106 protein-coding genes (1 of these 106 cut by a window edge) are annotated in these 112,120 nt (G+C 64.4%); 42 read left to right on the forward strand and 64 right to left on the reverse strand.

Annotated features, from left to right (window positions below; all coding sequences use genetic code 11):
• The first annotated feature begins 839 nt into the window (after positions 1-839).
• Positions 840-1,730: a dienelactone hydrolase family protein gene (locus tag CSC67_RS16365; protein ID WP_118995528.1), complete on the forward strand. Its 891-nt coding sequence runs from the start codon at positions 840-842 to the stop codon at positions 1,728-1,730.
• A 135-nt stretch (positions 1,731-1,865) separates the two neighbouring features.
• Here the strand turns inward: CSC67_RS16365 and CSC67_RS16370 are convergent, their stop codons facing one another.
• The 3 genes from CSC67_RS16370 to arsC all read right to left on the reverse strand — a co-directional run bounded on the left by CSC67_RS16370 (position 1,866) and on the right by arsC (position 3,505).
• Positions 1,866-2,552 (reverse strand): RES family NAD+ phosphorylase, encoded by a 687-nt coding sequence (locus CSC67_RS16370; RefSeq protein WP_118995529.1) that lies wholly within the window; start codon positions 2,550-2,552, stop codon positions 1,866-1,868.
• An 18-nt stretch (positions 2,553-2,570) separates the two neighbouring features.
• The gene (locus CSC67_RS16375) at positions 2,571-3,008 is read right to left on the reverse strand and encodes an MbcA/ParS/Xre antitoxin family protein (RefSeq protein ID WP_118995530.1); all 438 of its coding nucleotides are present in this window, start codon (positions 3,006-3,008) and stop codon (positions 2,571-2,573) included.
• A 158-nt stretch (positions 3,009-3,166) separates the two neighbouring features.
• Entirely contained in the window at positions 3,167-3,505 is a 339-nt protein-coding gene (gene arsC, locus CSC67_RS16380; protein ID WP_118995531.1) for an arsenate reductase (glutaredoxin), read from the reverse strand.
• Positions 3,506-3,689: 184 nt separating this feature from the next.
• Here arsC and CSC67_RS16385 point away from each other — a divergent pair, with 184 nt between their 5' ends.
• From CSC67_RS16385 to CSC67_RS16400, 4 genes are read left to right on the forward strand one after another with little or no spacing between them, the layout of a single operon-like run.
• Entirely contained in the window at positions 3,690-4,610 is a 921-nt protein-coding gene (locus tag CSC67_RS16385; protein ID WP_118995532.1) for a branched-chain amino acid ABC transporter permease, read from the forward strand.
• Positions 4,611-4,619: 9 nt separating this feature from the next.
• A complete protein-coding gene (locus tag CSC67_RS16390) occupies positions 4,620-5,594 on the forward strand; it encodes a branched-chain amino acid ABC transporter permease (RefSeq protein ID WP_118995533.1) in 975 nt (324 codons plus the stop codon).
• Positions 5,591-6,343: an ABC transporter ATP-binding protein gene (locus CSC67_RS16395; RefSeq protein WP_118995534.1), complete on the forward strand. Its 753-nt coding sequence runs from the start codon at positions 5,591-5,593 to the stop codon at positions 6,341-6,343. Before CSC67_RS16390 ends, CSC67_RS16395 begins: the two co-directional genes overlap by 4 nt.
• Positions 6,340-7,050 carry an ABC transporter ATP-binding protein gene (locus tag CSC67_RS16400; RefSeq protein ID WP_118995535.1) on the forward strand — a complete coding sequence of 237 codons (711 nt, stop codon included), beginning with the start codon at positions 6,340-6,342 and terminating at the stop codon, positions 7,048-7,050. Before CSC67_RS16395 ends, CSC67_RS16400 begins: the two co-directional genes overlap by 4 nt.
• Positions 7,051-7,464: 414 nt before the next feature.
• Here the strand turns inward: CSC67_RS16400 and CSC67_RS16405 are convergent, their stop codons facing one another.
• Positions 7,465-8,445: an AraC family transcriptional regulator gene (locus tag CSC67_RS16405; protein ID WP_245220268.1), complete on the reverse strand. Its 981-nt coding sequence runs from the start codon at positions 8,443-8,445 to the stop codon at positions 7,465-7,467.
• A 134-nt stretch (positions 8,446-8,579) separates the two neighbouring features.
• Here CSC67_RS16405 and CSC67_RS16410 point away from each other — a divergent pair, with 134 nt between their 5' ends.
• From CSC67_RS16410 to CSC67_RS16455, 10 genes are all read left to right on the forward strand, one after another.
• Positions 8,580-9,773, forward strand: a complete 1,194-nt coding sequence (locus CSC67_RS16410) for an ABC transporter substrate-binding protein (RefSeq protein WP_118995536.1) — start codon at positions 8,580-8,582, stop codon at positions 9,771-9,773.
• Between the two features lie 13 nt (positions 9,774-9,786).
• Positions 9,787-11,091 (forward strand): aromatic ring-hydroxylating dioxygenase subunit alpha, encoded by a 1,305-nt coding sequence (locus CSC67_RS16415; RefSeq protein ID WP_118995537.1) that lies wholly within the window; start codon positions 9,787-9,789, stop codon positions 11,089-11,091.
• A gap of 29 nt (positions 11,092-11,120) precedes the next feature.
• Entirely contained in the window at positions 11,121-11,654 is a 534-nt protein-coding gene (locus tag CSC67_RS16420; protein ID WP_118995538.1) for an aromatic-ring-hydroxylating dioxygenase subunit beta, read from the forward strand.
• Positions 11,651-12,268, forward strand: coding sequence for a cysteine hydrolase family protein (locus CSC67_RS16425; protein ID WP_118995539.1), 618 nt, complete (start codon positions 11,651-11,653; stop codon positions 12,266-12,268). Before CSC67_RS16420 ends, CSC67_RS16425 begins: the two co-directional genes overlap by 4 nt.
• Before the next feature lie 85 nt (positions 12,269-12,353).
• Complete coding sequence (locus tag CSC67_RS16430; protein WP_118995540.1) at positions 12,354-13,178, forward strand: glucose 1-dehydrogenase; 825 nt, start codon at positions 12,354-12,356, stop codon at positions 13,176-13,178.
• 62 nt (positions 13,179-13,240) lie between these two features.
• Entirely contained in the window at positions 13,241-14,170 is a 930-nt protein-coding gene (locus tag CSC67_RS16435) for a helix-turn-helix domain-containing protein (protein WP_118995541.1), read from the forward strand.
• Between the two features lie 139 nt (positions 14,171-14,309).
• Positions 14,310-15,428, forward strand: a complete 1,119-nt coding sequence (locus CSC67_RS16440) for a carbon-nitrogen hydrolase family protein (protein WP_167752938.1) — start codon at positions 14,310-14,312, stop codon at positions 15,426-15,428.
• A gap of 198 nt (positions 15,429-15,626) precedes the next feature.
• On the forward strand, positions 15,627-16,112 hold the full coding sequence (locus CSC67_RS16445; RefSeq protein WP_118995703.1) for a glutathione peroxidase: 486 nt from the start codon (positions 15,627-15,629) through the stop codon (positions 16,110-16,112).
• 21 nt (positions 16,113-16,133) lie between these two features.
• On the forward strand, positions 16,134-16,832 hold the full coding sequence (locus CSC67_RS16450; protein WP_118995543.1) for a glutathione binding-like protein: 699 nt from the start codon (positions 16,134-16,136) through the stop codon (positions 16,830-16,832).
• Positions 16,833-16,849: 17 nt separating this feature from the next.
• A complete protein-coding gene (locus CSC67_RS16455; protein WP_245220269.1) occupies positions 16,850-17,692 on the forward strand; it encodes an RsiV family protein in 843 nt (280 codons plus the stop codon).
• On the opposite strand, the gene CSC67_RS16460 is transcribed toward CSC67_RS16455, so the two are convergent.
• A complete protein-coding gene (locus CSC67_RS16460) occupies positions 17,679-18,179 on the reverse strand; it encodes an RrF2 family transcriptional regulator (RefSeq protein WP_118995545.1) in 501 nt (166 codons plus the stop codon). The two genes, CSC67_RS16455 and CSC67_RS16460, sit on opposite strands and share 14 nt — an antisense overlap.
• 184 nt (positions 18,180-18,363) lie before the next feature.
• On the opposite strand from CSC67_RS16460, the gene CSC67_RS16465 reads away from it, so the two are divergent.
• The 6 genes from CSC67_RS16465 to CSC67_RS16490 all read left to right on the forward strand — a co-directional run bounded on the left by CSC67_RS16465 (position 18,364) and on the right by CSC67_RS16490 (position 24,400).
• The gene (locus tag CSC67_RS16465) at positions 18,364-19,554 is read left to right on the forward strand and encodes an ABC transporter substrate-binding protein (protein WP_118995546.1); all 1,191 of its coding nucleotides are present in this window, start codon (positions 18,364-18,366) and stop codon (positions 19,552-19,554) included.
• Positions 19,555-19,573: 19 nt separating this feature from the next.
• Entirely contained in the window at positions 19,574-20,494 is a 921-nt protein-coding gene (locus tag CSC67_RS16470; protein ID WP_017523466.1) for a branched-chain amino acid ABC transporter permease, read from the forward strand.
• A gap of 4 nt (positions 20,495-20,498) precedes the next feature.
• Complete coding sequence (locus tag CSC67_RS16475) at positions 20,499-21,578, forward strand: branched-chain amino acid ABC transporter permease (protein WP_118995547.1); 1,080 nt, start codon at positions 20,499-20,501, stop codon at positions 21,576-21,578.
• Positions 21,571-22,323, forward strand: a complete 753-nt coding sequence (locus tag CSC67_RS16480; protein WP_118995548.1) for an ABC transporter ATP-binding protein — start codon at positions 21,571-21,573, stop codon at positions 22,321-22,323. Before CSC67_RS16475 ends, CSC67_RS16480 begins: the two co-directional genes overlap by 8 nt.
• Positions 22,313-23,059, forward strand: coding sequence for an ABC transporter ATP-binding protein (locus tag CSC67_RS16485; RefSeq protein ID WP_118995549.1), 747 nt, complete (start codon positions 22,313-22,315; stop codon positions 23,057-23,059). Before CSC67_RS16480 ends, CSC67_RS16485 begins: the two co-directional genes overlap by 11 nt.
• A gap of 78 nt (positions 23,060-23,137) precedes the next feature.
• A complete protein-coding gene (locus tag CSC67_RS16490; RefSeq protein ID WP_118995550.1) occupies positions 23,138-24,400 on the forward strand; it encodes an NAD(P)/FAD-dependent oxidoreductase in 1,263 nt (420 codons plus the stop codon).
• Here CSC67_RS16490 and CSC67_RS16495 read toward each other — a convergent pair.
• The 5 genes from CSC67_RS16495 to mltG all read right to left on the reverse strand — a co-directional run bounded on the left by CSC67_RS16495 (position 24,397) and on the right by mltG (position 28,911).
• Positions 24,397-25,209 (reverse strand): ankyrin repeat domain-containing protein, encoded by an 813-nt coding sequence (locus CSC67_RS16495; protein WP_245220270.1) that lies wholly within the window; start codon positions 25,207-25,209, stop codon positions 24,397-24,399. The two genes, CSC67_RS16490 and CSC67_RS16495, sit on opposite strands and share 4 nt — an antisense overlap.
• Before the next feature lie 192 nt (positions 25,210-25,401).
• Entirely contained in the window at positions 25,402-26,172 is a 771-nt protein-coding gene (locus tag CSC67_RS16500) for a TatD family hydrolase (RefSeq protein ID WP_118995552.1), read from the reverse strand.
• A 2-nt stretch (positions 26,173-26,174) separates the two neighbouring features.
• Positions 26,175-27,245: a DNA polymerase III subunit delta' gene (gene holB, locus CSC67_RS16505; protein ID WP_118995553.1), complete on the reverse strand. Its 1,071-nt coding sequence runs from the start codon at positions 27,243-27,245 to the stop codon at positions 26,175-26,177.
• The gene (gene tmk, locus CSC67_RS16510; protein ID WP_118995554.1) at positions 27,242-27,895 is read right to left on the reverse strand and encodes a dTMP kinase; all 654 of its coding nucleotides are present in this window, start codon (positions 27,893-27,895) and stop codon (positions 27,242-27,244) included. The genes holB and tmk overlap by 4 nt, the downstream gene beginning before the upstream one ends.
• A gap of 2 nt (positions 27,896-27,897) precedes the next feature.
• Positions 27,898-28,911, reverse strand: a complete 1,014-nt coding sequence (mltG, locus tag CSC67_RS16515; RefSeq protein ID WP_118995704.1) for an endolytic transglycosylase MltG — start codon at positions 28,909-28,911, stop codon at positions 27,898-27,900.
• Positions 28,912-29,038: 127 nt separating this feature from the next.
• Here mltG and ygfZ point away from each other — a divergent pair, with 127 nt between their 5' ends.
• The gene (gene ygfZ / locus CSC67_RS16520; protein WP_118995555.1) at positions 29,039-29,992 is read left to right on the forward strand and encodes a CAF17-like 4Fe-4S cluster assembly/insertion protein YgfZ; all 954 of its coding nucleotides are present in this window, start codon (positions 29,039-29,041) and stop codon (positions 29,990-29,992) included.
• Positions 29,993-30,006: 14 nt separating this feature from the next.
• Here ygfZ and CSC67_RS16525 read toward each other — a convergent pair whose 3' ends face one another.
• Genes CSC67_RS16525 through CSC67_RS16535 form a run of 3 tightly spaced genes read right to left on the reverse strand, consistent with a single transcriptional unit; the run spans position 30,007 to position 32,041 of the window.
• Complete coding sequence (locus CSC67_RS16525; RefSeq protein WP_118995556.1) at positions 30,007-31,140, reverse strand: enoyl-CoA hydratase/isomerase family protein; 1,134 nt, start codon at positions 31,138-31,140, stop codon at positions 30,007-30,009.
• Positions 31,141-31,200: 60 nt separating this feature from the next.
• Complete coding sequence (locus CSC67_RS16530; protein WP_118995557.1) at positions 31,201-31,617, reverse strand: RnfH family protein; 417 nt, start codon at positions 31,615-31,617, stop codon at positions 31,201-31,203.
• On the reverse strand, positions 31,607-32,041 hold the full coding sequence (locus CSC67_RS16535) for a type II toxin-antitoxin system RatA family toxin (RefSeq protein WP_118995558.1): 435 nt from the start codon (positions 32,039-32,041) through the stop codon (positions 31,607-31,609). Before CSC67_RS16535 ends, CSC67_RS16530 begins: the two co-directional genes overlap by 11 nt.
• 61 nt (positions 32,042-32,102) lie before the next feature.
• Between CSC67_RS16535 and smpB the strand changes: the two genes are divergently transcribed.
• Complete coding sequence (gene smpB / locus CSC67_RS16540) at positions 32,103-32,558, forward strand: SsrA-binding protein SmpB (RefSeq protein ID WP_017523452.1); 456 nt, start codon at positions 32,103-32,105, stop codon at positions 32,556-32,558.
• 369 nt (positions 32,559-32,927) lie between these two features.
• On the opposite strand, the gene CSC67_RS16545 is transcribed toward smpB, so the two are convergent.
• From CSC67_RS16545 to ppsA, 3 genes are all read right to left on the reverse strand, one after another.
• Positions 32,928-33,743 carry a methylated-DNA--[protein]-cysteine S-methyltransferase gene (locus CSC67_RS16545; RefSeq protein WP_118995559.1) on the reverse strand — a complete coding sequence of 272 codons (816 nt, stop codon included), beginning with the start codon at positions 33,741-33,743 and terminating at the stop codon, positions 32,928-32,930.
• A 78-nt stretch (positions 33,744-33,821) separates the two neighbouring features.
• Complete coding sequence (locus CSC67_RS16550) at positions 33,822-35,120, reverse strand: NAD(P)/FAD-dependent oxidoreductase (protein ID WP_118995560.1); 1,299 nt, start codon at positions 35,118-35,120, stop codon at positions 33,822-33,824.
• A gap of 237 nt (positions 35,121-35,357) precedes the next feature.
• A complete protein-coding gene (gene ppsA / locus CSC67_RS16555; protein WP_118995561.1) occupies positions 35,358-37,733 on the reverse strand; it encodes a phosphoenolpyruvate synthase in 2,376 nt (791 codons plus the stop codon).
• A 170-nt stretch (positions 37,734-37,903) separates the two neighbouring features.
• Between ppsA and ppsR the strand changes: the two genes are divergently transcribed.
• On the forward strand, positions 37,904-38,737 hold the full coding sequence (gene ppsR, locus CSC67_RS16560) for a posphoenolpyruvate synthetase regulatory kinase/phosphorylase PpsR (protein ID WP_118995562.1): 834 nt from the start codon (positions 37,904-37,906) through the stop codon (positions 38,735-38,737).
• Positions 38,738-38,766: 29 nt separating this feature from the next.
• On the opposite strand, the gene CSC67_RS16565 is transcribed toward ppsR, so the two are convergent.
• From CSC67_RS16565 to rpsB, 16 genes are all read right to left on the reverse strand, one after another.
• Positions 38,767-39,552: a TrmH family RNA methyltransferase gene (locus tag CSC67_RS16565; protein ID WP_118995705.1), complete on the reverse strand. Its 786-nt coding sequence runs from the start codon at positions 39,550-39,552 to the stop codon at positions 38,767-38,769.
• An 88-nt stretch (positions 39,553-39,640) separates the two neighbouring features.
• Positions 39,641-40,312 carry a ribonuclease HII gene (rnhB, locus tag CSC67_RS16570; protein ID WP_118995563.1) on the reverse strand — a complete coding sequence of 224 codons (672 nt, stop codon included), beginning with the start codon at positions 40,310-40,312 and terminating at the stop codon, positions 39,641-39,643.
• Positions 40,313-40,347: 35 nt separating this feature from the next.
• Complete coding sequence (lpxB, locus tag CSC67_RS16575) at positions 40,348-41,526, reverse strand: lipid-A-disaccharide synthase (RefSeq protein ID WP_118995564.1); 1,179 nt, start codon at positions 41,524-41,526, stop codon at positions 40,348-40,350.
• Complete coding sequence (lpxA, locus tag CSC67_RS16580; protein ID WP_118995565.1) at positions 41,523-42,317, reverse strand: acyl-ACP--UDP-N-acetylglucosamine O-acyltransferase; 795 nt, start codon at positions 42,315-42,317, stop codon at positions 41,523-41,525. The genes lpxB and lpxA overlap by 4 nt, the downstream gene beginning before the upstream one ends.
• Entirely contained in the window at positions 42,317-42,769 is a 453-nt protein-coding gene (gene fabZ / locus CSC67_RS16585; protein ID WP_118995566.1) for a 3-hydroxyacyl-ACP dehydratase FabZ, read from the reverse strand. Before fabZ ends, lpxA begins: the two co-directional genes overlap by 1 nt.
• Before the next feature lie 45 nt (positions 42,770-42,814).
• Positions 42,815-43,906: a UDP-3-O-(3-hydroxymyristoyl)glucosamine N-acyltransferase gene (gene lpxD, locus CSC67_RS16590; RefSeq protein WP_118995567.1), complete on the reverse strand. Its 1,092-nt coding sequence runs from the start codon at positions 43,904-43,906 to the stop codon at positions 42,815-42,817.
• 6 nt (positions 43,907-43,912) lie between these two features.
• Positions 43,913-44,488, reverse strand: coding sequence for an OmpH/Skp family outer membrane protein (locus CSC67_RS16595; RefSeq protein ID WP_118995568.1), 576 nt, complete (start codon positions 44,486-44,488; stop codon positions 43,913-43,915).
• Between the two features lie 65 nt (positions 44,489-44,553).
• On the reverse strand, positions 44,554-46,896 hold the full coding sequence (gene bamA / locus CSC67_RS16600) for an outer membrane protein assembly factor BamA (protein ID WP_118995569.1): 2,343 nt from the start codon (positions 46,894-46,896) through the stop codon (positions 44,554-44,556).
• Between the two features lie 104 nt (positions 46,897-47,000).
• Entirely contained in the window at positions 47,001-48,332 is a 1,332-nt protein-coding gene (rseP, locus tag CSC67_RS16605; RefSeq protein ID WP_118995570.1) for an RIP metalloprotease RseP, read from the reverse strand.
• Between the two features lie 18 nt (positions 48,333-48,350).
• Entirely contained in the window at positions 48,351-49,547 is a 1,197-nt protein-coding gene (gene dxr, locus CSC67_RS16610; RefSeq protein ID WP_118995571.1) for a 1-deoxy-D-xylulose-5-phosphate reductoisomerase, read from the reverse strand.
• Complete coding sequence (locus CSC67_RS16615) at positions 49,544-50,407, reverse strand: phosphatidate cytidylyltransferase (protein ID WP_118995572.1); 864 nt, start codon at positions 50,405-50,407, stop codon at positions 49,544-49,546. The genes dxr and CSC67_RS16615 overlap by 4 nt, the downstream gene beginning before the upstream one ends.
• A gap of 30 nt (positions 50,408-50,437) precedes the next feature.
• The gene (gene uppS, locus CSC67_RS16620; RefSeq protein ID WP_118995573.1) at positions 50,438-51,199 is read right to left on the reverse strand and encodes a polyprenyl diphosphate synthase; all 762 of its coding nucleotides are present in this window, start codon (positions 51,197-51,199) and stop codon (positions 50,438-50,440) included.
• A 48-nt stretch (positions 51,200-51,247) separates the two neighbouring features.
• Positions 51,248-51,808, reverse strand: a complete 561-nt coding sequence (gene frr / locus CSC67_RS16625) for a ribosome recycling factor (protein ID WP_118995574.1) — start codon at positions 51,806-51,808, stop codon at positions 51,248-51,250.
• A 14-nt stretch (positions 51,809-51,822) separates the two neighbouring features.
• Positions 51,823-52,539, reverse strand: coding sequence for a UMP kinase (gene pyrH, locus CSC67_RS16630; protein ID WP_026067729.1), 717 nt, complete (start codon positions 52,537-52,539; stop codon positions 51,823-51,825).
• Positions 52,540-52,710: 171 nt separating this feature from the next.
• Complete coding sequence (gene tsf / locus CSC67_RS16635; RefSeq protein ID WP_118995575.1) at positions 52,711-53,586, reverse strand: translation elongation factor Ts; 876 nt, start codon at positions 53,584-53,586, stop codon at positions 52,711-52,713.
• Positions 53,587-53,794: 208 nt separating this feature from the next.
• Positions 53,795-54,547 (reverse strand): 30S ribosomal protein S2, encoded by a 753-nt coding sequence (gene rpsB, locus CSC67_RS16640; protein ID WP_118995576.1) that lies wholly within the window; start codon positions 54,545-54,547, stop codon positions 53,795-53,797.
• 312 nt (positions 54,548-54,859) lie between these two features.
• On the opposite strand from rpsB, the gene map reads away from it, so the two are divergent.
• The 4 genes from map (at position 54,860) to CSC67_RS16660 (ending at position 60,442) form a co-directional block, all read left to right on the forward strand.
• Positions 54,860-55,666: a type I methionyl aminopeptidase gene (map, locus tag CSC67_RS16645; protein ID WP_118995577.1), complete on the forward strand. Its 807-nt coding sequence runs from the start codon at positions 54,860-54,862 to the stop codon at positions 55,664-55,666.
• A gap of 46 nt (positions 55,667-55,712) precedes the next feature.
• Entirely contained in the window at positions 55,713-58,286 is a 2,574-nt protein-coding gene (locus CSC67_RS16650; protein WP_118995578.1) for a [protein-PII] uridylyltransferase, read from the forward strand.
• Positions 58,287-58,363: 77 nt separating this feature from the next.
• Positions 58,364-58,861 carry a disulfide bond formation protein B gene (locus CSC67_RS16655; RefSeq protein ID WP_118995579.1) on the forward strand — a complete coding sequence of 166 codons (498 nt, stop codon included), beginning with the start codon at positions 58,364-58,366 and terminating at the stop codon, positions 58,859-58,861.
• Positions 58,862-59,302: 441 nt separating this feature from the next.
• Positions 59,303-60,442, forward strand: coding sequence for a porin (locus CSC67_RS16660; RefSeq protein WP_118995580.1), 1,140 nt, complete (start codon positions 59,303-59,305; stop codon positions 60,440-60,442).
• Positions 60,443-60,727: 285 nt separating this feature from the next.
• On the opposite strand, the gene CSC67_RS16665 is transcribed toward CSC67_RS16660, so the two are convergent.
• The 12 genes from CSC67_RS16665 to CSC67_RS16720 all read right to left on the reverse strand — a co-directional run bounded on the left by CSC67_RS16665 (position 60,728) and on the right by CSC67_RS16720 (position 72,327).
• Positions 60,728-61,687, reverse strand: coding sequence for a VOC family protein (locus CSC67_RS16665; protein WP_118995581.1), 960 nt, complete (start codon positions 61,685-61,687; stop codon positions 60,728-60,730).
• 10 nt (positions 61,688-61,697) lie between these two features.
• The gene (locus CSC67_RS16670) at positions 61,698-63,173 is read right to left on the reverse strand and encodes an aldehyde dehydrogenase (protein WP_118995582.1); all 1,476 of its coding nucleotides are present in this window, start codon (positions 63,171-63,173) and stop codon (positions 61,698-61,700) included.
• A 69-nt stretch (positions 63,174-63,242) separates the two neighbouring features.
• Complete coding sequence (locus CSC67_RS16675; RefSeq protein ID WP_118995583.1) at positions 63,243-64,067, reverse strand: aspartate dehydrogenase; 825 nt, start codon at positions 64,065-64,067, stop codon at positions 63,243-63,245.
• On the reverse strand, positions 64,067-65,752 hold the full coding sequence (locus CSC67_RS16680) for a thiamine pyrophosphate-binding protein (protein ID WP_118995706.1): 1,686 nt from the start codon (positions 65,750-65,752) through the stop codon (positions 64,067-64,069). The genes CSC67_RS16675 and CSC67_RS16680 overlap by 1 nt, the downstream gene beginning before the upstream one ends.
• Positions 65,745-66,536, reverse strand: a complete 792-nt coding sequence (locus CSC67_RS16685) for an SDR family oxidoreductase (RefSeq protein ID WP_118995584.1) — start codon at positions 66,534-66,536, stop codon at positions 65,745-65,747. The genes CSC67_RS16680 and CSC67_RS16685 overlap by 8 nt, the downstream gene beginning before the upstream one ends.
• Entirely contained in the window at positions 66,533-67,366 is an 834-nt protein-coding gene (locus CSC67_RS16690; protein ID WP_118995585.1) for an IclR family transcriptional regulator, read from the reverse strand. The genes CSC67_RS16685 and CSC67_RS16690 overlap by 4 nt, the downstream gene beginning before the upstream one ends.
• The gene (locus CSC67_RS16695) at positions 67,363-68,235 is read right to left on the reverse strand and encodes an alpha/beta fold hydrolase (protein WP_118995586.1); all 873 of its coding nucleotides are present in this window, start codon (positions 68,233-68,235) and stop codon (positions 67,363-67,365) included. The genes CSC67_RS16690 and CSC67_RS16695 overlap by 4 nt, the downstream gene beginning before the upstream one ends.
• 4 nt (positions 68,236-68,239) lie before the next feature.
• Positions 68,240-68,773, reverse strand: coding sequence for a cupin domain-containing protein (locus tag CSC67_RS16700; protein ID WP_118995587.1), 534 nt, complete (start codon positions 68,771-68,773; stop codon positions 68,240-68,242).
• Between the two features lie 16 nt (positions 68,774-68,789).
• On the reverse strand, positions 68,790-69,569 hold the full coding sequence (locus CSC67_RS16705; RefSeq protein WP_118995588.1) for an SDR family oxidoreductase: 780 nt from the start codon (positions 69,567-69,569) through the stop codon (positions 68,790-68,792).
• Between the two features lie 13 nt (positions 69,570-69,582).
• Positions 69,583-70,362, reverse strand: coding sequence for an ABC transporter permease (locus tag CSC67_RS16710; RefSeq protein ID WP_118995707.1), 780 nt, complete (start codon positions 70,360-70,362; stop codon positions 69,583-69,585).
• Positions 70,363-70,463: 101 nt separating this feature from the next.
• A complete protein-coding gene (locus CSC67_RS16715) occupies positions 70,464-71,450 on the reverse strand; it encodes an ABC transporter substrate-binding protein (RefSeq protein ID WP_118995589.1) in 987 nt (328 codons plus the stop codon).
• 88 nt (positions 71,451-71,538) lie between these two features.
• Positions 71,539-72,327: an ABC transporter ATP-binding protein gene (locus tag CSC67_RS16720; protein ID WP_118995590.1), complete on the reverse strand. Its 789-nt coding sequence runs from the start codon at positions 72,325-72,327 to the stop codon at positions 71,539-71,541.
• Between the two features lie 342 nt (positions 72,328-72,669).
• On the opposite strand from CSC67_RS16720, the gene CSC67_RS16725 reads away from it, so the two are divergent.
• The 5 genes from CSC67_RS16725 (at position 72,670) to CSC67_RS16745 (ending at position 75,584) form a co-directional block, all read left to right on the forward strand.
• Complete coding sequence (locus CSC67_RS16725; RefSeq protein WP_118995591.1) at positions 72,670-72,993, forward strand: hypothetical protein; 324 nt, start codon at positions 72,670-72,672, stop codon at positions 72,991-72,993.
• A gap of 2 nt (positions 72,994-72,995) precedes the next feature.
• Positions 72,996-73,220, forward strand: a complete 225-nt coding sequence (locus tag CSC67_RS16730) for a recombinase-like helix-turn-helix domain-containing protein (RefSeq protein WP_118995592.1) — start codon at positions 72,996-72,998, stop codon at positions 73,218-73,220.
• Positions 73,221-73,239: 19 nt separating this feature from the next.
• On the forward strand, positions 73,240-74,256 hold the full coding sequence (locus tag CSC67_RS16735) for an aromatic ring-hydroxylating oxygenase subunit alpha (protein ID WP_118995593.1): 1,017 nt from the start codon (positions 73,240-73,242) through the stop codon (positions 74,254-74,256).
• 1 nt (position 74,257) lies between these two features.
• The gene (locus CSC67_RS16740; RefSeq protein WP_118995594.1) at positions 74,258-74,710 is read left to right on the forward strand and encodes a RidA family protein; all 453 of its coding nucleotides are present in this window, start codon (positions 74,258-74,260) and stop codon (positions 74,708-74,710) included.
• A gap of 67 nt (positions 74,711-74,777) precedes the next feature.
• Positions 74,778-75,584, forward strand: coding sequence for an IclR family transcriptional regulator (locus CSC67_RS16745; RefSeq protein WP_118995595.1), 807 nt, complete (start codon positions 74,778-74,780; stop codon positions 75,582-75,584).
• Here the strand turns inward: CSC67_RS16745 and CSC67_RS16750 are convergent.
• The 9 genes from CSC67_RS16750 to aceE all read right to left on the reverse strand — a co-directional run bounded on the left by CSC67_RS16750 (position 75,561) and on the right by aceE (position 88,869).
• Complete coding sequence (locus CSC67_RS16750; protein ID WP_118995596.1) at positions 75,561-76,343, reverse strand: IclR family transcriptional regulator; 783 nt, start codon at positions 76,341-76,343, stop codon at positions 75,561-75,563. The genes CSC67_RS16745 and CSC67_RS16750 overlap by 24 nt on opposite strands.
• Before the next feature lie 111 nt (positions 76,344-76,454).
• Positions 76,455-77,585, reverse strand: a complete 1,131-nt coding sequence (locus tag CSC67_RS16755; protein ID WP_118995597.1) for an FAD-dependent monooxygenase — start codon at positions 77,583-77,585, stop codon at positions 76,455-76,457.
• Positions 77,586-78,384: 799 nt separating this feature from the next.
• Positions 78,385-79,887, reverse strand: a complete 1,503-nt coding sequence (gene purF / locus CSC67_RS16760) for an amidophosphoribosyltransferase (protein ID WP_118995598.1) — start codon at positions 79,885-79,887, stop codon at positions 78,385-78,387.
• Between the two features lie 47 nt (positions 79,888-79,934).
• Positions 79,935-80,423: a CvpA family protein gene (locus tag CSC67_RS16765; RefSeq protein WP_118995599.1), complete on the reverse strand. Its 489-nt coding sequence runs from the start codon at positions 80,421-80,423 to the stop codon at positions 79,935-79,937.
• Positions 80,420-81,187, reverse strand: coding sequence for an SPOR domain-containing protein (locus CSC67_RS16770; protein ID WP_118995600.1), 768 nt, complete (start codon positions 81,185-81,187; stop codon positions 80,420-80,422). The genes CSC67_RS16765 and CSC67_RS16770 overlap by 4 nt, the downstream gene beginning before the upstream one ends.
• Positions 81,188-81,236: 49 nt before the next feature.
• Complete coding sequence (folC, locus tag CSC67_RS16775; RefSeq protein ID WP_118995601.1) at positions 81,237-82,538, reverse strand: bifunctional tetrahydrofolate synthase/dihydrofolate synthase; 1,302 nt, start codon at positions 82,536-82,538, stop codon at positions 81,237-81,239.
• 76 nt (positions 82,539-82,614) lie between these two features.
• Positions 82,615-84,453: a dihydrolipoyl dehydrogenase gene (lpdA, locus tag CSC67_RS16780; protein WP_118995602.1), complete on the reverse strand. Its 1,839-nt coding sequence runs from the start codon at positions 84,451-84,453 to the stop codon at positions 82,615-82,617.
• Positions 84,454-84,462: 9 nt separating this feature from the next.
• Positions 84,463-86,142: a dihydrolipoyllysine-residue acetyltransferase gene (gene aceF, locus CSC67_RS16785; RefSeq protein ID WP_118995603.1), complete on the reverse strand. Its 1,680-nt coding sequence runs from the start codon at positions 86,140-86,142 to the stop codon at positions 84,463-84,465.
• 15 nt (positions 86,143-86,157) lie between these two features.
• On the reverse strand, positions 86,158-88,869 hold the full coding sequence (aceE, locus tag CSC67_RS16790) for a pyruvate dehydrogenase (acetyl-transferring), homodimeric type (RefSeq protein WP_118995604.1): 2,712 nt from the start codon (positions 88,867-88,869) through the stop codon (positions 86,158-86,160).
• Positions 88,870-89,128: 259 nt separating this feature from the next.
• Here aceE and CSC67_RS16795 point away from each other — a divergent pair, with 259 nt between their 5' ends.
• The 5 genes from CSC67_RS16795 to CSC67_RS16815 all read left to right on the forward strand — a co-directional run bounded on the left by CSC67_RS16795 (position 89,129) and on the right by CSC67_RS16815 (position 95,339).
• Positions 89,129-90,886 carry a PAS domain-containing sensor histidine kinase gene (locus CSC67_RS16795; RefSeq protein WP_118995605.1) on the forward strand — a complete coding sequence of 586 codons (1,758 nt, stop codon included), beginning with the start codon at positions 89,129-89,131 and terminating at the stop codon, positions 90,884-90,886.
• Entirely contained in the window at positions 90,883-91,509 is a 627-nt protein-coding gene (locus tag CSC67_RS16800) for a response regulator transcription factor (protein WP_118995606.1), read from the forward strand. The genes CSC67_RS16795 and CSC67_RS16800 overlap by 4 nt, the downstream gene beginning before the upstream one ends.
• On the forward strand, positions 91,506-92,375 hold the full coding sequence (folD, locus tag CSC67_RS16805) for a bifunctional methylenetetrahydrofolate dehydrogenase/methenyltetrahydrofolate cyclohydrolase FolD (RefSeq protein WP_118995607.1): 870 nt from the start codon (positions 91,506-91,508) through the stop codon (positions 92,373-92,375). Before CSC67_RS16800 ends, folD begins: the two co-directional genes overlap by 4 nt.
• A 6-nt stretch (positions 92,376-92,381) precedes the next feature.
• Positions 92,382-94,448 (forward strand): M3 family metallopeptidase, encoded by a 2,067-nt coding sequence (locus CSC67_RS16810; RefSeq protein ID WP_118995608.1) that lies wholly within the window; start codon positions 92,382-92,384, stop codon positions 94,446-94,448.
• A gap of 147 nt (positions 94,449-94,595) precedes the next feature.
• The gene (locus tag CSC67_RS16815; RefSeq protein ID WP_118995609.1) at positions 94,596-95,339 is read left to right on the forward strand and encodes an SCO family protein; all 744 of its coding nucleotides are present in this window, start codon (positions 94,596-94,598) and stop codon (positions 95,337-95,339) included.
• On the opposite strand, the gene CSC67_RS16820 is transcribed toward CSC67_RS16815, so the two are convergent.
• From CSC67_RS16820 to xth, 11 genes are all read right to left on the reverse strand, one after another.
• Positions 95,340-96,722 carry a dihydrolipoyl dehydrogenase gene (locus CSC67_RS16820; protein ID WP_118995610.1) on the reverse strand — a complete coding sequence of 461 codons (1,383 nt, stop codon included), beginning with the start codon at positions 96,720-96,722 and terminating at the stop codon, positions 95,340-95,342.
• 72 nt (positions 96,723-96,794) lie between these two features.
• Positions 96,795-97,370: a nitroreductase family protein gene (locus CSC67_RS16825; protein ID WP_118995611.1), complete on the reverse strand. Its 576-nt coding sequence runs from the start codon at positions 97,368-97,370 to the stop codon at positions 96,795-96,797.
• A 54-nt stretch (positions 97,371-97,424) separates the two neighbouring features.
• Positions 97,425-98,153 carry a pyridoxine 5'-phosphate synthase gene (gene pdxJ / locus CSC67_RS16830; protein WP_118995612.1) on the reverse strand — a complete coding sequence of 243 codons (729 nt, stop codon included), beginning with the start codon at positions 98,151-98,153 and terminating at the stop codon, positions 97,425-97,427.
• Positions 98,150-99,637, reverse strand: coding sequence for an efflux transporter outer membrane subunit (locus CSC67_RS16835; protein WP_118995613.1), 1,488 nt, complete (start codon positions 99,635-99,637; stop codon positions 98,150-98,152). Before CSC67_RS16835 ends, pdxJ begins: the two co-directional genes overlap by 4 nt.
• A complete protein-coding gene (locus CSC67_RS16840; RefSeq protein ID WP_118995614.1) occupies positions 99,634-102,831 on the reverse strand; it encodes an efflux RND transporter permease subunit in 3,198 nt (1,065 codons plus the stop codon). Before CSC67_RS16840 ends, CSC67_RS16835 begins: the two co-directional genes overlap by 4 nt.
• Positions 102,832-102,908: 77 nt before the next feature.
• Positions 102,909-104,219, reverse strand: coding sequence for an efflux RND transporter periplasmic adaptor subunit (locus CSC67_RS16845; protein ID WP_118995615.1), 1,311 nt, complete (start codon positions 104,217-104,219; stop codon positions 102,909-102,911).
• 221 nt (positions 104,220-104,440) lie between these two features.
• Positions 104,441-105,235, reverse strand: coding sequence for an ABC transporter ATP-binding protein (locus CSC67_RS16850; RefSeq protein WP_118995616.1), 795 nt, complete (start codon positions 105,233-105,235; stop codon positions 104,441-104,443).
• Positions 105,236-105,280: 45 nt separating this feature from the next.
• Complete coding sequence (locus CSC67_RS16855) at positions 105,281-106,171, reverse strand: ABC transporter permease (protein WP_118995617.1); 891 nt, start codon at positions 106,169-106,171, stop codon at positions 105,281-105,283.
• A 12-nt stretch (positions 106,172-106,183) separates the two neighbouring features.
• Positions 106,184-107,092 (reverse strand): ABC transporter substrate-binding protein, encoded by a 909-nt coding sequence (locus CSC67_RS16860; RefSeq protein ID WP_245220273.1) that lies wholly within the window; start codon positions 107,090-107,092, stop codon positions 106,184-106,186.
• A gap of 319 nt (positions 107,093-107,411) precedes the next feature.
• Positions 107,412-108,179, reverse strand: a complete 768-nt coding sequence (locus tag CSC67_RS16865; RefSeq protein WP_118995619.1) for a class I SAM-dependent methyltransferase — start codon at positions 108,177-108,179, stop codon at positions 107,412-107,414.
• A complete protein-coding gene (gene xth / locus CSC67_RS16870; RefSeq protein WP_118995620.1) occupies positions 108,176-108,964 on the reverse strand; it encodes an exodeoxyribonuclease III in 789 nt (262 codons plus the stop codon). The genes CSC67_RS16865 and xth overlap by 4 nt, the downstream gene beginning before the upstream one ends.
• 146 nt (positions 108,965-109,110) lie before the next feature.
• On the opposite strand from xth, the gene CSC67_RS16875 reads away from it, so the two are divergent.
• The 4 genes from CSC67_RS16875 to CSC67_RS16890 form a co-directional block, all read left to right on the forward strand.
• Positions 109,111-109,434, forward strand: coding sequence for a hypothetical protein (locus CSC67_RS16875; RefSeq protein ID WP_118995621.1), 324 nt, complete (start codon positions 109,111-109,113; stop codon positions 109,432-109,434).
• 69 nt (positions 109,435-109,503) lie between these two features.
• A complete protein-coding gene (gene gmk / locus CSC67_RS16880; RefSeq protein ID WP_118995622.1) occupies positions 109,504-110,139 on the forward strand; it encodes a guanylate kinase in 636 nt (211 codons plus the stop codon).
• Positions 110,140-110,173: 34 nt separating this feature from the next.
• Positions 110,174-110,380 (forward strand): DNA-directed RNA polymerase subunit omega, encoded by a 207-nt coding sequence (rpoZ, locus tag CSC67_RS16885; RefSeq protein WP_118995623.1) that lies wholly within the window; start codon positions 110,174-110,176, stop codon positions 110,378-110,380.
• An 18-nt stretch (positions 110,381-110,398) separates the two neighbouring features.
• Positions 110,399-112,120: the 5' portion of a RelA/SpoT family protein gene (locus tag CSC67_RS16890; RefSeq protein ID WP_118995624.1), read on the forward strand. 555 nt of this gene lie beyond the right edge of the window; only the first 1,722 of its 2,277 coding nucleotides appear in the window; its start codon is at positions 110,399-110,401; its stop codon lies beyond the right edge, outside the window.

Consider the following 112,120-nt stretch of genomic DNA (forward strand, 5'->3'; position numbering starts at 1 on the left):
GCGAGATACGTGAAGACATAAACGGCTCAACGGCCGGGCAGGAAACCTGAGCTTAAGAAAAGCGCATCGACGCTGATTGAGTTCTTAGGCTTGCCCGGCGCGGCTCTCATCATGGAGCGGGGATGGAACCCCAACTGACTCCGGATAGATTCAAGCAAGCCTAATTTACGTCAACACCGTCACGCTTGCAAAATGCGGGCTGACCATAGATTCTTAAGCGCCGCCGAAGGCGGGGGCACTTGGGCCGGGCGGTCGAGCGGTCCGAGGCAGCGCCCTCCAACGCCCGGCCCAAGTGCCCCCGCCTCCGGCGGCTTAGATTCGGGCAAGCCATACGATAGCGTTCTATTGTAGGTTGGGGAATATCTGCACCTCTCGATTCGGGACGCGCTACATAATATGTCGGGGATAGCCAACATCACGTCAAGCAGCTAAGTAGAGATCCCCTTGCCTCGCATCAGAGGCCTCCCATAATTGCGGTGAATCGCAGCCTCGAGATATCCAATCCGAGGCAAGCCGCAAATGCGAGCCGTCGGAGGCGATGCTGTTCAGGCCGGGCGTTGGAGGGCGCTGCCTCGGACCGCCCGACCGCCCGGCCTGAACAGCATCGCCTCCGGCGGCGGTTATAGTACTCAGAACGAGGTGCGCCGGCTTCCGACGGCAGTCAAGAACCCAGAGCAAAAATATTCCCGTCCTGCGGCGTTCAAGGACCGGCCAAAAAACCGTCCGCAAAAAAAAATGACGCTGAGCCTCGGAACACTTCCAGGCAAAAAAACAGTTTTCTCCCCGCCCCGCCCAAAGTATGCTTTATCGAGTCAACCGCCACTACCCTGGGAGCCGCCATGACTCGAAAGAAAGCCTCCGATTTCCATCCCGACGTGCTGCGCCTCTTCGACCAGTATGTGCACGGCGCCCTGGACCGCAGGGCCTTTCTGCAGAAGGCCGCGCGCTATGCCGTCGGCGGCCTCACGGCCACCGCCCTGCTGGACAGCCTGAAACCCAACTTCGCCTGGGCCAACCAAGTGCCCGAATCGGATGAGCGCATCGCCACCAGCCGGGAAGAATACCCTTCCCCCAAGGGCAGCGGCGCCATGAAGGGCTATCTTGCCCTGCCCGCCCGGGTCCAAGGCAAGCTTCCATCAGTGGTCGTGTACCACGAGAATCGCGGCCTCAATCCCTATATCGAGGATGTCGCACGGCGCCTGGCGGTCGAAGGCTATATCGCCTTCGCGCCCGACGCCCTGACGCCGCTGGGCGGCTATCCGGGCGACGAAGACGAGGCGCGCGCGCTGTTTGCCAAGCTGGACCAGGCCAAGACGCACGAAGATCTGTTCGCCGCCGTGGATTACGTGCAAAAGCATCCGGACTACAGCGGCCGCTACGGCGCCGTGGGATTTTGCTATGGCGGCGGAGTGGTGAACAAGCTGGCCGTCCGGCGCGCCGACCTTGGCGCCGGCGTGCCTTTCTATGGCGCCCAGCCCAGTGCCGAAGAAACCGCAAGCATCGAGGCGCCGCTGCTGATCCACTATGCCGAAAGCGACGAGCGCATCAACGCCGGCTGGCCGGCTTTCGAACAAGCCCTGAAGGCCGACGGGGTCGAATACCAGTCCTTCGTCTACCCCGGCACCCAGCATGGTTTCCATAACGACACCACGCCCCGCTACGATGAAGAAGCCGCCAAGCTCGCCTGGAGCCGCACGCTGGAATTCTTCGACAAGCATCTGAAAGGATAAGCCAGGCGCTTTCTTCCCGCCAGAACAGTCTCGGCATAGGCGTGTACATGGCGCCGGAATACCTCGATTCCGGCGCCGAGCGATCGCGCGGCTAAAGAGCTCCTGGCAATGGCCGAGCGGCCACCGTGAGCCCCATCACGACACCTGTTCTATGGCGGGATTCGGCGCGCCCGACCAGGTGAGCCGATAAGCCTGGGCCCGGCGCACATTGCCCACCAGCGCGGGCCTGAAGCAGGCCAGATTGGTGCCCTGCGGCCGGCGCACGCTGGGATACACCACGCCCATCGATCCCTCGTCGAGCAGCCGCTGCGCCAGCTCTTGCGAGGCCACGTAGCTGCTTGGGCTGAGGCATTCGGCGAAATCGGGAGCATCGCGCAGATCGTGGAATTCGCCGCTGAAATCGGCCAATAGCGCCTGATAGCTGACGCTGTCCTGGAAGAAGTCGATCTCGGCATATTCGACCGTTTTATGGAAAACGATTTCGGCCAGCGCGGTCTGGGCGTCGAAAGCGCAATACCAGGCGCCCCGCTCGCCCGAATTGAAGCGGCTGCCTTCTGGACGAGGATAGGTGAAAGCGGCATTGACAATGCGGAAATTGGGCACGCCGAAGACGAGTTCGTCTATGCCTATGCCGGCCAGGCCGCCGCGCTCGGCCCGCAAACGCCGGTTGGTGGCATTGTCGAGCGCGAACAGGTCGGCGAGGTGGTCGGCGCCCTCGGCCAGAGGCGACAGCACCGAGTCTTCTTGATCGGCAAAACGCGACGGCAGCAGGCGGACAGTGTCCAGTTGGCGGACCAGCGACATGGGGGGCAGCGAAGCCATGGGCTCTCTCGCGACGGCTCAGACGCCGCCGCGCCGGGCGTCGAGCAGTTGCCTGACGGCTTGCATGGCGATAAGGCCGCCTTCCATCATGTAGGCCAGCGGTGTGCGCCCCCCGAACAGGGCGTTGCGGTTGGGCAGGTGCACCCACTTGTCGGCCAGGTCGTCGCCGTACAGGATGTGCAGCGACTTGTAGATGCCCAGCAGGTACGAAATACGCGTAAGGCGGTCGACCTCGAGCACGCGTTCGGGCTTTTTCTTCCATTCGTAGTACGAGCTGCTGGATACCCCGCCCAGCAGCACGCAGGCGTCTTCGTCGCGCAGTTTCCAGGCCTGGGCGAGCTTGAAAAAACCCTTGAGGGCGGACGCCGAAAGCCGCTCGCGCACAGGCCGCGCATTGAGATCGACGACGTCGGCGGGTTCGAAACGGCTGAAGGGATAGGCGTAGGCGAGGCTCATAATGGACTCCAGTTATGGAAATTTTATACTCCAATTCCGGAAATGTCCATGTTTTCAAGCCGCTGCGGCTTTTTTCGTGCTGTTTTGCTGCGACAGTTGCCCGGCCTCCTGGCAACTCGGCCCTCGAGCCGGCCGGGCGCCGACGGCTCTTGCTCCGGTCAGAGGATCTCGTCCACCGCTTCGATCGGGCGGCCCAGGCGCGTTCCCTTCTCGGTCACGACAAAAGGCCGGTTGATGAGGATGGGGTTGGCCGCCATGGCATCGAGCAGCTGCGCATCCGTCGCCCCGTCAAGACCCAGTTCGGCATAGACCGCCTCTTTGCTGCGCACCGCTTCGCGCGGCGTCAATCCCGCGTCGCAGATCAGCTTGGCGAGCTGTTCGCGGCTGGGCGGCGTCTTCAGATACTCGATTATTTCGGGCTCGCGGCCGGCGCCGCGCAGACGCTCGAGCGTGTTGCGCGACGTGCTGCAGCGGGGATTGTGATAGATGGTGGTCATGGTCATTTCCTATGTACTCCCTGTGAAAATCACTGCAAAGTGTGCATTGATTCTATACGACCCTTTTTGGCGCCTGAGGCAGGTCAACGATTCTTGCCATGCCTTCAGCGCTGTAATACCCTTTGCAAGTCGTATGTGCTTCAACAATCCAAGCTTCAAATAAATAGATATACGGAGACAACGAATGGAGTTGACGCTGCTGATCGAGCTGGCGCTCAATGGCCTGCAGTTCGGCTTGATGCTGTTCCTGCTGGCCGCGGGCCTCACCCTGGTGTTCGGCATCATGGATTTCATCAATCTGGCCCATGGCTCGCTGTACATGCTGGGCGCCTACTTCGCGGCCTCCTTCATCATGGCCACCGATTCATTCTGGCTGGGTCTGGTGCTGGCGGTGGCGGCCACCATGGTGGCCGGCGTCATCCTCGAAGTGCTTGTCTTCCGGCGGCTGTACCAGCGCAATCACATGTCGCAGGTGCTTGCCACCTTCGCCCTCATCCTGATTTTCAACGAAGGCGCGCGCATGGCGTGGGGCGAGCAGCCGCTGCGGCTGAACACGCCCGAAATATTCTCCCAGCCGGTGCAGATACTGCCGGGTTTCTCGTATTCCTCTTTCAGGCTGTTCATCATCGCCACCGGCCTGGCCGTGGCGGCCGTGCTGTATGTACTGGTGGCCAAGACCCGGCTGGGCATGCGGGTGCGGGCCGGCGCGTCCGACCGCGAGATGGCCACCGCCATGGGCGTGAACATCAAGACCATCTTCACCCTGCTGTTCGCCTTCGGCGCCGCCCTGTGCGCCATCGCGGGCGCATTGCTGGGCACCATACTGTCCGTGCAGGTGGGCATGGGCGAAAGCATACTCATCCTGGCCTTCGTCGTCATCGTGGTGGGGGGCATAGGCTCCATCCGCGGGGCGCTGATCGGCTCGGTGCTGGTGGGCTGCGTCGACACGCTCAGCCGCACGCTGCTGCCCTCCATGCTGCACGCCGTCATGCCGGCGGCGGTGGCGTCCAGCCTCGGGCCGGCGCTGGCCTCCATCCTGATCTACCTGCTCATGGCCGGGGTGCTGTTCTTCAAGCCCGAAGGCCTGTTTCCCGCACGCAGCTAAGGAGCCCGCATGCACAGCACTTTGCATCATCGCCTTTCGGGTCCCTGGATCATCGCCCTGCTCGTCGCGCTGCTGGCCTTCCCGCCCGTGGCGACCTGGCTCGGCCAGGAGTTCTACATCAGCTTCGGCTCCCGCCTGATCATCTTCGCCCTGGTGGCCTCCAGCCTCAATCTCATCCTGGGCTTCGGCGGCATGGTCAGCCTGGGCCATGCCGCCTTTTTCGGCGCCGGCGCCTATGTAGTGGCCATACTCATGTATCACGACATGCCCTCGGCTTGGCTGAGCTGGCCCGCCGCCGTGCTGGTGGGCGCCGTGCTGGCCTTTCTCATCGGCCTGGTCTGCCTGCGCACGCGGGGCGTGTACTTCATCATGATCACGCTGGCTTTCGCGCAGATGACCTACTACATCTTCGTGTCGTTGCGCAGCTATGGAGGCGATGACGGCCTGGCCCTCGTGCAGCGCTCCGAACTGGGCGTCGATCTTTCGTCCGACACGGTGTTCTATTACGTCTGCCTGGCGCTCACCGTGGCGGTGCTGCTCTTCATGCACCGGCTCATCAACGCCCGCTTCGGACGCGTGCTGCAGGGCATACGCGAGAACGAGACCCGCATGCAGGCCATCGGTTATCCCGTCTTCCGCTTCAAGCTCGCGGCCTTCGTCATCGCCGGCGCCATCGCCGCGCTGGGCGGCGCGCTGTTCGCCAACCAGAACTACATGGCAAGCCCCAGCCAGCTGCACTGGATGCAGTCGGGAACGCTGATGGTCATGGTGCTGGTGGGCGGGCTGGGCTACTTCTTCGGCGGCGTCATCGGCGCCGTGACGCTGCTGGTGCTGGAAGAAATACTCATGGCCTACACCACGCACTGGGCCTTCATCATGGGATTCATCCTGCTGGCCATCGTGCTCTTCCTTCCCAATGGGCTGGCCAGCCTGGCCCTGCGCCGCCCTGCCAGGGCCGGCTCCCCCACCGGAGACAAACCATGACGCCCCTGCTCGAACTGCGCGGCCTGGTGCGCCGCTATGGCGGCATCGTGGCCACCGACCATCTCGACCTTGCCGTGGCGGACGGCGAAACCCACGCCATCATCGGCCCCAACGGCGCCGGCAAGACCACCCTCATCCAGCAGATATCGGGCGGGCTCAGCCCCGACGAAGGCAGCATCGTCTTCAATGGCCAGGACATCACCGCCCTGTCCATGAACGCGCGCGTGGGGCTCGGCCTGGCGCGTTCCTACCAGATCACCAACATCTTCCGCCAGTGCACCGTACTGGACAACCTCGCGCTGGCCGTGCAGGCCCGCCATGGTTCCAGCATGCGGTTCTGGCGCGCCGCCGTCGACGAATCCGCGCTGTTCGACGAGGCGCGCGCCCTGGCCGCGCGAATCGGACTGGACCAGCGGCTGGATGCGCTGGCGGGAAGCCTGGCCCACGGCGAGCAGCGCCTGCTGGAAGTCGGCGTGGCGCTGGCCACGCAGCCGCGCATGCTGCTGCTGGACGAGCCCATGGCGGGCATGGGCCCCAAAGAGTCGCGCAGCCTGATGCCGCTCATCCAGTCCCTGGGTCGGGAACTGACCGTGCTGCTGGTCGAGCACGACATGGAAACCGTATTCCAGCTGGCCGACCGCATTTCGGTGCTGGTGGCCGGCCGCGTCATCGCCACCGGCACCCCCGACGAAATCCGCCGCAACGCCGAAGTGCGCAAGGCTTATCTGGGCGACGAGGTGAGCGCATGAGTCCACTGCTTGAAGTCAGGGCCATCGAAACCGCCTACGGCAGCAGCAAAGTGCTGTTCGGCATCGACCTGGCCATCGAGGCCGGCCAGACGGCCACCCTGCTGGGGCGCAACGGCATGGGCAAGACGACCACGGTGCGTTCGGTGCTGGGCCTGACCCGCATCCACGGCGGCAGCATCCGGTTCGACGGCCGCGACATCGGCCGCTGGAGCGCCGATCGCATAGCCCGCCTGGGGGTCGCAGTGGTGCCCGAGGGCAGGCGCATCTTCCCCAACCTGTCGGTGCGCGAGAACTTGGTGGCCTTCGCCTGCAACCGCAGCGGGTCCGCCGAACCCTGGACGCTGGAGCGCATCTACGCGCTGTTTCCGCGCTTGCGCGAGCGGGCCGGCAATATGGGCAATCAATTGTCCGGCGGCGAGCAGCAGATGCTGGCCATCGGCCGGGCCCTCATGACCAATCCCAAGCTGCTGATCCTGGACGAGGCCACCGAGGGCCTGGCTCCGCTCATCCGCGAAGAGATCTGGCAATGCCTGGCGCAGCTCAAGGCGCTGGGCCAGACTACACTGGTGATCGACAAGTACGTGCAGCGCCTGATCGAACTGGCCGACCGGCATACCATCATCGAGCGCGGCCAGGTAGTATGGAACGGAGATTCGGACACCTTGCGGCGTTCTCCGGATGTGTGGGAGCGATATATCGGCGTTTGAAGCATGTATCTTAAGCGGGCGGCTTATTGCTATTGCTGGTTTTGATGTCGCTGTTGTGTTTCTGACGCCGTTGTGTCCTTGACGCTGCTGTGTTTTGCTGCGAGGCAGTTGCTGTGTTCTTAAGCGCCGCCGGAGGCGGGAGTATTTGCGCCGGGCGGTCGGGCGGTCCGAGGCAGCGCCCTCCAACGCCCGGCGCAAATACTCCCGCCTCCGGCGGCTCATGCCTAGGCAAGCCATACAGGCCGGGGTTCTGTTGTTAGGTCAGCGAAACTCGGCAAGCCGCAAATGCGAGCCGACGTGGGCGATGCCGTTTAGGACGGGCGTTGGAGGGCGCTGCCTCGGACCGCCCGACCGCCCGGCCTAAACGGCATCGCCCGCGGCGGCGTTTTAGAACTCAGATCAAGGACGTGCCTCCTACTGCTGCAGCGTCTGCAAGGGCGTGCGGCCGTAGCGCTCTCGATAGCGGGTGCAGAAACGCCCCAGATGGGTAAACCCCCAACGCAAGGCCACGTCGGTGACCCGGGTGCCCGGCGCCGCGCTGAGCAGCTCGGCGTGGGCCTGGGCCATGCGCTGATCGCGCACATAGGCCATGGGCGACTGGCCGTGATGTTCTTTGAAGGCCGCGCACAGGCTGCGCACGCTGGAGCCCCCGGCCTGCGCGATGCCGGCCAGATCGAGCGGTTCCTGCAAGTGCGCGCGGATGTACTCTTCGGCCATGCGGACATTGCGCCGCGCCGTGCCGGAACGGCGCCGCAGCAGGTCGGAGTAATTGTGCTGGTGGCACAGCAGCAGGTGCTGGATGAGGGTTTCTTCTTGCGCCCTCACCCACTGCGTCGGCGCGATCTGCCCGGGCATCTGGAACCATGACAGCAAGGCGCCGATCTGATGCTGCCACGACCGCCCCCGCGGGGAGTCGAGCACGAACTGGGGACAGAACTCGACCGGCTCGTCGAGCTGCGCGCCCAGCAGAGCGCTACAGGACTCCTCGACGCGTTCGCGGGGTATCTTCAGCAGCAGCTGCTCGCAGCCTTCGCTCCAGTCGAGCTGCAGTGGCAGGGTCGGCGAAATGAGCGCCCCCGTGCGGGCGTCGGCGGCCACGACCGAATCGCCCACCGCGATGCGCGCCGAGCCTTCGAGAGGCACCTGAAACAGCAGGAAGCGGCGCAGCTCGCCCGGCGCAATGTGCACCGCCGCGCCATAGCGCAGCAGAAACAGCGAGACCTCGCCCAGCTGCAGGTGGCGTAAAAAAGAATCGACTTTTCCCGACCTCCAGACCAGATCGTGCTCTTTGAGCGCGCCTGTGGTGCCGAGCTTGGCCTCTTGCGGGTCGCTGGAAGCAAACAGCGGCGATGCATCGTACAGCGGGCTCAGCCCCCTTTTAAACCATGATTCCATCGTACGGCCTCTTTGAGCGGATGACGGCTACAGGTAAATGTTGCACGAGCTGGCCAGAAATTGCCAGAAAAGGATAGCCGCGCCGGGCTATAGCCAACATCATAGTATGACCCTATAAAAAAAGGAGACAAACCATGAAAACCGCCTGTCCGAAGGTGGGCGTCCTTGCCGCCGCCCTGTTTGCGGCCGCCCTGGCCGCCGCGCCCGCACACGCCGCCGACTCGATCAAGGTAGGCTTTCTTTCCACCCTCTCCGGCCCCGGCGGCGCAATAGGCATAGACATACGAGACGGGTTCCAGCTGGCGCTCAAGCATGCCGGGGGCAAGCTCGGCGATCTCGAAACCGAGGTCATCGTCGCCGACGACCAGCAAAAGGCCGACATCGGGCGCCAGGCCACCGACCGCCTCATCAAGCGAGACCACGTCGACGTCCTGACCGGCATGGTGTTCTCGAATGTGCTCCTGCCGCTGATACCCAGCATATTGAGCAGCGACACCATTTATATCTCGACCAATACCGGGCCCGAGGACTACGCCGGCAAGAACTGCAACAAGAACTTCTTCGTGGTGTCGTGGCAGAACGAGGACATTCCCGCCGCCATGGGCAAATACGTATCCGAGCAGCAGCACGGAAGCGTCTTCCTCATCGCTCCCAACTACCCCGGCGGCCGCGAATCCATCGGCGGCTTCAAGCGCCTGTACAAGGGCAAGATCGCCGACGAGGTCTACGTCAAGCTGGGCCAGCTCGACTTCTCGGCCGAACTGGCCCAGGCCCGGGCCTCGAAGGCCGATTCGGTGTTTTTCTTCCTGCCGGGCGGCATGGGCATCAGTTTCATCAAGCAGCTGGAGAGTTCGGGGCTTGCCAAGAACATGAAGATCTACATGCCGGGCTTCTCGGGCGACCAGGACACCATCAAGGCCGTGGGCGACCCCATGCTGGGCACCTTCAATTCCTCGCAATGGTCTCCGGACCTGGACAACCCGCAGAACCAGAAGTTCGTCTCCGACTTCGAGAAGGAATACGGCCGCATTCCCACCCTGTACGCTTCGCAGGGCTACGACGCGGCCATGCTGCTGGACGCGGCCGTGCGCGACGTCAAGGGCAAGATCGAAGACAAGGACGCCTTCCGCCAGGCGCTCAAGGCCGCCAATTTCAAATCGGTGCGGGGCGACTTCAAGTTCAACACCAACCAGTATCCCATCCAGGACTACTACCTGCGCGAAGTCGTCAAAGACGACCAGGGCCGCATCACCAACAAGACCGTCAGCACCATTCTGGAGGACTACCACGACCCCTTCGCCGCGGAATGCAAGATGGGGCAGTCATAGCAGGAGCAACACCATGTCTTACAGCAACGAAAGCATCGCCGAACTCGTACGCCCCGACAGCGTGCACAAGTCGGTCTATACCGACCCCGAGATCTTCCAGCTCGAAATGGACCGCATATACGGCCACGCCTGGATCTATGCCGGACACGAAAGCCAGGTGCCGAAGGTGGGCGACTACCACACCACCCGCATCGGCGACCAGGACGTCATCATGGTGCGCGGCACCGACGGCAAGGTGCACGTGCTGTACAACCGATGTCCGCACAAGGGAGCCATGGTGGTCGCGCGCGGCGACGGCAACGCCGGCAAGTTCTTCCGCTGCCCCTACCACGCCTGGACCTTCAAGCTGGACGGCAGCCATCTGGCGGCGCCCATCAGGCGCGGCTTCGAGGGCACGTCGTTCGACCCCTCGTCGCCGGAGTTCTCCATGCGGGCCCTGGCGCGGGTCGAGAGCTATCGCGGTTTCGTGTTCGCCAGCCAGGCGGCCCAAGGGCCGTCGCTCACCGACTTCCTGGGCGGCGTGCGCTCGTCCATCGACAACCTGTGCGACCGCTCTCCCGAGGGCGAGGTCGAGGTGGCGGGCGGCGTGTTCAAAGTGATGCAGCCGTCCAACTGGAAGGTGTTCTACGAGAACCTGCACGACACCATGCACGCCAACGTCACGCACGAATCATCGTACACCTCGGCGCGCAAGCAGGCCGAATCCTTCGACAAAATGCCGCTGGAGCTGCACATCATGGATGGCAACGGCGAGCCCTACGAGTTCTGGGAAAAGCTGTCGCTCATGGCTTTCGACTATGGCCACGGCTATATGGAAGGCATCTTCAACCCAGGCGCCATCGAGACCGACCCCGTCACGCGCTCGCATTTCGAAACGCTGGTAGAAGCCTATGGACGCGAGCGCGCCCTGGCCATCATGGGCGAGAACCGCCACAACACCATCATCTACGGCAGCGGATCGCCGCATACGGTGTTCCAGCAGTTCCGCGTGATACGGCCCATCGCGGTGGACCGCACCCTGGTCGAGATCCAGACCTTCCGGCTCAAGGGCGCGCCCGAGGCGGTCTTCAAGCGCGGGCTGATGTATGCCAACCTGATCAACTCGCCTTCTTCCAATGTGATGCCCGACGACATCGAACTGTACGGGCGCTGCCAGCAGGGGAATATGACCCGCGGCGGCGACTGGGTCAGCCAGCACCGCTACGCCGGCACCGACAAGCCGATCGAAGGCGGCATGACGTCGATCAACGGCACCAGCGAATTGCCCATGCGCAACCAGTTCAATGCCTGGAAGCAATACATGCTGGGCCAGGTCTAGGCGGCCAGCGGCAAAAGGAGTATCTCACCATGCTATTCGACATCGATTTCGACGTTTCGACCGACCAGAAGAAGGCCATTGCCGTTCCGCTCGAAACCCATCACCGCGTACAGCAATTCATCTACAACGAGGCCCGCCTGCTCGACGAGCGGCAATGGCAGCGCTGGCTCGACCTGTGGACCGAGGACGGCATGTACTGGATTCCCCAGCAGCACAACCAGGCCAGCCCGTATGACCATATCTCGCTGTGCTGGGACAACGGCATGCTGCGCGAACTGCGCATCCGAACCCTTGAGAACCCGCGCAACTGGGCCCAGCAGCCCATCACCCACTCCACCCGCGTGGTTGGCAACGTCATGATCGACGGCACCGACCCCGATGGCTGTCTCATCGTGCGCTCGGCCTTCCACATGACCGAATGGCGCAAGGACGCCCTGCGCCACATGGCCGGCTCGATCATTCACAAGCTGGTCGCTCATGACGACAGCTGGCGCATCAAGCTCAAGCAGGTGAACCTCGTCAACTGCGACGACGTTCACGGCGCCATCCAGGTGTACCTATGAGTGAAGAACGGGCCCACGGCACCGCCCTGCTCGCGCTGCACTACCAGAACGACGTTCTGCATCCCGAGGGCAAGATACGGGTCGGCCTGGCCGCCGAGAGTCCGGCGCGCGACAAGCTGGTGGCCGCCGCCCAAGCCTTGCTGAGCCGCGCCCGCGCGCGCGCCATGCCCATCGTCCACGTGCGCGTCGCCTACCGCGAGGACGGCGCCGACATCATCGCCAACGCCCCGATATTCCGCAACGTGGCCAAGATCGGCGCGGTGCAGGAAGGCAGCTGGGGTGCGCAGTTCTACTCCAGCCTGGCGCCCATGGTGGGCAACCGCCGCGAATTCATCGTCAAGCATTCGCGTATCAACGCCTTCTTCGGCTCCCAGCTCGAAGAGATCCTGCGCGTGCTGAAGGTATCGAGGCTGCTGGTGGCGGGGGTGGCCACGCATTCCGTGGTCGAAAGCACCGTGCGCCACGCGGTGGACATGGGATTCGAGGTCAGCGTCGCCGCCGACGCCTGTTCGGCCGCCGATCCCGCCGTGCACCGCGCCTCGCTGCACAGCATGAGCCTGATCGCGCAGATTCTCGATGCCGAGGCCCTGGAGCGAAACTACCCCTTGGCCTGAACGTCGCGGCGCACAGCATGGCGACGCCCGCCGATACGGGGCCGGGGTGCGCGCCGCCTGATTCTCACTATGGACGACTGACTCAATGACCACTTCCCGCCCTCCCGTCGATCTTGCCGGCAAATCCGCCATCGTCACCGGCAGCACCCAGGGCCTGGGCGCCGACATCGCCCGAGTGCTGGCGCGCTGCGGCGCCTCGGTGGTAATCGTGGGCCGCAATGCCGACAAGGGCGAGGAACTGGCGGACGCGCTGCGAGGCCAGGGAGGAACAGCCCTGTACTGCCCCACCGACATCCAGCAGGACGACGACATCGACCACTGCATCGCACAAACGCTGGACGCTTTCGGCCGCCTGGACATCCTGGTCAACAACGCCTGCGTCTACGAGGACGAAGGCCTGAAGTCCACGCGCGAGCAGTGGCACCATACACTGGGCGTCAATCTGGTCTCGGCCGCCCTCTTCGCCCAGAAGGCCTCGGCCCGCATGAAGCCCGGCAGCGTCATCGTCAACCTCGGCAGCACCGGAGGCAAGTTCGGCGCCGCCGGGCGGGCCCTCTATCCCGCCTCCAAGGCCGCCCTGCTGCAATTCACCAAGAACCTTGCCGTCACGCTCGCACCGGACGGCATACGCGCCGTGGCCGTGTCGCCGGCCTGGACCTGGTCGCCCTCGGTCGAACGCTTCAGCCAGGGTTCGCGCCAGGATGCCGACCAGGTGGGCGCCTTGCTGCACCCCTTGGGACGCGTGGGCGACGGCGCCGAAATCGGCAACGCCGTGGCCTTCCTGGCCAGCGACGCCGCCTCCTGGATCACCGGCGTCGACATTCCCGTGGACGGCGGGTTCTCCATCCTGGGGCCCGACCAGGGGAAATCGCCGCGCTGGTGGTTCGAGAAGGTGTTAAAAGAAGAGTAGGCAAAAGTGCGATGACGGCGGAGGGGCCCGACTGACGCTCGTCCTTCATCCGGGGGTGCTGCATGGGTGCTCTTGACACATACGATGTCCCGAAACACGATCGCCGCGACTACTGGGCGGACGCGGTGTCCCGCATTTTCGCGCGGCTCGACGTCGCCCCGGCGGACGGACAGGAAATCGACTGCCGGCTGGCGTGGAGGGATGTCGGTCGCGCCCGCATGACCTTCGCCTCGGGTTCGCCTCAAAGCGTATGCCGCACGTCGGCAGCCATCGCCTCGGACCAGGCCGCCAACATCATTCTCATGTTCCAGCAAAAAGGCTGCGCCACCTTGCTGCATCGCGGCCGCTCGGTCAGCCTGCGCCCCGGCGCGATGGTGGCCATGGACACCCGCAGCCCTTACCGGCTGAGCTTTCTGAACCGATTCGAACAGCATGTGCTGCGTGTTCCCGCAGAGGCGCTGGGCATTCAGGCCGACGACGCCGAACTGCTCACTGCAACGCCATTGCAGCCCAGTTTCGCAAGCCGGCTGCTGATGGCGGGCTTCTCGGCTCTCGAGCAGGCCGATCCGGGCGGCGACCTGGAACTGCCCTTGCTCGATCTGACGCGCCTGGCCTTGCGGGCGGGCATGCCGGCCCTGAAGCCTCGCTCGATGGCCGACCGCCTGCGACAGGCCCAAGGCTATATCCATGCCCATATCGGCGTGTCCGACCTGTGTCCGCAAAAGGTGGCGAACGAGATGGGGGTCTCGCTGCGCATGCTGCAGAAAGTGTTCGCCGCGGCCGGCGAGCAGCCCGCAGCCTACATTCTCGATCAGCGTCTGGACAGAGTAAGCGAGATCCTGGGCCGGCCCGAACATGCTTCGCGCAGCATAGGCCAGATCGCCGAATCGTTCGGCTTTCACGAGCCGAGCCATTTCTCCAGGGCGTTTCGCGAACGCTTCGGCATGTCGCCCCGCGACTGGCGCAAACTGCATCTGCATCCCAAACACTAGGCCTCGGTTCCGGAGAGCGACGCACGGCGCAGTTCGCCAGCGGTCAAGTTCCGTTCGCCCAAAGGCAAGTCTGTTTCCATTCAGAGGGCTAGAGTGAAGCTACCCGAACGTCCCACACAATGAAATGGAGACAACGATCATGCAAGCTCGCCACAAAGTCCTGAACGGCCGCGAAGCGGTGCGCGTCGCCATTGTCCAGACCCCTCCGGCCTTCCTGAACCGCGAAAAGACCCTGGACATCGCTTGCGCCAAAATCCAGGAAGCCGCAGCCGGCGGCGCCAACATCATCGCCTTCAGCGAAACCTGGATTTCGGGCTATCCCTATTGGGGTGAAGGCTGGGAGAGCCGGTTGGAGTCCTGGGTGCAGGTGCGCACCGCTTTCTACGACAACGCCCTGCTCATTCCGAGCGACGACACCCGGCGCCTATGCGAGGCCGCTGCGCGCGCCAACGCGGTAGTCATCATCGGCTGCAATGAACTCGATTCAGATCCGGCCAGCCATACCATCTACAACACGCTGCTGTTCATCGACAACCATGGAGAAATACTGGGCAAGCACCGCAAGACCATGCCGACATTCGTCGAACGCGCCGTCTGGGGCTGCGGCGACGGCAGCGGCATGCAGGTCTACGCCACTGACTTCGGCCGGATCGGCGGCCTGATCTGCGGAGAGCATTTGATGACGCTCGCCCGCGCGCATATGATTTCCCAGGGCGAGGACATCCACTTGGGCGTCTTCCCCGGCGCCTTCCGCCTTCATACCGGTCCCAGCCTGGAAGAACCGGACGACACCGGAGAGCACTTCTGGGGATATGCCTCGTGCCGCGCCCACGCCTTCGAAGCAGGCGCCTTCGTCATGACTTCCTGCGGCATGATGGACGAAGCCTCCCTGCCCGCCGGTTTCGCCCTGCGCGATACGCTGAACATCAACTATGCGAAAGGCGGCAGCGCCGTCTATGCGCCCATAGGCGTGGCGATGGCCGGCCCGGTATACGGCGACGCCATCGTCTACGCCGACTGCCCGGCCCAGATGATCAAGATCGCCAAGGCCATCATCGACACCTGCGGGCATTACGCGCGCAACGATCTGTTCAGCCTGAGCGTCCATCCCCGGATACCCGGCAAAGCGGCTCAATCCGTACGCGCGGTCGAAAACGCCGATGCCGGCGCGCTGAACCGCATTGCCGACTCCCACGAAATTTCAAGGGCGCAACTCGAGACGGCCGTGCAACGGATCGCCTCCGATCTTCCTGTGTAAATGGCATTCGCTCACGGCCGGCCACCGCTCGACCCCGGTCCGGCCAACGCTCCCGGAACCAGGCGGCCGCATGCGCGCATACGGCCGCCGCATTGCCCCCGGCCCGACCCGCTGGTAAAGTAAACGGTCGGCTCCGTCGGCGCTGCGTGATCGCTCACCGCGCCCCGGCCTATCGTGGTTTTATTGCGTGTGGGCATCATGACTTCGCTACATTCCTTTCAGGCCCGGTCCATCACCGGCGAATCCGTCGATCTATCAGACTACGAGGGCCAGGTGGCCCTGGTCGTCAACGTCGCCTCCAAGTGCGGCTACACCCCTCAGTACGAAGGCCTCGAGGCCCTGTACCGCGACTACAAAGAGCGCGGCTTCACCGTGCTGGGCTTTCCCTGCAATCAGTTCGGAGGGCAAGAACCCGGCAACAGCGTGGACATCCTGTCCTTCTGCTCTACCGTGTACAAGGCAAGCTTTCCCCTATTCGAAAAAATCGAGGTTAACGGCCCCCATGCCCATCCGCTGTACAACTGGCTCAAGGAAGAAAAAACCGGCGTGCTGGGAACCAAGGCCATCAAATGGAACTTCACCAAGTTTCTCGTCGGCCGGGATGGCCAGGTGATACAGCGCTACGGCTCCTCGACCACGCCGGACGAACTGCGTGCCGACATCGAGAAGGCGCTTCAACTCTAACGCTTCGACCCAAGGATATCCATGATTGATCTGTACTACTGGACCACGCCCAACGGGCACAAAATGACCATGTTCCTCGAAGAGGCGGGTCTGCCTTACAAGGTGCTGCCGATCAACATCGGCAAGGGCGAGCAGTTCCAACCGCATTTTCTCAAGATTGCGCCCAACAACCGCATCCCGGCCATGGTCGATCATGATCCGGCCGACGGCGGCGAACCCATCGCCATGTTCGAATCAGGCGCGATGCTGGTCTATCTGGCCGAGAAGACAGGGCGTTTCCTGCCCACGGACCTGCGCGGCCGCGCCGAGGTGCTGCAGTGGCTGTTCTGGCAAATGGGCGGCCTGGGGCCGATGGCGGGCCAGAACCACCACTTCGGCACCTATGCCCCCGAAAAAATCCAGTACGCGATCGACCGCTACGTGGGCGAAACCGGCCGTCTCTATGGCGTGCTCAACAAGCACCTGGCCGACCGCGAATTCATCAGTAGCGAATACTCCATCGCCGACATGGCCTGCTATCCCTGGATCGTGTCCCACGAACGGCAAGGCCAGAACCTGGACGACTTCCCCAACCTGAAGCGCTGGTTCGACGCCATCGCCGCCCGCCCGGCCACCGTGCGCGCCTACGATGTGGCAAAAACGGTCAACAGCCAGCCCACGGTGCACGACGAAGAGGCCCGCAAAATCCTGTTCGGCCAGAGCGCCCAGACAGTACGATAAACCCGCGCCGCACACTCATGACACCCCATATCACCCTACCCGCCGCTTCGAGCCATGCCTCGTCGGCCTTGCGCCTGACGGCCCGCGCCGCGCTGACGCTGGCCTGCGCGGCTGTGCTGGCCGCCTGCGCCAGCGGCCCCCGCGACAATATCACGCTCATCCCGGCCGACCAGATCGCCCAGGAAAGCAGCAAAGAAGGACTCTTCACCCAGCCGCTCAAGTACAAGCGCAGCAAACCCGACTGCAAGGGTGAATGCCCGCAGATCGAGGTGGACTCGCTGGTTTTCCCCGGTGTGCCCATACTGACCGAGCTCGTGGACCATGCGCTGGCCGTGATGACAGGCACCGGCACCGAGCAGCCCCAGCCCTACGGCACCATCCAGGAATACGAACAATACTTCTGGCAAACGGCCGCGGCGCGCGATTCCACTGTGTTCTCGGCCAAGGCGCGCTACCGCAGCCAGCACCTGACGGTCGTCGAATTGAACACCTGGCAGTACTTCACGGGGGCGGCGCACGGCATTTCGGCCACCCAGTTCCTGAACTGGGACAACAATGCGCGCAAGGTGCTGGGCATGGCCGACATCCTGCAGCCGGGAGCCCACGATCGCTATGTGCAGGCGCTGCAGGCGGCGCACCGGCGCTGGCTGGCCACCAACCCGGACGCCCAGCGCGACCCGGCCGGCTACGACCGGCTCTGGCCTTTCCAGCCCAGTGAGAACTTTGCGTTGACGGATGCGGGGCTGGTGGTCAAGTACGATTCCTATCAACTGGCGCCGTACTCGCATGGGCAGCCCGAGCTCACTATTCCATATGGCGAGCTGCAAGGCATACTGAAGCCGGAATTCATGCCGGCCTAGAGCCAGCCGGTGCGGTTCGTATGGTTTCGAACCATCGAACCGCCCTTTCGGCGGCCGTGCGCGGCGCATCGTCCATAATGCCCGCCACGGTCTGGATGGATAGCTCGCGTCTCCAGGCCGCCTCGGCCCGACGCATGGCCGAGGTTATGGCACACGGCCTGCGGCACTCGCTGGCGGGCGAAGCGCCGTCTCCGGTACGGCGGATTTCGGTGCAGCGAAACACCGCCTCGGGCCCTTCTATCGCATCGACCACCTGCAACAGGGTGATTTTGTCAGGCGAACGGGCAAGCCTGAACCCGCCCTTGGGCCCCGCCGAAGAAACCAGAATGCCTGCGCGGGCCAGGGCCTGCAATGTCTTGTTGAGATACGCCGCCGGCAGGCCGAATTTCGCCGCCAGCTTTGCGGTGGAAATGACTTCGTTCTGGCCTATCCATCCTAGTGCCACGCAACAATGCAGCCCCCACTCCACGCCTTCGTTCATGCGCATAATAATTTAATCCTCATACCTCATAATCTGGATTATATATGTCCAGATTTTTGTTGACTAGCTTTCTCCGCCGCCCTAGAATTCAATCGTCAATCTAGATATAAAACATCCAGATTAAAAATAGTGCAGCCACAAACAATCAATACAAGGTTCGCAGCCCCTTCGGGTGGAACAAGGAGACAGCATGAGACAGCATTTCTTGAAAACAATCGCCGCAACCGGCCTGGGCCTGTCCATGGCGCTGGCCCACGCCGCCCCTGCCGAGGAAAACCGCGACGAGCTGAAGATCGGCTTCATGGGCGTGTTTTCCGGCGGCCAGGCCGCCCTGGGGCAGGACTCGTACGACGGATTCATGCTTTATCTCAAGAAAAACGGCGGCAAGCTGGGCAATCGCCCCGTGGACGTGCTGAAGGCCGACGCCCAGATCAAGCCCGTAGTAGGCGCGCAGCAGGCGAAACGGCTTATAGACAAAGACGGCGTGCCCATTATTGTCGGCGTCACTTTCTCCAACGTAATGCTCGCCGTGCATGGGCCGATCACGAAAAAAGAAGTGTTCCTCATAGGCACGAATGCCGGGCCCAGCCAGATAGCCGGCAAGGAGTGCTCGCCCTACTTCTTCAGCACCTCGTACCAGAATGACCAGAAGGCCGAGAGCATGGGCAGCTACGCCAAGTCGCAAGGGTACAAAAGAATCATCACCATGGTGCCCAACTACCAATCGGGTTTCGACTTTGTCAGCGGCTTCAAGCGCTACTACCAGGCTCCGCTGCTCGACGAGATCTACACGCCGCTCGATCAACAGGACTTCTCGGCCGAACTGGCCAAGATCGCCTCCGAACAGCCCGACGCGGTCTATGTCTTCTACCCTGGCGGGCTGGGCGTGAACTTCTTGCGGCAATACCAGCAGGCCGGCCTGCTGGGCAAGATTCCGGTCCTGTCCACCTCGACGACCGACGCCATCAATCTTCCCGCCCAACGCGACAGCGCCCTGGGCGTCGTCACCAGCCCCGTCTGGGGGCCCGACCTGGACAACGCCGCCAACAAGAAATTCGTGGCCGAGTTCGAGAAGGAATACAAGCGCATCCCCTCTGATTTTGCCGCGCAGAGCTATGACGGAGCGCAACTGCTCGATTCGGCCATAAAGAAGGTGAAGGGCCACGTCGAAGACAAGGCCGCCTTCATGGCGGCCCTGAAGCAAGCCGACTTCCCGTCGGTGCGCGGCCACTTCAAGTTCGGCAACAACAACTTCCCCATCCAGGACTTGTCCATCTTTGAAGTCGTCAAGGACGATCAGGGCCGGTTCAACCTCAAGAAAATCGCCACTCCGCTCAAGGCGCAGCAAGACGCCTACCACCAAGATTGCCCAATGCAATAAACGATAGGCGTACCGAGAAATGGACCTACAACTTCTGGCAACGCAAATTCTCAATGGCGTGCAGCTGGGTGTCCTGCTGTTCCTGCTGTCGGCGGGGCTGACACTTATCTTCGGCATCATGAATTTCGTCAACCTGGCACATGGCTCGCTGTACATGATGGGAGCCTACGTGGCGGCGGCCGTCTTCAATACATACGGCTCTTTCGTGCTTGCCCTGCTGGCGGCTGTTCCGGCCGCGATCCTGATCGGCATCATCCTGGATCGCGTCGTGCTGGCGGGGCTTTACTCTCGAGAGCACCTGGATCAGGTGCTTGCCACCTTCGGACTGATCCTGGTGTTCAACGAAATCGTGCGCTATCTGTGGGGATCGGCCCCGATCTATATCAATGCGCCGCAGGCATTGCGCGGCACCCTGGAATTCTTCGGTTTCGAATACCCCTCTTACCGCATATTCATCATCGCCGTCGGCCTGTTGTGCGGGCTCGGACTGTACCTACTCATCAATAAGACCCGAGTCGGCATGCTCATACGGGCCGGAGCCGCCGACGCCGAAATGGTCGACGCCATGGGCACCAACATACGCAGGCTCAATACCCTGATCTTCGGCCTGGGAGCGGGCCTGGCCGGACTCGGCGGCGTCATGGCCGGCCCCATCCTGTCGGTGCAGCCGGGCATGGGCGAGCCCATACTCATCCTTACCCTGGTCGTCATCGTCACAGGCGGCATCGGTTCGATACGCGGGGCGTTCTACGGGGCGCTCATCGTCGGCCTGGTCGACACGCTGGGGCGCGCCTTCATGCCGGCCGCCTTCAACGAGCTACTGGCGAAGTCGCTGGCCCAGGCGGCGGGCCCCGCCGTGGCCTCCATGCTGATCTATCTTCTCATGGCGTTCGTGCTGGCCATCCGGCCGCACGGACTGTTTCCAGTCAGGAACGGGTGAACTCATGATCTCTGAACAAACACGCCAGGCACTGCCGCTGAACGGCATCGGCGCCCACCCGCAGCAAGCGCAGGACACGATCGCCAGGGCGGCGGACGCACTGCACACGAGCCGCATCCGCGAACTGCTGCCCATCGCGGCGATATTTCTGGCCCTTGTCCTGGTTCCTGTGGTGTCGCTGTTCCTGGGCCACACCTATTACTTGGACCTGGTCTCGCGCGCCATGATCCTGGGCCTGGCCGCCATGGGGCTGAACCTTATTCTCGGCTACGGCGGCATGGTCAGTTTCGGGCATGCGCTCTACCTGGGAATCGGCGCCTACGCCGTAGGCATGCTTTCCACCCATGGCGTAGAGTCCGCCCTTGCCCAGCTTGTGGTGGCCATTGCCGTCGGCACGATAGTGTCCTATCTGATCGGCTACATCTGCCTCAAGGTCGACGGCATGGGCTTCATCATGATCACGCTGGCCTTCGCCCAGATGTTCTATTACCTGGCCATCAGCCTGAAGCAATATGGCGGGGACGACGGTTTGCCGATTGCCGCAAGAAGCACCCTGCCGGGCATGGATCTCGAGAATCCCTACCAGTTCTATCTGCTGGTGCTGGCGATACTGGCGGCGGCGGCCTATCTTCTGTATCGGCTCGTCCATTCCCGATTCGGCACCGTGATCCGCGGCTGCAAGCAGAACACACGCCGCATGTACGCCCTGGGCTTCCCGGCCAGCCGCTACAAGCTGTTCGCCTATGTCGTCTCGGCCCAGATCTCCGTGCTGGCCGGTGTGCTGCTTGCCAATCTCGCCCTGTTCGCCGCGCCTTCCTACATGAGCTGGACGCTCTCGGGCGACCTGATACTGATGTGCGTGCTGGGCGGACTCGGAACGCTGCTGGGCCCGCTGATAGGCGCCGTCGCTTTCGTGGGGCTCGAAGAATTCCTGTCCACCATGCCCATCGACCTGGGTAGTGCGACGGAACTCATCACCACGCACTGGCTGGGCTTCTTCGGGGTATTCATCGTACTGGTCGTCCTGTTCCTGAGGCGCGGCCTATATGGTTCGTTCACGGCAAAGGGAGCGCGCCATGACTGAAATCCTGCAGGTGAACAAGCTGGTGAAGCACTATGGCGCCCTGAAGGCGACCAACGACCTGAACCTGACGCTGATGGAGGGCGAGCTGCACGGCGTCATCGGCCCCAACGGCGCGGGAAAGACAACCTTCATCCACCAGCTTACGGGGGAAGTCTTGCCCGATCGGGGGCAGATTGTCTTCGACGGCGTGGATATCACCCGCGAGACGGTCGACGCGCGCGCCCTGCTCGGCATTGGCCGCTCTTATCAGATCACGTCGATATTCAAGGATTTCTCCGTCCTGGAAAACGTCATGCTCGCGGTGCAGGCCCGCCTCGGCTCCAGCTTCAGGTTCTGGTCGCCGGTGCGCAGCGACAAAGCGCTATACGAGCCCGCCTATCAGGCCCTGCATGAAGTCGACCTGGTGCAATCGGCCCACCGACGCGCAGGGTCGCTGGGCTACGGAGAGATGCGGCAGCTGGAAATCGCCATGACGCTCGGCATGCGGCCCCGTGTTCTGCTGCTTGACGAACCCATGGCGGGAATGAGCAAGCAAGAGTCCGCACGCCTGGTGGAGCTTCTGCAGCGCCTGAAGGGCGACTACAGCATCGTGCTCGTCGAGCACGACATGGACGCCGTCTTCGCCCTGGCCGACCGCATAAGCGTGTTGCTGTACGGCTCGGCCATTGCCTGCGGCACGCCGCAGCAAATACAGGAAAACCCGGAAGTCCGGAATGCCTATCTGGGAGACGACGATGAATTCTGAACAGGCCAGGCCCGATGCCGCGCCGCAACCGCCGCTATTGCAATTGAACAGTGTCGAAACGTCCTACGGTGACAGCAAGGTGCTGTTCGGCGTCAACCTGGAAATCGAGGCCGGCCAATGCGTTGCCCTGCTGGGACGAAACGGCATGGGGAAATCCACAACGGTCAAAACCATCATGGGCCTGCAACCCTGCATGCAGGGTCACGTCAAACTGCGCGGCTCCAGCCTGAACCGGCTCAGGCCCCACCAGATCGCGCACGCCGGCATTGGCCTGGTGCCCGAAGGAAGGCGCGTCTTCCCCAACCTGTCCGTCAGGGAAAACCTGGTGGCGACCGCCAGGCAATCCGGCCGCGCCGGCCCCGCATGGTCGCTGGACGACATCTATGCCCTGTTTCCGCGTCTGCAAGAACGCGAGCATCACCTGGGATGCAATCTTTCGGGTGGAGAGCAGCAAATGCTGGCCATCGGGCGCGCGCTCATGACCAATCCAGAACTCCTCATACTGGACGAGGCGACCGAAGGCCTGGCCCCGATCGTTCGCAAGGACATCTGGCGCTGCATCGTTCTGCTGAAAAGCCGCGGCCTGGCGCTGCTGGTCATCGACAAGAACCTGTCGGCGCTCATGCGCGTGGCCGACAGGCATTACATCCTGGAAAAAGGTGTCGTGGTATGGAGCGGCGCCTCGGAAGAACTGCATGCCAATCCGGATCTCGTGTACCACTACATCGGCATGTAGACGAAGCAACATCGACCCGGACCGGGACGGATCCGCGTCCGGGGCAGTGCAAGCAACAATCTCAAAGGAGTTGTCCAAATGAAGAACATCGTGGTTGTCGGCAGTGGTTTCGCAGGCCTGTGGAGCGCAATCGGGGCGGCAAGGAAACTGGACGAACTGGGCGTCGGGGCCGACGCGGTCGGCATAACCGTCGTGGATCAAAACGATTTCCACAGCATCCGGGTCCGCAATTACGAGGAAGACCTGGAATCCACCGTCATTCCGCTGGCCAGGGTGCTTGATCCCATTGGGGTCCGTCATGTTCAAGGCACCGTCAGCGACATCGATGCAAGCGGGCAAACGGTTACGGTCGATACCCCCGCGGGCCGCCAATATCTGGCCTACGACCGCCTAGTCTATGCCTTGGGCAGCCAATTGCGGCGCCCTGCCATTCCGGGACTGGCCGAGCACTCGTTCGACATCGACACCTACCAGGCCGCCAAGCGGCTCGAGCAGCATCTTGCCGGCCTGCCCGATTCGCAGCGCGACAATCGCGGCAAATACACGGTGCTGGTCGTGGGCGCCGGGCTGACCGGCATAGAACTGGCTTCGGAGCTTCCCGGCCGGCTCGAGGCCATACGGGCGGCGCACCATGGCGACGAGCCCATACGCGTCATTCTGGCCGACTCCAATTCGTCCATCGGGTCGGACATGGGCGAGCAAGCCATGGCCGTCATCGAGCGGGCCATGGCGGCGCTCGGCGTAGAAACCCGCACAGACGTCGCCATCACCTCCGTCGATGCCACGGGCGCCACCCTGGCCAGCGGCGAAAGAATCCCCGCGCCCACCATCGTCTGGTGCGCGGGCATGCAGGCCAATGAGCTGGGAAAACTGCTTCCCGTCGAAAAAGACCGCCTGGGACGCATCGCCGTCGATGAGTTCATGCGGGCCAAGGGGCTGCGAAACGTCTTTGCCGCCGGCGATGCGGCCTGGTCCATGCTGGATGCCCCCCACACCACGGTGATGTCGTGCCAGCACGGTCGGCCCATGGGTCGGTATGCCGGACACAACGTGGCCGCCGACCTGCTGGGCAAGCCCATGCTGCCGCTGCACATCGACTGGTACACCACTGTCCTGGACCTGGGGCCGTGGGGCGCGGTGTACACCACAGGCTGGGATCGCCAGGTGATTGCTTCTGGCGAAACGGCGAAAAACACCAAGCAGACCATCAACTGCCGCAGGATCTACCCGCCGCTAAGCGGAAGCCGCGCAGAGATTCTCGCCTCGGCAGCCCCCGAAGTGCAGAGGCCGCCCGAAGTGAAGCTGGCCGATGCAAACAGCCAGACGGTGCTCGGCGCTTAGAACCGGTCGTCGTCCCGCTCGAAGCGGTCCAGGTCGAAGTAGCGGGAGGTCGAGCCCGAGTCCTCCTGGGCGGAGCCGGCGGCCTGCGCATTGCCTGACTGCCGGCCGCTGTCCCGCCCGCCGCTCGGCAAAGGCGCTTTCCCGGAATCGACGGGCTGTGCGCGGCCTGGCGGCTGCGATGCCGATGCGGAAGAAGCCGCGGCGCCGCCGCCGGCCGCCGCGCGCTGCTTCAGTACTTTCTGCGTCAGCTCATCGAGCTGGGCGGCGAGACGGTTCTCATGCTTGCGCCGCGCCCAGTCGGCCGCGTCCTCGCCGCGCAGATTGCGAGCCGTAACGTCGGCGCCGGCGTTCAGCAAAATACGCACCACTTCCTCGCTTCCCGCGTAGGCAGCCATCATCAGCGGCGAAGTGCCGTCGGGCGACGGGGCGTTCGCGATGGCCTTGTTGGCCAGCAGCAGCTTGACTGTATCCGCGTGCCCCTTCGACGCCGCATAGTGCAGCGGTGTCCAGCCCAGGCGGTTGACTTCAGCCCCCTTCTTGATGAGGTCTGCCGCGCGCTTGGTCTGGCCGATGACGGCCAGGTACATCAAAGGAGTTTCATCGTGGGCGTTCACCGCATTGACGTTGATGTTGCGATGCCGCACCAGCAAATCGTAGACGTCCCATGCTCCGTCCTGTATGGCTTGCATGATAGAGGGCTGGCCCTCTTTGCTGACCGCATTCGGGTCTTCGCCCATAGCCAGCTGCGACTTGATCTGCTCGACCCGGTCATTGGTGATGTCGATCCACCAATTGGCTGAAGCAGCCATGACCTGGGCCGAGAAAGCCAGGATTATTACGGCAAAAATCGCTTTGAATGAAATATTCATTTCAATTAAATCAATGGGTTAATTTAATAATTTAAGAAATTACATTAAAGAAATTACTTTAAATAACCTGGCGCCACCCCAACCCGCACAAGAGCAACGAGGTCAACATTTTAATTAAATCAATTTATCAAGTTATCTTTTTATCTTGCTGAAAAGACTAAAGAAATTTTCCGTAGTCTGCCGAGCCACGTCAGCCACGGGCACAGCTCGCAATTCAGCGATCTTCTCGGCCACGTGAATGACCTTGGATGGATCGTTGGTCTTGCCGCGATACGGTACGGGCGCCAAAAAAGGCGAATCGGTTTCGATCAGCAAGCGATCGAGGGGAATGCGGGTGGCCAGGTCCTGCAGGTCGACCGCCTTCTTGAACGTGACGATGCCCGACAATGAAATGTAGAAGTTCATCTCCATGGCGGCCTGGGCCACTTCCCACGACTCGGTGAAACAATGCATCACGCCGCCGAATTCGTCGGCGCCCTCTTCGCGCATGATGCGCAGGGTGTCTTCGCTGGCCGAACGGGTATGGATGATGAGCGGCAGGCCGCTTTTGCGACTGGCGCGGATATGGGTGCGAAAGCGTTCGCGCTGCCACTCCAGCGGCTCCGAAAGGCGGAAATAATCAAGCCCCGTCTCGCCTATCGCCACGACCTTGGGGTGCCGGGCCATGTCGGCCAGCTGTTCCACCGTGGGCTCGGGCGTATCTTCGTAGTCGGGGTGCACGCCCACCGAGGCATACAGATGGGAATGCGGCGCCACGACTTCCATCAGGCCGGGCCATTGCGGCATATTGACGCTGACCACCAGCGCATGGCCCACCTGGTTGCGCTTCATGTTCTCCAGGATGCCGGGCAGGTTTTCGGCCAGCTCGGGAAAATCGAGATGGCAGTGCGAGTCTACATACATGTTCAAACCGTTTCTGTGGATGCGGCCGGGCCGCAGGCCTGGACTACACGCTGCAACGCGGCATGCGTAAACAGCTTGGCATTAAGGGGATGATCGGCCACCGCGCGCTGCGAGGCAAGCCACTTGGCCGCCTCGGCCAGACGCTCTCGGGATGCGCGTTGCGCAATGGCCCGCAAGCCCTTCTCTTGTTCAGGGAAATAACGCACGGGCGCCTGGACGGCGGCCAGCGACAGGTCGACGAAAAGACGCTGCAAGGCATCGATCCAGGCCGCCGGCGCCTGTTTCTCGAGCAGGTCGGCCAACGGACCGATTTCGGGCGCGCCGCCTTGCGCCAGGGGCGACAGCAGTTGCTTCAACCACGCCGGGCAGGCGTGATCCTCGCCGCTCCGGGCCCTTTCCAAGGCCAGCAGCGGCGCGCCGCCGGCAACGGCCAGCCAGGGGCCCGGGTCGGTCAGGCCCTGCTCGCGCAGCCAGGGCAGGCATTGCTCGGGACGCGGCACGGGCAGCGGCAGACGCCGGCAGCGCGACACCAGGGTGGGCAACAGGCGGTCGGGCGCATCGGCGGTAAGCAGAAACACTGTATTGGCGGGCGGCTCTTCCAGCACCTTGAGCAAGGCGTTGGCCGAAATGATGTTGAGCGCCTCGGCGGGATACAGTACGGCCACTCGCCAGCCGCCCCGGTGGGTGGCCGTGTTGAACCAGTCGTGCAGGGCCCGCAGCTGCTCGACACGGATATCCCGCGACGGCGCCTTGCGGGCCGAGCCGCCGGCCGGCTCCGCGGCCTCGTCGGCGGCGTCTTCTCCTTCTTGGGCCGCCACGGCGTCCGGCCGGATGCGGCGCAGGTCGGGATGGTTGCCCGAGGCCACCCAGGCGCAGGCATGGCACCGCCCGCAAGCGATGCCGCGCTGGGGCGACTCGCAAAGCAGGCTGGCGGCCGCGGCCAGGGCGAAGCGGCGCTTGCCTATGCCGGCCAGCCCGTGGATCAGCCAGGCATGCGCAAACCGCTCGCGCCGTCCGAGCCATTGTTCGGCGGTGTCGTGCTGCCAGGGCAGGAAACCGGGCGGCGCGCTCATGCGCTGCCTCCCAGCCGTCCTTCGCGCCAGGCTTGCTCCAGCTCTTGTGCCTGAGCGATGAGGTCGGCCCGCACCACCTCGATGTCGCGGCTGGAATCGAGCACCCGGACACGGCCCGGATGCCGCCGGGCGCGTTCGTGATAGGCCTGGCGGGTGCGTTCGAAGAAGTCCGCCCCTTCCTGTTCGAAGCGGTCGAGGTCGCGGCTGCGCGCCAGGCGTTCGCGGGCAATGGCCAGCGGCACATCGAAAAGCCAGGTGCGATCGGGTTGCAGGTGCGGATGCACCCATTGCTCCAGGGCTTCGACCCGCTCGGCGCCCAGCTCGCGCCCGCCGCCCTGATAGGCGTAGCTGGCGTCGGTAAAACGGTCGCAGACCACCCATTTTCCGGCGGCGAGCGCGGGCTCGATCACGGTGCGCAGGTGTTCGCAGCGGGCGGCGAACATCAGCAGCAGTTCGGTCTCGAGCTGCATGGGCCGGGTCAGGACAATCTGGCGCAGGGCCTCGCCCATTTCCGTGCCGCCGGGTTCGCGGGTGCATACGACGTCCAGGCCCCGGCCGCGCAGGTGCTCGACGAGCCCGAGCACATGGGTGCTTTTGCCGGCTCCGTCCAGCCCTTCGAGCGTCACGAAACAGCCGCGTGGGGTAGTCATGTTCAACGTTGTCCCAGAATGTATTTGGACACGGCGCGGTTGTGCGCCAGCAGGGTTTCGGAAAATTCGCTGGTGCCGTCTCCCCGCGACACGAAGTACAGATACTTGTGCTTTTCAGGGTTGAGCACGGCATGCAGCGAAGCCAGGCCGCTGCTGGAGATCGGCGTGGGCGGCAAGCCGCCGCGCGTATAGGTGTTCCAGGGCGTGTCGGCCTGCAGGTCGCGCTTGCGGATGCGGCCTTCGTAGGCTTCGCCCATGCCGTAGATGACGGTGGGGTCGGTCTGCAGCGGCATCTTGATGCGCAAGCGGTTGACGAAGACCCCCGCCACGCGGGCGCGGTCGGCGCTATGGCCGGTTTCCTTCTCGACGATGGAAGCCAGTATCAGGGCTTCATAGGGGCTTGACAGGGGCAGGTCGGGCTCGCGCTCGGCCCAGAGCTTGTCCAGTTGCTGCATTTGCGCGTGGTAGGCGCGCCGCAATATGTCGAAATCGGTCGTTCCCGGCGTGAAAACGTAGGTATCGGGATAGAAAAGCCCTTCGGGATGCGACTGTTCGGCGCCCAGGCGCTGCAATAGCTCCTGGTCGGAAACGCCGTCCAGCGTCTGCTTGACGTCCGGGCTGGCGCGCAGCACGCCGCGTATCTGCTGGTAGGTCCAGCCCTCTACCAGGGTGAGCCGCGTCAGGGTCATGTCGCCCTGCGCCATGCGCTCGAGCAGCTGCCAGGGCGTGTCGCCCTTTTTCGCTTCGTAAGCCCCGGCCTTCAATTGGCGATCGAGCTCGGTCAGGCGGGCCAGGACCACGAAGGCGCGCTGGTCGATCCGGATGCCCGCTTCGTTCATGACTCGCGCCACGCCGTGGGGCGAGCTGCCGGGCTCGACGAGATAATCGATGCGCTCGGCGTTCATGGATACGGCCCGCTTCGTGGCCCAATACCAGGCCCCCGCGCTGGCGGCAAGCCCGGCAAGCGCGGCAAAGAGCAGTACATAAAGAAGGAAAATACCGAATCTGCGTTTCATTGCTTCAAAAGTGTAGCCGATGGCCTTGACCCGCCGGCGTCCGTCCGGCATGGTAAGGAATTGCCGTTATCATAAACGGTGTAGTGTATTGGTTTATGCCCCACCCGCTTTCAGACCCGTCGTATCCATGAATAATTCCCCTGCTTTTGCGACCCCCCTTGCCGATCTTTCCGTCCTGCGCGCCACCGGCGCCGATGCGGCCGACTTCCTGCACGGCCAGCTCACCCAGGACATCGCCGGCCTGCCGTCCGGCCAGGCGCGGCTGGCGGGCTATTGCACGCCCAAGGGCCGCCTGCTGGGCACCGTGGTCATCTGGCGCGACCCCGCCAATCCGGCGGATTTCGTCGCCCTCATCAAGGCCGACATCGCCGAAACGCTGGCCAAGAGGCTGTCGATGTTCATCCTGCGGGCCAAAGCCAAGCTCACCGTCGAACCGCTCGCCGTATGGGGGGTTCAGCTTCAGGCCGGCGAGACCCCCGCCGGCCCCCTGGCGCCTCCCGCAGGCGCCGCGCCCTGGAGCGTGGTGCGCACAGACCAGGGTACCTGGGTCAGTGCTCCGCGCGCCGACACCGGACTGCAGCGCTGGTGGCTGGTAACCGGCCAGGAAATCCCCGCCCAGGGCGGGCAGGCGTCCGAACTGCAGGCGGCCTGGCAGGCCGCCGACATCGCCGCCGGCCTTCCCTGGACGCAGGCCGCCACGCAAGACGTCTTCATTCCCCAAACCCTCAACCTGGACTTGATCGAAGGCGTCAATTTCACCAAGGGCTGTTATCCCGGCCAGGAAGTGGTGGCCCGCAGCCATTACCGCGGAACCATCAAGCGCCGCATGGCCTATGGCGTCGCCGATTCAGCCGAATCCGCCGCCTCGCTGGCGGGCAGCGACATCTTCGACGCCGCGCGGCCCGAATCGCCCAGTGGCCGCGTAGTCAACGCCGCCACCCACGATGGCCGCACCCATCTGCTGCTGGAGGTACACCTGGCCGACCTGGGCACGGCCGAATATCGCCTGGGCTCGGTCGACGGTCCGCACATCGGCATCCAGCCTTTACCCTATTCCATCGACACCGTCGAGGCGGGCTAGTTGAGGCTGAGGTCTTACGCGCCCAGGTCGGCCAACGGATGGGCGGCGCCGGCCGGCCAGGCGGGGACGAAAAAGCGTTGCACCCATTCACTGTCCGCCTCCGCAATCGAGGCCGGCCACCAGCGGGGCGACTTGTCCTTGTCGATCAGCAGCGCCCGCACGCCTTCCCTGAAATCGCCGCCCGCGACGCATTGCAGTATGGCGGTGTACTCCATCTGAAACACCTGGGCCAGCGACAGGCCCCGCGCCCTCTTCTGCAGGGTGAATCCCAGGCGCGCCGAGCCGGGAGCACCCCGCATGAAGGTCTGCGCGGCGCGGGCAAGCCAGGGGTTCGAGGCATCCTGCCACCCTTGTACGCCGGCGCAGATGGCCTCGAAGTCGGGGCCGTCGCACTGCTCGGCGATGCGCTCGTAGAGAGACTGCAGCGGGCCGGGGCAGCCCATGTCGGTCAAGGCCATCGACCGCAGCAGCCGATCCAGCCGGATGTCGTTCTCTTGCCGGTCGTCCGACCACGAGGCGCTCTGCAGCGCCTGCGCCAGAGCGGGCCATCCCGCCGAGTACAGGCAGTAGTCGGCCAGGCCCAGATGGCGGCAATCCGAGGCGCCGAGCTGGGCGCCGGTCAGGGCCAGGAAGGTGCCGATGCCGGCGGGCAGGCGCTCGAGCATCCAACTGGCGCCCACATCGGGAAAGATTCCGATGGTGATTTCCGGCATGGCGAAACGGGTGGTTTCCGTGGCGACGCGGTGGCTGGCGCCCATCATCAGGCCGACGCCGCCTCCCATGACGATGCCGCTGCCCCAGCACAGCAGGGGCTTGGCATAGCGGTGTATGTGATAGTCCAGCCGATATTCGACGGCGAAGAAGTCGCGGGCGTATTCATTGTTCCAGGCGTCGCCGGGCTCGGCTGCCTGCATGGAGGCGTAGAGGCTGTGCAGGTCGCCCCCGGCGCAAAAGGCCTTGCCGCCCTCGCCGCGCAGCACGACCATGACCACGGCATCGTCTTTTTCCCATGCAGTCAGTTGGCGGTCCAGCTCAGCGCACATCGGCAATGTCAGGCCATTGAGGGTTCGAGGCCGATTCAAGGTGGCCACGGCGATGCGGCGGCCGCCGCCGGCCTCCAGGGTGTCGAACAACAGGTCGGTACTCATGCGCATGCACTCCGGGTTGTGGCGGTCGGGCCGGCCGGCCCGCGCTCGGCCCGCCGCCGTCTATGATTTGTCCGCGCCGCGTACCCGGCGGGGGCGGAACCGGGTCTGCTGCTCAGCGGCCTTGCGGTGTTCCGCCCGGCGCCGCCGCGATTCCATGGGGTCGTAATCCAGCGGCCGATAGATCTCGACACGGTCGCCGTCCGACACGGTTTCTTCCAGATGGCAGCGGCGACCGAATATGCCCACGGCGGGCGCATCGACGGGATAGGCGGGAAAGGCCCGGGCGAAGCCGCTTAGCTTCAGAACGGTGCCGACGTCGGTGCCGAAAGGCACGGTCAAGGCGGTTTGCCAGACGCTGTCACGCTCTGCATGGACGACTGTCACCTTTATGCTGCCGGTCGGGCCTGCGCCGGGGCTCTTGACCGCGACACGCGGCGAGGCCGCGCCCGCGCGCCGCCTGACGACCTCAGTCTCCATAGCAGGCCTGGGCTCGCTGGGTGAACGAGTCGATGAAGCTGGTGGCAATGCGATTGAAGACCGGGCCCACCACCATTTCGAGCGCCCGGTTGGAAAAGGCATATTCCATGGTGTAGAGCACTTTGCATGCGTCGGGGGCCAGCTCCTGGAAGCGCCAGGTGCCGGTCAGGGCGGAAAACGGCCCGTCGACCAGATGAAAGGTGATCATCTCGGGATAGTGGTGCTCGTTGCGGGTGGTGAAGGTCTGCTTGATGCCCGCGATGCTGATGGTGATCGACGCCTGCATGCCGTGTTCGTCCCGCTGCTGCACCACGGCGCCGCCACACCAGGGCATGAACTCGGGGTACTTGTCGACGTCGGCGACCAGATCGAACATCTGGGCGCGGTTATAGGGTACGAGTACGGAGCGTTGGACTGTATGCATCGAATGTCGTTAATGGATAGAATGTATTGATTTTACCTTCTACCGCAAGAACCCTTGATTCATGAGCATTGTCGACAACCGCAAGGCAACCCACGATTACTTCATCGAAGACCGCTTCGAGGCGGGCCTCGTGCTCGAAGGCTGGGAGGTCAAGGCAATTCGGGCGGGCCATGTGCAGATCAAGGAAAGCTACATCATCGTGCGCGATGGCGAGATCTTTGTAGTGGGCATGCACATCAGCCCGCTGCCCACGGCATCCACGCACATACACCCGAATTCGACCCGCACGCGCAAGCTGCTGCTGAAGGCCGAGGAGATCAAGAAACTCATCGGCAAGGTGGAGCAGCGCGGCTATACGCTGGTGCCGCTCAATCTGCACTACAAGAACGGCCGCATCAAGATGGACTTCGGACTGGGACGCGGCAAGAAGCTGCACGACAAGCGCGATACGGCGCGGGACAAGGACTGGGCGCGCGAGAAAGAGCGCCTCATGAAGCACGATCTGCGCAATAAATAGCGGTGGGGTGATCGGTTTTGAGTTCTTCGTACGGGCTTTTTTTTAGAATCAGGCGTCTAGTTTGAGTCTTTAAGACGGCGTGGGGCGGGTGGGTATTTTGGGCGCCGCTCGCTGCGGTCCGGCTGCGCCGGACTACCCTCGCACCCTATCAGTTTCGGGGCGCCCGCAGAACTCGCGGCGGCGGACCAGTGGTCCGCCAAGCTCGCCGCTCAGACAGCTGCGGGCTTGCCTCCCCGAAACTGACAGGGTACTCGGCTTGCTCGAACGTCGCCCAAAATACCCACCCGCCCCACGCCTCATAGATCGTAATTTGTTGTGCTGCTGGTCCTCTGAGGCTGTGACGACCGTACCCTCACGGGTCAAGAACAATTATCGGCCGAAGGCGAAGCCTTCCAGCTGCAGCAAAGCCACCTTGCGCTCCAGTCCGCCGGTGTAGCCGGTAAGCGTCCGATTGCTGCCGATGATGCGATGGCAAGGCACCACAATGGCGACCGGGTTGCGTCCCACCGCCGTGCCTACCGGCCGGCCATGGCCGGGCGTCATGCCCGCCAGCACCGCGAGGTCTCCGTACGACACCACCTCCCCATAGGGCACGCGGCACAACGCATTCCAGACCTTCGTCTGGAACGGCGTGCCCGACAGCTGCAGCGGAAAACTGAAGTCTTTCCTTTCGCCCGCGAAGTACTGCGCCAGCTCCGCCTGCACGAGGGCGAACAGAGCGACCGCATCCTCAGGCGCGCCTTCCTGCAGCAACTCCAAAGCGGCGGGCTGCCCGTCCCGCCCCGCCTCGTCCCGGGCGGATAGCGCGCCCTCTTCCGTGACGCCGCCGACGGTAGATACCGGGTCGGCTTTCACGGTACCGGCAAGCCCGTTCGCATTCGGCCGCCCCGCAAGCTCACTTTCGTCCGCAAACAGCGCCATCTGGCCGGAGGCCCCGTCCTTGCCGTCCATCGACGCACAATGGTGTTCCCCGCCTGCGGCGTAGCGACGGGCGGGACGCAACGTGCGCAGCGGCACGCCTCCGGCGGTGCCCGAACCGGGGCGGCGCGAATCGGAGCGGACTCCGGGCCCGCCGGCGAGGGGCGGACAGTCCTTCTGGTCCGTGAAATACAGGCCGGCCAGCCCCTCGCCGCTGCCGCAAAGCAGCATGGGGCCAAAAGGGGAGTCGATGCGGGCGCGATACATGGCGGACTCTTCGGTAGACGGGCGTGATGCGGGGCCGATGCAGCCGTTGTGGTCAAGACGGTTGGGGCATGGCCGCGATCAATGCAGTTTAACGCGCGGCGCGCTGCGCTTGAGCAGCAGCCGCCCCACCGCCATGACGAAGGTGCGCACCACGCCCAGCACCGCCAGGTGATGCATCAGGTGCAGGCTCATATACATCATGCGCGCCACCAGCCCTTCGACGAACCAGCTCTTGCCCGACAAGACGCCCATCAGGCTGCCCACGCCGCGCGTATGGCCGACCGAGACCAGCGAACCGTAGTCCTTGAAGCGGAATGCGCTCTGGGAAGGCTCTTTGCCCTCGATGCGGTCGCGCAGTATGGGAATGAGGAAATCGGCCTGCTGATGGGCCACCTGGGCGCGCGCCGGCAAGTATTCGCCTTCCTTGTCCCACGGCGCCTGGGCGCAGTCGCCGATGGCGAAGATATTCGGGTCATCGGTGCGCAGCATGCGGTCCACCACAACCTGGTTGAGGCGGTTGACGCTCAGGCCCAGCTCGGCCAGGAAGGACGGCGCCTCGATCCCCGCGGCCCAGACGCAGATGTCGCAGGGATAATGCCTGCCCTGGGCGTCGGTCAGGCCGTCTTCCTGCACCGAGGCGACGCGCACCGAGGTCTTGACGTCGATGCCGCGCTCTTGCAGCAGGTGCTGGGCCGCGTCCGACATCTTGGGCGGAAGGGCCGAGAGTATGCGGCCCGCGCCCTCGAGCAGGGTGATGTGTATGCTGTGCGCGGGGTCCAGCCGTTCCAGGCCGTAGTAGCGGATGTTCTTGCTGGCCTCGACGAGCTCGGCCGCCAGCTCCACGCCGGTGGCGCCGCCGCCCACGATGGCGATCTTCAAAGCTTCGGGAGGTTGGGAGCCGTTATGGGCGATGACCAGCTTGCGAAGGAACAGCTTGCGGAAGCGCTCGGCCTGCTCGGTGGAGTCCAGCGCCACCGCGTACTCGCGCGCGCCGGGCGTGCCGAAGAAGTTGGAGCGGCTGCCCACCGCCAGCACCAGCGTGTCGTAGGCGATGTCGCGGGCGGGAAAGATTTCGTGCTGCTCGTCCATCACGGCGTCCAGCCGTATGGTGCGCGATGCGCGGTCCACGCCCCTCAGCGCGCCGTAGATGAAGGTGAAGCCGCTGTCCTTGGCCATCATGGCGTACGACAGCCCTTCGCGGTGGATGTCCAGCGTACCCGCCGCCACTTCGTGCAGGGAGGGTTTCCAGATGTGGTCGGGCGAGCTGTCGACCAGAAAGACGTGTCCCGGCCCGAAGCGGCGCCCGAGCTTGGAGGCCAGCTCCAGTCCACCGGCGCCACCGCCGACGATCACCACCTTGTGCGCCCGCTCGTCCATGCATGCTCCTTCGAATGATCGAATTCGTCAATCAGTCAGTCTCGCCGCGCAGCAACGGCAAGCCGCTGTCCCGCTCTTTTTAACACGAAGTGGCAGCCATCCAGACCTGCGCAGAGCGGACGAGCAGCTGTTCTTGCTCTTATAAAAAAGCCCCATGATTCCAGCCCATCAGGGGCCGGATCATGGGGCTTGACGCTGTGCCTGCGGCCCGGCGTTGCACGGGCGCAGTCTCGGCGCTTACTTGCTACCGCCAAGAGCCAGACGCTGCCAGGTCTCGACGACGGTGTCGGGGTTGAGCGACATCGACAATATGCCTTCGTCGCGCAGCCACTCTGCCAGGTCGGGATGGTCGCTGGGGCCCTGGCCGCAGATGCCCACGTACTTGCCGGCCGCCAGGCAGGCCTTGATGGCGCGGTTGAGCATGAACTTGACGGCTTCGTCGCGTTCATCGAAGTCGGCCGCCAGCAGCTCCATGCCCGAGTCGCGGTCCAGGCCCAGGGTCAGCTGGGTCATGTCGTTTGAGCCGATGGAGAAGCCGTCGAAATACTCGAGGAATTTGTCGGCCAGCAAGGCGTTGGAGGGCACTTCGCACATCATGATCAGGCGCAGGCCGTTCTCGCCGCGCGCCAGGCCGTGCTTGGCCAGCAGGTCGACGACGCGCTTGGCCTGCGACAGGGTGCGCACGAAAGGCACCATGATCTCGACGTTGGTCAGGCCCATGTCGTCGCGCACTTTCTTGAGGGCTTCGCATTCCATGCGGAAGCACTCTTCGAACTCGTCGGAGATGTAGCGCGAGGCGCCGCGGAAGCCCAGCATGGGGTTTTCTTCTTCGGGCTCGTAGCGCGAGCCGCCCACGAGCTTGCGGTACTCGTTCGACTTGAAGTCGGACAGGCGCACGATGACGGGCTTGGGATAAAAGGCCGCGCCGATGGTGGCCACGCCCTCGGCCAGCTTGTCGACGAAGAAGGCGCGCGGGCTGGCATAGCCCCGGGCGGCCGACTCGACGGCCTTCTTGAGCTCGCTGTCGACGTTGGGATAGTCGAGCACGGCCTTGGGATGGACGTTGATGTTGTTGTTGATGATGAACTCGAGACGGGCCAGGCCGACGCCGGCATTGGGAATCTGCGAGAAATCGAAGGCCAGCTGCGGGTTGCCCACGTTCATCATGACCTTCAGGCCGATGTCGGGCATTTCGCCCCAGCGGACCTCTTCGATCTCGGTCTCGATCAGACCGTCGTAGATGCGGCCCTCGTCGCCCTCGGCGCACGAGACGGTGACTTCCTTGCCGTCTTGCAGCACGTCGGTGGCGTTGGCGCAGCCCACCACGGCGGGAATGCCCAGCTCGCGGGCGATGATGGCCGCGTGGCAGGTACGGCCGCCGCGATTGGTGACGATGGCCGAGGCCAGCTTCATGACCGGCTCCCAGTTGGGATCGGTCATGTCGGTGACGAGGATGTCGCCGGCCTGGACTTGGTCCATCTGCGATATGTCGCCCACGATGCGCACCTTGCCCGAGCCGATCTTCTGCCCGATGGCGCGGCCGGTGACGAGAACGTCGCCGGTGGCCTTGAGGCGGTAGCGCTCCTGCACGTCCTGCTTGCCCTGCTGCGACTTGACGGTTTCGGGACGCGCCTGAAGGATGTAGATCTTGCCATCGACGCCGTCGCGGCCCCATTCGATGTCCATGGGGCGCTTGTAGTGCTGCTCGATGATGACGGCGTAGCGGGCCAGCTCGATGACTTCGTCGTCGGTCAGCGAGTAGCGGTTGCGCTCGGACACCGGCACGTCGACGGTGCGCACGGCCACGCCGGCGGTGCGCTCGGGGTCGAACTCCATCTTGATGAGCTTGGAGCCGATGCGGCGGCTGATGATGGGATAGTGTCCCGAAGCCAGGGTGGGCTTGAAGACATAGAATTCATCGGGATTGACGGCCCCCTGCACCACGGTTTCGCCCAGGCCGTAGGACGAGGTGATGAAGACCACGTCGTTGAAGCCGGACTCGGTGTCGAGGGTGAACATGACGCCGGCGCTGCCCTTGTCGGAGCGCACCATGCGCTGGATGCCGGCCGACAGCGCCACGTCGGCGTGGGCGTAGCCCTTGTGCACGCGATAGGAGATGGCGCGGTCGTTGTACAGCGAGGCGAACACGTGGCGCACCTTGTCGAGCACGTCGTCGATGCCGACGACGTTCAGGAAGGTTTCCTGCTGGCCGGCGAAGGAGGCGTCGGGCAGGTCTTCCGCCGTTGCGGACGAACGCACGGCGAACGAGCCCTTGCCGTCGGCATCCAGCTTGGCGAAAGCCTCGCGGATGGCTTTTTCGAGTTCGGCCGGAAAGGGGGTGTCGACGATCCATTGACGGATCTGTGCGCCGGCCTCGGCCAGTTCGCGCACGTCTTCGGAATCGAGGGTGGACAGGCGCTGGGCGATGCGCTCGTCCAGGCCGGTGGACTTGAGGAATTCGCGGAATGCGTCGGCCGTGGTGGCGAAGCCGCCGGGCACACGCACCCCGGCCCCCGCCAGCTGGCTGATCATCTCGCCCAGGGAAGCGTTTTTGCCCCCCACCGAGTCAACGTCCGTCATGCGGAGCTGCTCGAACGATACTACGTAAGACATAAAGTCACCTTTGACACTATAGAAGAAAGCCTGTTTGGCCAGGGCATAACGTGAGGGGCGAATGTGCCCTACAATCTATGCTCTGGCCGAACAAGCCTTGCCGTTCGCGGAAGCGGCGCAAGGTTCGATTGTACTTCGTTTCCCCGACAACCCAGCCGCCCTCTTTCCCCATGACATCCACGCCCGTCGAGCGCACCGTTTTCATTGTTTCGGACAGCACAGGCATCACCGCCGAAACGTTTTCCCACGCAGTGCTTTCCCAGTTCGAACAGGTCAAATTCACGCCGGTTCGCATCCCCTTCATCGACGGCGTCGAAAAAGCCGCCGCCGCCGCCCAGCGCATCAATCGCTGCGCCGAAAAAGAGCAGCAGCCGCCGCTGGTGTTCAGCACGCTGGTCAATCCGGACATCGCCTTCATCATCCGACAGTCCAACTGCACTTTCCTGGACCTGTTCGGCACTTTCGTAAAACCGATCGAAGAAGCGCTGGACATGAAGTCCAGCCACTCCATCGGCCGCTCTCACATGGGCGGGCTCTCGCCCCAGTATCACAACCGCATCGAGGCGATCAACTTCAGCCTGGCGCACGACGACGGGCAGTTCGTTCATGGGCTCGAGCAGGCGGACGTGATCCTGGTGGGGGTGTCGCGCTGCGGCAAGACGCCCACCAGCCTTTATCTGGCAATGCAGTATGCGGTCAAGGCGGCAAATTTCCCGTTGATCCCCGAAGACTTCGAACGCGGATCCCTGCCGGCGACGCTGGCGCCCTTCCGCGGCAAGCTGTTCGGCCTGTCGATCCAGCCGGAACGCCTGGCCGAGGTGCGAAACGAGCGCCGGCCGGGCAGCCAGTATGCGTCGTTGAAGCAATGCCGCTACGAAGTGGCGGAGGCCGAGCGGCTGATGCGGATGGAAAATATCCCCTGCCTGTCGACCACGACGCGGTCGATCGAGGAAATTTCCACCAAGGTGCTGGAAGAAGTGGGAATCAACCGGCGCAGCTATTGAATTATCGCCGCGCAAGGGCTCGCGGAGCCCTATCCAGCGGTGGATCCGGCAGCTGACTGGCGGCGATGCTCGAACAGGCAGATGGCGGCGGCTGCGGCGACATTCAGCGACTCGACCCCCGGCGCCTGGGGGATGAAGACCCGAAGGTCGGCCAGGCTCAGAAGCTCCGCGGCAACGCCCCGCCCTTCGTTGCCCATCAACCAGGCGCATTCGCGCGGCAGCGGTTCATCATATAGGGAACGGGCATCGTCCAAGGCAGTGGCGATCAATGGCACGCACAGCCGGGCATGCAAAGCGGCAAGGTCGCAGTCTTCGTACAGACGCATGACGAAATGCGCGCCCTGGGCGCTGCGCAGCACCTTGGGCGACCAGGCGCCGGCGCAGCCGGGCGAAAGGTAGGCCTGGCCGATGCCTGCCGCCGCCGCGGTGCGCAGCAGCGTGCCCAGGTTGCCGGGGTCCTGGATGCGATCCAGCCACAGGCTGGTGCCGGTTATGTGCTCGGGCACGAGCTCGCGGGGAGTCTGGGCGGCGAAATAGACGCCCTGGCTTTCCTGTACTTGGGATAAACGGCCCGCCAGCACGGTTTCGCAGCTGACCGCGATGCCGGCGGGCAGCGCGGCGGCCAGCTCGGCCAGCTCTGGATCGCGCTCGAGCCGCTGCAGGTCGAACAAGGCGAAAGCGGGCAGCCCGCGATGCCGGAGCCATTCCTGGCACAAATGCACGCCTTCCAGCAGCACCTGATCGCCGCGCCGGCCGGCGGCCAGTCGCACGAGCTGCTTGTATTGAGCGTTGTCGCGCGAACTGATGTGCTTCACAAGCCCCTCCCGCATGGGCTGGCATGCGCCATGCTTGGCGCCCGCCCGTATCGATCCGCCCCGCGTGAAGCGCTGCGCCGCACCCGACCTATTCCTCTGTAAACGGCTGCGCTTCGAGCGCGGCCCATACCCGATCGGGACCGTCGTGTCCCTGCGCCTGCGCCAGCCATTCCTTCACGGGCGCGAAGCTGCGCCGGTGCGCGGGGCATGGGCCGTGCAGCCTCAGCCTTTCGAGATGGATAACCGTGCCATAGCCTTTGTGGCGGTCGAACTCGTATTGAGGGTACTGCTCGTGCAGCACCCGGCAGTCGGCGTCGCGAGCGGTCTTGGCCAGGATGGAAGCGGCCGATATGGCGGGCACGAGTGCATCGCCCTGCACGATGGCCTGGGCCGAGCAGACCAGGCCCTTGGGCACGAGGTTGCCGTCGACCTGGGCGTGCACCGGCTTGATCGCCAGGCCGGCACAGGCGCGGCGCATGGCCAGCATGGTGGCCTGCAGGATGTTCAGGCTGTCGATCTCTTGCACGCTGGAGCGGGCGACGCACCAGGCCAGGGCTCTTTCCCGGATCAGCAGCGCCAGTTCCTCGCGGCGCTCGGCGGTGAGCTTCTTGGAGTCGGCCAGGCCCGCAACGGGCCGGTCGGGATCGAGGATGACGGCGGCGGCGTACACCGGCCCCGCCAGCGGGCCCCTGCCCGCCTCGTCGATGCCGGCCAGATGCAGCAGCGCCGGCATGGCGCCGAAAAGATCAACCTGCGACATTGCCTGCCTTTTGAGCCTGGGACATGAAAAGAATTTTAGTGACCACGGCCGGCCTCTTGCAAGATGGCCCGCGCCGCCAGGCCCGGCGTGTCGCGCAACAACGTCTCGTGCAGGCGCGTGAAGCGCTCGGCGGTGCGCTGGGCATAGGCGGCATCGGACAAGGCCGTCCAGGTGGACTGCGCCAGCTTCTCGGGCGTGGCGTCTTCCTGCAGCAGCTCGGGTACGGCAAAGTCGTTCAGCAGCACGTTGGGCAGGCCCACCCAGGGAACCAGCGGCCGCGATTGGCCCGACTTCCAGGCCATGATACGCCGCATGGCCGGCGACAGCACGTATGAAATCACCATGGGCCTCTTGAACAGCGCGGCTTCGAGCGTGGCGGTGCCGCTGGCCACCAGCACGGCGTCCGCCGCCTCGAGCGCATCCCAGGCGGCGGGCTGCGAAGGCGAACTGGCCTGATCGAGCATGACGAGGTTGGCAACCGGATGCTGCCGCAGCCAGCCCTCGAATTCGGCGCGGCGCTGGGCATTGACCATCGGCACCAGAATACGCAGATTGGGATCCTGCTTCAGCAGCAGTCCGGCGGCCTGCAAAAAGCGCGGCGCCAGCAGCTTTATTTCAGAGGCGCGGCTGCCCGGCATGAGAGCCAGCACACGCTCGCCGGCGCCCAGGCCCAGCCTGGCCCTGACGCCTTCGCGATCGGGACGCATGGGAATCACCTGGGCCAGCGGATGCCCCACGTAAGTAACCGGGACGCCCTCCTTCTGGTAAAGGGCTTCTTCGAATGGAAACAGCACCAGCATGTGGGACACGGCGGCACGTATCTTGTGGATGCGCTCGTAGCGCCAGGCCCAGATGGAAGGCCCCACGAAATGTACGGTGGGAATGCCCGCCTGCCGCAGCTGCAGTTCGAGCCGAAGGTTGAAGTCGGGCGCATCGATGCCCACAAAGACGTCGGGCCGGTCTCGCAGCCAGCGGCGCTTGACGTCGCCATAGGTGCGCAGCAGCCCCGGCAGGCGCTTGAGTGCGTCGACGTAGCCGAACACGGTCAGGGCATGCATGGGGTGCCAGGTGTCCAGCCCCTGCTCGGCCATGGCCGGGCCGCCTATGCCCTCGCATCGGCTTTGCGGCGCAAGACCGGCGATGCCCCCCATGACGCGAGCGGCCAGCAGGTCGCCCGAAGGCTCGCCGGCCACCATGGCGATGCGCGGACTCATGCCCGGGCGATGCCCCGCGTCGAGGCGTTGAGAAAGTCGACCAGCACCTGCAGCGCGTCGTGCGCTTCGGTGCGCTGAGACTGCAGCGCGGCGATCTGCTGCGCCGCTTCTTCGACCTTGAGGTTGCGGCGGTAGAGGATTTTGTACGCTTCTTTCAGGGCAGAGACGGTTTCGGGCGTGTAGCCGCGCCGATTGAGCCCTTCGCTGTTGATGCCGACCGGCCTGAAGGGGTCGCCCGCGCCGATGACGTAAGGCGGGATGTCCTGCCTTATGGAACTGGTGCCGCCTATCATGCTGTGGGCGCCGATGCGCACGAACTGGTGCACGGCGGAAGAGCCGCCCAATATGGCCCAGTCGTCGATGTGGATGTGGCCCGCCAGCTGCACGCTGTTGGCGATGACGGTGTGGCTCGCAATCTGGCAGTCGTGCGCAATGTGCACGTAGGCCATGATCCAGTTGTCGTCGCCCACCCTCGTCACGCCGACGTCCTGGGCCGTGCCGGTGTTGATGGTGACGTACTCGCGCACCATGTTGCCGTCGCCGATCTCGAGCCGGGTGGGCTCGCCCTTGTATTTTTTGTCCTGCGGCATGCCGCCGATGGAGCAGAAACGGTAAAAGACGTTGTCCCGGCCTATGGCGGTGTGCCCGTCGATGATGCAATGAGGCCCCACCTGGGTTCCCGCAGCAATGCGCACGCCAGGCCCCACGATGCTGTAAGCGCCTACTGTGACGTCGTCGGCCAGCTCGGCCTCGGGCGCCACGATGGCGGTGGGATGGATGCGCCCGGTCATCAGTCCTCCAGGGCGCGGATGGCGCACATCAGCTTGGCTGCGGCCACCTCCTGGCCGTCCACCGTGGCGCACGCGGAGTACTTGCACATGGTGCGGCTGAGGCGGTCGGCGGAGACCTCGAGGCGAAGCTGGTCGCCCGGCACCACCGGCCTGCGGAAGCGCGCCCCGTCCACTCCCACCAGGTAATAGGCGATCTTGCGGTCGGCGGGATTGACGGTGGAGTCGCCCTCGAAAGAAAACAGGGCCGCCGCCTGCGCCATGGCCTCGATGATGAGCACGCCCGGCATGACCGGATGATGCGGAAAATGGCCCTCGAAGAACGGCTCGTTCATGGACACGTTCTTGATGGCCACGATGCTTTTTCCCGGCTCCATTTCGAGGACCCGGTCGATCAGCAGCATCGGATAGCGATGCGGCAGGCGGGCCATGATTTCCTTGATGTCGAGTTTCATTCTTTTCTATCCTACCGGCGTCATTCGCGCATGCGCCTCTGTCAATTACTTGTCCTGTTTCTCGAGAGCGCGCAAGCGCTTCCGCAACTGCGAGAGCTGTCCCAGCACCGCGGCATTGCGCTGCCAGCCGGCGTGCTCGTCGAAAGGATACACGCCGGTGTAGCGGCCGGGCTTCTCGACGTTGGCGGTAATGGCCGTGCCGCCCGAAACATGCACGTCGTCGCCCAGGACGATGTGGCCGGAAATCATGGAAGCGCCGCCTATGGTGCAGCGGGCGCCGATGACGGTGGAACCGGCAATGCCCACGCAGGCGGCCATGGCGGTGTGGTCGCCGATGCGCACGTTGTGCGCGACCATGATCTGGTTGTCGAGCTTGACCCCGTTGCCGATGACGGTGTCTTCGAGGGCGCCGCGGTCGATGGTGGTGTTGGCGCCGATTTCGACGTCGTTGCCGACGCTGACGCCGCCCAATTGGGCGATTTTAGCCCAGGCGCCGGGTTCGCTGGCCGGATGCGGCGCAAAGCCGAAGCCGTCCGCGCCCAGCACGGCGCCGCTGTGCACGATCACCCGGTCGCCCAGGTGTACGCCGTGATAAAGCGTGACTCCCGCATGAAGCAGGCCGTCGGCCCCGATGGACGAGCCGGCGCCGACAATGCAGCCCGGCCCCAGGCGGGTTCCCGGGCCGATGCGCGCGCCGTCCTCGATGACGCAGTGGGGGCCGATGCTGGCATCGTCCGCCACCTGCGCCGAGGCAGCGATGATGGCGCTGGGATGCACGCCCTTGGGCAGGTTCTGGATGCGGTGGCGGTCGAACCATTGCGCCAGCAGCGCATACATCAGGTAGGGTTGGCTGCACAGCACCACCCGGAACGGCGGCCGGTTTACTTCGAGGGACCGCCAGGCTTCGGGGGTGAGGATGACGGCCGCGGCGCGGCACTGCGCCAACTGGCCCTGCAACCTGGGATTGGCGAGGAAGCTGATCTCGGACGGACCCGCACTAAGCAAAGAGCCCAGTCCCCGTATGCGGGGCATGGGCTCGTCCGAGTCGACGATGCTGCTGTCCAGGCCGGTAAGGTTGGCTGCCTGCAATAGCCCGGGCAACGTAGGCGCCTGTTCGGGCGCTAACAGTACCGGCATTTGTACTTAACCGCCCAGGGCCTGCATGACCTGATCGGTGATGTCGACGCGGGGGCTGACGGTGACGGCATCCTGGATGATGAGGTCATAGCCCTGCTGCTCTGCGATCTTCTTGATGGCGGCGTCGGCTTTTTCGACGATGGCCGAGAACTCTTCGTTGCGGCGGCGGTTGAAGTCTTCCTGGAATTCACGGCGCTTGCGCTGCAGGTCGGAGTCGAGGTCGGCAAGCTGGCGCTGGCGCTTGATGCGCTCGGATTCGGACAGCACGGGCGCGTCTTTGTCGAACTTTTGCGCCTGGTTGCGCAGGTTGTTGGCCATGCTTTGCAGTTCGTCGTCGCGACGCTTGAACTCGGATTCGATCTTGGCCTGGGCGGCCTTGGCGGGCTTGGAGTCGCGCAGGATGCGCTCTGTGCTGACAAAACCGATTTTTGTGGCCTGCGTCTGGGCCTGCACGGCCGGAACGCTCGCCACCGACACTGCACCCAACGCAGCCGCCAGCACCAACGCGCGGTTGCCTTGTCCGACACGGCGGCGCAAAGCGCCGCCCACAGCGGAAAGTTTCAATGTGAATTCAGACTTCATGAAAAATCTACCTTGCGAAGGAGCAGAAAGAATAAAAAGCTTATTGTGCCATTAAATTCGCGACATTAGAAACCGGTTCCGATCTGGAACTGGAAGGCCTGTTTGTCGTCGCCTTCCTTGGCATTGAGCGCACGGCCGAAGGAAAGTTCGAGCGGCCCCATCGGAGACTGCCACGACAGGCCCACACCGGCCGAATAGCGCCAGCCGCAGGGGTCTTGCACCGAATGCTGGTAGCCGTCCATGCAGGACATGCCGCTTCCGGCCGAGATCTGGCCCGCGTCGGCGAACAGGAACCAGCGCAGCGTGCGGTCGCGGGTGGCCCCCGGGAACGGCAGATACAGCTGCACATTGCCGATGATGCGGCGCGCGCCGCCCAGGTAGTCGCCCGTGATGGTGTCGCGTGGGCCCAGGGACGCGCCCTCGTAGCCGCGCACCGAGCCTATGCCGCCGGCGTATACGTTCTTGATGACCGGGAAGGCCTTGCCGCCATAGGTCTTGCCCCAGTCGATCTGGCCGTTGAAGGCCAGCGTGAAGCTGCGGCCCAGCGGTATGTAGTGCTGATGCTGGGCGTGCAGCATGTAGTACTTGAGCCCCATGGTGGAGAAGTCGCCCGACAGGCGGGTGTAGCCGCCCTTGTTGGGCGCCAGGGCGCTGTCGCGGGTGTCTTTGGACCAGCCCAGGTTGAAGATGACCGAATTGGTGGTGCGGCCGTATTCGTCCACGTAGTCTTGATAGGCCTGGGGCGCGTTGTACAGGTCGAGCGTGTTGCGCTCGAAGCTGACGCCCGTGAACACGCGGTCGTACTCGGAGATGGGCACGCCGAAGTTCAGGCCGGCGCCCAGCGCCGTGACGCGGTAGTCGCCTTCGTATTCGCGGTCGGCGCGGGTTTCGTACGGCGTGGTGCGGCGGTAGTACACCGACGTGGTCTTGCTGATGCCGTCGTTGGTCCAGTACGGGTCGGTATGGGCGATGACCGCCGAGCGGTTGGTCTTGCTGGTGTTGACCTGCAGCGACAGGCTGTTGCCGCTGCCGAAGATGTTGTCCTGGCTGATGCCGGCCGACAGAATCACCTTGTCGGTCGAGCCATAGCCCACCCCGAGGTTGATCATGCCGGTGGGCTTTTCTTTGACGTCGACGTTGACGTCGATCTGGTCGGGCGAGCCGGGCACGGGCTCGGTCTGCACATTGACCTCGTTGAAGTAGCCCAGGCGGTCGATGCGATCGCGCGACATCTTGATGTTGTTGGAGTCGTACCACGAGGCTTCCATCTGGCGCATTTCGCGGCGGATGACCTCGTCTCGGGTACGGGTGTTGCCGCCGATCTGGATGCGGCGCACGTACACGCGCCGGCCCGGATCGACGTAGAACGTCAGGTCGGCCTCGTGCGCGTCGCGGTCGAGGACGGGATTGGGATTGACGTTGGCGAAGGCATAGCCCAGGCTGCCCAGGTAATCGGTAATGGCCTTGGCGGTTTCATTGGTCTTGGCCGCCGAGAAGGTCTCGCCCTCTTTGACCTGGATGAGTTTGCCGATTTCTTCGTCCAGGCCCAGCAGTTCGCCGGCCAGCTTGACGCTGCGCACCGTGTAGGGTTCGCCCTCGTGCACCGTGAAGGTGATGAAGATGTGCTCGCGGTCGGGCGAAATCGACACCTGCGGCTGTTCGGACGAAAACTCGAGATAGCCGCGGTCGAGGTAGAAGGACCGGATGCGCTCGATGTCGCCCTCGAGCTTCTCGCGCGAGTATTTGTCGGTGCCCGTATACCAGGTCATGAAGCCGGACGTCGTCAGTTCGAGTTCGTCGCGCAGCCTGCCGGAGGAAAAGTCTTCGTTGCCCACGAAGTTGATCTCGCTGATCTTGGCCAGTTCGCCCTCGAAGATATCGAAGCTGACGCCCACGCGGTTGCGCGGCAGCGGCGTGATGATGGGGCTGATCTCGACCCCGTACTTGCCCTTGGCCAGATACTGCTGCTTGAGCTCGAATTCGGCGCGCTCGAGCATGGCCTGGTCGAACACCCGGCCCGGACCGAAGCCCACGGCGCTGAGCGATTTGTTGAGCGCCTCGGCGTCGAACTCGCGCATGCCGTTGAAGCTGACCGAAGCGATGGTGGGCCGCTCTTTGACGTTGACCACCAGCACGTTGCCTTCGGTGTCGATGGTGACGTCGCTGAAGAAGCCCGTTGCATAAAGCCGCTGCACGGCCTCGCTGGCCTGCTCTTCGGTGAACTGCTCGCCCACCTTGACCGGCAGGTAGCTGAAGACCGCGCCGGCGTCGACACGCTGGATTCCATTGACTCGGATGTCCTGCACGACGAAGGGCGTGAACGCGCTGGCAAGGCCAGGGGCCAGCCAGGCGGCCAGGATCAGGGGCAAGGCGCGCTGGGTAAATTTGGTTTTCCGGCGAAACGACATCCTGGTGGATCCTCAGTAGATCAAATTGGGGAAAGATTGTAAGGCAGAACCCGCTTAGTGTGCTGTCCGATTGATTCGTGTAGGCAAATTAAACAAACAGCACCCTAACTGAAAAGGCGGGAAAAATCATTAAAGAACGCCAATCCCATCAGGGCTGCGAGCAGGCCCAGGCCCACGCGCTGCCCGGTTTCGAGCCATGCGTCCGGCAAGGGCCGGCCGCGCAGCATCTCGATGATGTAATACATGAGATGCCCCCCGTCAAGCATGGGAATGGGCAGCAGGTTCAAAACGCCGATACTAACACTGATCAAGGCCAGGAAGCCGATATAGGCGGCCAGGCCGATGCGGGCGGTCTGGCCGGCGTAGTCGGCGATGGTGACCGGGCCGCTGATGTTGCGCACCGACACGTCGCCCACCACCATGCGGCCCATCATCTTGAGCGAAAACCATACGGTATCGAGTGTGCGCGTCACGCCGCGCGAGACGCTTTCAAGCGGGCCATAGCGCACCGTCACCATAGGAAAATCGGCGCCCAGCATGACGCCGATGCGCCCTACCCGCTCGCCCGAAGCATCGGCCTCGGGCCGCGGCACGAGCTGCAGATTCACCGGCGTCCCGTTTCTCAGCACGGTGATCGCCATGGGCTGGCCTGGCTGCGACTGGATCTGCTCGACGAGCTCGGAGGCGGAAGGTTCGTTCAGCGGGCCGGCCGCGACGATGACGTCATCCTCGCGCAGCCCCGCTTCTTCGCCGGCCCCGCCGGCCACCACCTCGCGCACCAGAGGGCGCGGCGTGGCCAGCGCCAGGCCCGCGTCGGCCATCATGTCGGCATCGTCGGGCTCTATGCTGGCGGCGCGCAGCTGGAGCGTGTGCCGGCGGGCCGCGCCGCCTTCGCCTTCCACTTCCAGGGACACGGTTCCCCCGGAAGTCAGCGCGTCGAGTAATCCCCAGCGGGCTTCGCCCCAGGAGCGGACCGGCGAGCCGTTGACCTCGACGATGCGGTCGCCGGCTTGCAGGCCGGCTTGAGCGGCCGGGCTGCCGGCCGCCGGAGCGGCCAGGATGGCCGCGGGCTCTTGTGTGCCCACGAAGCTGAGCGCGGCATAGAGCACGGCGGCCAGCAACAGGTTGGCGAGCGGGCCCGCCGCGACGATGGCAAAGCGCTTGCCCACCGGCTGCCGGTTGAAGGCCTGGCGCGCGTCGCCGCCATCGGCCTGCAGCGGGTCGTCCAGCATCTTGACATAGCCGCCCAGAGGGATGGCGGACAAGGCCCATTCGGTGCCGTGGCGGTCGAACCGGCGCACCAGCACCCGGCCGAAGCCCACCGAAAAGCGCAATACTTTCACCCCGCAGCGCCGCGCCACCCAGTAGTGGCCCAGCTCGTGGAAGGTGATGAGCAGACCCAGCGCGACGATGAAAGCGAGCAAGGTGAAAAACATGATGGTCCGGTACCGCCTCTATGACTTACAGAACTGAAGGGCTTGCCGCCGGGCGCTGCCGTCCAGCTCGAGCACCGCTTCGAGCGAATCGATGGCCGTGCGGGTCTTGCCGGCCATGGCTTCCAGGCATTGTTCGATGACGCGGGCGATGCCGGTGAAGGGAATACGGCTGCTCAGGAAATGGTCGACGGCGACCTCGTTGGCGGCATTGAGCGCGATGCAGGCCTCTTGTCCCGCCTCCAGCGCCTGGAAGGAAAGCCGCAGGCAAGGAAAGCGCCGCAGATCGGGCGGCTCGAAATCGAGCCGGCCTATCGTGGCCAGGTCGAGCGGACCCACCCCGCTGTCTATGCGCTCGGGAAAGCCCAGGCCGTAGGCGATGGGCGTGCGCATGTCCGGCTGGCCCAGCTGGGCCAGGATGGAGCCGTCTTCGTACTCGACCATGGAATGGATCATGCTTTGGGGATGGATGACCACTTGGATGCGTTCCAGCGGCATGGCAAAGAGCCAATGGGCCTCGATGACCTCGAGCCCCTTGTTCAGCATGGTGGCCGAATCGACGGAAATCTTGCGTCCCATGCTCCAATTGGGATGGGCGCAGGCCTGTTCCGGCGTTACGCCTTCCAGGCTGTCGAGCGCCGCGGTGCGGAACGGTCCGCCCGAAGCGGTCAGCAGCAGTCGCCGCACGCCCTTGGCGGGCGACGTCGGCGCGCCGGCCCGGCCGGCATGCGGCATGCATTGGAAGATGGCGTTGTGTTCGCTGTCGATCGGCAGCAGTTCGGCGCCGTTGTCGCGCACCGCCGCCATGAACAGGCTGCCGGCCGCCACCAGGGCTTCTTTGTTGGCCAGCAGCACGCGCTTGCCCGCGCGGGCCGCGGCCAGCGCCGCGGGCAGGCCCGCCGCGCCGACGATGGCCGCCATGACCGTATCGACTTCCGGGTCGGCGGCGCATTCTTCGAGGGCGCGGGCGCCCACGCGTATCTCGGGCGCCGCGCGGCCCGCGGGCCAGGCCTGCAGAAAGCGCTGGCGGGCCTTGTCGTCGGGCACCGCGACCACACTTGCCTCAAAAGCCAATGCCTGTTCGGCCAGGCGGTCCATGCGGCTGTGAGCCGAAAGAGTATGCACGCGAACGCTATCGGCATGGCGGGACGCCACGTCCAGCGTGCTGCGGCCGATGGAGCCGGTGGAGCCCAGTATGCAAAGACGTTGGGGCTTCATGAGCCGAGACTCACCAGCATGAACGCCGTGGGCGCAACGGGCAGCAAGGCGTCGATGCGGTCGAAGACGCCGCCATGGCCCGGCAGCAAGGCGCTGGAATCCTTGCGCCCGGCCCGGCGCTTGAGCAGGGACTCGAACAGGTCGCCGACGATGGAGAGCGCGGCCAGGAAGGCGGCGAAGATCAGCGCGCCGCCCAGGGACCAGCCCTGGACCAGCACAGCGCCGAAGCTGCCGGGCCAGCGGCTGGACACAGCCACCCATGCGATCGCCGCCAGGACGCCCGCGATGGCGCCTTCCCAGCTTTTGCCGGGGCTGACGCGAGGCGCCAGCTTGCGCCGGCCCAGCGCCTTGCCGGCGAAATAGGCGCCGATGTCGGCGCACCAGATGAGCGCCATCAGCGAGACCAGGAACCAGGCGCCATAGGCCAGGTAGAACTGCACCAGCGCGGCCCAGGCGGCCCACACCGCGAAAATGCCGAAAATGCGCAAGCCGGAGCTGGGCGCGGGCGCGTCCGTGCGGCCCTGCACCACGAGGGCCGTCGCGCCCACTATCCATGCCAGCACCACCAGCGGCGTGAGCCAGTTGTTGCTGGCATGGGCCACGATGGCCGACCAGCCGGACATCGAGCCGGCTTCGATCCAACCCGTGCCGCAAAAGAGCATCATGACGCCCAGCACGGCCGCGATGATCACCGCGATGTTCTCGGCCCCAGGCGACACGGTCAGGCGCAGCCATTCCCACAGCGCGCAGGCGGCCGCCAGCGTCAGCAGCAGCATCAGCGGCCAGGCGCTGGGCACTGCCAGCGCGCCCAGCAGGACCGCCAGAAGCACGACTGCGGTCATCACGCGTTGCGCCAGCATGGCAGGGACTCCTTTGAGGATAGACGGACTCTATTTGGATTGTTCGGCGAGCTGCGCGCTGGTCCGGCCGAAACGGCGTTCCCGCGAGCGGTACCACTTGAATGCGGCATCGATCTGCTTGGCGCCGAAATCGGGCCAGAATTCATCGGTGAAATACAGCTCAGTATAGGCGAGTTGCCAGACCAGAAAATTGGAGATGCGCTGCTCGCCGCCCGTCCGGATGAACAGGTCGGGCTCGGGGGCCCAGGACATGGAAAGGCGCTGGGAGACGTCCAGCTCGTCCAGGGCATCGGGGTCTTGCGCCAGTTCGGGTTTATCGCGCAGCAGGCGGCGCATGGCCTGCAGGATGTCCCAGCGCCCGCCATAGTTGGCGGCAACGGTGAGATGCAGCGCATCGTTGTGCCGGGTGCGCGCCTCGGCGGCGGCGATCAGCTCGCGCAAATGCGGCTCGAAGGCCGTCAGGTCGCCCACCACGCGCAGCCGCACGCCCTGCTTCTCGAGCTTGACCACTTCTTTCTCGAGCGTCTGCACGAACAGGCGCATCAGCAGCGAGACTTCTTCCTGGGGACGGCGCCAGTTCTCGGAGCTGAAGGCGAACAGGGTCAGGTATTTGACGCCCCGGCGTCCGCAGGCCTCGACCACGCGCCGCACGGCCTGCACGCCACGGGCGTGCCCCGCCGCGCGCGGCAGCAGCCGGCTCGTGGCCCAGCGCCCGTTTCCATCCATGATGATGGCGAGGTGCGTGGGCACCTCGGTGCTTTCAGGGATGGAGACTGTGGAGCTCGTGAACATGGGCGGGGGTCGATCTGCGCTGCGGCTGTATAGTGGGCTTCGACAGCCCTAGACCGTCATGATCTCGGCTTCTTTCTGCGCGACGACCTTGTCGATCTCGCCGACGAACTTGTCGGTCAGCTTCTGGACGTCGTCCTGGGTGCGGCGTTCGTCGTCTTCGGAGATTTCCTTGTCCTTGACGAGCTTCTTGAGGCCGTCGTTGGCGTCGCGGCGCACATTGCGCACGGCCACCTTGGCGTCCTCGCCTTCGCTGCGCACCACCTTGGTGAGATCGCGGCGGCGCTCTTCTGTGAGCGGCGGCATGGGCACGCGGATGTTGTCGCCCATGGAAACCGGGTTCAGGCCCAGGTCGGAATCGCGTATGGCCTTCTCGATGGGGCCGACCATGTTCTTTTCGTAGGGCTGCACGCTGAGCGTGCGCGCGTCGATCACGTTGACGTTGGCCACCTGTCCGACCGGCACCGGCGAGCCGTAATACTCGACCTGCACGTGGTCGAGAATGCCGGCATGCGCACGTCCCGTGCGGATCTTGGCCAGATTGGTCTTGAGTGCGTCCAGGCTCTTCGCCATGCGTTCTTCGGCGGATTTCCTGACCTCGGATGTGCTCATTTCTTTTTCCTTTATCAAACGTGCACCAGGGTGCCCTCGTCTTCGCCAAGCACCACGCGCCGCAGCGCGCCGGGCTTGTTGATGGAAAACACCTTGATCGGCAGCTTCTGGTCGCGGCACAGCGCAAAGGCCGTGGCGTCCATGACTTCGAGTCGACGCACGATCACTTCATCGAAGCTGATGCGGGCATAACGTGTTGCTGAAGGATCTTTATTGGGGTCGGCCGTATAGATGCCGTCGACCTTGGTGGCCTTCAGAACGATTTCCGCACCGATTTCGGCGCCTCGCAGCGCGGCCGCCGTATCGGTGGTGAAAAAGGGGTTGCCGGTACCCGCCGCGAAGACCACGACCTTGCCCTCTTCGAGATAGCGCAAGGCCTTGGGGCGGATGTAGGGCTCGACGACCTGGTCAAGATTGAGCGCCGACTGCACCCGCGTGTCGATGCCGCGGTGCTTCAGGGCGTCCTGCAGGGCCAACGCGTTCATGACCGTGGCCATCATGCCCATGTAATCGGCCGTGGCGCGGTCCATGCCCTGCGCGCCCGGCGCGACGCCGCGAAAGATGTTGCCGCCGCCGATCACGATGGCCAGCTCGACGCCCAGGGTGGATACCTCGGCGATCTCCTCGGTCATGCGAAGAATGGTACTGCGGTTGATCCCAAATGCGTCCTCTCCCATCAGCGCTTCGCCGGAAAGTTTGAGAAGAACACGTTTGTACGATCTGGTGGTCATAGATGGCAATCCCGAGAAGACGTTCCAACGAAAGTGTATGCCAGATTGGCCTCGACAGCGCAGAGAGGCGCAACATTCGGCAACGCGATGAACGAGCGCGGCAGCGCCGCCCCATCGCGATCGCGCGGGCGGCGCCCGGAGGCGACCGCCCGCGCTATTGACCACCGGCGATCAGGAATTGCCGGCAGCGGCCGCCACTTCGGCGGCGAAGTCTTCGGACTTCTTCTCGATGCCTTCGCCCACGACGAAGAGGCTGAAGCGCTGAATGGAAGCGCCTTTCTCTTTCAGCATCTGCTCGACGCTTTGCTTGTCGTTTTTAACAAAGGGTTGCGACAGCAGCGTGACTTCCTTCAGGAACTTCTGCACCGAGCCTTCGACCATCTTGGAGACGATCTCGGCGGGCTTGCCCGATTCGGCCGCCTTCTGCGCGGCGACCGAGCGCTCGGCTTCGATCAGCTCGGCGGGCACGCCCTCGGCGTTGAGCGCGCGCGGCTTGGTGGCGGCGATGTGCATGGCCAGGTCTTTGCCGACCTCTTCGGAGCCGTCGAACTCGACGAGCACGCCGATTCGGCCGCCGTGGACATAGCTGGCCAGCTGCTTGTCGGTTTCGAAGCGCTCGAAGCGGCGCACGGCGATGTTTTCGCCGATCTTGCCGACCAGGGCCGAACGCGTGCTTTCGACCGTGCCTTCGCCGAAGGACAGGTCGGACAGCGCGGCGACGTCGGCGGGGTTCTTCTCGGCGATCAGTTGTGCAATCTGCGATACGAAATTGATGAAGTCGTCGTTCTTGGCGACGAAGTCGGTTTCGCAATTGATTTCGACCAGGGCGCCCTGCTTGCCGTCATCGGACACGTACAGGCCGACCAGGCCTTCGGCGGTGACGCGGCTGGCGGCCTTGCTGGCCTTGCTGCCCAGCTTGACGCGCAGCAGCTCTTCAGCGCGCGCCATGTCGCCGTCGGCTTCGGTCAGGGCCTTTTTGCATTCCATCATGGGCGCGTCGGTCTTTTCGCGCAGTTCTTTGACCATCGATGCGGTAATTTGAGCCACAGTATTCTCCAGTTCTTGAAACGGGCCCCGGCCGGAGCCGGGGCGGGGGCAGACGAATCAAACAGGCACGCCCGTGTGCCGGGCGGCGCGCCGGCATGCCGGACACGGCGGATTCGGAGCCGGCAGGTGCCTGTGCAAAGTCGCCTCGCGCGCCGGGGCGGAAGCCGGCGCGCCGGGGCGAACGCCGTGGACGCTCGCCCGGAAGGCCTTAGGCTTCGCCTTCGTCCTGAACTTCGACGAACTCGTCGTCGCCTTCGGCGATTTCTTCGACCAGGCCGTTCAGGGCCTGCTCACGGCCCTCGAGCACGGCGTCGGCCATGCCCTTGGCGTACAGCGCGATGGCCTTGCCGGAGTCGTCGTTGCCGGGAATGACGTAGTCGATGCCCTCGGGCGAGTGGTTGGTATCGACCACGGCCACGACGGGGATGCCCAGGGCGCGCGCTTCGGCGACGGCAATCTTGTGGTAGCCGACGTCGATGACGAACAGCACGTCGGGCAGCGTGTTCATTTCCTTGATGCCGCCGATGGACTTGTTGAGCTTGTCGAGTTCGCGTTCGAACATCAGCGCTTCTTTCTTGGTCATGTGCTCGGTGGCGCCTTCGGCCTGCTGAGCTTCCATTTCCTTGAGGCGCTTGACCGAGCTCTTGACCGTCTTGAAGTTGGTCATCATGCCGCCCAGCCAGCGGCTGTCGACGTAGGGCATGCCGCAGCGGGCGGCTTCCTGGGCTACGAGTTCGCGAGCGGCGCGCTTGGTGCCGACGAACAGGATGGTGCCGCCGCGGGCAGCCGTCTGGCGCAGGAACTTGGCGGCTTCGAGGTACTTGCCGACCGTCTGCTCAAGATTGATGATGTGGATTTTGTTACGATGACCAAAGATGAACGGCGCCATCTTGGGGTTCCAGTAACGGGTCTGGTGGCCGAAGTGCACACCGGCTTCAAGCATATCTCGCATCAGGGACATAAGTTTTCTCCGAGGGTTGGGTCTTGTACGCGGGCCTGCATCCGAAAGCAGCGCCGGCAATTGTTTTGCCGGAATGCTTTTCAGGACACCCTGGTGTCGCCGCGCACGCGATTTTTGCCACAATGATTTTTGCCACAATGGCAAATAAGGATCACACTTTTCTTTCTATAGCCTTTCCAAGAACCTGTTCCCTTGCACCAAGCTCCCAGATCAGCCTGCTCTCGCAATGCCGCCAAGGAAAGGTATTCAAAAAGCGCTATTTAAAGAAAGCCTATAATTCTACTATCTTTAAGATATACAGTTCAAGTTGACATGAGTAACCTCGTAACACACCCCGCCGACCTCGACAAGATGCGCGCCGCCTGCCAAGCGGCGGCGCAGGCCCTCGACTTTCTCGAGCCCCATGTGCGCGCCGGCGTCACCACCGGCGAACTCGACCGCCTGTGCATGGACTTCATCACCAACACCCTCGACGTCAAGTCGGCCACCGTGGGCTACGCCCCGCCGGGCTACCCGCCCTTTCCGGGCTCCATCTGCACCTCGGTCAACCACGTCATCTGCCACGGCATCCCGGGCGACAAGGTGCTGAAGAACGGCGACATCATGAACATCGACGTCACCGTCATCAAGGACGGCTGGTTCGGCGACACCAGCCGCATGTACTACATCGGCGAACCCTCCATCCTGGCGCGGCGCCTGGTCGAAACCACCTACGACTGCATGTGGCTGGGCATCGAACAGGTGCGTCCCGGCGCCACGCTGGGCGACATCGGCTCGGCCATCCAGAAGCATGCCGAAAAACAGGGCTTCTCGGTGGTGCGCGAATACTGCGGCCACGGAGTGGGACGCAAGTTCCACCAAGATCCGCAGGTGCTGCACTACGGCAAGCCCGGCACGGGCGTGCGGCTCGAGCCCGGCATGATCTTTACCATCGAGCCCATGATCAACGCCGGCCGCAAGGAAATCAGACAGCTCGCCGACGGCTGGACGGTCGTCACCCGCGACCACAGCCTGTCGGCCCAGTGGGAGCACAGCGTGCTGGTCACCGACGCCGGCTACGAGGTGCTTACCGTGTCGCCCGGCATGCCTGCCGCGCCCGCCTTCGTACAGGCCGCCTAGAAGCACGCGGCCCCGCAAAGGCCGCCATCCGACCCGGACGCTCGCCATGGACTCTCCTTCTCCGTCGCCGCTGCGCCAGCGCTTCGACCAGCGGCGGGCCGAAGCGATCGAAAGCTTTCGCAAGCATCTGCGGCCGGATATCCTGCTGGCCGCCTTGCGGCGCATCGCCGACCAGGCCGTGCGCGAAACGATCAAGCAGCATCCATTGCCCGAGGGCGCGGCGCTGGCGGCGGTGGGCGGCTATGGCCGGGGCGAACTCTACCCCTACTCCGACATCGACGTCCTGATCCTGCTGGACGGCGAACCCGGCGCCGACGATAGAACCCGCATCGAAAAACTGATCGCGGCGCTGTGGAACCTGGGCCTGGACCTGGGCCACAGCGTGCGCTCGATCGCCGACTGCCGGCGCGAGGCCGCCCAAGACATCACGATCGAGACCGCTCTGATGGAGCTGCGCTGGATCGCCGGCAGCAAGCCGCTGGTGCGCCAGTTGGCGCAGACCATGCAAAGACGGCAGGACGCGCAGACCTTTTTCCAGGCCAAGCGCGCGGAGATGGTGCAGCGGCACGCCCGCCATCAGGATACGCCCTATGCCCTAGAGCCCAATTGCAAAGAGGCTCCCGGCGGCCTGCGCGACCTGCTGACCCTGCGCTGGATCGCCCAGGCGGCCGGCGTGGGCAATACCTGGAAGGAAATCGCCGCCAGCGGCATCCTGACGCCGGCCGAATACCGTGCGCTGCGCCGGGCCGAGCTGGCCTTCAAGCGCCTGCGCATCGAACTGCACCTGCTGGCGGGACGGCGCGAGGACCGCGTGCTGTTCGACCTGCAGCCGGCGCTGGCGGCCACCTATGGCTTCGAAGCCACCAAGACCCGCCGGCCCAGCGAACTGCTGATGCAGCGCTATTACTGGGCGGCGCGGGTGGTCAGCCAGCTCACCACCATATTGATGCAGGCCTTCGAAGAGCGGCTGTTTCCCGTGCCCGAGAGTTCGCACAAGATTCTGGACGACGATTTCTGCCAGGTGCACAATCGCCTGGACGTGCGCCGCGCCGACGAATTCGAGCGCAAGCCCACCCTGCTGCTGCGTGCCTTTCTGGTCATGCAGCAAAACCCCGAGCTGACCGGCCTGTCGGCGCAGATCATGCGCGCCATGTGGCATTCGCGCAAACGCATCGATGCGCAGTTCCGGGCCAATCCGGTCAACCGCTACACCTTCATGCAGATATTGCAGCAGCCGCGCGGCATCGTGCACGCCCTGCGCCGCATGACCATGCTGAACATCCTGCCGCGCTATCTGCCCGAATTCCGCCGCATCGTCGGCCAGATGCAGCACGACCTCTTCCACGCCTACACGGTCGACCAGCACACCCTGATGGTGATCCGCAACCTGCGCCGCTTCACCATGCCCGAGCACGCCCAGGAGTATCCGCTGGCCAGCCAGTTGATCGCCGAACTGGACCGGCATTGGCTGCTGTACGTGGCGGCGCTGTACCACGACATCGCCAAGGGACGCGGCGGCGACCACTCCGAACTGGGCGCGCGCGACGCCCGGCGCTTCTGCGTGAACCATCAGATCAGCGCCGAAGACACCGAACTGGTGGAGTTCCTGGTGCGCGAACACCTCACCATGTCCCGGTTCGCGCAAAAGCGCGACCTCACCGACCCGGACGTGATCCACGAGTTCGCTCGCCGGGTGGGCGACGAACGCCGCCTCACCGCCCTGTACCTGCTGACCGTCGCCGACATACGCGGCACCAGTCCCAAGGTGTGGAACGCCTGGAAAGGCAAGCTGCTGGAAGACCTGTACCGGCTGACCCTGACCGCGTTGGGCGGCGCACAGCCCGACCGCGGCACGGTGCTGGCCCTGCGCCGCGAAGAAGCCAGCGCCGAAGTGCGGCGGCTCGGCCTGCGCGACGAAAGCCGCGACCAGTTCTGGCGCCAGCTCGACGTGGCGTATTTCCTGCGGCACGAGGCCTCTGAGATCGCCTGGCACACCCGCCATCTGTACTACCGCGTCGACACGGCCGAGCCCGTCGTCAAGGCGCGCGTCGTGGGACAGAACGAGGGTTTGCAGATCATGGTCTATGCGCCGGACCGAGCCGATCTCTTCGTCGACATCTGCGGCTATCTGGATCAGCGCGCCCTCAGCGTGCAAGAGGCGCGCATCCACACCACCCGGCACGGCTGGGCGCTGGACAGCTTCATCGTCCTGCTGCCCGGCAACGATCGCGATTTCCGGTCCTGGGCCAACCTGGTCGAACACGAACTGGCGGAAAGGCTGGCCACCCCTCTGACGGCCAAACGCGCGGCAGGCGGCTACGGCCGGCGCCGTTCGCGCCGCGCACGCGTGTTTCCCATCGTGCCCAACATCGAGTTGCAGCCCGATGAAAGCGGCACCTCGTGGCGCCTGTCGCTGATCGCGGCCGACCGCCCCGGCCTGCTCTACAGCCTGGCCCAGGTCTTCGCCCGGCACAGCATCGATCTGAACATGGCCAAGATCATGACCCTGGGCGACCGCGTCGAAGACGTCTTCATCGTCGAGGGCGAAGTGCTGGGCCAGCCCCGCAGCCAGCTGCAGTTCGAGCGCAGCCTGCTGGCCAGCCTGGACGAGGCGGCCTGAGAGCCCGCGCACCGCTACAATACCGGGGCCGCGCGCAGCCTGTCGGCGGCTTCCCATACATCCATACTACCTATTCCATGACAAGCCATCTGCCCATCGCCACCCGCCGCCTGCTTCATCTGATCGCCCTGCTGTGCCTGGCCGCCGTGGGCGTGGCGCTGGTATCGCAGCATGTGTTCGACATGGCGCCCTGCGCCTGGTGTGTATTCCAGCGCCTCATATATATAGGCATTGCGCTGGTCTGCTGGCTGGGCCTGGCGCTGGGACGGATACGGCCCGTGCTGGCGCGTATCGCGGCGGGCGCCGCCGCCGTGCTGGCCGCCGGAGGCGCGCTGGCCGCCTGGTATCAGTACGATGTCGCCGCACAGATGTTCTCCTGCGCCCAAACCTTTGCCGACCAGTTCATGGTTCGGTCCGGGCTGGACGCCGGCCTGCCGTGGATCTTCGGCATCTACGCCACGTGCATGGACGCCCAGGTGGCGTTGCTGGGCATCGAATACGCTCTGTGGAGCCTGGCCCTTTTCGTGCTGTTGGCATTGCTGGGCCTGGCGGCCGCCTTCTCCGGCCGCCGCTAGGGCTCGTTATTACAAGAATATGTACTTGTGGCTTTTGCTTTCGGATTCGTAGCCATTGCTACGAGAACCGGCAAAAAAACAACAGCTGAGTCACATTATCCGTTGCTAATAACCAACGTTTAGCTGTTTTTTTGCCCGGATACGGGCCAAAAAGGGTTAACCCTTATCGTCGCTCCCATAGGCGATATATAAACTCGAATCCATAAAAAAGCGGTCGTACAGTAGTAAACATCAGATCACTCTTATAACAACCAATACGGGGATTCACTAAACCGAACCAGTCGTTGCAGACGTCTTTCAAGACAGCTGTGGTTATAAGTGTGGTTCACACAATTTACAGTTCGAATCAAACATGCACTAATAGATACATAGTTGTTTGTTTTGCATGAGGTTTCAAACGGGTTAGAAGCATTCTTTTTCATCAACGTTGGAGAAAAACCAATGAAGTTAAAAGCACTCGCACTGGGCGTCGCCCTGGCATTTCCGATGATGGCTAGCGCGCAGCAAAGCTCGACCAGCGTCACGCTGTACGGTATCGTCGATACCGGCATCGAATATGTCAACAACATCTATGATCCCGCCACCGGCGAAGATCACAGCTCCGTCCACTTCACCAACTTGACTCAATCCGTGCCCTCCCGCTGGGGCCTGCGCGGCACCGAAGACCTGGGCAACGGCCTCAGCGCCGTCTTCACCCTGGAGTCGGGCTTCAACGCCGGCACCGGCACGTCGGGCCAAGGTGGCCGTCTGTTCGGCCGTCAGGCCTGGGTCGGCCTGAAGGGCGACTTCGGTCAGATCGCCTTCGGTCGCCAGTACAACATGCTGTTCTGGAGCCTGCTGGGCGCCGACATCATGGGCCCCAACGCCTATGGTCTGGGCTCGCTGGACAACTACATCCCCAACACGCGGATGGACAACTCCATCACCTATCGCGGTGACTTCAACGGCTTCAAGTTCGGCGCCGCCTATGCTCGCGGCCGTGATACCGTTGCTACCGGCGGCCCCGCTGCCTCCAACTGCGGCGTTGATTACACCGACCAGTCGGGCTGCTCGGCTTACTCCGCCTACCTCGGCTTCGATACCGCTAACTGGGGTGTTGCCGGTGCGTACGACGTCATCACGGGTTCGGACAACTTTGCTAACTTCCAGGGCCTGGGTGAAGACGACAAAGACCGTCGTTGGACTGTCAACGGCTACGTGAAGTTCGACGCCTTGAAGGTCGGCCTGGTTTACTTGAACCGCAAGAACGACGGTGTCAACGGCATCGCTCCGGGCCTGGGCGAGAAGAGCGATCTGTGGTCGCTGGGTGCTGCCTATCAAGTCAGCCCCGCCGTCACGCTCGACGGTTCGGTCAACTACATCCGCTACAAGGATGCCGACGAAAGCTCCAAGGCCTGGTACTACGTTGCCCGCGCCACCTACTCGTTCTCCAAGCGCACCGCTGCCTACACTTCGGTTGGCTACATCCGCAACAAGGGTCTGTCCGCTCTGTCGGCCGCTGGTGGCACTGCCCCCGCTCCCGCACCTGAGGCCGGTGGCAACCAGACCGCTGTCATGATCGGTCTGCGTCACAGCTTCTAAGCAGTATTGAAGTAATGCCGCAAGCCGGTTGAAGCGCTACTCGTAGCCCTTCAACCGGCAAACCGGCAGATTTGCAGTACCTGTAGTATCCGTAGATTTGATTTGATTTGACTTTTCGGGCTTGCCTCTTCGGGCTTGCCCGTTTTTTTCGTCTGATCGCACCCAAGAAAAAGGCTGCAACCTCGAAAAGTTGCAGCCTTTCAGTGAGACCACCCTCGCGAGCCTCTACGCGAACAACCGGCACAGGCAGCGTGCCGGCCGGGGCGCGGCCCCGACAGAGCCGCCCTACTTCCGGTCGGTCAGGAACTTGCCGTCGGGGCCGTCGGCGTTCTTCTGGCGGCGGGTCGTGCCGTCCAGGCCGCCGTCCACCGCCCACTCGGCGAAGCGGGTCGGGCCGGGTTCGAACTCGCGCGGCACCCAGTCCTTGTCGAGCTGGTCTTCGTCGGCGTAGTACTCGATGAGGCCGCCCGCCGGGTTCTGGAAGTACCAGAAATAGGCGGATGAAATCGGATGCCGGCCGGGGCCCAGCTGGGTCTTCCAGCCGCAGCGGTCGATGTGCAGGCCGCCGCCGAATACTTCGTGGATGTCGCGCACGGCGAAGGCCACGTGATTCAGGCCCACTTTCTTGTCAGGAGTCTGCAGCAGGAAGAGATCGTGATGGCCGCCGTCTTCGTCGCAGCGCAGGAACACGCCGCGGCCGGGATAGCGGTCGGAAGGCGCGAAGCCCAGTTTCTGCACGTAGAAGTCTTCCATCTCTTGCAGATTGTTCACGAAGAACACCACATGGCCCACCTCGATGGGATGGGCTCTTTCGTAGATGGGGCTGCGCGCGTTCCTGCGCGGCTTTTCGTTCCAGGTGTTCATCTGGCCGCAATCGATGGCGATCTCTTTCTTGCGGCTGACCTGGAAGCCGAGCAGCATGCCGCCCGGATCGATGCACGACACGCGCTCGCCGGAATTCTGGAAGCCTTTTTCATCGGTCAGGCGCTGGGCGATGCGCTGCAGCACCTCGGCATCCGCCACGCCCCACACCACTTCGCGCAGGGTGGGCCCGACCTCGATCGGAGCCGGATAGCCCGGAGCATCGGTCTTGACCACATTGACAAGACAGCCGTTGAGCGTCGAGAAGACGAGCTTGGCCGGCTGCTCGGAGACGAGTTCGAGCCCCCAGTCGGCGAAAAACCGCTTGCATGTGTCGAAATCGTCGGCCCCGTAGGTGATTTCGTCGATACCCATTACATCCATTGACTGCTCCTTAGTTGGCCCACGGCAGGGGCTGGTCGTTCAGACCCCAGTAGACGCTCTTTTGTTCCATGTACTGCAGTATGCCGTCCCGACCCTTTTCGCGGCCCAGGCCGCTGTCGCGCCAGCCGCCGAAAGGCGTGGAGATGGAAAACTGCTTGTAGGTGTTGATCCATACATTGCCCGCCTTGAGGGCCTTGGCCAGGCGCCACGCGGCCTTGTAGTCGCGGGTCCAGATGCCGGCCGCCAGGGCGTAGACGCTGTCGTTGGCCTGGGCGATGAGATCGTCCACGTCGTCGAAAGGCATGGCCACCAGCACCGGGCCGAAGATTTCTTCCTGGCAGATGGTGTCGGTGTTTTTCAGGCCCTCGATGATGGTGGGCCGGTAGAAACACCCCTTGTCGTACAGATCGCCTTGCGGACGCTCCCCGCCCGTGCGTATGCGTCCACCCTCTTTGACACCGATTTCCACATAACGTTCAATCGATGCGCGATGGCTGTCGCTGATCAGCGGGCCCATCTGCGTGCTTTCATCGGCCGGGTCGCCGACGCGCAGGCGCTGCGCGCCTTCGGCCAGGCGCTGCATGAAAGTCTCGTACAGGGGCCTGGCGACGAACAGGCGTGAACCGGCAATGCAGGATTCGCCGCTGGAACTGAAGATGCCGTACAGCACGCCGTTGACGGCATGGTCCAGGTCGGCGTCCTCGAGCACGATGGTGGGCGATTTGCCGCCCAGCTCAAGCGCCACGGACATGAATTTTTCAGCCGCGATGCCCGCGATATGCCGGCCCACCGAAGTGCCGCCGGTAAAAGACACGCGCCGCACCAGCGGGTGGCGCGTAATGAGGTCGCCGATGACCGAGCCCTTGCCGGGCAATACGCTGACCAGGCCCTTGGGCAGGCCCGCCCGGTCGCAGATGCGCGCGAGTTCGAGCGCCAGCAGGGGCGTGATCTCAGCCGGCTTGACCACCACGGCGTTGCCGGCCGCCAGGGCCGGCGCCATTTTTTGCGCCTCGCTGGCCACGGGCGAATTCCAGGGCGTGATGGCGGCCACCACGCCCATGGGCTCGTACAAGCTCATGGTGAGGTAGTCGCCGCGCGCGGGCGTGATGGCCTCTTCGAGCGTTTCGCAGGCCGAGGCGAAGAACTGGAAGGTGCCGGCTGCGCTGGCCACCAGGGCGCGCGTCTCGGAAATGGGCTTGCCGTTGTCCAGGCGCTGCAGCTGGGCCAGGCGCTCGGCGTCTTCGCGGATCAGTTGGGCGATGCGGTACAGCACGGCGGCACGCTCGTGCGGCTTGCGCTGCGCCCAACCGCTTTTTTCGAAGGCCTTCTGGGCGCCCTGGATCGCCTCTTCGACATCCTCGGGGCTGGAGGCATTCAGGGTACCCACCACTTCTCCGGTGGCGGGATAGCGGGTGTCGTATTGCGCACCGCCGCCGCGACGCCATTGGCCGGCGATGCAGATGTCCAGAATGTCTGTGTTGCTCATGAGTTTCCTTTCGCCGCCGATGCGGGCCCCGCCCTGGGTCGCCCGCGCCTCACGCGGCAAGCATAGTCTTTAGACCGCCAGCGGCGACACGAGGTTGCGCAAGGCGCGCACCACGCTGTACACCGTCAGCGCCGAAGTCTTGGGGTTGCTGGCCAGCGGCTTGCCCTGCATGGTCACGGCCATGTTGCCGAACGCCCCTTGGGCTTCGTAGTAATGAATGTTCTGATCCACCGCCGGGTCGGCATAGAGTTCGACCCGCGTACGGTCCAGGCCCACGCCCGCCAGCGCCAGCGTCGCCGCCACATTGGCGTTCTTGGGAAACAACCGCGCCGCCTCGCGCGCCGAACCCTCGAAGAACAGCGCTTTCTCCTTGAGGTTGCGCAGATCGAGCTTTTCTTCGGCCGGCGAACCCAGCCATCCCAGCGGCGGCTTGCGGCCGACATAAGTGACCGCATCCAGGCCGGCCATGCGGGCAGCCGCGAGCGCGTCGATGCCGCCGATTGCGCCCGAAAGCAGGTGGACCTGGGTGCCGCCTTCGCGGGCCGCCTGCTCGAGCTCTTCGGCCATGCCCGGCGCCGACAAAGCGCCGATCGACACCACCAGGCAGGGCACGCCCTGGCGCAAGGCGGGCAGCACGTGCGCCGTCAACGCGCCATGCCCGGCGCACTCGACCAGCACGTCGGGCCTTTCGGCGCCCAGGAGCAGTCCGGACGATACCTGGGGCAACTGCTTCAGGCCGAGGCCGTTCAATTGTCCGCGCACGGCGTCCTCTTTGCCGGGACTGACGATGAGCTGGCTGATGCACAGCCCTTCGTCGTGCTTGGTGAGGTCGAGCACCGCCTGGCTGATGGCGCCGAAGCCCACCATCGCGACTCGCTTGAGCGTGCCCGGCATCACGACCCCGCCGCGACGGGCTCGGGTTCGCTGACCGGGGGGCCGGCGAAGGCCGTCTTGAACTTGCCGATGGACAGCATGTCGATCTCGACCATGAAGGGGCCGCGCTGCGCTGTGGCCTGCTTCAGGGCCTCGCCCATCTGCGCCAGGTCGCTGACACGGATGTGCCGCAGGCCGAGAGAGGCCGACAGCGCCGCGTAGTCGGGCGTATGCAGGTCGACGTAGTGGCGGCGCCCGCCGTACTGGGCGTCCTGGATGTTCTTGATGACGCCGTAGCCCTTGTCGTTCATCAGGACGATGACCATGTCGGCGTTTTCCTGCACCGCAGTGGCCAATTCGCCCAGGTTGAGGATGAAACCGCCGTCGCCGGCCAGGGTGTAGGTCTTTTTGCCCGAACCGGTCTGGGCGGCGCCGATGGCGGCGCCGATGCCCATGGCCAGGCCCTGGCCGATGCCGCCGCCCAGCGCGTGCACGCCTGCCTTGGGATCGAACAGATACAGATAACGGTTGCCCCAGGTGCTGTTGGAGACGGTGACGTCGCGCACCCAGTTGAAGTTCTCGCCGGCGGCTTGTTGCAGCGACTCGACCAGCTTGGCATAGGGACCCAGGCCGTCGACCAGGCCGGCAACGGCCGTCTTGCGGGCCGCCGCGAGATCGTCCAGGAAGGCGGGATCGGTTTTCAGGCGGCCTTCCAGCCGGTCTGCCAGCCCTTGCAGCACGAGCGCGGCGTCGCCCTGCACGAAATCGTCGCTATCGTAGCAGCGGCCTTCGGCCTGCGGGTCGACGTCGGCGCGATACAGCGGACGCGGCAGCTTGAGCTGGTACTTGAGGGTCTCGTTGCCGCGCAGGCGCGAGCCCACCACCAGCATGGCGTCGCAGGTTTGATAGAAGGCCTCGACGGGCTTGTGCAGGTTGAAGGCGCCCAGCGTCTGCGGATGGGTCTCGGCCACGATGCCGCGCCCCTGCGTGCTGGTGACGACGCCGAAGCCCAGTTTCAACAAGCGCTCGACGGCCGCGCCGGCGCCCCGCGCACCGCCGCCCAGCCACAGCATGGGACGGCGCGCCGAGGCCAGCTTGTCCGCCAGACGGTCCAGAGCCTGAGCGCTGGGCTGGAATACCGGAACCTGCAGCGGCTTGAGGTTCTCCGGCATGGGGATCAATGCCTGCTGGACGTCGATGGGAATTTCGATGCTGACGGGGCCGGTGGGCGCGGTCAGCGCAGCCTGCACGGCCTGCTTGACGGTGGCCAGAGCGGTCCGGGCGTCGCGCACCCGGAAGGCCGCCTTGGATATCGCTTGCAGCATGCTCAGCTGGTCGGGCGCTTCGTGGATGTAGGAAAAGCCGCGATCCAGGTATTCAGTTTCGATCTGGCCCGTGATATGGAGCATGGGCGTGCCGGCCGTCCAGGCTTCGACCATGGCGCCCGCCGCATTGCCGGCCGCCGTGCCGGTGCTGGTCAGGCAGACGCCCAGTTCGCCCGTGCTGCGCGCATAGGCGTCGGCCATATTGGTGCCGCCCGCCTCGCCGCGCGCGGGAATGAAGCGGATCACGCCGCGTTCGCCGAAAGCGTCCAGAATGGGCATGTTGTGGATGGAGATGACGCCGAACGCCGTTTTGACGCCGCATTCCTCCAGGAAGGCGGCTATCGCCGCCCCTACCGTAACTTCAGTGTTGTGCTTAGGCATGACGGGATACTCCTCCGGAAACATCGATGTGGCTTCCGGTCGTGTAGGACGACAGCGGAGTGGCCAGAAAAACTATGGCGCGGGCGGCTTCTTCGGGCCGGCCGAGCCGGCCGAGTTGAATGTTCTTGCGCTTGGCGAGCGAACCGGACCAGTCTTCCCAGGTCTGGGAGGCGTCCTCGCGCTGTTCGTAGCGCCGGCGCCATTGGCCCGAATCGACCAGCCCCAGCAAGATGCCGTTGACGCGTATGCCCTTGGAGCTGAATTCGGTGGCCATCGAGCGCACCAGGTTCATGACGCCGGCCCGGGCCGCCGAGGTGGCGACCATGTGGGGCTCGGGTTGGGCGGCCAGCAGCGAATTGACGCAGACGATGGCCGCGTACTCGCTCTGCTCGAGCTGGGGCAGAAAGGCGCGGGTGGGATGGATGACCGAAAAGAACTTGAGCTTGAGTTCGTTCTCCCAGCTCGCGTCGTCGGTATCCGCGAAGGTGGACACGCGGCCCTGCCCCGCATTGTTGATCAGTATGGTGGCGTCGCCCAGCTCGCTCTGCACCGTCTGGGCGAAATGCGCCACCTGTCCGGGCTGCAGCACGTCGCAGGTGCGCGCCAGGATGCGCCGCGACGGGAAGGCCTGCACGAGCTCGGCGGCGACTTCGTCCAGGCGCTGCCGGTCGCGTCCGCACAAGGCGACGTCCGCACCCGACTCAAGCAGCAGCCTGACGGTCGCCAGGCCTATGCCCGATGAACCGCCCGTGACGACCGCCACTTTTCCTTGAAGGTCTATCATTGTTTCCTCTCGTTCTGAGTTGCCGATATGTCCGTGCCGGGAACGATATGGTCCAGCAACTGCGACAACTCGACCGCCGCGTCGCAGGCGGCAGCCGATAATTCTTTCAGGTCCAGCTTCTCGATGTGCGCGCTGGGCAGGGTGACGCCGATGGCGCTTATGACCGCGCCGCCCCGGCCGTACACGGGCACCGCCAGCGTCGCGATGGACTCTTCGTAGTAGCCCGGCTCGAAGACATAATCGCGTTCTTTGTCGGATTGAATCAGCTTGAACAGCTCGGCCACCGTCGCCGGAGTCTTGTCGGTGGCCTGATGCAGCCGTTCTTCGGGATACAGGTCGTGCAACTGGCTGTAGCTGAGATCGCGCAGCAGCACGCGGCCAAAAAGCGTCGAGTGCGCCGGCAGGCGCGTGCCCACATAAACCATGTTGGCGAACGGCGACGGGACGGCCGAGCGGCCCACGTAGACAATGGAACGGCCGTCGCGCACCACCAGATTGCACGAATAGCCCACTTTGTCGCGCAGGCGGTCGAGTATGGGCCGGCCCAGCTCGGTGAGCTCTTTGGATGCCAGGCATTCGAAGCCCAGCCGCAACACCGCCAAGCCCAGGCTATAGTCGCGGCCGCCCGCGTCGCGCTCGACGAAGCCCAGCGCCTCGAGCGTGGACAGCAGCCTGAACACCGTCGAACGCGGAATGTCCAGGCGGCGCGCCAGCTCGGGCGCGGAAAGCACGGAGTCCTTGCGGCTGAATTCGCCCAGTATGCGAAGACCGCGCTCCAGACCCGGCACGATGTATTTGTCCGTCGCCCCCATCTTCAGTACTTCACTCATGTCTTTGTTCTTCCCGGCGCTGCTGGTTCCGCCAGTGCCTCCGATATGCAAGCGGCCACGGCCTCGGGCTGCTCGACATAGCAGGCGTGCCCCGCGCCGGCGATGAGCGCGAAGGGAAAGCCATGCCGCTGCGCGTATTCGCGGGATTGCTCCGGCGTGGTGACCACGTCGTGCTCGCCACAATAGACCCGGGTTGCCTCCACGGGCGGCGTGTAGCGGTCGATATCGTCGCCGCACAACAGCTCGACCGCCTGCGCATAGCCTTCCGGCCGCAGACGCAAGGCGTTGCCGCGCACTGTATCGCGGGCGGCTTGGCCGGCCCGGCCGGTAAGCAGGCGATCGGGGAGATTGCGCGCCATTCCTTCTATGCCCAGGTCTCGCAGGGCCGCCAGGCGCTTGTCGCGCACTTGCCGGGCCTGTTCGCCGCGAGCGCCATAGCCCAGGGCCGGGCTCATCAGCACGAAGCTGCCGGCCCGATGATGCGGCAGGCCGCTGTAGGCCGCGGCCATCAGGGCGCCCAACGAGTGCCCCACCAGCAGGCATTGCTCCACCCCCAGCGCATCGAGCAGATCGCGGAGGCGTGCCGCGTAATGCGGCGCCGCGGGCGTTGCATGCGGCAGCGGCGTCGAGGCGCCGTAGCCCGGCGCATCCCAGGCGATCACGCGCGCCCGCCGGCCCAGCACGGCGGCGCATTCGGACCACGAAGCCGAGCCCGAACTGATGCCGTGCAAAAGCACGATGGTATGACGCCCCGAACCGGTCTCCCGGTAACCCAGAACACCGTCCTTGACGCGGACGGTGTTCTCGGCAAAGCCGGAAGCGGCGGGCGGCACGCCCGACGCGAGGGATTGCGCAGTGCCGCTGGCCATTTCTTTAGCGCTTGATCTTGGAAAGCGGGTGCTCGGGCGGATAGTTGGGGATCTGCGGCTTCTTGGCGCCCAGCAACACACACATCAGCGCGTCTTCGTCGCCGATGTTGATCTCTTCGCGGTAGACGCCGGGAGGCACCGAGACCAGGTCGCGATCGGTCAGAATGGTTTCGTAGCGCTCGCCGTCCTTCTCGAGGATGAGCTTGAGCTTGCCGCGAATGACGAAGAAGACTTCCTCGACGTCGTGGTGGATGTGCGACGGACCTTCGTGGCCGGCGGGGATCACCATGGTCGAGAAGGTGAAGTTCTCGGACGGAACCGTGTTGACGTCGCTGGCCACGCCCGTGCCGCCGGTGCCGACATAGCGCATTTGCGCGCGGCGGTACTTGGGATCGAAGTCGGCCTGGAACTTCAGGGCGTCCCAATCGTACTTGCGGGTGGAAAACCGGGCGATGCGAGTGTTCATCCACTCTTCAAAACTGGCGCCCTCGGGCTGGTCCCAGCTGCGTTGTTGTTCAGCCACTACCTGTTCGCTCATAGCTATCACCTTTATATCAATGCATCACAAAGCCGCCGTTGACGGCCAACACCTGGCCCGTCACAAAACGCGACAGGCCGGACAACAGAAACGTGACGGCGCCGCTGACGTCGTCGGGCACCTGGGCGCGCCGGATCGCGCGCTGGTTTTCGTAAAGATCGTGCCGTTCGCGGGGCACGTATTCGGTCGCCTCGACCAGGGTCAGGCCCGGGGCGACCGCGTTGACGGTAATGCCGTCGCCGCCGAGCTCGCGCGCCATGGACCGGGTCATCGACATGATGGCCCCCTTGCTGGCGACATAGGCCAGCAGGTTGGGCGCGCCCCACATGGGGGTGTCGGAAGCCAGATGCACGATGCTGCCCTGCCCCGACGCCCGCAGCGACGCCAGGCAGGCGCGCGACATCAGCCAGGTGCCGCGCACATTGATGCGCATGACTTCGTCCCATACGTCGAGCTCGATCTGTTCGAGGTTCTTGCCCCCCGAATGCGTCATGCCGGCATTGTTGACCAGGCCGTCCAGCCCGCCCAGCGCCTGAACGGCGAAGGCCGCGCACTGTTCGATGGAGGCGGGGTCGTTCAGGTCGAGCGCGACGGCATGGGCCTGATGGCCTTCGTCGCGCAAAGCGCGCGCCGCTTCCTCGGCCTGCTCGGCCAGGATGTCGGCCAGCACGACCGCTCCGCCGTTCCGGACGATGCTGCGGGCGAACTCCAGGCCCAGGCCTCGGGCCGCGCCCGTGACCAGCACTTTGCGTCCTTCGAGCAGGGCGGCTTGCTTGCGGCTGTTTGAATCACTCATGCTCGCCTCGCCCTCAAGCCGTGGTCACGGTGGCTTTGGGGATGTAGTGCAGGCAGCGGCGCTCGACCCACACCACGGCCGCATAAGCCACGATGCCGATGACGGTCAGGCCCATGATGGCCACGAACACTCCAGCGGTATTGCCCTGCCCTTCGGCGTCGACCAGCAGGAAGCCCAAGCCCTTGTTGCCGCCGACCAGTTCGCCCACCGTCACGCCGATGACCGCCAGCGTAGCGCCGATGCGCAGGCCCGAAAACAGGGCCGGCAGCGAGGACGGGAACTCGACCAGGCGGAAGATCTGCCAGCGGCTGGCATTGAGCGTGCGCACCAGGTTGACCATGTCGGGATCGACCGTGCGGATGGCCGACAGCACGTTGACCATGATCGGGAAGAACACGATGAGCAGCGCAACCAGTATCTTGGGGTAGATGGTATAGCCCAGCCACATCACGAACAGGGGCGCGAAGGCCACCTTGGGCGCGATCTGCAAGGCCAGGATGTAGGGGGAAAGCACCGACTCGGTAGTGGGCGAAAGGCCCAGCACGACACCGACGAACAGGCCCAGCAGCGCGCCGAGGATGAAGCCCAGCACCACTTCGAGCGCGGTGTAGCCGAAATGCTCGAGGAAATTGCCCGTATGCCACATGCGGACGGATTCCTGCATGACGGTCGTGAACTTGGGCAGGACGAACTCGGGCATGCCCAGCCAGCCCGGCAGCCACTGCCAGGCGGCCAGGAAAACGATCAGCACGGCGATGCTGCCCCCGAGGGTAACTGCGTGACGTTTAGACAATTTGAGCCCTCCGCTGCGCGCCGGCGATACGTTGTTCCTGGTTTCGTCGGCCGGGGCCGAAGCCCCCGCCGACGCACTGACTACCGTGGTCGAATCCAAACTCATTGTGAAGCCTCGATGAATTGATTCGTGTACAGCTCTTCGACCGGCGCGGCCTTGTCAACAATGCCCTGGGCCACGTAGAAGTCCTGGACGGCCGCCAGGCGCTCGGGGTCCATCTTGCCCGGCACGGCCTGGTTGGCGTACACGTATTTGTTGTACAGACGGAAGACCTCGCGCATTTCGTCGACACGCTCTTTGTGCGCGGGAACCGCTTCGATGTAGGCTTTGAGCGCCGTCTCGGGGTCTTTCATGATCAACTCCATGCCCTTGACCGTGGCGCGCACGATGCGCTGGATGAGCTGGGGATTGTTCTTGATGGTGTCGTCCGACGCGATCATGGCCTGAGCCATGCTGTTGAAGCCCTTGGCGGGATCCATCAGATGCACCTTGCCGCCGTTCTGGCGCACGGTGGCGACCCAGTCGGGCACGGCGGCCATGGCGTCGGCCTTGTTCGAGGCGAACAACTGCCACACACCTGCGGGGCCCGCCGCCTGGATCTCGGCGTCGTTGCGCGTGAGCTTGGCTTTCTGCATGGTGCCCAGCAGCGAATAGTAGGTGGTGTCGGTGTAGGCCATGACCGTGATGGTCTTGCCCTTGAGCTGTTCGGGCTCGTCGATGGGCGCGTTCTCGTGCGATGCGATCAGGGTGAGCGAACCCGCGCCCATGAGCGCGACTGCCTTGACCGGCACGCCGTTGGCGCGCACGATGATGGGCGTATCGCCGATGGCGCCGCCGATGGGGGCGTTGCCCGCGCCGACCTGCTTGGCCACGTCGACGCCGCCCTTGCCCGAGACGAAAGTGACGTCAAGGCCTTCGTCCTTGAAGTAGCCTTGCTGCTGGGCGATGAGCCAGGGCGCGAATGCGGGCAGGTTCTTGGGCGCCGGCAGCAGGTAGGTGATGGACTCGAGCTTGTCGGCCGACAGCGCGGGGGCCGAGGCCATCGAGACACATGCTCCGAGCATGACGGCGGTGAGTAGTTTCTTCATTATGTTCTCCTGAGTCTGGGATTTTTATTTGCTGGTGTGATGAGGCTTGTAAGCCGGTACGACGTTACTTCGGACTTGCATGTGAAAATCAGTGAACCGCGGCGTCTTCGTCCTTGCCTATCTTCAGCAGATCCATCAGCCGTCCCTGCAGGGGGCCGATCTCTGGAAGCTTGCGGCGCTGCAATGGGTTGTCCCGCAGCGGCAGATCGACGATGATTTCTTCGATGATGGTGCCCGGACGCTCGCTCATGACCAGCAGCCGGTCCGACAGGGCAATGGCCTCGACCAGGTCGTGGGTGATGAACAGCGCCGTCTTGCCGTTCTCGGCCAGCGATTGCGCCAGGTCCTGCTGAAGAATCATCTTGGTCTGGGCGTCCAGGGCCGAAAACGGTTCGTCCAGCAGCATGACCTGGGGGTCCACCGCCAGGGTGCGGGCCAGGGCCGCGCGCTGGCGCATGCCGCCCGACAATTGATGGGGGTAGTTCTTTTCGTAGCCCTTGAGATGGCATTTGCGCAGCAGCTCGTTGGCGACCTTGAGCCGTTCCGCTTTGGCCACGCCGGCTATTTCCAGGCCCAGCGCGACATTGTCCTCGATGGTGCGCCATTGCATGAGCAGGTCTTTTTGCAGCATGAAGGCGACTTCGCGCACTGGCTTGGTGACACGCTTGCCCGCAACGTAGACCTCGCCCGAGGTGGGAGCATACAGCCCCGAACCCATGTTGAGCAAAGTGCTCTTGCCACAGCCCGAGGGGCCGATGATGGACACGACCTCGCCCTTGGCGATGGACAGCGATATATTGGACACTGCGGGGCGCAGCTGGCCGGTCTTGGGATCGGCGAATGATTTGCCGACGTTTCTGAATTCGATCTCAACCATAGGGGGCTGGCTCCTTGACTCTGATTGCACCGCATCGTGCACTGGCGCCCGCGGACGCCTTGCACAAAGCCCACCAAACGTTTTATATATGAACTGACGTTTTGTGAATTAAACAAACTTTAATTCCTGGCTCAGGTGTGTTGTATTAGGGATATCCCTTGGTTCAGGAACTTACGCTACTAAATTCTAGGGTTTCTACTAATAGTGAGCGGTGCAGGTCTAGACCTAAACTTTTAATCAATAAAACGTTGTTTAATATATGGAACAAACGGCTTGCCCATGTCGCGACAGGGCCGCCGTGCTTTTTCGTTTCATATTTCATAAGAGCCGGCTGGAGAACCCATGTCGTCCGATGCAAGCACTTTACTGACGATCTTCCTTAAGCACGATCAGTCCAACAACCTGGACATGATTCAATCCAAGCTCAAGGCCAGCCAGTGGTGGGACCGCTTTCCGCCCCAGGGCGTCGAAGTGGTGTCCTGGACGGTCGCCATGGGTTTCGGCCAGATCGTCACGCTGCGCGTGCCGGTCGACCTCATCCCGGCCGTCAACGTCGAGCTCGAGCGTTCGGCCTGGGGTGTATTCAGCACCGAATGCTTTCCTACTTACGATTTCGTGCCCGTGCGCGAACGCATCAAAGAACGTGTCAAAAACGGAGGTCAGTAAAAATGTCCCAGCTGTATCTGCAACCCCATCAAGCCCGCAAGCGGGAACCCACCGCCTACGAGAACCTGCTTGGCGATTCGCTGGAGCGCGCCTTCACCGCGGACATCGTCGAACTGGAAGGCCTGGTCGCCTACCTGAACGACCACGGTCCCCAGCCTCAAGAAACCTCCCAGATGTGGACGGCCGAGCTGCTTGCCGCCGAACTCAAGCGTCTGGGCGCCGACTGAACCATCAAGGAAAGCCACCATGACGACCAATCCCTCCGACGTCGAAGTCGAAAAAGTCCTCGCCAACGGCATACAGAACCGCTGGTACGCCATCTGCCCCTCGCACTTCGTTCAGCAGACTCCGGTATCCCTGCGCCGCCTGGGCCACAAGATCGTGCTTTGGCGCGACGCGGACGGCACACCCTACGCCCTCGAAGACCATTGCCCCCACCGCGGCGCCCCGCTTTCGGCCGGCATTCCCCTGGGCAACCGCATCGCCTGTGGCTACCACGGGGTCGAGGTGAACTGCAAAGGCACCGTCATCGCAGTTCCGGGCAGCCCGGGCTGCAAACTCGAAGGCTCGCGCCCCACGCTGGCCTTCCACGTCAAAGAAGCCCACGGCGCCCTCTTCCTGTACAACTCGTACACCAACATCGATGAGCCGCCTCCGCTGGTGCTGCCCGAAGAGCTCACCTCGGACGAATACGAAAAATTCCTGTGCTACCTCGAGTGGGACGTCGACTATCGCTACGTGCTGGACAACGTCATGGACCCCATGCACGGCACCTTTCTGCACAAACAGTCGCACAGCATGGCGGCGGGCGCGCGCGCGGCCAAGTTCGAGCTGCGCGACACCGAGCACGGCTTCTCTTTTGAAAAAGCCGCGCAGCGCGACGTCAATTTCGACTGGACCGAGTTCGCCGACACCGGCATCCATTGGGCGCGGCTGGACATTCCTTATCCCAAGAGCGGCGGCCCCGGCGGCAGCTTCGGCATTGCGGCCTTCGCCACGCCCATGCAGGACGGCAAATCGGCCGTGTTCTTCTGGCGCAACCGCAAGGTCTCGGGCTGGGAGCGCGACTCGTGGCGCTTCCTGTACAAGAACCGTCTCGAAGCGCGCCACTGGGACGTGGTGGAACAAGACCGCGTCATACTCGAAGTGATGGAGCCCGACGCCAACAAGCGCGAGCATCTGTACCAGCACGATGTGGCCGTCACACGCCTGCGCCGCAGCTTGCGCCAGCTTGCCATCGAACAACTCAGCGGCAAGAACTAGCATGCACACCTGGACGCCCGTCAAGCGGGTCGTGGTGCCCGACGCGACCGAACCGCCCAACGCCACATGGTCCAACTGCCTGGTGTTGGGCAACGAAGTCATGATGTCGGGCGTCACTGCCCATCCCGCCGTGGACGCATCCGGGCAGGCCCTGTCCACCGAGGCGCAGGGCCGGCGCATCCTGGAGCGCATCGATGCCACCATGCGGGCGGCGGGCGGCACGCGCGGCAATGTCTACAAGCTGGTGGTCTACCTTACCGATATCGCCGACAAAGAAGCAGTCTCGCGGCTGCGCGCCGAATTTTTCGGGCCGGTCTATCCGTGCTCGACGCTGGTCCAGGTCGGCGCGCTGGCCTTTCCGGGCCTGACGATCGAAATCGACGCCTTCGGGCGCCTCGACTGTGACGTGGCGCAAGCGATGCAGTATTATCCGGGCCAGTATTATCCAGGCTAGGCCTGTTAGCGTTAACAGGCCCTAGGCGCCGCCCATGCGGCGCGCCGTGGCAACAGGGAACGCAGGCATGAGCAGCAAGGACACTTCCAAGTATTCCGTACCCGGCCTCGAAAGAGGCCTGCGGATACTGACCGAATTCACACGACGAACCCCCACGCTGACCGCGCCCGAGCTCGCGCGTCGCCTGGACGTGCCCCGCACCACCGTGTTTCGCCTGCTGGTCACGCTCGAATCGCTGGGCTTCGTCGAAAAAGCCAACAACGGGCGCGAATACCAGTTGGGCACCGCGGTGCTCAAGCTGGGCTTCGAATACCTGGCCTCGCAGACGCTGACCGAATTGGGACGCCCCATACTCGAACGCCTGCGCGACGAACTCAATTACTCGGCCAACCTCGTCATACGCGACGTCCGCGACGTCGTCTACGTACAAAAAGCCGCTGCCGGCTCCATCTTTACCAGCTCGGTGCACATCGGCACCCGGCTGCCCGCCCACGCCACCGTGCTGGGCAGGGTTCTGCTCAGCCACCACAGTCTGCACGCCTTGCGCGCCCTCTATCCCGAAGAACAGCTGCAGCCCTACGGCCGCCATACACCGCCCACCGTCGAAGCGCTGTACCAGTTGCTCAAGGCGGACAGGGAACGGGGCTACGTCATCGCCGAAGGTTTTTTCGAATCCAATATCTCCACCGTCGCCGCGCCGGTCTTCAACCAGGAAGGCCTGGTGGCGGCGGCCCTGAGCATTACCGTGCCCGACGCCAGGATACCCGAGCCGCAACGCCAGGCGCTGATAGACAGCGTGGTGGCCGCCGCGGCCCAATTGTCGGAATGCCTGGACTACCGCGCGCCCGCCTCAACCGCCCGCCACGCGGGATAGGTCACGGGCCGCCTGCACCACGCCCTGCTGCATGCGTTCGCGCAAGCTGGAATCCGCGTCGAACAACGGCTGAGGCGCGACCACGCTGAGCGCCGCCACCGGCCTGCCGCCTCCCGCCTTGACGGCGGCCGCGCAGGCGTTGATGCCGGCCTCGTAACCCGAAAAGCTCCAGGCGTGGCCCTTGCTGCCGTCCTCTTCCAGCTGCTTGGCGAACTGGACCGCATCCATGCGCGCGGCGCTTTGCTTGTCGGACTCGCCGTCGCGCCAGGCCGACCACAGGCGCTTGACCTCGCCATCGTCGAGCTGGGCCAGCATGGCACGGCCCGGGGCGGTCAGAAAGGCCGGCACCCTGCTGCCGACGCGGATGTGGCTGACCAGGCCGCCTTCGGGCATTTCGCGATGCACATAGACCACGTGGTAGCCTTCCAGCACGACCAGATAGGCCGACACCCCGAGCTCTCGTGAAAGCCGCTCGACCATGAGCCGGCCCTCTCCCAGCAGATCGACCGAGCCCAGCGCCGAAGCGGCCAGGGTCAGGAAAGCCATGCCGACCCGATGCCCGCCTTGCGGCAGCCGTTCGATCAGGCCTTCGTGCTCGAGCGTAGCAAGCAGGCGCATCACCGTGACGCGATTGACGTCGATCAGGCGGCCGACCTCGCTGAGGTTGCCCGTGTTGCCGCCCTCGGCAATGTAGCGCAGCAGCCGCATGCCGCGCATGACCGGCGTGACAAGGCCCTTTGCGGCATCCTGTTCAGACATGACGCCCTCCCGTGTTCTTGATTGTGGACATGACGCGCCCCATTCATTTCGAGCATGGCGCCCCGCCCTGGGCCTGCTGACGCTGAAAATTTAGCGTCGGCAGGCCTCAGTTCATTTCAGGGGCGCCGACCAAGCGTCGTAATCATAGACCCAATCGGCGTTGCCGCCCTCTTTGAGCCAGGTGTTGCTGCGCGAAGCGATCTGGATGCGGCTGGTGCGTTCGAGGCGCGCATTCTGGTATGCCGTCCAGGCTTGCTGCAGGCTATCGAAGCTCGGCTCGGCGATGCAGCGCGCCAGCACCACCGCGTCTTCCACCGCCTGGCCGGCGCCCTGAGCCATGAAGGGCATCATGGGATGGGCCGCATCGCCAAGCAGGACGAGATTGCCTTGGTACCAGTGCGGCAGAGGGTCGCGTATATACAGCGCCGACTTCAACACCTCGGTGCAGGCATTGAGGCGCGCGCGCGCATCCGCATGGAAGTCGCTGTAGATCTCCTTGAGCTCGGCCACATCGCCGGGCGCGGTCCAGGATTCCAGCTGCCATTCGGGCTGGGGCGTGGTGGCGAAGATGAAGATGTCCTTGCCTTGATTCAAGGGAAAGGACACCACCTGCACCTCGGGCCGGTCGCCCCACCATTTGGTGAAACAGTCCAGATCGACGCAGCCCACCAAGCGATCGGCCGGCACCACGGCGCGATAGGCTACCACGCCGGTGAACTGCGGCTGCTCGGGCCCCAGCATGGCGGTGCGGACCACCGAATGGATGCCGTCGGCGCCCACCAGCGCATCCACCGTCTCGCTGCTGCCGTCGGCGAAGTCCAGCCGGACCTTGCCGTCGACCTGCTCGATGCGCACCGCCTTCTTGCCCAGCTTGATGCAATCGGCCGGCACCGCCGCTTCGAGGGCGGTCAACAGGTCCGCCCGATGCATGGTGAGCTGCGGCGCGCCGTATTTTTCTTCGGCGGCGCTGGACATGGCCAGACGGGAGGTTTCCTCGCCGGTATAACCGTCGCGGCTGATGCGGAAGGCGGGCCGTGCAGCCGTTTCGCGCAGGGCGTCGCCGACACCCAGGCCGTCCAACGCGCGCACGGCGTTGGGAGTAAGGTTGATGTCGGCGCCGACGCGTGCAAACTGGGGGGCCTGTTCGAAGACGACGACGCGCTGGCCGAGCTTGCGAAGTGCAATGGCCGCCGCCAAGCCGCCGATGCCGCCGCCGCAGATGCCGATGAGGGGTGTGTTCATGACTTGATCCGTCCTTTGGTTCGTTTCTTCCGTTGTCTGCTTTTGTTCATTTATGAACGTTATGTATATAATTTAACAGGTGGGAGCGGAGGACGTCAAGAGGTGAGCGGAAGTCTCCCGCGCATAATGCTTGTGACTTGTGACGCTTCTAGCTTTTATTATGACGTGCTGCTGGTTCTAGCCCCGTCCCTGTGATGCGGGAGTGTGCTTGGGCGGGCAGCGGCGGTCGGCCCTCCGGGCACGCCTGTCCGCTTCGTCCGGGCCTTCGCCCTCCCTTCAGCGGCGCCTGGCTCTCCCACCAATGCCCGCCCAAGCACACCCCCGCATCACAGGGACTGCATCGGAGCAAGCAGACGGTCTGCGAGCGAGGCACGCGCCGCAACCTTCGAATCCATGAGGCGCGGGGCGGACTCCTATTTTGGGCGACGTCCGAGCAAGCCGAGTACCCTGTTATTTTTGGGCGCCCGGCTAGGGGGGTGCAAGCCCGCAGCTGTCTGAGCGGCACGCTTGGCGGACCACCGGTCCGCCGCCGCGAGTTCTGCGGGCGCCCCGAAAATGATAGGGTAGGAGGGTAGTCCGGCGAAGCCGGACCGCAGCGAGCGGCGCCCGAAATAGGAGCCCGCCCCGCGCCGGCTCAAAGACTCAAAAAGGGACGCGCAATTCCAAAACAGGCAGCCTAAAAACTCTACCCGACGCTCCACTGAGCATCAAACCCAGAACAGATCAATAAGCCATCATCGAGATCACGCGAACGAAGCAGCCATCAAATCAGCCGCCCTGCCCGTCGTAAAAGCCTGGCTTAATCGTCCCCATCACCCACAGCCTCGGTCTCCGCAGCCGTCTCGACACTCCCCCTGCTCTGGCTCAAGCGCAGCAGATAATCCGCATCGATATCCCCAGTGATATAGCAGCCATTGAAGCAGGACGACTCGAACTGCGCCATCGCCGGGTTCAGGTCGCGTATGGATTGCTCCAGGTCTTCCAGACGCTGATACACCAGCCCGTCCGCCCCGATCTCCTGCGCAATCTGCTCCGTGCTGCGGCCCGTCGCGATCAGTTCCGCCTGCGTCGGCATGTCGATGCCGTAGACATTCGGGAACCGCACCGGCGGCGCCGCCGAGGCGAAATACACCTTGTTCGCGCCCGCCTCGCGCGCCATGTCCACGATCTGCCGGCTGGTCGTCCCGCGCACGATGGAATCGTCCACCAGCAGCACATTCTTGCCGCGGAACTCCATGTCGATCGCGCTGAGCTTCTGCCGCACCGACTTCTTGCGCACCGCCTGCCCCGGCATGATGAAAGTACGGCCCACATACCGGTTCTTGATGAAGCCCTCGCGGTAGTCCAGCCCCAGATGCGCCGCCAGCTGCATCGCCGAAGGACGGGACGAATCCGGTATGGGCATGACCACGTCGATGTCGCCCAGCCGCAGCGACTTGGCCACATTGTTGGCCAGATACTCGCCCATGTTCAGGCGCGCCGAATAAATCGATACGCCGTCCATAAGCGAATCGGGCCGGGCGAAATACACATACTCGAACACACAGGGTGTCAGGCTGGGCGCCTCGGCGCACTGGCGGCTGGTAATCCGGCCGTCAAGGTCGATGAGCACCGCTTCGCCGGGCTCGACGTCGCGCACGAACGTGTAGCCGCAGCCCGTCAGGGCGACCGATTCCGACGCCACCATCCATTCCATGCCTTGCTCGGTTTCGAGCGAACCCAGGCAAAGCGGACGGACGCCGTGCGGATCGCGGAACGCCACCATGCCGAAGCTGGATATCTGCGCGATGACCGCGTAGGCGCCCCGGGCGCGCTTGTGCACCGCCGCCACCGCGTCGAACACCGCGTTCTCGTCGAGCGACACACCGCTCGCCGCCCGCTGCAGCTCATGCGCAAAAATATTCAGCAGCACTTCCGAATCGGAATTCGTATTGATGTGCCGCCTGTCGATCCGGAACAGTTCTTCGCGCAGGTCGCGCCAGTTCGTCAGGTTGCCGTTGTGCACGAAGGTGATGCCGAAAGGCGCGTTCACATAGAAAGGCTGCGCCTCGTCCACGCTGTCGCTGGAACCCGCCGTGGGATAGCGCACCTGGCCCAGGCCGCTGTTGCCGGGCAGAGAACGCATGTTGCGAGTGCGGAAGACATCGCGCACCAGCCCGCGCGCCTTGTACATGCTGAAGAGCTGGTCGTGCGCCGTGGCGATGCCCGCGGCGTCCTGGCCGCGATGCTGCAGCAGCAGCAGGCTGTCGTAGATGACCTGATTGACGGGATTGCGGCCGGCAATCCCAACGATTCCACACATTTGAGGTTCCTAGTTAAAGCGTCCGGTTAAAGCACTTGAAGGTAGCGTCAGTACGGCAGCCACGACGCCAGCGAAGGCGGCAGCATCTGCTTGAGTTTCTGTATGCCCTGCTCGGCCGAGCCCGACAGGCGCGCGTCGCGCCACCATGGCTCTTGGGGCAGCTCGGTGTAGCCGGCCAGGGCCACCAGCACCAGCACGATCAGCAGCCCGCGCAGGAAACCGAAGATGGCGCCCATGCCGTGATCCGCGGGCGTCAGTCCGGTCTTGTCGATGAGCGTGCCCAGCGTGACGTTGATCAGGCCCACCAGCAGCAGCACCACGATGAAGACCGCCGCATAGGCTGCGGCGGTGCGTAAAAGGTCGTTCTGAATATAGCCGTCGAGCCACATCGACACCCGCGGGCCCCACCAGATGGCCGCCACGAAGGCGGCCGCATACGCGACCAGGGAGAGCAATTCTTTGACGAAACCTCGCAGCAGCCCCAGGAATGTAGACACTCCCACGATGGCCAGCACGATATAGTCAAAGCTTGTCACTGAGTCGCGATGAAGCTGTTGACGTAGTCGAGGGATCGAAGCCGGGTCTGGGCCGCCTGCGCCGCTTCCCGCGTGGGGAAAGGCCCCACGCGCAGGCGGTAGGTCGTCTTGCCATCGGGGCTGGCCGATTCGACGTAGGCGTTGGTGACGCCGGCGGATACAAGGCTGTCGCGCCGCGCCTGGGCGTCTTTCTGGGACGTATAGGCGGCGATCTGCACCACGAAATTGCCCTTGGTGGCGGCCGCCGGCGGGCGGGACGGCTGGCGCCCCTCGAGCAGCGCGATGGCCACCGAACCGTCGTCGGTGCGCTCGTTGGCGGCCGGCTTGGGTTTGGGCTCTGGTTTCGGTTCGGGCTTGGCCTCGGGGCGCTGCGGCTCTTCGGGCTTGGTGCTGGACGGCGCCTGCGCCGAGGTGGGCTGCTCGGGCTCGGTTTCGGCGATGGGTTCGGGCACCGGCAAAGCGGGCGTATCGACGCTGAGCTGGCCGTCCGCGGCATCGGGATCCGGCGCGGCGGGTTCGCCCGCCGCGATGGAGGGTTCGGGAATGGGCGGTATGGCCGGCACCACGACCGGCGTTTCGGCCGGCTGTTCCGGTTCGGACTTGATCAGCATGGGCACCACGATGACCGCGGCGACGACCAGCGCCAGCGCGCCGATGAGCCGCTGGCGCGCCCTGCCGCGCAGATCTTCGGCATGTGCCTCGCTGGGCGGCGATGAGCGGCGCTTCGAGCCCGAAGCAGCCTCTTTACGAGAGAACAATCCCATGTGAAAAACCTCTGGCCGCGGCCCGATCGGGACAAGCGCGGCGACATGATTAGACCGTGCGCCCGAGTTCCTGAAGTATGGGCCCAACCGTCGAGAACGAGCCAAACACGAGAATTCTATCATCCTCGGAAGCCAGTTCACGCGCCTTGGCGAAGGCTTGAACCGGATTGTCAAAACTTGACACGGTTATTGTCTCGTCGGGGTTGTCGGGCAGCAGGCCGCGCACGACCTCGGCCAGCTCTTCGCCCTTGCTGCCTCGCGGCCCTTCGAGCGTGGCGCAATACCAATGGTCGACCCGGGGCACCAGCTTGGCCAGCACCGCGGCCGCGTCCTTGTCGCGCAGCATGCCCACCACGGCATGCGTGTAGGGATAATAGGCCATGCCGGCAAGATTCTGCGCCAACGCCGCCGCCGCGTGGGGGTTGTGCGCCACGTCCAGGACGACGGCCGGCTTGCCCGGCAGGATCTGCATCCGTCCCGGCAGCGACACCTGCAGCAAGCCCACCCGCACCGCCTGCTGCGGCACGGCCAGCTTGTCGCGCAAGGATTCGATGGCGGCCAGGGCCGCGCTGGCGTTGAGCAGCTGATTCGCCCCGCGCAGCGCCGGATAGGCCAGCCCGTTGCGCCGCTGGCTGCGGCCGCCGTAGGCCCACTGCTGGCGGTCGCCCGAATAGTTGAAGTCCTTGCCGAACTGCCACAGGTCGGCGCCGATCTTCCCCGCATAGTCCGCGATGGAGTCCGGCGGCGAAGGATCGGCGCAGATGGCCGGGCGGCCCGCGCGGAACACGTGCGCCTTCTCGACGCCGATTTTTTCACGCGTATCGCCCAGCCACTCGGCATGGTCGATGTCGACGCTGGTGACGATGGAACAATCGGCATCCACGATATTGACCGCGTCCAGGCGCCCGCCCATGCCCACCTCCAGCACGGCCGCATCCAGGCGGCTGGCATCGAAAAGCAGCAGCGCCGCCAGCGTCGCAAACTCGAAATAGCTCAGGCTGATCTCGCCGCGCGCCGCCTCGATGCGCTCGAACTGCTCGATGATCTGCTCGTCGCTCGCATTCTCGCCGTTGACGCGGATGCGCTCGTTGAAATGCACGAGATGCGGCGAAGTGTACAGGCCCACCCGATAACCGGCCGAAAGCAGGATGGCTTCGAGCATGGCGCAGGTGGAGCCCTTGCCGTTGGTCCCCGCCACCACGATCTTGACGAAAGGCAGCGTAAGGTCCAGGCGCTGCGCCACCGTGCGGATTCGATCCAGCCCCATGTCGATGGCCTTGGGATGCAGGGTTTCCAAGTGGGCGAGCCACTGGTCGAGACTGGCGTTGCCGCCGGGTTGTGTAGATGCCATGGTAGAGCCCAATAAAACGCAAAAAGCCGGCGCCATTTTACCGGCGCCGGCGAGAGCCGAAAAACCGGCCGTGCGGCTACTTGCGGCGCGCCGGCGGCAAGTCGGTGCAGACGCCTTCGAAGGCCTCGGCCGCCATGCCTATGGACTCGCCCAGCGTGGGATGCGGATGGATGGTCTTGCCGATGTCCACGGCGTCGGCGCACATCTCGACCGCCAGGGCCACTTCGCCGATGAGATCGCCGGCATGGGTGCCCACGATGCCCCCGCCCAGCACGCGATGCGTCTGCGCGTCGAACAGCAGCTTGGTGAAGCCCTCGTCGCGGCCGTTGGCAATGGCGCGTCCCGACGCCGCCCAGGGAAACACGCCTTTCTCGACCGCAATGCCTTCGGCCTTGGCCTGGTCCTCGGTGAGGCCCACCCAGGCGACCTCGGGGTCGGTATAGGCCACCGAGGGGATCACCCGCGCATCGAAATAGCTTTTCTGCCCCGCGATGGCCTCGGCCGCGACATGGGCCTCGTGCACCGCCTTGTGGGCCAGCATGGGCTGCCCGACGATGTCGCCGATGGCGTAGATGTGGGGCACATTGGTGCGCATCTGCCTGTCGACGTCGATGAAGCCCCGCTCGCCCACCTGTACGCCCGCCTTGTCGGCATCGATGTTCTTGCCGTTGGGGCTGCGTCCCACCGCCTGCAGGACGAGGTCGTAGCGCTGCGGCTCGGACGGCGCGTTGGCGCCCTCGAAGGTGACCCAGATGCCGTCGTCCTTGGCTTCGGCCGAGACGGTCTTGGTGCCGACCATGATGCGGTCGAAGCGCTTCTCGTTTTTCTTCTGCCAGACCTTGACCAGGTCGCGGTCGGCGCCCTGCATGAGGCCGTCCAGCATTTCGACCACGTCGAGCCGCGCGCCCAGCGCCGAATACACCGTGCCCATTTCGAGCCCGATGATGCCGCCGCCGACGATCAGCATCTTCTTGGGAATGAAAGGCAGCTGCAGCGCCCCGGTCGAATCGACGATGCGCTTGTCCTGAGGCAGAAAAGGCAGCTTGACCGACTGGCTGCCCGCGGCAATGATGGCCGAGCCGAACTTGACCGTGCGCGCTGCGCCTTCGGCAGGCTGCACCGAAATATGATGCGGATCGACGAAGCGGCCCTCGCCGGTCAGCACGCTGACCTTGCGCATCTTGGCCATGGCGGCCAGGCCGCCCGTCAATTTTTCGATGACGCCGTCCTTGTAGAAGCGCATCGCATCCAGGTCGATGGTGGGCGCGGAAAAAGAGATGCCGTGCCTGACGATGGCGCGCGCCTCTTCGGCGACGGCCACCGTGTGCAGCAGCGCCTTCGACGGGATGCAGCCCACGTTCAGGCATACGCCGCCGAGCGTCGCGTAGCGCTCTATCAGCGCCACCTTCAGGCCCAGGTCGGCGGCGCGGAAAGCGGCCGAATAGCCGCCCGGACCCGCGCCCAGCACCACCACGTCGTACTGTTCGTCGGCCGAGCCGGAATACGCAGCCGCTTGAGGCGCCGGCGCCGTGCCCGACTGCCGCGAGCCGTCGCCGCCGGCTCGCGGCGCGGCGGCCGGCTCCTTGCCGGCGGTTTTGTCCGCAGAGGACTCGGCCTGCTTCTTGCCTTCGGATTTGCCGGCATTCGGGCCCTGCGCGGCAGCATCGCCGGCACCGGCCTTGGCCTCGATGCGGACCAGGGCGTCGCCCTGCGCCACCTTGTCGCCCACCTTGACCAGGACTTCCTGGACGACGCCGCCCTGCTCGGCCGGAATCTCCATGGAAGCCTTGTCGGATTCGACCGTGATCAGGCTTTGCTCGGGCTCGATGGTGTCGCCCGCCTTGACCAGCACCTCGATGACGTCGACTTTATCGAAATCGCCGATATCGGGCACTTTGAGTTCTGTCGTGCTCATGCGCGCCCCTTATAGTGCAATGCGACGAAAATCGGCCAGCAGGCCGGCCAGGTAGGCATTGAATCGCGCGGCCGCGGCGCCGTCGATGACGCGATGGTCGTACGACAGCGACAGGGGCAGCATCAGCCTGGGCTGGAAGGCCTGGCCGTCCCAGACCGGCATGTGGCTGGACCGCGAGACCCCCAGAATGGCCACCTCGGGCGCATTAATGATGGGCGTGAACGAGGTTCCGCCTATGCCGCCCAAGGACGAGATGGAGAAGCAGCCGCCCTGCATCTGCGCGGGCGACAGCTTGCCTTCGCGCGCCAGAGCCGCCAGTTCGGAGGTTTCGGTGGCCAGCTCGATCACGCCTTTCTTATCGGCGTCGCGTATGACCGGCACCACCAGGCCATTGGGCGTATCGGCCGCGAAGCCGATGTGGTAGTACTGCTTGTAGACGAGGTTGTCGCCGTCGAGCGAGGCGTTGAATTCGGGGAACTTCTTCAGCGCCGCGACCACCGCCTTGATCAGGAAGGCCAGCATCGTGACCTTGATGCCCGACTTCTGGTTCTCTTTGTTGAGCGCGACGCGCAGCGCCTCGAGCTCGGTGATGTCGGCCTGGTCGTTGTTGGTGACATGGGGAATCATCACCCAGTTGCGATGCAGGTTGGCGCCCGAGATCTTCTTGATGCGCGACAGCGGCTTGGCCTCGACCGGCCCGAACTTGGTGAAGTCGACCTTGGGCCAGTCGATGACCGACAGCCCGCCGCCCGCCGGCGCCGGCGCGCCCTGCGGCGCCCCCGATGCCATGGCTTTCTTGACGAAGCCGCGCACGTCGTCGAAGGTGATGCGGCCTTTGTCGCCGCTGCCGGGGACGCGAGTCAGATCCACGCCCAGCTCGCGCGCGAACTTGCGCACGGACGGCGAGGCGTAGGGCAGCTTGTTGGCCGGCAGGTCGCCGGCGTAGGCCTCGGTGGGCGAGGTGCGCTCCACGGGCTTGGAGGCCATGGCGCCCTCGTCTTCCGACGCGGCGTCTTCGCTTTGTTGCGCTTGCGCCTGGGGCTTGTCCGGAGCGGAAGCGGCCGCTGGCGCGGGACTTTCGGCCGCCTCGCCGGCGGCCGGCTCGAGCGCCAGAATTTCAGAGCCCTGGGCCACCTTGTCGCCCACCTTGACCGCGACGCGCTTGACCACGCCCGCATGCGAAGAAGGAATTTCCATCGAGGCCTTGTCGGACTCGACCGTGATCAGGCTTTGCTCGGCCTGGACGGTATCGCCCTCGGCCACCAGCACCTCGATGACTTCGACGTCTTTGAAGTCGCCGATGTCGGGCACCAGCACCTGGACCGGCTTGCCGCCACCCGCGGCCGAAGCGGCAGGCGCCGCCTTGGGCTCGGCCGCTTCGCTCTTTGCCTCTTGGGCGGGCGCCGCGGCGGCGGGTTTTTCCTGTGCGGGCGCTTCGGCCTTGGCCGCGCCCGACTCCTCGAGCTCGAGGACCACCGTCCCCTCGCGCACCTTGTCGCCCACGCTGACCTTCACGGCCTTGACGGTGCCGGCCGCGGGCGAAGGGATTTCCATCGAGGCCTTGTCGGACTCGACCGTGATCAGGCTCTGCTCGGCCTTGATGACGTCGCCTTCGGCAACCAGCACCTCGATGACGTCGACCTCGGAGAAATCGCCGATGTCCGGTATCTTGATCTCTGTGTGACTCATTGCGTCTGTCTCCGGTCAGGCGTGATGCGGGTTGGCTTTATTGGGATCGATGTCGTATTTCTTGATCGCTTCGGCGACCTTGGCCGCCGGCACCGCGCCCTCGTCGGCCAGGGCGCGCAGCGCGGCCAGCACGACGAAATGGCGGTCGACCTCGAAGTGCTCGCGCAGCCTGTAGCGGAAGTCGGAGCGGCCGAAGCCGTCGGTGCCCAGCACCGACAGGCGGCGCCCGGCGGGCACGAAGGGCCGAATCTGGTCGCCGAAGAGCTTGACGTAATCGGTGGAGACGATGATGGGCCCCGCCGTGTCCTGCAGTTTTTGCGTGACATAGGGCAGAGGCGGATTGGCTTCGCCGGGATTGAGCAGGCGATGCCGTTCGCAGTCGAGCCCGTCGCGGCGCAGCTCGGTGAAGCTGGTGACGCTCCAGAGGTCGGACGACACGCCCCAGTCCTTCTCGAGCAGATCCTGGGCGGCCAGCACCTCGCGCAGGATGGTGCCCGACCCCATCAGCTGTACATGCAGCTTGTTCTTGGCCTTGCCGGCCGAACGCAGCTTGTACATGCCGCGGATGATGCCTTCTTCGTCGCCCTTGCTCAGGCCGGGATGAGCGTAGTTCTCGTTCATCACCGTGATGTAGTAGAAGACGTTCTCCTGGTTCTGGATCATGCGCTCGAGGCCGTTCTGGATGATCACGGCCAGTTCGTGCGCATAAGTGGGATCGTAGGAAACGCAGTTGGGTATCAGCGCCGACATGATGTGGCTGTGGCCGTCCTCGTGCTGCAGGCCTTCGCCGTTGAGGGTCGTGCGCCCCGCCGTGCCGCCCAGCAGGAAGCCGCGCGCCTGCATGTCGCCCGCCGCCCAGGCCAGATCGCCCACCCGCTGGAATCCGAACATCGAGTAATAGATGTAGAACGGAATCATGATGCGGTTGTTGGTGGAATACGACGTAGCCGCGGCGATCCACGAGCTGAATGCGCCGGCCTCGTTGATGCCTTCCTGCAGCAGCTGGCCGTTGGTGGTTTCCTTGTAGTACATGACCTGGTCTTTATCGACCGGCACGTACTTCTGGCCTTCGGGGGCATAGATGCCGATCTGGCGGAACAGGCCCTCCATGCCGAAAGTGCGGGACTCGTCGGCCAGGATGGGCACCACGCGCGGACCCAGGTCTTTATCGCGCAGAACCTGATTGAGGATGCGCACGAAGGCCTGGGTGGTGGAGATTTCGCGTCCCTCGGCCGTGGGCTCGAGCACCGCCTTGAAGGCGTCGAGTTCCGGCGCCTTGAACTTTTCGTCGGCCATGGCGCGCCGCGCGGGAAGATAGCCGCCCAGCGCCTTGCGGCGCTCGTGCAGGTACTTCATTTCGAGCGAATCGTCGGCCGGCTTGAAGTAAGGCAGCTGCTCGAGCTTGTCGTCGGAAATGGGGATATTGAAGCGGTCGCGGAATTCGCGCACCGAGTCCATGTCGAGTTTTTTCTGCTGGTGGGTGGGGTTCTTGGCCTGGCCGACGTGGCCCATGCCGTAGCCCTTGATGGTCTTGGCCAGAATGACGGTGGGCTGGCCCTTGTGATTCACGGCTTCGTGGAAGGCCGCATACACCTTGTGCGGATCGTGGCCGCCGCGATTCAGGCGCCAGATGGCCTCGTCGCTCATGCGGCTGACCATCTCGAGCAGCTTGGGATGCTTGCCGAAGAAATGCTCGCGCACGAAGGCGCCGTCGTGGGCCTTGTAGGCCTGGTACTCGCCGTCGACCGATTCTTCCATGATGCGGCGGAGAATGCCTTCTTTGTCGCGGGCCAGGAGAGGGTCCCAGTAGCCGCCCCAGATCAGCTTGATGACGTTCCAGCCGCTGCCGCGGAAGTCGCCCTCGAGCTCTTGGATGATTTTGCCGTTGCCGCGCACCGGGCCGTCGAGGCGCTGCAGGTTGCAGTTGATGACGAAGATGAGGTTGTCGAGCTTTTCGCGCGAAGCCAGGCTGATGGCGCCCAGGGATTCGGGCTCGTCCATCTCGCCGTCGCCGCAGAACACCCAGACCTTGCGCTTGCTGGTGTCGGCGATGCCGCGCGCGTGCAGGTACTTGAGGAAACGCGCCTGATAGATGGCCATGATGGGGCCCAGGCCCATCGAGACCGTGGGAAACTGCCAGAATTCGGGCATCAGCTTGGGATGCGGATACGAAGACAGGCCCTTGCCGCCGACTTCCTGGCGGAAGTTGTCGAGCTGCTCTTCGGTAAGGCGGCCCTCGAGGAAGGCGCGGCCGTACATGCCGGGCGAGGTATGGCCCTGGAAATACACCAGGTCGCCGCCGTGGTCTTCGGTTTCGGCATGCCAGAAGTGGTTCTGGCCGCAACCTATCATGGTGGCCAGCGAAGCGAACGAGGCGATGTGGCCGCCCAGGTCGCCGCCGTCGGCGGGCTGGTGCTTATTGGCCTTGACCACCATGGCCATGGCGTTCCAGCGGATGTACGAGCGGATGCGCTCTTCGAGCGCCAGGTTGCCGGGATGCGGCGCTTCGAGGCCGGGCGGAATCGTGTTGACGTAGGCGGTATTGGCCGAAAAGGGAATGCGGGCGCCCGAGCGGCGCGCCAGGTCGACCAGACGCTCAAGCAGAAAATGCGCCCGCTCCGGGCCTTCTTGTTCGAGTACGGCCTCGAGTGCTTCGAGCCACTCCTGGACTTCGGGATCGTCGTTGGCGATCGTGGCCAACGCACCGGCTTGATCAAGAGAGGACATTGAATGTCTCCAGTTAAGGATTTTATAGGTAGACCAACGGGATCGATCCGTTGTATCACGTCTGTGCCCGCTTCGCCGGTAGGCGGCGGCCAACTTGGCTGAGTGCCGGCATCACCTCATTCTAGGAAAGAGCCTCATGAAGGGCAAGTAAAATTTCACTTTATGGCATAAGATTTTATAATGTGAAAAATTGACGTTTTCCTTAAAGATATCAGCTTGCCGCCGGCGCTTGCATTTAATTGTTTAAAATAGACACACGATGGCCAGCCCTTCTCGAAAGTCCCTCATCCCGACCACCTTCTACGACCAGGCAAAAGGCACTCGCCGCGGCCTGTACTGGCTGACGCCCGTGCTCGTGCTGGTGCTGTATCTGTGCGTCATGGGGGCGTTCATATGGCTGCAGCGCCTACAAAGCGACAGCGTCATGTTCGTCACCATCGACCAGGAGACGCGCCAGCAGCGCCTCATCATGGTGGTGGTGGCGCTGTCCTGCCTCATCATCCTCAGCCTTCTGGCCTTGTGGCGCTACACCCGCTTCCGCTCGCGGGCCGAGGCCGCGCTCATCGCCGAAACCGGTTTCCGGCGCGCCATGGAAAACTCCATGTCCACCGGCATGCGGGTCTTCGACATGCAGGGGCGCATCGCCTACGTCAACCCGGCCTTCTGCCGCATGATAGGCTGGAACGAGGCCGACCTCATCGGACGCACCACGCCCTTCCCGTACTGGATTCCGGGCCGCCACGCCCAGCACCAGGAAACCCTGGACCTGCTGCTGTCGGGCCGCACGCCCAGCAGCGGCCTCGAGGTCGAGGCCCAGCGGCGCGACGGTTCGCGCTTCACGGCCCGCATGTATGTGTCGCCCCTGCGCGACCCCAATGGCGAGCAGATCGGCTGGATGACCTCCATGACCGACATCACCGAGCCCAAGCGCATCCGCGAAGCGCTCACCGCCGCGCACGAACGTTTCATGACGGTGCTGGAAGGCCTGGACGACGCCATCTCGGTGGTGGCCGATACGCCCGACGGCCTCGAGCTGCTGTTCGCCAACCGCACCTACCGGCGCTTCTTCGGCGCCCAGTCCAACGGCCACGCCGAGCTGCTGGGCGGCCGCCTGGGCCGCTTTACCGACGAGACGGTCGAAGCCTTCTCCACCTCGGCCCAGCGCTGGTTCGAGGTGCATCACCGCATGCTGGCCTGGACCGACGGCCGGCGCGTGCGGCTGCAAGTGGCGCGCGACATCACCGAGCGCCGCACGCATGAAGAAGCCTCGCGCGTGCAGCAGGAAAAAATCCAGCTCACCAGCCGCCTTACGACCATGGGCGAAATGGCCTCGTCGCTGGCCCACGAGCTGAACCAGCCGCTTACCGCCATCAGCAACTACAGCATGGGCGCGGTGGCCATGCTGAAGGCGGGCAACCCCAAACCCGAACAATTGCTCGAAGCGCTCGAAAAAGCCGCCAGCCAGGCCGAGCGCGCGGGAAAAATCATCAGCCGCATCCGCGAGTTCGTCAAACGCAGCGAGCCCCGCCGCCAGAAAGTGCCCATCTCGCGCATTCTCGACAATGCCATCGCCTTCGCCGACATCGACGCGCGCAAGCGCCAGGTCGAGATAGACCGCGAGACGCCGCCCGACGACCCGACCGTGCTGGCCGACCCCATCCTTATCGAACAGGTGCTGCTCAACCTGCTCAAGAACGGCGTCGAAGCCATGGAGCAAAGCGACTACCGCACCCTGCACGTCAAGGTCACCGAACAGCTGCCGCTGATAGAAATCGCGGTCATCGATCGCGGCCACGGCCTGCGCGACCCCGAACGCCTGTTCGAGCCCTTTTACAGCACCAAGTCCGAAGGACTGGGCATGGGCCTGAACATCTGCCGCACCATCATCGAGTCCCACCACGGGCGCCTCTGGGCTTCCGCCAATCCAGAAGGTGGTACGATTTTTCGGTTCACCCTGCCCTTCGCAGCGCCGGAAGCCCCCGATCAACCAGAGAATTCTCAGGAGTTGCACGCATGACTACACCCGAAGAACCGAACACTGTTTTTATCGTTGATGACGATGAAGCGGTGCGCGATTCCTTGCGCTGGCTGCTCGAAGCCAACGGCTATCGCGTCAAGAGCTTCAGCGGTGCGGAGGACTTTCTCGACGCCTACGACGCCGACCAGATCGGCGTGCTGATCGTGGACGTGCGCATGCCCGGCATGAGCGGCCTCGAACTCCAGGAAGAACTCATCGCGCGCAAGGCGCCCTTGCCCATCGTCTTCATCACCGGACACGGCGACGTCCCCATGGCGGTCTCCACCATCAAGAAAGGCGCCGTCGACTTCCTCGAGAAGCCTTTCAACGAGACCGACCTGCGCGCCATAGTCGCGCGCATGCTGCAGCAGGCCAACGAACGCGCCTCGCAGGCCCAGGCCAAAAAGAATCAGCAGGCCGTGCTCAGCCGACTCACTTCGCGCGAGCAGCAGGTGCTCGAGCGCATCGTGGCCGGCCGGCTCAACAAGCAGATCGCGGGCGATCTCAACATCAGCATCAAGACCGTCGAAGCCCATCGCGCCAACATCATGGAAAAACTCGAAGTCACCACCGTGGCCGACCTCATGAAGATCGCCCTCACCCAAACAGAAGGACAGGCATGACCGCACGCATCATCGACGGCAAGGCGCTGTCCGACACCATCAAGGCCGACGTCGCGCGACGCGTCGAGGCCTTGCGCGGACGCGGCATCGTGCCCGGCCTGGCCGTCGTGCTGGTCGGAGACGACCCCGCCTCGCAGGTATACGTGCGCAACAAGGCCGCGGCCTGCGAAAAGGCCGGCCTGCATTCCCAAGTCGTCCGCCTGGATGCCGGCATCACGCAAGAGCGGCTGCTCGACGTAGTGCAGCAGCTCAATGACGACCCCGCCGTACACGGCATCCTGGTGCAGCTGCCCTTGCCCAGCCACCTGGATTCGGCCCAGGTCATCGAGGCGATCGCCGCCGACAAGGACGTGGACGGCTTTCACATCAGCAATGCCGGCCTGCTCATGACCGGCCGCCCGCTGTTCCAGCCCTGCACTCCCTACGGCATCATGAAGATGCTCGAATCCGAAGGCGTCGATCTCTGGGGCGCCGAAGCCGTGGTGGTCGGCGCCAGCAACATCGTCGGCAAGCCCATGGCCATGCTGATGCTGGCCAAGGGCGCCACCGTCACCCTGTGCAACTCCAAGACCCGCGACCTGGGCGCCCAGACGCGCCGCGCCGACGTCCTGGTGGTGGCCACCGGCAGGCCCGACATGATCACCGGCGACATGATCAAGCCGGGCGCCGTGGTCATCGACGTCGGCATCAATCGCAAGGCCGACGGCAAGCTGACGGGCGACGTCGAATTCGCCTCGGCCAGCAAGGTCGCCGGCGCCATCACCCCCGTTCCGGGCGGCGTGGGCCCCATGACCATCGCCATGCTGCTGGTCAATACCGTCGAGGCCGCCGAGCGCGCCGCCCAGGCCGTCCCGTCTGTTTCCTGATACGCCATGACGCAGAATCCGCTTTTAGTGCCCATCGACGAGCTGATCGATTACGCGGCCATCCAGCCGAGCGACATCGAGCCGGCCATCACCGCCCTCATCGACAAGGCCCGCGCGGCGGTCGACCGCGCGGCCGATCCCGCCCTGCCCGCCACCTGGGAAGCCATCGTCGACGCGCTGGACGACGATGCCGAACCGCTCTGGCGCGCCTGGTCGGTGGCCGGCCATCTGAATGCCGTGGTCGATACGCCGGCTCTGCGCGAAGCCTATAACCAGTGCCTGCCCAAGGTGACCGAGTTCTCCACCTGGATCGGCCTGCACAAAGGTCTTTATGCCCAGTACAAGCGGCTGCGCGAAAATCCCGCTTTCGCGAGCTGGCCCGCGACACGGCAGCGCATCGTCGAGCTGGCCCTGCGCGACTTCCGCCTCAGCGGCGTCGAGCTCGAGGGCGAGGCACGCGAGGAATACGCGCGCCTCTCCGAGCAGCAGGCCCAGGCGTCGCAACGTTTTTCCGAGAACGTGCTGGACGCCCTGGACAAATGGACGCTGCACATCGAAGACGGCAATCGCCTCGAAGGCCTGCCCGACGACGTGCGCGCGGCCGCCGCCGCCCGTGCGCGTGACGCCGGGCTGGACGGCTGGGTGCTGAATCTCAAGATGCCCTGCTACCTGCCGGTCATGCAATACGCGCGCGACCGCGAGCTACGCGAGACCCTGTATCGCGCCTATGGCACGCTGGCCTCCGAGCATGGCGAGGCCGCGCTGGACAACTCCCCGCTCATCGAACAACTGCTTGCCTTGCGGGCCCGCGAAGCGCAATTGCTGGGCTATGGCGACTTTGCCGCCCTGCGCCTGCAGACCCGCATGGCGCGCACGGCCGACGAAGTGCTGGGCTTTCTGCGCGACCTGGCCGCCAAGGCCAAGCCCCATGCGCAGCGCGACCTGGCCGAACTGCGCGAATTTGCGCAGAATGAATACGGCATGACGGCGCTGCAGCCCTGGGATCTGCCCTTCTACGCCGAGCGGCTGCGCGAATCGCGCTACGACTACTCCGAGGACGAGGTCAAGCAGTATTTCACCGAGCCGCGCGTACTCGACGGCCTGTTCCAGGTCGCCGAGAAACTGTTCGACGTCACCATGCGGCGCTGCCAGGTCCAGGCCTGGCATCCCGACGTCAAGGCTTTCGAAGTGCTGTCGCGCGACGAAGGCGTCGTCGGCCATCTGCTGGTGGACCTGTACGCCCGCCAGGGCAAGCAAGGCGGCGCGTGGGTCGACAGCGAGCGCAATCGCCGCCGCGTCGGCGACCACCTGCAACGGCCCGTGGTCTACCTGACCTGCAACTTCACGCCGCCCCAGGACGGCAAGCCGGCGCTGCTGACGCACGACGACGTCATCACCCTCTTCCACGAAAGCGGCCACGCGCTGCACGCCCTGCTGTCCAGGGTGGACGATCCCGGCGCTTCCGCCTTTGCCAGTGTCGAGTGGGACGCCATCGAGCTGCCTTCGCAGTTCATGGAGAATTTCTGCTGGGAATGGCCGGTGGTGCAGGCGCTGTCGGCCCACGTGGACACCGGCGAGCCCTTGCCGCGCGCTCTTTACGACAAGCTGCTGGCCGCGCGCAACTTCCAGAGCGGCATGCAGATGGTGCGCCAGATCGAGTTCTCGCTGTTCGACATGGCCATCCACAACCAGGCCGCCGGCCTGTCCATCGCCCAGGTGCTGCACACCCTTGACGATATCCGGCGCGAGGTGGCCGTGGTCTTTCCTCCGGAATGGCACCGCTTTCCGCACAATTTCTCGCATCTTTTCGCGGGCGGCTACGGCGCGGGCTACTACAGCTACAAATGGGCCGAAGTCCTGTCGTCTGACGCCTACGCGGCCTTCGAGGAAGCCGCCGCGGCCCACCCTGAGCGCGACACGCTGGACGCCGAAACCGGCAGGCGCTTCCGCGACGAGATCCTGGCCGTGGGGGGAGCGCGGCCGGCGGCCGAATCCTTCCGCGCCTTCCGCGGCCGCGATCCCTCGCTGGACGCGCTGCTGCGCCACAGCGGCATGACGGCCGGCCGGGACTGAATCGGCTTCAGCTGCGCCTTCGAGCCCGAGGTGCGCAGAACCAACCGGATGAAATCGGGTCGAACGATTTCATCTGGCGCACAAGCCTATAATCGAAGGATGCAAAGCGGCTCGCATAACAGGGGCCCACAAACAGGTTTTCACAGCATGTCCGGTTCTTCCTTTCCCGCGGCGCTCGCACTCTGCGCCTTCGCCGCCACCTTGGCTTCCACTTCCGCCGTGGCGTCCCCTTCCACGCCGCTGGAGGCGGCCACGGCGATTCTGGCCAGCTCCTCCTCCGCAGCGGGAGGCGGCGCGGCCGATGTGTCGGACGACATCGGAAAGAGCGGCGCCACGGCCGGCACGCCGGAAGCCTCCCAAACCGATGCCGGTCCAGCCACATCGGTCCGCCGCATACGCGGCTTCCTGCCCGACCTGCGCTTCTCTCTCGAAGGCGCCCAGGGCAAGACCGTGACCCAGCAGGCCTTCGAAGACAAAGTGGTATTGCTGTTCTTCGGCTATGCCAGCTGCCCCGACATCTGCCCCACCACCATGGCCCAGCTTTCGCAGGTGGTGAACAATCTGGGCAAGCAGGCCGACCAGGTGCAGATCGTATTCATCAGCGTCGACCCGCACCGCGATACGCCCGACGTGCTGCAATCCTACGTCAGCGCCTTCAACGACCACGCCATCGGGCTCACCGGCAACGAAAAGCAGATCGCCGACGTCGCCCGCCGCTACCGGGTGGCCTATCAGATCGAGAAGCCGACAAGCAGCGACTCCGAGAACTACGAAGTGACGCATGGGCGCGGCATCTATATCTTCGATCAGAAAGGCCGCGCGCGCTTCCTGGCCTCGGATTCCGAATCGATCGAAGCGCTTACCGCCAGCGTGCGGGAGCTGCTGGGCTGATCAAAGCTGCTTGGACGCGTCCCTCAAAGCCGTCCGCAGCCCCTCTTCGATGACCGGATGATAAAACGGCATCTCCAGCATCTGCCCGACCGTCAATTCGGCCTGCACCGCCCAGGCCAGCAGATGCCCGATGTGCTCGGCCGCCGGCCCCACCATTTCGGCGCCCAGGAAGCGGCCGCTGCCCTGCTCCGCATACACACGCAGTTTGCCTCGATTGCGCAGCATGATCCGCGAGCGCCCCTGGTTTTCGAAGTCTACCTTGCCCACCACCGCGTTCTTCGGCAGCGTGCGGAAAAAAGCCCCCGCGTGCGCAATTTGCGGGTCTGTAAACACAATGGATAGCGGCGCCCGGCCCTTGCGGGCCTGCACGTCGGGAAACCGGGCCGCGTTGGCGCCCGCGACACGCCCGTCGTCGGCCGCCTCGTGCTGCAGCGGCCTCACGCCGTTGACGTCGCCCGCCATGAAGATGGGCGTCCCTTCCACCTGCAGCGTCGAGACATCCATGCGCGGCATGCCCTTGTCGTCCAGCTTTGCCGACGTATTCTGCAACTGCAGCCCCTCGAGCACCGGCGGCCTGCCGGCCGCCATCAGCACATAGTCGTAGCGCGCCGTCGTTTCCTCGCCTTCTTTCGAGGCGAAGCGCACTTCGACTTCGTCGCCCTTTCGGACCGCCTCGAGCACCTCGGTATTGAGCCGCAAATCGAATTCAGCCTGGAAGGCCCCCAGCGCGCTGGCCTTGACCACCGGGTCGGAAATGCCGCCCAGGCCGTCGCCGCGTCCCAGTACGCCGACCTCGACACCCAGCCGGGCCAGCGCCTGCCCCAGCTCCAGCCCCAGCGGCCCCGTGCCCACCACCAGCACCCGGCGCGGCAGGTCGTCCCAGGAAAACACATCGTCGTTCACCACCAGGCGGTCGCCCAGCGGTTTGTACATGTCCGGTACAAAGGGCGCCGATCCCGTCGCGACCACCGTGCTGGCCGCCTTGACCTGGACGTTGTCGCCCACCTGAAGCAGCTTGTCCGACAGGAAGCACGCCCGTCCCCGTAGTTTTTCCTCGGCCGGCATGGCGTTGATGGACTCCAGCACGAAACCGACGAAGCGGTCTCTTTCGCGCTTGATCCGGTCCATCACCTGGCGCCCGTCTACACGCGTCTGCCCATCCATGCGCACGCCGAACGGCGCCGCATGCTGCACGGCATGGGCCGCATCGGCCGCCGCGATAAGCAGCTTGGAGGGCATGCATCCCACCCGCGCGCACATGGTGCCATAAGGGCCGCTTTCGATGAGGATGGCCTTGCGGCCGGCGGACTTGACGGCGCGATAGGCAGTCATGCCTGCCGTGCCCGCGCCGATGATGGCGACGTCGGTTTCCAGAATGTTCATGAGGGCTCCTCGGCAAATACCGGGCCCGGACGGCCCGGGGTCTGTCAATAGGCCAGGGCCTGCCAACAGGCCCTAGCTGCCGGTCCACTCGGTGATGAAGTCCCGGTAATCCGGCCGCTGGGGCGGCTCGGATAAAGCAATAGGCGTGCCAATCGCCAGATAGCCCATGAAACGATATTCGAGCGCGTCGAAGCCCAGGGCCTCGGTGACCTCTTCGACATAGGTACCCAGCCCCGTGCTCCAGTATGCGCCGTAGCCCAGCATGTGGGCGGCGATGAGCATATTGGTCACAGCCGCCCCGGTGGCCAGCATGCGCTCGTCTTCGGGTATCTTGGTATTGCTGGTGTCCATGCGGCAGGCCAGGGCCACCAGCAAGGGCACCTTCTTGAGCCAGTCGCGCGTGGAGGTTTCTTTCTGGGTCGTAAGGGGCAGGCCGGCGCGCTTGATGGCGCCGATGGCCAGTTCGCCCAATTGCTGCACGGCCTCGCCCCGGATCAGCGCGAAGCGCCAGGGGCGCAGGCGGCCGTGATCGGGCGCCGACATGGCCGCCTGCAGGATCTGGGCGAGATGCTCTTCGCTGGGGCCGGGCGCCTGGACGAACTTGACCGAACGGCGGTTGAACAAATAGTCGATGGGCGCAACAGACATCACCATTCCTTATAAAAACGTCCTGGCTGGCGGTGCCGCGACACGCCCGGACGGTCAGACGGGAGCGGCCGCGGCGACCATCAATGCCTTCATGTCGCGCACAGCCTTTTCGAGTCCGTCGAAGACGGCACGAGCAATTATGGCATGACCGATGTTCAGTTCGGCGATTCCGGGCAAAGCGGCGACGGCCGTAACGTTCTCGTAGTGCAGCCCGTGGCCGGCGTTGACCCGCAAGCCGAGCTGGATGCCCTGCGCCACGCCTTGCCGCACGCGCTCGAGCTCCGCCTGCATGTCGGGGCCGGCGGCTTCGGCGTAGGCGCCGGTGTGCAGTTCGATGACGGTGGCGCCGCTGCGGCCGGCCGCTTCGATCTGGCGGGCGTCCGGATCGATGAACAGCGAAACGCGTATGCCCGCATCGTGCAGCCGGTTCACCGCGTCGCGCACACTGTCGAAACGGCCCGCGACATCGAGCCCGCCTTCGGTGGTCAGCTCATCGCGCTTCTCGGGCACCAGGCAGACGTCCTGGGGCTTGGCCTTGCACGCCAGTTCGAGCATCTCGGGCGTGATGGCGCACTCCAGGTTCATGCGCGTGCGCAGCTTGGCGCGTATGGCGGCCACGTCGGCGTCCTGGATGTGGCGCCGGTCTTCGCGCAGATGCAGGGTGATGAGGTCGGCGCCGGCTTCTTCCGCCAGCACGGCGGCGCGGACCGGATCCGGATAAGTGGTAAGGCGCTGCTGGCGCAGCGTCGCCACATGATCGATATTGACGCCCAGCTCTATCATTGCGCCTGCTCCGCCGCGCCCACCGTGGGGGTGGCCTGGGCGTCGGCCGCCACGCCGGTGTGCTCGACCCAGCCGCCGCCCAGCGCCTTGTAGAGCTCGACGCGATTCAACAGCGAATTGAGCCCGGTCTGCAGGAACTGCCGCTGCGCCGAATACAGGTTGACCTCGGCCGTCTGCACCTGCAGGAAGCTGTCGATGCCCTCTTCGTAGCGCAGTTTGGCGATGTTGAGCGATTCGGCGGTGGAGTCTTCGAGCGAACGCAAGGCTTCGAGCTGGCTGGCGAAGGTCGCCTCGCCGGCCAGTGTATCGGCCACTTCGCGGAACGCCACCTGCACCGCTTTTTCATATTGCGCCACGGCGATGTTCTTGCGCGCCTCGGCCAGGTCGAGGTTGCCGCTGACGCCCCCCGAGAACAAGGGAATGGTCAACTGGGGCGAATAAGTCCAATACCGATTGTCCGAGCTGAACAGGCCGCCGAGCTGTGGACTGGCGAAACCCAGCAGCCCGGTGATCGAGATATTGGGAAAGAAAGCGGCCCGCGCGGCGCCGATGTTGGCGTTGGAGCCAATCAGCGCATGTTCGGCGCCGATGATGTCGGGCCTGCGCGTCAGCAGGTCGGACGGCAGCCCGACCGGTATGGAAGGCAGCAGTTGGTCCTTGCCGAACACTTCCGCCTTGGGCAGGCCCGCCGGCGGCTGCTGCCCCAGCAAGAGCAGCAAAGCGTTCTGCGCCTGCGCTTCCAGGCGGGTCAGTTCGGCGATGTCGGCGCGTATGCTGTCGAGCTGGCCGCGCGCCTGGTTCAGGTCGAGGGCGCCGGCCACGCCCGCATCGAATCGCCGCTTGACGATGTCGTAGGAGCCCTGGCGCGAAGCCAGCGTCTTGCGGGCCAGGTCCAACTGCTGCTCGGCCGCGCGCAGGCTGAAATAGGCCTCGGCCACCTGGGCGACCAGGGTGATGTGCACCGTGCGCCGGGCTTCCTCGGTCGCCAGGAATTGCTGATAGGCGGCCTCGGTCAGGTTCTTGATGCGGCCGAAGAAGTCGAGCTCGAAGGCGGTGATGCCCACGCCGGCCTGGTACACCCGGCTGACGCTGGGCGCGTCCTGGCCCATGCGCAGCGCCTCGGGATTGCGCGTGACCTGGGCCAGTCCGCCCACGCCGAAGGTGGGAAAGCGCTCGCTTTGCTGGATGCCGTACTGGGCCCGGGCCTCTTCGACGCGTTCGACGGCGATGCGCAGGTCGCGATTGTTCTGCAGCGCGATCTCGATCAGGGCGAGCAGTTGCGGATCGCGGAAGAACTCCCGCCATCCCAGGTCGGCCGATGAAGCCGTCGTGTGCTGCCCGGATGCGGCCCCCTCGCCATACGAAGGGTACTGGGCGGGAACCGGCGCCTCGGGGCGCTCGTACTTGGGCGCCAGCGAGCAGCCGGCCAATATCAGCGCGGTCAGCGTCGGTAAAGCGGTGATACGGAAAACGCGTCGACTCATGCTTGATCCCCGTTCTTGGAACCGGGCTCCGATTGGTTGTCGTCAATGTTGTGATGCACGGACGTCAGGGGCGCCATATGCGCATTGGTCAGCTTGGGCTTGGTCTTGAAGAAGCCCAGTACGACCACGAAGAAGGTGGGCACGAAGATCATGGCCAGCGGCGTGGCGGCAAGCATGCCGCCCAGCACGCCCAGGCCGACCGCGTTCTGGCTGGCCGCGCCCGCTCCGGTGGCCAGGGCCAGCGGAATCACGCCCATGATGAAGGCGAAGGACGTCATCAGGATGGGACGGAAACGCAGGCGTGCGGCCTCCACCGTCGCGTCGATGATGTTGCCTCCCAAGGCGTAGCTGTCTTTGGCGAATTCGACGATCAGGATGGCGTTCTTGGCGGCCAGCCCGATCACCGTCACCATGCCCACCTGGAAATACACGTCGTTGGGCATGCCCAGCGCCGAGATCAGGCCCACGGCCCCCAGCATGCCCAGCGGCACCATCAGCATGACGGAAAGCGGAATCGCCCAGCTTTCGTACAGCGCCGCCAGCACCATGAACACCACCAGCATGGCCAGGGAAAGCAGAATCACGGATTGCGCGCCGGCCTGCTTCTCCTGGTACGAGAGTCCCGTCCATTCGTAGCCGAAGCCATTGGGCAGTTGGGCGATCATGGCTTCCATTTCGGCCATGGCCTCGCCGGTGGAATAGCCGGGCGCCGCCGAGCCGCCTATGCGGATGGATTCATAGCTGTTGTAGCGCACGACCTGGACGGGGCCCTGCGTCCATTCCGCCGTCACGAAGGAGGACAGCGGCACGGCCTCGCCATTGGCGTTGCGCGACGTGAGCTTCATCAGGTCGTCCGGCGACATGCGGTGCCGCTGGTCCGCCTGCACCCAGACGTTCTGCATCCATCCCATGTTGGGGAACTTGCCCACATAGCTGGACCCGACGGCCGTGGCGATGAGCGCGGACGCCTCGGCGAAATCGACTCCCAGGGCGGCCGCTTTCTGGCGATCGATCTTCACGTTGAGCTGGGGACCGGGCCCGAGGCCGGTGACGCGGGTGTCGACCAGCTTGGGGTTCTGCATGGCCATCTGCAAGAGCTGCTGCGTCGCGGCCTGCAGGGCATCATGGCCCAGTCCGCCGCGGTCCTGCAGACGCAGGTCGAAGCCGGCCGCGTTGCCCAGCGAGGAGATCGCCGGCGGCACGATGGCAAAGACCATGGAGTCGGGCAGGCCGAACAGCAGGTTCTGGTTGGCCTTGTCCGCCACCGCCTGAGCGGAGTTCTCCTGGCCCTTGCGTTCGGAAAAGTCCTTGAGCGGCACGAAGGCGATGGCGGCGTTCAGGCCGCTGCCGTTGAAGCTGAAGCCCTGCACCGAAATGATGTTCTGGGTCTGGGGCTGCTTGAAGAAATAGTCTTCGACCTTGCGTATGGTTTCCTGCGTGCGATTGGCCGTCGAGCCCGAGGGCAGCTCTATATTGACGATGGCGTAGCCCTGGTCTTCCTGGGGCAGGAAGGACGTGGGCATGCGGAAGTAGAGGAAGCCCAGCACGACCGCCAGCAGCACGTAGATGATCATGACGCGACCGGTGCGTTTCAGGCTTTTTCCGACCCAGCCCTCGTAGCGGCGCGTCACGCGGTCGAACTTGCGGTTGAACCAGCCGAAGAAGCCGCGTTTTTCTTCGTGGTGCCCCTTGGGGATGGGCTTGAGGATGGTCGAGCACAGCGCCGGTGTGAACGTAAGCGCCAGAAAGCCCGAGAACAGGATGGACACTGCCATCGCCACTGAGAACTGGCGGTAGATGACGCCCACCGATCCGCTCATGAAAGCCAGGGGGAAGAACACCGTGGCCAGCACCAGCGTCATGCCGACCACCGCCCCGCTGATCTGGGGCATGGCCTTCTTGGTCGCCTCTTTGGGCGACAGGCCGTCCTCGACCATGATGCGCTCGACGTTCTCGACCACCACGATGGCGTCGTCCACGAGAATGCCGATGGCAAGCACCATGGCGAACATGGTCAGCACATTGATGGAGAAGCCCAGCGCCAGCATCACCGCCAGCGCGCCGAGAATGGCGATGGGCACCACCAGCGCGGGGATCAGGGTGTAGCGCACGTTCTGCAAAAAGATGAACATCACGATGAACACCAGCACCATGGCCTCGACCAGCGTGTGCAGCACCTGCTCGATCGAAGTCTCGACATAGGGCGTGGTGTCGTAAGGAATCGCGTACGTGACGTTATCGGGGAAGAACTGCGACAGCTCGTCCATTCTGGCCTTGATGCCTTCGGCCGTCGTCAGCGCGTTGGCGCTGGGCGTAAGCGACACGGCGAAAGCCGCTGTCGGCTTGCCATTGAGCCTGGCGCCGAACTGGTAAGAGTCGGAGCCGACCTCCACCCGCGCGACGTCCTTGACGCGCACCGATGAGCCATCGACGTTGGAGCGCAGCACAATGTTCTCGAATTCTTCGACCGAGGACAATTCGCCGTTGAGCAGGATGGGAGCGGAGACGCGCTGGTCCTCCGGGTTGGGGGGAGAACCGAGAATGCCCGCCGAAATCAAGGAATTCTGATTGGCGATCGCTGCATTCACCTCCGCCATGCTCAGATTGAAGCCGGTGAGCTTGTCGGGATCCACCCACACGCGCATGGCGCGCGGCGCGGCAAAAAGCTGAAACTTGCCGACCCCGGGCACACGCGCAATGGCGTTCTGCACGTTGCGGGTAATGTAGTCGGCGAGTGCGGTCTGGTCCATTGAGCCGTCGGTCGACGACAAAGTCAGCACCATCAGAAAATTAGGATTGCTTTGCTCGACTTTCAGGCCCTGCTGCATCACCGCGGCAGGCAGGCTGGCGCTGATGTTCGAGATCCGGTTCTGTACATCGACCTGCGCCAAGTCGGGATCGGTGCCGGGAGCGAACGTGGCGGTGATCTCGGCGCGGCCGTACGAGTCGCTGATCGACTCGTAATACAGCAGGCCCTTGGCGCCATTGAGCTCGTTTTCGATGAGGCTGGATACAGACTGCGCCACATCCTTGGCCGACGCCCCGGGATAGGTAGCGTTGATGGTTACCGACGGCGGCGCCACTTCGGGGTACTGCGACACCGGCATATTGGGGATCGCCAATAAACCCGCCAATGTGATGGCCAGCGCCACCACCCAGGCGAAAATCGGTCGTTCGATGAAAAACTGTGGCATGTGTGCTCGCTATAAAAGCATTGATTTCGCGGGCCGGCCACGGCCCGCTGAGACAGTTCTTGCGGCGGGGGCTATGCTCATGAACCAGCGGCGGGGGCCTGGCCCGCGCCTTCGCCCGCCTGGCCGGCGGCCTGGCCATCCTGGCCCGGAGCTTGTCCGCCCTGCCCCGGCTGCTGTTCGCCCTGGCCGGGCTGCTGCCCGGCTGGTCCCGCTTGACCGGGCTGGCCGCCCTGGGCGCCCTGATTCGGGTTCCAGGGTATGGGCTGAACCGGCGCCCCCGGACGGATCTTCTGGAAGCCCTCGACCACGACGACGTCGCCGGCCGACAGCCCCGAGGTGATCAGCCATTTGCCGTCTATGGCGGCGCCGGTGGTGACCGGCGTGGCCACCACTTTGCCTTCCTTGATCACCATCAGGGCGCCCTGGCCGTCGGCCGTGCGCTGCAGCGCCTGCTGCGGCACGAGCAGCGCCTTCTGGTCCACGCCCTGCGCCACGCGGACTCGCACATACATGCCGGGCAGCAGAATTTCGTCAGGGTTGGGAAACTCGGCGCGCATCACGACCTGGCCCGTAGTGGGATCGACCGACACGCCCGAAAACAGCAGCTTGCCGGGATGTTCGTACTGAGTGCCGTCCTCCAGCACCACGGTGGCCTTGGCCGAATCTTCGCCGGCACGCTCCAGCGTTCCGGCGGCGAGGGCCTTGCGCAGCTGAGCCAGTTCCGACGTGGGCCGCGTGACGTCGACATACACTCGGTCGAGTTGCTGGACGGTGGCCATTTGCGTGGCGTTGGTGCTGCTGACGAGCGCGCCTTCGGTGACCATCGCCTGGCCGATGCGGCCGTCGATGGGCGACGTGACCTTGGTATAGCCCAGGTTGATGTCGGCCGATTGCAGCGCGGCCTTGCCGGCGGCGATGGCGGCCTCGGCCTGCGCGGCGGCGGCCACCGCATTGTCGTATTCCTGGCGGCTGACGGCGTTGGCATCGATGAGCTTGGCGTAGCGCCTGGACAAGGTGCGCGCCGCCTGGGCATCGGCCTGGGCCTGCTTGAGCTGCGCTTCCGCTTGCGCCCGCGCCGCTGCGTACGGTGCGGGGTCGATGGTGAACAGCAGTTCGCCCGCCTTGACGTCGCTGCCCTGCACGAAGTTGATTTCTTCTACGATGCCCGTCACCCGGGCCCTGATCTGGGCGTTCTTGATTGCATCGACGCGGCCCGGCAGTTCGGTGGTGATTTCGGCCCGCGCGGGCTCGACCGTGACGACACTGACCGGCACCTTCATGTCGCCTTGCTGCCCCTGAGGTTCGTCGCCGCATGCTGCGAGCAGCACCAGCGATGAAAGAAGGAGAATTCGGGCTTGCTGCCCGCCGGGCAGACGAGAAATGCGCATTAACGGCTCCTGGAAGGAAACTGCGCCGAACGGCATGGTGCCGCGCCGGCTGTGTAATTTTTGGTAAACGGTGAGTATAAAACGAAAGTCAGTCTCATTTGACGATCAAAACTATTTCAGTCCTTTACATGTGCACGCGCTAGCCGCGCATCGGCGGCGGTCATATTTCTGACATGAAAATGGACGGCCAAGGCAAAGGCGGCGGGCTGCTGCGGCGGCGCTCAGCCCAGCAGCAAAGCGTCATCCGAGACGGCTTCGCCGCGTACACGCTCGAACATCTCGAGCAGATGCGGCACGTCGAGCCGGCTGCGCTCTTCGCCCGAGACGTCGAGCACCACCCGCCCCTGATGCAGCATGACGGTGCGGTCGCCGATGTCGAGCGCCTGACGCATGCTGTGCGTGACCATCAATGTGGTCAGCTTGCGCTCGGCCACGATGCGCCGGGTGATTTCCAGCACGAAAGCGGCCGTTCGAGGGTCCAGCGCCGCCGTGTGCTCGTCCAGCAGCAGAATGCGCGAAGGCCGCAAAGCCGCCATCAGCAGGCTGACTGCCTGCCGCTGCCCGCCCGAAAGCAGGCCGATCCGGTCTTGCAGCCTGTCCTCCAGGCCCAGGCCGAGTATGGACAGCCGTTCGCGGAACTCGTCGCGCATGCCCCGCCCTATCGCCCGCCCCAGACCGCGGCGAGCCCCGCGGCTATAGGCAAGCGCCAGGTTTTCTTCGATGGTGAGATCTTCGCAAGTGCCCAGCAAAGGGTCCTGGAAGACGCGCGCCACCATGTCGGCGCGGTTCCACACGGGCATGCGCCCCACTTCGGCGCCGTCGATCGTGATGGACCCGCGGTCGAGCGCGGCTTCGCCCGATATGGCGTTGAGCAGGGTGGACTTGCCCGCGCCGTTCGAGCCGATGACCGTCACGAACTGGCCGGTCGGTATTTCCAGCGACAAGCCCCGCAGCGCGCGTGTCTCGATGGGCGAGCCGGCATTGAAGGTGATGTGCAGTTCATCCGCCTTGAGCATCGGCGCCTCCTTGAACCCCGCGGGGCCGTACTGATGCCGGGAAGCTCATTTCGGCCTCCGTTCACGCAAGCGCTGGCGCAGCAGCGGCACGACCAGGAAGATGGTGACGAGCACCGCGGTGATCAGATTCAGATCTTGGGCCTGCAGGCCGATGAAGTCGGCATTGAGCGCCAGCGCGACGAACAAGCGGTACAGCACCGCCCCCAGCACCGCCGCCGCCGTCATGATGACAAGCCGGCGCGAGCTGAATAGGCTTTCGCCGACGATGACCGCCGCCAAGCCGATGACGATGGTGCCTATGCCCATCGAGATGTCGGACACGCCCTGCGACTGCGCGAACAGGGCGCCCCCCAGCGCGCACAGCGCGTTGGACAGGGCCAGGCCGGCCAATACCATGACGCCGGTCGCCACTCCCTGCGCCCGCGCCATGCGGGGGTTGGACCCGGTCGCGCGCAGCGCCAGGCCGGCCTGCGTGCCCAGATACCAGTCGAGCGCGAACTTGACCGCGGCCACCACCGCCAGGACAAGCAGCGGCCGCAGGATGTAGTCGGGCATGGCCTCGCTCATGAACAGGGAAAACACCGTGGGCTCGGTGATCAGCGGCACGTTGGGGCGGCCCATGATCCTGAGATTGATCGAATACAGGGCGATCATCATCAGGATGCCGGCCAGCAGGTCCATGATCTTGAGCCTGACGTTGAGCCATCCGGTGACCGCCCCCGCCAGCCCGCCGGCCAGGGTGGCGACCAGGGTGGCCGAGAACGGCTCCCAGCCCGCCACGATCAGCGTCGCGGCCACCGCCGCGCCCAGCGGAAAGCTGCCGTCCACGGTCAGATCGGGAAAGCGCAGTATCCGGAACGAAATCAACACCCCCAGCGCCACCAGGCCATAGATGAGGCCGATTTCAAGCGCTCCCCAGAGTGCATACCACGACATGGAAGACCCTGCCTATTCGATGACCTGGGCCGCGGACTTGCGCAACTCGTCGGAAAGGGTCACCCCCTGCTTGCGGGCCGCCGTCGCGTTCAGATGCAGGGCGAGCCGGTCGCTGGTCTCGGAGGGGATGTCGCCGGGCTTTTCGCCTTTCAGGATACGCACCACCAGACGGCCCGTCTGGCGGCCCATTTCGTAGTAGTCCAGGCCCAGGGCCGCGACCGCCCCGCGCGCCACGCTGGCGGTGTCGGAGGCAATAAGCGGGATGCGCGCGTCGTTGCCCACTTTGGCCAGCGATTCGTAGGCCGACACCACATTGTTGTCGGTGTTGGTATAGATGACGTCCACCTTGCCGACCAGGCTGCGGGCCGCGGCGCCCACGTCGACCGTGCGCGGCGCGCTGGCCTCGACCAGCGACATGCCCATGGTGGGCAGCAGTTCGCGCATCTGCTCGACGACCGAAGCCGAATTGGCCTCGCCCGGGTTGTACACCATGCCGACCTTGCGCGCATCGGGCACCAGCTGCTTGATGACCTCGACCTGGCGCGCCAGCTCGAGCCGGTCGGACACGCCGGTGACGTTGGTGCCGGAAGCCTCGAAGGACGGCACCAGTTGCGCCGCGATCGGGTCGGTCACCGCCGAATACACCACGGGAATGGTCTTGGTGGCGGCCACCACGGCCTGCGCCGACGGGGTGGCGATGGCGACGATGACGTCGGGTTGGTCGCCGACGAACTTGCGCGCGATCTGGGTGGCAATGGCGGTATTGCCCTGCGCGGTCTGGAACTGCCACTGCAGCCCTTTTTCTTCGGTATAACCGGCCTCTGACAAGGCCTTCTTGACGCCGTCCTTGATCGCATCGAGCGCCGGATGCTCGACGATGCTGGTAACGGCCACCGACTGGGCATGCGCGGGCCCCGCCATGGCCGAGCACAGCGCCACGGTGCACAGGGCCGCTTTCAGCAAGCCCTGGGCAAGCCCCCGCGTTGCATGCAACGGCTTGCCGTTCGATTCGTTCAAAGCACTCTTGGCCGGCAGCGTCCACTTCATTGAAAAACCCCTAATATTCGTTGTCGTCGAAGACAAAAAACCATATTGTCGAAGACAGAAAATAACAAGCCCCGCGCGTCTCCATGCAACTGTACATCAGCCCGCCCCGGTCGGCCATGCGTGCGCGCGGACGCGCCGGCCGTGTGCCTCCGGCGCGCACGGCCTTGCCACGGCCGTCAGCGGCGCCGTGGCGCTATTCGTCGCCCGCGCGCAGTTGCTCCAGTAAATGCCTGGCCCATCGCACGGCGGGCAGGCCGCAGGCTTTTTCGACCTCGGCGGCCCGTTCCAGCAACCGGCCGGTCGTGGTTTCCAGCACCGGACCTCGGAAGGCCAGAATCACCCGGTTGCCGGCATCGATTTCGGGCAGCTCCAGCACGGGGCCGCCGAACGCCTCGCGGATGTTGGCCAGATTGCGCGGAAAGCTCTCATGGTTGCCGAACAGGTTCACGGCCATGACGCCGCCTTCGGGCGACAGCGCCCTGTGGCAACCCTGGTAGAACTCGAGCGACTCGCGCACCGGCCCTTGCGCCTGCGCGTCGTACAAGTCCACCATCAGCGCCACGTAGCGGCCGATGTTGTGCGGCTTCTCGAGCCACAGGGCCGCATCGACGTGGTCGATGTACGAGCGGTCGTTGGAGGGCAGGCGGAAGAACGCCCTGCACATGGCCGTCACGGCGGGGTTCCACTCGGCCGTCTCGACGTTGGCGGGCGTGTGCTTGAGCGTGAACCGCAACAGGGAGCCGGCTCCCAGGCCCAGTATGCCGACCGAATGATTCTTGCGAGGCTCGATGAACAGCAGCCAGGCCATCATCTGCTGGGTATAGGCCAGCACCAGTTCGGCCGGCTTGCGCACCCGCATGGCGCCCTGCACCCATTCGGTGCCGAAATGCAGATAGCGGATGCCGCTTGCCTCGGACATGGTCGGCTCTTCGTCCGACCAGGAGTCGTCGTAAGCGTTCATGTCGCGGAAAAGTCGAAGGCGGCCACGACGGGCGCGTGGTCGGAGGGCTGCTCGTTGCGGCGCGGCTGCTTGTCGATGAAGCAGCCCGTGCAATAAGGCCGCAGCGCCTCGGAAATCAGTACGTGGTCGATGCGCAGGCCGGCGTTGCGGCGGAAGGCGAAGCGCCGGTAGTCCCACCAGCTGAAGGACTTTTCTTCTTGCTCGAATTCGCGGAAGGAGTCGATCAGGCCCAGGTCGAGCAGGCTCTGGAAGGCGGCGCGCTCGGCATCGGACACCAGAACATCGCCCACCCATTTGGCGGGGTCATGCACGTCCTCGTCCTTGGGCGCGACGTTGTAGTCGCCCAGCACCGCCAGGCGCGGGTAGCGCCGCAGTTCGTCGGCGAGCCAGACGCGCAGCGCCGCATACCACTCGAGCTTGTAGGCGTACTTCTCGCTTTCCAGCGACTGGCCGTTGGGACAATAGGCGCTGATGACGCGTATCTCGCCAATGGGACTGGGCAGCGTGGTGGCGATGATGCGCTGCTGATGATCGTCGAAGCCCGGGATATTGCATTGCTCGTCGGCGCCCGCCGCCTTCGAGATAACCGCTACGCCGTTATAGGTTTTTTGTCCCGCCCAGCATGCCTGGTAGCCCAGCTCGGTGAACGTCTCCAGGGGAAACATATCGTGCGCCAGCTTGAGCTCTTGCAGGCACAAGGCGTCGACAGGGTTGTCCCGCAGCCAGTCCAGCACTTGAGGCAGGCGCACTTTCAGGGAGTTGACGTTCCAGGTGGCAAGTTTCATGGGGCAGCTCGATGAGAAATATAAGACCGTATTACCGTGAAAGCGGGCCAGCGTATCATGGTCCGGCCGCTGCGGGCCAATCGGCGACCTGCTAACATCTCGCTTTTGGCCGCTTCGCGCAAGCGGCCGCGTTCGGCAACACTACCATGAAAGCCTTCAGCCGCATCATCCAGACGCTCGACCGGGGCGTCCTGCTCGACGTCACCATCGAAGAACTGACCTGCCACGCCTACGTGGTGGTCAGCGACCCCGATCTCGAGCGCGTGGCCGACTTTGTGCCCGCCAGCCAGTTCGAGGGAGACGGCGACGTCCATGTGACCGCGGTCGCCTCGGCCGACGAGGCCCGCCAGCAGGTCGAAGACCTGGCCTTCAACATGAATGTCGGCGACGCGGCTGTCTTCCTGTGCGGCGATGATTCCGCCTACGCCGCCACCCTCGAAGAGCTGGGCCAGAACCCTGTTCAGCATTGACGCCGCTTCGTTGAACAGACCCGCCCGTATCTGCTAACCTTTTTGCCTTCACTGATCTTTCGAGTCGCCATGTCGTCCTATACCGGCAACATCTTTATGGTAGTGGCCCCGAGCGGGGCCGGAAAATCCAGCCTCGTCAACGCCCTGCTGGAAAAAGACCGCGACGTCACCCTGTCCATTTCGTGCACGACCCGCGCCCCGCGCAGCGGCGAAAAGGCCGACGAGCACTACCGCTTCGTCACCGTGGACGAATTCATGGCCCTGCGCGACAACGACGGCCTGCTCGAATGGGCCGAAGTGCACGGCAACTACTACGGCACGCCGCGCGACGGCATACAATCCAGCATAGAAGAAGGACGCGACGTCCTGCTCGAGATCGACTGGCAAGGCGCGCGCCAGATACGGCGCCATTTCCCCGAAGCCGTTGGCATCTTCATATTGCCGCCATCGATCGAGGCGCTGGAATCCCGCCTGCGCGGCCGCGGCCAGGACGAGCCCCACGTGATCGCCAAGCGCCTGCTGGCGGCGGGCAGCGAAATGTCGCACGCCTCGGAATGCCAATATGTTATTATTAATCAAGAATTTAGCGTAGCGCTTGCACAGTTGGCACAAATCGTTTCAGCGACCCGCTTGCGCTATGTCACCCAGGCCGCCCGCAACGCCGATCTTTTCAGCCAGCTGGGCATCAGCAAGACCCCCGTCTAACCCTTCGTTCATCTTCCACAGGACTCTCATCCATATGGCTCGCATCACCGTCGAAGACTGCCTCGAAAAAATCGACAACCGCTTCGATCTCACCCTGGCGGCAACCTATCGTGCCCGCGAACTGGCGCAAGGCCACGAATCGCGCCTGGATCCCGACAAAGACAAGCCCACGGTCATCGCCCTGCGCGAGATAGCCGCCGGCCTTACCGGCCTGGAGATGCTGCGCAAGGTTCCGACCTAAACTCTTTCAGGCGGGTGTATGGCGTTTTCGACTCTTCGCGGTGCGTCCTCCGGGCTTTTGGCGGTATTCAAAAAAGGCCCGCGCCTGCGCAAGCGCCGCAAGGCCAAAAGCCAGCCCGCCCTGCCTGCCGCGGCCGACGCCGCGCCCAACACCATCGCTTCGCTGGCGCCTCTTACCAAGATCATCAGCCAGTACCTCGACCCCAAAGACGTCGAGCGCGTCAAAGAAGCCTACCGGTTTTCAGATCAGGCCCACCTCGGGCAGTTCCGCGCCAGCGGCGAACCCTACATCTCGCATCCCATTGCCGTCACTGAAATCTGCGCGGGCTGGAAGCTCGACGCCGAATCGCTGATGGCCGCCCTGCTGCATGACGTCATCGAAGACCAGGACGTTTCCAAGTCGGAGCTTGCCGAGCGCTTCGGCCCCGAAGTGGCCGAAATCGTCGACGGCCTTTCCAAGCTCGATCGGCTCGAGTTCGCCACCAAGGCCGAGCAGCAGGCCGAGAGCTTTCGCAAGATGCTCCTGGCCATGGCGCGCGACGTGCGCGTCATCCTCATCAAGCTGGCGGACAGGCTGCACAATATGCGCACCCTGGGCGCCATGGCGCCCGAGAAACGCCGCCGCATCGCGCGCGAAACCCTGGACATCTACTCGCCCATCGCCCATCGCCTGGGCTTGAATTCGCTGTTTCGCGAACTGCAAGACCTGTGCTTCCAGGCCATTCATCCCAACCGCTACCAGGTGCTGCACAAGGCCCTGCTGGCGGCCCGCGGCAACCGCCGCGAAGTGCTGGGCAAAATCACCGAGGCGGTCAAGGTGGCCCTGCCGGCCGCCGGCATCGAGGCCGAGGTCACCGGCCGCGAGAAATCGCTCTACAGCATCTACACCAAGATGATCGAGCAAAAAAAGTCGTTCTCAGACGTGCTCGACATCTACGGCTTTCGCGTCATCGTGCACACCTTGCCCGAATGCTATCTGGCCCTGGGCACCCTGCACCAGATGTACCGGCCCGTGCCCGGCAAGTTCAAAGACTACATCGCCATTCCCAAGCTCAACGGCTACCAGTCCCTGCACACCACGCTGGTGGGGCCCTACGGAACGCCGGTCGAATTCCAGTTCCGCACGCGCGACATGGACCACGTCGCCGAAGAAGGCGTCGCCTCGCACTGGCTGTACAAAGACGACGACACCACGCTCAACGACCTGCAGAAGCGCACCCATCAATGGCTGCAATCGCTGCTTGACATCCAGAGCCAGACCGGCGATTCGGGCGAATTCCTCGAACACGTCAAGGTCGACCTGTTTCCCGACGCGGTGTACGTCTTCACGCCCCAGGGCAAGATTCTTTCCCTGCCGCGCGGCGCCACGCCGGTGGATTTCGCCTACGCCATCCACACCGACATCGGCAACCACGCCATCGCCTCCAAGATCAACGGCGAATATTCGCCGCTGCGCACCGAGCTTCGCAGCGGCGACTCGGTCGAGATCGTCACTTCGCCGTCGTCGCGGCCCAGCGCGCAGTGGCTCAATTATGTGCGCACCGGGCGGGCCCGCTCTGAAATCCGCCACTACCTGCGCACCGTCAAGTACGAAGAATCAGTGGCCTTCGGCCAGCGCCTGCTCAACCAGGCCTTCGACCAGCTCAACCTGCCCCACCCCTCGGCCGACGACCCCGAATGGGAGAAACTCGCCAAAGGGTCGGGCGCCAGTTCACGCGAAGAGATTCTTGCCGACATCGGC

Source organism: Pusillimonas caeni, assembly GCF_003545815.1.
In the GTDB taxonomy this organism is placed as follows: Bacteria; Pseudomonadota; Gammaproteobacteria; order Burkholderiales; family Burkholderiaceae_B; genus Pusillimonas; species Pusillimonas caeni.

What these genes read in the sequence shown, in the direction of transcription:
- CSC67_RS16365 (WP_118995528.1), top strand. Translation starts at nt 840, where the DNA reads ATGACTCGAAAGAAAGCCTCCGATTTCCATCCCGACGTGCTGCGCCTC.
- CSC67_RS16370 (WP_118995529.1), bottom strand. Translation starts at nt 2,552, where the DNA reads ATGGCTTCGCTGCCCCCCATGTCGCTGGTCCGCCAACTGGACACTGTC.
- CSC67_RS16375 (WP_118995530.1), bottom strand. Translation starts at nt 3,008, where the DNA reads ATGAGCCTCGCCTACGCCTATCCCTTCAGCCGTTTCGAACCCGCCGAC.
- arsC (WP_118995531.1), bottom strand. Translation starts at nt 3,505, where the DNA reads ATGACCACCATCTATCACAATCCCCGCTGCAGCACGTCGCGCAACACG.
- CSC67_RS16385 (WP_118995532.1), top strand. Translation starts at nt 3,690, where the DNA reads ATGGAGTTGACGCTGCTGATCGAGCTGGCGCTCAATGGCCTGCAGTTC.
- CSC67_RS16390 (WP_118995533.1), top strand. Translation starts at nt 4,620, where the DNA reads ATGCACAGCACTTTGCATCATCGCCTTTCGGGTCCCTGGATCATCGCC.
- CSC67_RS16395 (WP_118995534.1), top strand. Translation starts at nt 5,591, where the DNA reads ATGACGCCCCTGCTCGAACTGCGCGGCCTGGTGCGCCGCTATGGCGGC.
- CSC67_RS16400 (WP_118995535.1), top strand. Translation starts at nt 6,340, where the DNA reads ATGAGTCCACTGCTTGAAGTCAGGGCCATCGAAACCGCCTACGGCAGC.
- CSC67_RS16405 (WP_245220268.1), bottom strand. Translation starts at nt 8,445, where the DNA reads ATGGAATCATGGTTTAAAAGGGGGCTGAGCCCGCTGTACGATGCATCG.
- CSC67_RS16410 (WP_118995536.1), top strand. Translation starts at nt 8,580, where the DNA reads ATGAAAACCGCCTGTCCGAAGGTGGGCGTCCTTGCCGCCGCCCTGTTT.
- CSC67_RS16415 (WP_118995537.1), top strand. Translation starts at nt 9,787, where the DNA reads ATGTCTTACAGCAACGAAAGCATCGCCGAACTCGTACGCCCCGACAGC.
- CSC67_RS16420 (WP_118995538.1), top strand. Translation starts at nt 11,121, where the DNA reads ATGCTATTCGACATCGATTTCGACGTTTCGACCGACCAGAAGAAGGCC.
- CSC67_RS16425 (WP_118995539.1), top strand. Translation starts at nt 11,651, where the DNA reads ATGAGTGAAGAACGGGCCCACGGCACCGCCCTGCTCGCGCTGCACTAC.
- CSC67_RS16430 (WP_118995540.1), top strand. Translation starts at nt 12,354, where the DNA reads ATGACCACTTCCCGCCCTCCCGTCGATCTTGCCGGCAAATCCGCCATC.
- CSC67_RS16435 (WP_118995541.1), top strand. Translation starts at nt 13,241, where the DNA reads ATGGGTGCTCTTGACACATACGATGTCCCGAAACACGATCGCCGCGAC.
- CSC67_RS16440 (WP_167752938.1), top strand. Translation starts at nt 14,310, where the DNA reads ATGCAAGCTCGCCACAAAGTCCTGAACGGCCGCGAAGCGGTGCGCGTC.
- CSC67_RS16445 (WP_118995703.1), top strand. Translation starts at nt 15,627, where the DNA reads ATGACTTCGCTACATTCCTTTCAGGCCCGGTCCATCACCGGCGAATCC.
- CSC67_RS16450 (WP_118995543.1), top strand. Translation starts at nt 16,134, where the DNA reads ATGATTGATCTGTACTACTGGACCACGCCCAACGGGCACAAAATGACC.
- CSC67_RS16455 (WP_245220269.1), top strand. Translation starts at nt 16,850, where the DNA reads ATGACACCCCATATCACCCTACCCGCCGCTTCGAGCCATGCCTCGTCG.
- CSC67_RS16460 (WP_118995545.1), bottom strand. Translation starts at nt 18,179, where the DNA reads ATGCGCATGAACGAAGGCGTGGAGTGGGGGCTGCATTGTTGCGTGGCA.
- CSC67_RS16465 (WP_118995546.1), top strand. Translation starts at nt 18,364, where the DNA reads ATGAGACAGCATTTCTTGAAAACAATCGCCGCAACCGGCCTGGGCCTG.
- CSC67_RS16470 (WP_017523466.1), top strand. Translation starts at nt 19,574, where the DNA reads ATGGACCTACAACTTCTGGCAACGCAAATTCTCAATGGCGTGCAGCTG.
- CSC67_RS16475 (WP_118995547.1), top strand. Translation starts at nt 20,499, where the DNA reads ATGATCTCTGAACAAACACGCCAGGCACTGCCGCTGAACGGCATCGGC.
- CSC67_RS16480 (WP_118995548.1), top strand. Translation starts at nt 21,571, where the DNA reads ATGACTGAAATCCTGCAGGTGAACAAGCTGGTGAAGCACTATGGCGCC.
- CSC67_RS16485 (WP_118995549.1), top strand. Translation starts at nt 22,313, where the DNA reads ATGAATTCTGAACAGGCCAGGCCCGATGCCGCGCCGCAACCGCCGCTA.
- CSC67_RS16490 (WP_118995550.1), top strand. Translation starts at nt 23,138, where the DNA reads ATGAAGAACATCGTGGTTGTCGGCAGTGGTTTCGCAGGCCTGTGGAGC.
- CSC67_RS16495 (WP_245220270.1), bottom strand. Translation starts at nt 25,209, where the DNA reads ATGGCTGCTTCAGCCAATTGGTGGATCGACATCACCAATGACCGGGTC.
- CSC67_RS16500 (WP_118995552.1), bottom strand. Translation starts at nt 26,172, where the DNA reads ATGTATGTAGACTCGCACTGCCATCTCGATTTTCCCGAGCTGGCCGAA.
- holB (WP_118995553.1), bottom strand. Translation starts at nt 27,245, where the DNA reads ATGAGCGCGCCGCCCGGTTTCCTGCCCTGGCAGCACGACACCGCCGAA.
- tmk (WP_118995554.1), bottom strand. Translation starts at nt 27,895, where the DNA reads ATGACTACCCCACGCGGCTGTTTCGTGACGCTCGAAGGGCTGGACGGA.
- mltG (WP_118995704.1), bottom strand. Translation starts at nt 28,911, where the DNA reads ATGAAACGCAGATTCGGTATTTTCCTTCTTTATGTACTGCTCTTTGCC.
- ygfZ (WP_118995555.1), top strand. Translation starts at nt 29,039, where the DNA reads ATGAATAATTCCCCTGCTTTTGCGACCCCCCTTGCCGATCTTTCCGTC.
- CSC67_RS16525 (WP_118995556.1), bottom strand. Translation starts at nt 31,140, where the DNA reads ATGAGTACCGACCTGTTGTTCGACACCCTGGAGGCCGGCGGCGGCCGC.
- CSC67_RS16530 (WP_118995557.1), bottom strand. Translation starts at nt 31,617, where the DNA reads ATGGAGACTGAGGTCGTCAGGCGGCGCGCGGGCGCGGCCTCGCCGCGT.
- CSC67_RS16535 (WP_118995558.1), bottom strand. Translation starts at nt 32,041, where the DNA reads ATGCATACAGTCCAACGCTCCGTACTCGTACCCTATAACCGCGCCCAG.
- smpB (WP_017523452.1), top strand. Translation starts at nt 32,103, where the DNA reads ATGAGCATTGTCGACAACCGCAAGGCAACCCACGATTACTTCATCGAA.
- CSC67_RS16545 (WP_118995559.1), bottom strand. Translation starts at nt 33,743, where the DNA reads ATGTATCGCGCCCGCATCGACTCCCCTTTTGGCCCCATGCTGCTTTGC.
- CSC67_RS16550 (WP_118995560.1), bottom strand. Translation starts at nt 35,120, where the DNA reads ATGGACGAGCGGGCGCACAAGGTGGTGATCGTCGGCGGTGGCGCCGGT.
- ppsA (WP_118995561.1), bottom strand. Translation starts at nt 37,733, where the DNA reads ATGTCTTACGTAGTATCGTTCGAGCAGCTCCGCATGACGGACGTTGAC.
- ppsR (WP_118995562.1), top strand. Translation starts at nt 37,904, where the DNA reads ATGACATCCACGCCCGTCGAGCGCACCGTTTTCATTGTTTCGGACAGC.
- rnhB (WP_118995563.1), bottom strand. Translation starts at nt 40,312, where the DNA reads ATGTCGCAGGTTGATCTTTTCGGCGCCATGCCGGCGCTGCTGCATCTG.
- lpxB (WP_118995564.1), bottom strand. Translation starts at nt 41,526, where the DNA reads ATGAGTCCGCGCATCGCCATGGTGGCCGGCGAGCCTTCGGGCGACCTG.
- lpxA (WP_118995565.1), bottom strand. Translation starts at nt 42,317, where the DNA reads ATGACCGGGCGCATCCATCCCACCGCCATCGTGGCGCCCGAGGCCGAG.
- fabZ (WP_118995566.1), bottom strand. Translation starts at nt 42,769, where the DNA reads ATGAAACTCGACATCAAGGAAATCATGGCCCGCCTGCCGCATCGCTAT.
- lpxD (WP_118995567.1), bottom strand. Translation starts at nt 43,906, where the DNA reads ATGCCGGTACTGTTAGCGCCCGAACAGGCGCCTACGTTGCCCGGGCTA.
- CSC67_RS16595 (WP_118995568.1), bottom strand. Translation starts at nt 44,488, where the DNA reads ATGAAGTCTGAATTCACATTGAAACTTTCCGCTGTGGGCGGCGCTTTG.
- bamA (WP_118995569.1), bottom strand. Translation starts at nt 46,896, where the DNA reads ATGTCGTTTCGCCGGAAAACCAAATTTACCCAGCGCGCCTTGCCCCTG.
- rseP (WP_118995570.1), bottom strand. Translation starts at nt 48,332, where the DNA reads ATGTTTTTCACCTTGCTCGCTTTCATCGTCGCGCTGGGTCTGCTCATC.
- dxr (WP_118995571.1), bottom strand. Translation starts at nt 49,547, where the DNA reads ATGAAGCCCCAACGTCTTTGCATACTGGGCTCCACCGGCTCCATCGGC.
- CSC67_RS16615 (WP_118995572.1), bottom strand. Translation starts at nt 50,407, where the DNA reads ATGCTGGCGCAACGCGTGATGACCGCAGTCGTGCTTCTGGCGGTCCTG.
- uppS (WP_118995573.1), bottom strand. Translation starts at nt 51,199, where the DNA reads ATGTTCACGAGCTCCACAGTCTCCATCCCTGAAAGCACCGAGGTGCCC.
- frr (WP_118995574.1), bottom strand. Translation starts at nt 51,808, where the DNA reads ATGAGCACATCCGAGGTCAGGAAATCCGCCGAAGAACGCATGGCGAAG.
- pyrH (WP_026067729.1), bottom strand. Translation starts at nt 52,539, where the DNA reads ATGACCACCAGATCGTACAAACGTGTTCTTCTCAAACTTTCCGGCGAA.
- rpsB (WP_118995576.1), bottom strand. Translation starts at nt 54,547, where the DNA reads ATGTCCCTGATGCGAGATATGCTTGAAGCCGGTGTGCACTTCGGCCAC.
- map (WP_118995577.1), top strand. Translation starts at nt 54,860, where the DNA reads ATGAGTAACCTCGTAACACACCCCGCCGACCTCGACAAGATGCGCGCC.
- CSC67_RS16650 (WP_118995578.1), top strand. Translation starts at nt 55,713, where the DNA reads ATGGACTCTCCTTCTCCGTCGCCGCTGCGCCAGCGCTTCGACCAGCGG.
- CSC67_RS16655 (WP_118995579.1), top strand. Translation starts at nt 58,364, where the DNA reads ATGACAAGCCATCTGCCCATCGCCACCCGCCGCCTGCTTCATCTGATC.
- CSC67_RS16660 (WP_118995580.1), top strand. Translation starts at nt 59,303, where the DNA reads ATGAAGTTAAAAGCACTCGCACTGGGCGTCGCCCTGGCATTTCCGATG.
- CSC67_RS16665 (WP_118995581.1), bottom strand. Translation starts at nt 61,687, where the DNA reads ATGGATGTAATGGGTATCGACGAAATCACCTACGGGGCCGACGATTTC.
- CSC67_RS16670 (WP_118995582.1), bottom strand. Translation starts at nt 63,173, where the DNA reads ATGAGCAACACAGACATTCTGGACATCTGCATCGCCGGCCAATGGCGT.
- CSC67_RS16675 (WP_118995583.1), bottom strand. Translation starts at nt 64,067, where the DNA reads ATGCCGGGCACGCTCAAGCGAGTCGCGATGGTGGGCTTCGGCGCCATC.
- CSC67_RS16680 (WP_118995706.1), bottom strand. Translation starts at nt 65,752, where the DNA reads ATGCCTAAGCACAACACTGAAGTTACGGTAGGGGCGGCGATAGCCGCC.
- CSC67_RS16685 (WP_118995584.1), bottom strand. Translation starts at nt 66,536, where the DNA reads ATGATAGACCTTCAAGGAAAAGTGGCGGTCGTCACGGGCGGTTCATCG.
- CSC67_RS16690 (WP_118995585.1), bottom strand. Translation starts at nt 67,366, where the DNA reads ATGAGTGAAGTACTGAAGATGGGGGCGACGGACAAATACATCGTGCCG.
- CSC67_RS16695 (WP_118995586.1), bottom strand. Translation starts at nt 68,235, where the DNA reads ATGGCCAGCGGCACTGCGCAATCCCTCGCGTCGGGCGTGCCGCCCGCC.
- CSC67_RS16700 (WP_118995587.1), bottom strand. Translation starts at nt 68,773, where the DNA reads ATGAGCGAACAGGTAGTGGCTGAACAACAACGCAGCTGGGACCAGCCC.
- CSC67_RS16705 (WP_118995588.1), bottom strand. Translation starts at nt 69,569, where the DNA reads ATGAGTGATTCAAACAGCCGCAAGCAAGCCGCCCTGCTCGAAGGACGC.
- CSC67_RS16715 (WP_118995589.1), bottom strand. Translation starts at nt 71,450, where the DNA reads ATGAAGAAACTACTCACCGCCGTCATGCTCGGAGCATGTGTCTCGATG.
- CSC67_RS16720 (WP_118995590.1), bottom strand. Translation starts at nt 72,327, where the DNA reads ATGGTTGAGATCGAATTCAGAAACGTCGGCAAATCATTCGCCGATCCC.
- CSC67_RS16725 (WP_118995591.1), top strand. Translation starts at nt 72,670, where the DNA reads ATGTCGTCCGATGCAAGCACTTTACTGACGATCTTCCTTAAGCACGAT.
- CSC67_RS16730 (WP_118995592.1), top strand. Translation starts at nt 72,996, where the DNA reads ATGTCCCAGCTGTATCTGCAACCCCATCAAGCCCGCAAGCGGGAACCC.
- CSC67_RS16735 (WP_118995593.1), top strand. Translation starts at nt 73,240, where the DNA reads ATGACGACCAATCCCTCCGACGTCGAAGTCGAAAAAGTCCTCGCCAAC.
- CSC67_RS16740 (WP_118995594.1), top strand. Translation starts at nt 74,258, where the DNA reads ATGCACACCTGGACGCCCGTCAAGCGGGTCGTGGTGCCCGACGCGACC.
- CSC67_RS16745 (WP_118995595.1), top strand. Translation starts at nt 74,778, where the DNA reads ATGAGCAGCAAGGACACTTCCAAGTATTCCGTACCCGGCCTCGAAAGA.
- CSC67_RS16750 (WP_118995596.1), bottom strand. Translation starts at nt 76,343, where the DNA reads ATGTCTGAACAGGATGCCGCAAAGGGCCTTGTCACGCCGGTCATGCGC.
- CSC67_RS16755 (WP_118995597.1), bottom strand. Translation starts at nt 77,585, where the DNA reads ATGAACACACCCCTCATCGGCATCTGCGGCGGCGGCATCGGCGGCTTG.
- purF (WP_118995598.1), bottom strand. Translation starts at nt 79,887, where the DNA reads ATGTGTGGAATCGTTGGGATTGCCGGCCGCAATCCCGTCAATCAGGTC.
- CSC67_RS16770 (WP_118995600.1), bottom strand. Translation starts at nt 81,187, where the DNA reads ATGGGATTGTTCTCTCGTAAAGAGGCTGCTTCGGGCTCGAAGCGCCGC.
- folC (WP_118995601.1), bottom strand. Translation starts at nt 82,538, where the DNA reads ATGGCATCTACACAACCCGGCGGCAACGCCAGTCTCGACCAGTGGCTC.
- lpdA (WP_118995602.1), bottom strand. Translation starts at nt 84,453, where the DNA reads ATGAGCACGACAGAACTCAAAGTGCCCGATATCGGCGATTTCGATAAA.
- aceF (WP_118995603.1), bottom strand. Translation starts at nt 86,142, where the DNA reads ATGAGTCACACAGAGATCAAGATACCGGACATCGGCGATTTCTCCGAG.
- aceE (WP_118995604.1), bottom strand. Translation starts at nt 88,869, where the DNA reads ATGTCCTCTCTTGATCAAGCCGGTGCGTTGGCCACGATCGCCAACGAC.
- CSC67_RS16795 (WP_118995605.1), top strand. Translation starts at nt 89,129, where the DNA reads ATGGCCAGCCCTTCTCGAAAGTCCCTCATCCCGACCACCTTCTACGAC.
- CSC67_RS16800 (WP_118995606.1), top strand. Translation starts at nt 90,883, where the DNA reads ATGACTACACCCGAAGAACCGAACACTGTTTTTATCGTTGATGACGAT.
- folD (WP_118995607.1), top strand. Translation starts at nt 91,506, where the DNA reads ATGACCGCACGCATCATCGACGGCAAGGCGCTGTCCGACACCATCAAG.
- CSC67_RS16810 (WP_118995608.1), top strand. Translation starts at nt 92,382, where the DNA reads ATGACGCAGAATCCGCTTTTAGTGCCCATCGACGAGCTGATCGATTAC.
- CSC67_RS16815 (WP_118995609.1), top strand. Translation starts at nt 94,596, where the DNA reads ATGTCCGGTTCTTCCTTTCCCGCGGCGCTCGCACTCTGCGCCTTCGCC.
- CSC67_RS16820 (WP_118995610.1), bottom strand. Translation starts at nt 96,722, where the DNA reads ATGAACATTCTGGAAACCGACGTCGCCATCATCGGCGCGGGCACGGCA.
- CSC67_RS16825 (WP_118995611.1), bottom strand. Translation starts at nt 97,370, where the DNA reads ATGTCTGTTGCGCCCATCGACTATTTGTTCAACCGCCGTTCGGTCAAG.
- pdxJ (WP_118995612.1), bottom strand. Translation starts at nt 98,153, where the DNA reads ATGATAGAGCTGGGCGTCAATATCGATCATGTGGCGACGCTGCGCCAG.
- CSC67_RS16835 (WP_118995613.1), bottom strand. Translation starts at nt 99,637, where the DNA reads ATGAGTCGACGCGTTTTCCGTATCACCGCTTTACCGACGCTGACCGCG.
- CSC67_RS16840 (WP_118995614.1), bottom strand. Translation starts at nt 102,831, where the DNA reads ATGCCACAGTTTTTCATCGAACGACCGATTTTCGCCTGGGTGGTGGCG.
- CSC67_RS16845 (WP_118995615.1), bottom strand. Translation starts at nt 104,219, where the DNA reads ATGCGCATTTCTCGTCTGCCCGGCGGGCAGCAAGCCCGAATTCTCCTT.
- CSC67_RS16850 (WP_118995616.1), bottom strand. Translation starts at nt 105,235, where the DNA reads ATGCTCAAGGCGGATGAACTGCACATCACCTTCAATGCCGGCTCGCCC.
- CSC67_RS16855 (WP_118995617.1), bottom strand. Translation starts at nt 106,171, where the DNA reads ATGTCGTGGTATGCACTCTGGGGAGCGCTTGAAATCGGCCTCATCTAT.
- CSC67_RS16860 (WP_245220273.1), bottom strand. Translation starts at nt 107,092, where the DNA reads ATGGCGGGGCCCGCGCATGCCCAGTCGGTGGCCGTTACCAGCATCGTC.
- CSC67_RS16865 (WP_118995619.1), bottom strand. Translation starts at nt 108,179, where the DNA reads ATGAACGCTTACGACGACTCCTGGTCGGACGAAGAGCCGACCATGTCC.
- xth (WP_118995620.1), bottom strand. Translation starts at nt 108,964, where the DNA reads ATGAAACTTGCCACCTGGAACGTCAACTCCCTGAAAGTGCGCCTGCCT.
- CSC67_RS16875 (WP_118995621.1), top strand. Translation starts at nt 109,111, where the DNA reads ATGAAAGCCTTCAGCCGCATCATCCAGACGCTCGACCGGGGCGTCCTG.
- gmk (WP_118995622.1), top strand. Translation starts at nt 109,504, where the DNA reads ATGTCGTCCTATACCGGCAACATCTTTATGGTAGTGGCCCCGAGCGGG.
- rpoZ (WP_118995623.1), top strand. Translation starts at nt 110,174, where the DNA reads ATGGCTCGCATCACCGTCGAAGACTGCCTCGAAAAAATCGACAACCGC.